Below are 112,729 nucleotides of genomic sequence, written 5' to 3' on the forward strand. Positions count from 1 at the left end.
CGGCCCGGCGCCGCGGCGTACGCGACGAAGGAGCAAGCCGCGGTGCCTGACCGGCGGCCCCTCCGGGGCCGCGAACTCGAGCGCGCCAGCGCTCCAACAAACACAGCCCGTATACCACCTCGTGTCACCAAAACCCCAAGTCAGCCACCAACAACCACACCTCCCCCACAAGACCCACCCATCCCCGACTGCCGACATCCCCGAACCACCGTTCCCCCGGCAGACCCCCACACCCCAGCACTCCAACAAACCCTGTCAGTGCCTCATGACATCATGCGAACACCATGGAACTACGCAAGGGCGCGCACGCACCGGTCCCGACATCGCTTCTCGCCGTGGTCCTTTCATGGGAGTCGACACACGCCGTCGACGTGCACGCACTGCTGGTCACCGAGTCGGGCCTGGTCCGCGGCGACGGTGACTTCGTGTTCTTCAACGCCCCGAGGCATGTCTCGCAAGCGGTCACCCTCGATCAACAGCCCGCGCTCGGAACGGCCCGGCTGAGCGTGTCGCTCCCACGAACCGAGCCCGAAGTCGCACGCATCGTGATCAGCGCCTCGATCGACGACGCCACCTTCGACGAGCTGACCGAGTTCACCTTGACCGTCCACGCCGCCGACGGCCCGATCGCCACCTTCGCGGTCGACGGCATCGAAGACGTCCAGGCGATGATGTTCGGCGAGTTCTATCGCCGCGACGGCCAGTGGCGGTTCCGCGCGATCGGCCAGGGCTGGGCCGGTGGATTGGCCGGGCTGGCCACGGAGTTCGGTGTCACCGTGGACGAATCGGTCGCCGGGCATCCCGACCTGCCCGAGTCGATCCACACCGAGCGTTCATCGACGCGATCGTCCTCGCCCGGCTTCGCCGACACCCGGGATCGCACGCGACTCACCGCCACGGCCACCCGCCACGACACCTCGACGCCCGAGCGGCCCGATGCCAACCAGGGCGCTGGGCGAACCACCGACTCGGCGTCGCGGTCACTGGATAAGGACGCATCCCGGTCGAGCATCGGGCACCCATCGCCGTCATCCGACGACCACACGTCGCCATTCCACAACAGCCACACATCAACTCCACCCGACGGCCACACCCCACCGCCGCACAACGGGCGCACATCGCCGTCCCCCAACGACCACACCTCATCACCCGGCGACCACACACCACCGCCGCACAACGGGCGTACCTCGGCGTCACCCGACGGCCGCATGTCACCGTCGCACGCAGGTCGGCCGACCCCACGCCCCCCAGCACTCACCCGCCGCGTGATCGACGTGCCACCCCCACCCCCACCCGACCCGGACCTGGCCGACTGGCATCCCGACCCGGACGCACCGGGCCAGCTGCGCTGGTGGGACGGCGACGAGTGGACCACCAGCACGCGCCCGCACATCCACGATCACCGCGCCCACTGCGGCCGCTGCGGTAATCCGTTGCGGCGCAGGTTCTTCGGCGGGCACTCCCAGTGCAAGAGCTGCACGGCCGAGATCGAGGAGTTCCTCACGCACTGGCGCAACCGGGCCATCCGGGTCATGACCGGGCCGGGCACCCAGTCGATGGAGTGGATCGAGTTGTGGGCCGCCCTGCGCTTCCAGCGCATCGATGAGCAGCGCGGGCGCGCGGTCCTGCACGACGTCGGCGTGACCCACGTCGAGCGGATGGTCGCCTTCGCGTTCGCCGACGGCGAGGTGTTCGCCGAGGAACTCGAGGCGTTCGAGCACGTCGTCAGCGAATTGGCGCTCGGAGGCGGCATCGTCGACGATCTGCGCCGCCGCATGCACCGCGGCCGCACCCTGTCCCGGCTACGCGGCGGCGAACTCCCCACCGTCGACACCCCTGGCCTGCATCTCGACCCGGACGAGCGAGTCCACCTCGACCTGCCCGCCGTCCACGTCCGGTCGCTCGCGCGCGGACCGCGCAACACCGAGGGCAGGTTGATCGCCAGCACCAAGAAGCTGCGCTTCGTCGGCGACGGCACCGGCATCGAATTGCCGTGGAACCGGGTGGTCTCGGTGCATCCCGAGCACGGCACCGTGGTGCTCGCGGCGACCTCGGCGCGCGGCGGCGCGACCTTCGGCGTCACCGATCCCGACTATGTGGCGGCCGCGCTGGAAGGCGCGCTGCGGGTGTCGAAACGCCTGGTGCTGACGCCGGGCCAGCGCGACACCCGCTCCATCCCCCAGGATGTGAAGGCCCAGGTGTGGCAGCGCGACGGTGGCCGCTGCGTGGAATGCGGCGACGGCCACTACCTGGAGTTCGACCACATCATCCCGCTCAGCCGCGGCGGGGCGACGAGCATGACGAACCTGCAGATCCTGTGCCGGGCCTGCAATCGCGCCAAGGGCGCCCGGATCTAGGCGGTCGGGCGGCCCGCGCGCGAGAGCAGGTAGGAGCGCAGGACCAGCCGGAGTTCCTCGACGAGTGCCTGGCGCTGGGTCTCGTCGGCCTCGACGATCAGCGGCATCATCCCGCGCACGAGCTGGATGGCGACGGTGGTCGCGCGCAGCCGGTCCTCGGGCTCGAGTTCGGGGAACGCCGCGCCGATCAGGGCTTCGAAGCGCAGGTGCAGCGCACCGTAGGCGGGCGCGACGGCGGCGCGCAGGGTCGACGGCATGTCGGTGCGCGCGAACAGGGCCTTGAATCCGGGGTGGGCGATGTTGAACTCCACCAGGGTGCCGAGCACCCGGGTGAGCAGGGCGTCGAAGTCGAGGCCCTCGGATTCGTGGGGCACGCCCGCGCCGAGTGAGACGAGCTGGTCGCGGTAGAACTCGGCCAGCGCGGCGGCGATCTCGTCCTTGTTGCGGAAGTACTGATACAGCGAGCCGGGCGAGATCCCGGCCTCGGCCGCGACCGCGTTCGTGGTGGTCCCCTCGTATCCGCGTTCGGCGAAAACCGCCGCGGCCGCACGCAGGATGTCCTCGATGCGGCGACGGCCCCGTTCCTGACGGCGCACCTCGGCCATGTTCCTCCTCTTGAAAATACGAGCAAGTACTCGTATCCTCCAATGCGAGCGCTCACTCGCATATTTCGCAGACTAACAGAGGGGCCGCCGTGCTCGGATCAATCCTCACTCGTCGCTCTCGCACCGTATTAGCCATGGCACTGGCCGTGTTCGGCCTGTTCGTCGTGCTCGCGGGCGGTGCGCTCGACAGCTTCGCGTTGAACCGCTTCGAACGGGAGGGTTCCGAATCGTCGCTGGTGCGCGGGGATCTCATCGAGAACTTCGCGACCGGAAGCCCCAACGTCGCGATCCTGGTGACCGCGACCGACGGTGACGTGCGCACCGACCGGGTCGCCGCGATCGGTACCGCGCTCACCGAGGAACTCGCCGATTTCCCCGACGTGGTCGAGGTCCGCTCGTTCTGGCAGCCCGACGCGCCCGAGACCCTGGCCAGCACGGACCTGCGCCACGCGCTGATCCTGGCCGTGGTCCCCGGTGACGCCGACCATGTCCGGCGCGTGGTGCTGCCCGCCATCGAGACCCAATTGCTCACCGAGGTCGACCCCACGGTGCGCCTGACCCTCGGCGGCGGCGACGAGGTGTTCCGCGATGTCGCCGCGCAGGCCTCGGCCGATTTCCTGCGGGCCGAACTGATCGTGCTGCCACTGGTACTGCTGCTGTTGTGGGCGGTCCTGCGGCGATGGGCGCTGGCCCTGGTGACGCTCGGCATCGGCATCTTCTGCGTGGTCGGCACCCTGGCCCTGCTGCGCGTGGCCACCTCGTTCACCGAGATCTCCACCTTCGCCGCGAACATCGCCCTGGTCATGGGCATCGGCCTCGGCGTCGACTACGGGCTGTTCATGATCTACCGGTTCCGGGAGGAGCTCACCGCGGGCGCCGAGGTCGAGGCGGCGGTGCGGCGCGCTGTCGCCGGGGCAGGTCGCACGATCGTGTTCAGCGCGGTCACCGTGGGCGCGAGCCTGGCCGTACTGCTGGCCTTCGGTTTTCCGTTCCTGTCCTCGTTCGCCTACGCGGGCATCGCCGTCGCCGCGGTCTCGGTGCTCGGCGCGACCGTGATCCTGCCCGCCGCACTGCGCCTGCTCGGGCACCGTGCCCTGCCGTCACGGCCCGCGGGCGATCCCGCGGGCGGGTTCTGGTTCCGCACCGCCGAAACCGTCATCCGCAGGCCGGTACTCACCGGTGGCGCGGCCCTGCTCGTGCTGCTCGCGCTGGGCGCACCGGCGCTCGGCGTGAACTTCGGCGCACCCGATGACCGCGTGCTCGGCGGCGACTACCCCGTGCGCTCGATGTACGACACGATCCGCGCGGATTTCGAGACCGAGGAGGCCGACGCGCTGCAGGTGCTGGTCCGCCAATCCGATCCGGGCGCGGTGGCGGGGTACGCGGCGAGCCTGTCGTCGGTTCCCGGTGTGTTCCGGGTGGATTCGGCGGCGGGGTCGTTCGTCGACGGTGCCGCGGTGCCGGGGCAGCCCGCGACGGCGATGTCGAACGGCGACGCGACCTGGCTGCGGGTCGTGCCGACCGGCGATCGCCTCCAGTCCGATCCGACCGGCCTGGTGGCGGAGATCCGGGCGACGCCCGCCCCGTTCGAGACCGCCGTCGGCGGCTATCCGGCCGAGCTGACCGACTATCGCGACGGCATCAGCGCACGCCTGCCCCTGGTCGCGCTGCTGATCATGGTGGTCACTTACGCGGTGCTGTTCCTGATGACGGGCAGCGTGCTCGCCCCACTCAAGGCGGCGGTGCTCAACATGCTGTCGATGACGATGATGTTCGGCGTGCTGGTGTGGGGCTTCCAGAACGGCGCACTGGCCGATGTTCTCGGCTTCGCCCCCACCGGCAGCATCGAGCCGAGCATTCCGATCCTCATGTTCTGCATCGCCTACGGCCTGTCGATGGACTACGAGGTCTTCCTGCTCGCCCGCATCAAGCAGGACTACGACCGCACCGGCGACCCGATCGGCTCCATTCCGCGCGGCGTCGCGCGTTCGGCGCCACTGGTGACCGCGGCCGCCTTGATCCTGGCCGCCTCGTTCGCGGTGTACAGCACCAGTGACGTGGTGTTCCTGCAGCAGCTGGGGATCGGCATGGCGATCACCGTCGCCATCGACGCCACCCTGGTGCGCGGGGTGCTCGTCCCGGCGCTGATGCGGTTGGCGGGCAGGGCGAACTGGTGGGCACCACGCCCACTGCGCAAGCTGCACGACCGTTTCGGCTTGCGGGAGACACCACAGCCGGGTGATTCCCGTGACCGGGAAGGCCTGCTGGTCTGAGCAAGGGCGAGCGACTCACTCCGGCACGGGGTGAGTCGCTCGCATCCGACCTAGCCCAGGATGGCGTTCATGATGGTGCCGCCGCTGGTGGCCACCACGCCGCCGATCATGGCGCCCGCGATCATCTTCGGCGATTCCATCGAGCTGCCGCTCCACTTCTCCCAGGCGAACTTTCCGCCGGCGACCGTGATGGCGAGCACACCGGACAGGATCATGAACCAGGTCAGGTACTGAACCATCTGCATGATCTTGTCCGACAGCGGCGGCGCCTGCGGCGTAGGGTTGCTGACCTGCGCGAACGTCGTGACGGTGTCGGCCATCGACGTCAGAATGATGCTCATAGCCTGCTCCCCTATCGCATGATGCGAACTGCGTTCCCGCACTGTCGTATTCGAACGAGTCCAGGATACGGGCGCACAGCCCCGGCGCACCAACAAAACCGATCGGTCCGGTCGAGGTGGGCGGCTGCGACCACCGATCCGACCGGATAACATCGCCAGTGCAGTTCTTCGCCGTTCCCCCGAGTTACCGAGTGAGAACCCATGATTCTGGCCACCGTCACCGATACCTTGGCGCAGTTCGGCAATCCGACACCGGAAGCGCCGCCGGTCTCGGACAAGATCCTGCAGCTGGTCCGCTACTTCACCTGGTTCATCCTGCTCTCCGGTGTGACCGCGATCACCTACGCGGGCGGCCGGTTCGCCTGGGAGAAGTGGACCGGTGGTGGCTTGGAGTCGCCGAAGATGGTCGCCGGCGCCATGATCGGCGGCGCGGTGGCCACCAGTGCGGGCACCATCATGAACGCGGTGCTCTGATTCCTGTCCGCTCGTAGCCGGTCCGGATGCCCGGGCCGCCTCGACCGGCGAGGAACGGTACGACCCGAGTTCTGGTGTGGTCGTGCAGAACCCGGGTCGTCGGGGATGCGTGGCGTCGAGTGTCGGCGCATGGCATCTACCTCCTGTCTGTCAGCCGTCATGGCGAGGCCGGTCTAGGTGTAGAGGCGGTCCAGGAAGGCGAACATGTTCTCGCGCACCCGCTGCGCCTTCTCCTCCGGCGTCAGGTCCTCGCGGTAGCGGCTGCCCATCGCGGGCTTCTTCTTGTTGCGGGCATACAGCGAGCAGGCCAGATCGGTGCACATGTAGCTGCCGACCGTATTGCCCTTGCGACCCGATTCGCCCGCCTTGCTCGCGCTCATCAGCGAGACGCCGCCACCGGAGTGCGTGGTCAGGCAGATCGTGCACATCTGGGTCTTGCCCGAGCTCCCCGTCTCGTGCCGCAGCGCGACACTGACCAGTTCGCCGTCACGCGGCACCGAGACATAGCACCGCCCCGCGTACGACGGGTCGGTCCAGCCGAGGAAGTCGAGATCGTCCCAGGGCCGATCGGCCAGGTCACGGGGGACGTTCAGCCGCTTGGCGTCGCCTTTCGAACAGTTCACGAACGACGACCTGATGTCGCGTTCGGTGATGGGATCCATGGAGGTGTCCTTTCAGCTTGTCGATGAACAAACGGTAGACACGCTAATGATTCCCCGGCCGCGGCAGCAACCGGTTTTCCCGCGCCGAGGCGCCGACGGGCCGCTACGGCCGGACGATGCCCGCCGCGCGGGCGGCGCGCAGCCAGTCCGGGAACTCGCCGAGCAGGCGGCGGTAGAGCTCGGCGTCGTCGATGCGGTCGATGTCGTCGAGGGCGAAGAAGCCCGCGTTGTCGACGACGCGGCCGTCGAGTTCGTCGAGGGTGCGCAGGACGCCGAAGTTCGAGGTGCCGAGGCCGATGAACTGCCAGAACGCGGGCAGGGCGCTGGCCTCGCGCATCAGCGCGGCGATCTCGCGTTTCTTCGCGAAGCCGCCGTCGGTGAAGAACAGCACCAGGGTGGGTTCGGCGGTGCTCGCGAGGGTGTCGATGACGGCGCGCATCACCGGCAGTTCGTCGTTGCGGCCGCCGAGCCGGTCGTAGTCGATGCCCTGGTGGGTGCCGGTCAGGTGCAGGAAGGTCTGGGCCCACTGTTCGCCGTGGGCGACGGTGATGTCGGGCAGCTTCGCGCAGTGCAGCGCGTAGAGGTAGGCCTCGAGGGAACCGTCGTCGTCGAGCTGGGTGGCGACCGGGATCATCCGCTCGACCACCCGGTGCACGGTGCCGCCGCGGTAGAGCTTGTGCATGCTGCCGGTCTTGTCGATCACCAGCACCACCCGCGCCCGCACGCCGAAGGCGCTCTTGTCGATGAGGATCTTGGCGACCTCGCGCTTGCGCAGGTCCAGCTTCTGGCGCTTCTCGAACGACAGCGCCGCCTCCCCCGGCACGGTCCGTACCTCCGGCACGGCACCAATTCCCGGCGCGCCATCAACTCCCGGCGAGGCGGCGACTCCCGCCGAAGCTACGACTCCCGGCGTCGCAACACCTTCCGGCTCGTCGTCGACGCTGACCCCGTGATCGGTGACCAGATCCGCGAACCCACCCGCGTACCCCTGCCCGACCGCCCGCACCTTCCACTGCTCACCCCGCCGATACAACTCGAGCGCGATCACCACCGACTCCCGATCGAGCCCGTCGATCACATACTCGTGCAGCACATTTCCGGCACGATCGGCCACCGACGCGACCGGAGCCGCGTGCGCGCCGAACGTCTCCCCCTCCGCCGCGGCCGTGATCACCGCCCGAATCTGCGCGATCTCCCCCGGCACCGCCCCCAGCGAGATCGCCAGCCCCGCACCCTCGAGCCGCACCCCGGGCGCCTGCGGCTGATTGAAGAACACGAAGTCCGCGTCCGACCTGACCTTGCCCGCCTCGGTCACCAGCAGCGCCGACAGATCGGCCCCGATACCACCCCGAACCGACAGCACCACCTCCCCCACCACGAGACCAGCGTTCTGCCCCTTCACCAGCCCAGCGACCACCGCGACTCCCTCATCTCCCGGCCCGGCTCGGCCGTAATGCCCCACACCATAAGGGCATCCACGCCGCCTCCGCTCAGTAGCCGGTGAAGTGGTCGGTGCGGATGCCGGGGCGGTGGCGGCGGAAGCGGGCGGCCAGGGCCGAGACCATGCGGGGTGGGCCGGAGATGTAGATGCGGCGGGTGGACAGGTCGGGGACGGCGGCGCGGAGGATGTCGTCGGTGACGGCGTCGGCGGTGATGTGGCGCCACTGGTCGGGCAGGTCGTGCGGGGGTTCCGGGCAGACCACGACGACGGGGGTGCCCGCGGCGAGGAGTTCGTCGCGGTAGGGCACCTGCGGGGACGGTGCTCCGTAGATCAGGACGGCGTCGTGCGGGTGGCCCGCGCGCAGCTGACTCAGGAACGGGGTCACGCCGATGCCACCGGCGACCAGCGCGACCGGGCGATTGGCGCGCGGCAGCACGAAATCGCCGCGCACGGCGGTGGCGGTGACCCGGTCGCCGGGGCGCAGATCCAGCAGCGCCCGCTTGTAGCTCGACGAGTTCTCCGGCACCCGCACCGCGACATCCACGGTTTCGCTGCCCGGCGCCGAGGCGATGGTGAACACCCGCCGGGTCCCCCGCCGATCCGCCGAGTGCGGAACCTCGAGTTCGAGATACTGCCCCGCGTGATGACGCACCGGCCGCACCGGTTCGAACGACAGCTCGTGCACCCCGTCGCCGAAGTCCTTGCGATCACGCAGTTCCAGCCGGATCCCGCGCCGCTGCCCGAGCCCGAAGGCGATCAGATTGACCACGAGCAGGGCCAGTTCGTAGGTGCTGTCGAACGGTCCGAGCACCACGGCCTCGTCGAAGAGCCGCTGCGAGTACAGCGGCCAGGCGAACAGCAGCGCGGCCACGACGGCCAGGATCAGCTGCTGATGGCGGCGCGGCGCCAGGGTGAACGGTTCGCTGAGCATGAATCCGGCGAAGAACACGATCGGCGTGGAGTACACGACGTATTCGAGCACCGAGGCGCTGTCGGGATAGAACGTGGCCGCGCCCCAATAGGTCAGCACCGCGGCCGGGACCGCGAAGGTCGCCGCCATGGTCAGCAGGCCAGTGCGGTAGAGGACGGCGAGCGCGCCGAGCAGCACGAACGGCGCCAGGGTCTCGCTGGCCGCCCACCAGATCGTCATGGGCCGCAACGTGTCACCGCCGAGCAACTCGCCGAGCAGCAGCGCGGCCACCACACCGGCGGCCACCGGATTGAACACGTGCCTGCCCCGCCAGGCCAGCAGATACTTCGAGGCGTTGGCCAGCACCGCCACCAGGCCGAGCCAGGCGAGTTCGCCCGGTTCGCCGGTGGGCCAGTAGAGGAACCACAGCAGCAGCGCGGTGATCACCGCCGATTCGACGTGGGCCCGGCGCCGCCAGATCCGGGCCAGCACCACACTGGCCACCACCGAGGTGCCGATCAGGACAGCCGCGGTGGCCAGCATGTCGAGCGGGACGAAGATCGTCGGGTCGAGCAGGCCGGTCAGCGCCTGGATCAGCGCGATGACGGCGAGCCCGGCGAGCACCACCGTCACGAGCCGATACATCGTGACCTTGCCGAGCAGACTGCGGATCATGCGAATACCTCTCCGGTGAATGCCGCGGACGCCGAACCGGTCCGGTCGATCACGACGACCTCGGTACGCGGCCACGCGGGGTCGTCGGTGAGCCGCGACGGGCTCACGAAAAAGGCCGCTGTGGCGGCGGCATCGGCGACGGCGGCGCTGTCGGCGACCGCCCAGGTGGCCATGGCCCCGGTGATCGGGCGGCCGGTCCTGGCGTCGAGCACGTGATGGAGGCCCTCGCCCCAGGCCCGGCGGTTCACCGCGGACCCGCACAGCGCGCGGCCCGGCGCCAGCTCCAGCACGCCGACCGCCATGGTCGCGTCGTTCGGATGTTCCAGGGCGACGCGCACGGGATCGTCCGAGGCGTTGAGCAGGTCCCCACCGGCGTCGATGACGCTGCGGTGCCCGCGATCGGCGAGCACCGCGGCCACGAGGTCGACCAGATAGCCCTTGCCGACCGCGCCGATGTCGAGCACCGCACCCGAGGGCACGGTGAGGACCGCGCCTTCGCGACGCGCGAGCGTCCACTGCGGCGCGGCGGTCGGCGCACCGCTCGGCCGCAACCGATACTTCGCGTCGTAGCCGAGGATTTCGAGTCCGCCGCCGATCAGCGGGTTGACCGCCCCGGCGGTGAGCTCGTACAGACGGTCGTAGAGGGCGAACAACGGTGGCGCGTCCGGGCCGAGGTCGACCGGCACGCCCGTGCGCAGGGTGACGATGTCACCGTCGTCGCGAAAGCGCGACCATCGGCGATCGAAATCGTCGAGGCAGGTCTGGACCGCCGCACGGTCGGCTGCGCCGAGGGCGGCGGCGGTATCGATCTGCCAACCGGTGCCGATGGCCTCGAACCGCCACTGCTCAGGCAGCGGCCTCATTCTTGATCGACTCGATCGCGGCATTGAATCCGCCACTGGTCAGCGAGGATCCGGAGACCTTCGTGACGTTGAGTTCGTCGATCTTCTTGCCGACCACCTCGTTGGCGATGCCGCCCGCGAAGCGCGCCTGCAGCGCCAGCGATCCGCCGGTGCCGCGCGGGTCGACCCGGACCGCGTCGACGGTGCCGTCGGCCGCGAGAGTCACGGTGACGCCGACCTTCTGGGTTCCGCCCGGGGTCTGGTAGCTGCCCTCGGCCTGGTACTCGCCCGGGGTGTAGGCGCCCGATTCCTCGTTCTGCGCGCTCGGTACCGCCTCGGCGGCGGGTTCGTCGGCGCCGCCACAGGCGGTCAGCAGCAGGATGCCCGCGGCAGGTGTGAGCAGGATGGACTTGGCCCGAGAGTGGGTCACCGAACGGCTCCTTAGGATAGGCTAAGCAGCACTATACGGACGTATCGCCCATCCTCCAAGACCGTGCGCCCGCCTAGATCCAGCCCTTCTCCCGGGCTTTGAGCGCGGCTTCGTAGCGGTTGGAGACACCCAGTTTGCTCATCGCCGAGGACAGGTAGTTGCGGGTGGTGCCCGGCGACAGGTGGGCGCGTTTGGCAATGTCCTCGACGGAGGAGCCGTCGGCGGCGAACTCGAGCACATCGGCCTCGCGGGCGGTGAGGACGGTGTCACCGGCGCTGATCGCCTCGGCCGCCAGCTCGGGATCGACGTAGCGGCCACCGTTGTGGACCGTGCGGATCACCTCCGCGAGGGTGGCCGCCGAGGTGGTCTTGGGCAGGAAGCCGCGCACCCCGGCCGACAGCGCCCGCTTCAGATAGCCGGGGCGACCGTGGCTGGTGACGATCAGCGTGCCCGCGCCGGGGGTGATGCGCTGCAGTTCGACCGCGGTGTCGATGCCGTCGATCCCCGGCATCTGCAGGTCGATCACGGCCACCGCGACCGGTTCGCCCGCCTCGGCGCGACGGCGCCACAGGGCGAGCAGCTCCTCCCCGGAACCGACGTGCGCCACCACCTCAAGATCGGCCTCCAGGCCGAGCATGGTCGCCAGTGCGGCGCGGATGAGCGTCTCGTCGTCGGCGAGGAGAACGGGAATCATGTCTTCTCCCAATGGATCTCGAGGATGAATTCGTCGGCGGACGCGGTGACGTCGAGGGTGGCGCCGACGGCGGCGAGCCGTTCGGCCAGGCCCCGCAGCCCGGAGCGCTCACCGGTCGCGCCGTGGGGTGCGTTGTTGCGCAGCGACATTCCCGCCGCGCCGAGCGTCAGTGTCGCGGTGGTCGCCGACGAGTGTTCCACGATGTTGGTCGTTCCCTCGCGCACCACCCACGCGGCGACCTCGTGATTGCGCTGCGGCACCTTCGCGGCGTCGCCCTCGACGACGAGCCGGCAGCGCACCGCCGACAGCAGCGACCGCGCCCCCGCCACCTCGCCCCGCAGGTCGATGTTGCGGTAGCCGCGCACCAGCGTGCGCATCTGCCCCATCGATTCCACCGCGAGCGTTTTGACCTCGTCCATCTCCGCGGTCGCGCGCTCGGTGTCCCCGGCCCGCGACAGGGCCGCCGCGAGTTCGCTCTTCACCGCGATCGCCGAGAAGCCGCGGCCGACCACATCGTGCAGGTCGCGCGCGAATCGCAACCGTTCCTCGGCGACCTGCAATTCGGCTTCCACCCGTTTCGCGTGTTCGAGTTCGTCGACGACCCGCAGTCCCCACACCGTGAGCAGAGTCGTTCCGGCGACGAGGTATCCGGTGGCGGCGGCCCCCACCGCGAGCAGCAATCCGACCATCAAGGACTCGCCGAAGGCCAGGCCGGTGGCCAGGCTGATGACGAGCAGCAGCCGCCACCGGTACCGGTGGAAGGGCACGATGGCCAGCGCGGCCAGCACGGTGGCGAACAGGCCGACCGTGCGCGCGTCGTCGGTGATCGCCTTGTCGTCGGCCACCCGGACCACCACCGCGGCGACCAGCCACAGCACCGACAGTGTCACGATGAGCGCCGTGCCCGTCCACCGGCGCGACACCACGGTGGGGAAGGTGGCCAGTTCGGGTTGGCCGTCCACCGCGGCGATGGTGATCAGTCCGGCGAACACGATCACCGCCATCGACCACGGCGACGCGGCGGCGGCGACCATCCCGCCGACCACCGCGACGATGGCCACGTGGAAGGTGCACCGGGTGTAGAGCCGGAACTTGGCCGGGCCCGACAGCGCACGCCACCACGTGACCAGCCGGCTCATCCGCGGTCGTCCCAGCGGAAACTCTTGCGGGTCAGCACGAGCGCCGCGACGATCCATATCGCCAGTGTCGCAAACGGGCGGGCGGATTCGGTGACGGTGTCGGCGAAGCTCAGTGCCGCGTCGTCCGTGCTGCCCGCGAGGTTGCCTGCCGCACCGAGGAAGATCAGGTCGGAGACGGCGGCGAACGGCGTCCAATCGGCCACCGCGGCCAGCGGATCGGGCAGGAAGTCGCGGATGAAGGCCATCCCGAACATCGCCAGGGTCATCACCGGCAGGGAGGTGACCTGCGCGGCCTCGGCGTTCTTGGTGACCGCGCTGGTCGCCAGGGCGAGCAGCGAGAACAGCACGATGCCGCCGAGCAGGGCGAGCACCATCGCGAAGGGGTTCACGGGCGCCGGGGTGCCGGTGCCGTACACGATCGCCGCGACGACGGCGGTGCAGGTGAAGGTCACCACCACGCCGGGGATCGTCGGCGCGGTCTGGATCTGCCAGTCGGTGGCCTCGCCGGTGCGCAGCCGTTTGAGCACGCCCTCACCGCGGCGGGTGGTGACCATCGACAGCACCGAGTAGTACTGCACGAACAGCAGGGCCATCACCGCGAGCATCTCGAAGGTCACGGCCGCGATGGCCGGTGTCGACCCGCCGTCGCGGCGGCCGACGAAGTACACGAACAGCGCGATGCCGACCGGGAAGACCGTCGCGGTGTAGACCAGGGTCTTGTTGCGCCGGAACTGGAGGTACTCGGCCTTGCCGAGGGAGGCGAGTGGGCGGCGGCGGAAGCCGGCCGCGGGGGTGGCGGTGGTCATCGTTGGGCTCCGATCAGTTCGGCGGTGTCACCTTCGCGGTCGCCGCCGGCGATGTCGAGGAAGACCGATTCCAGCGAGGCGGCGCGCGCCTCGAGCCCGGTCAGCTTCACCCCGGCCTCGCGGGCCCAGGCGAGCAGCTCGAAGAGGTGTCCCTGCAGGTCGTTGGTGCTGATGGTGACGGTGGCCTGCGCGTCGATCCGGGCGCCTGCCAGCGGGGGGATCGGCAGACCGGGATGGTCGAAGGCGATCCGCGCGGGGTGGTCGTCGACGAGTTCGCGCAGGGTGCCGTTGCGCGCGATGGTGCCCTTGTGCATGATCGCGATCCGGTCGGCGAGCGCTTCGGCCTCGTCGAGGTAGTGGGTGGTGAGCACCATCGTCACCCCGGCCGCCTTGAGATCGGACAGGAGTTTCCAGGTGCCACGGCGGCTCTCCGGGTCGAGGCCGGTGGTCGGCTCGTCGAGGAACAGCAACCGGGGCTGTCCGAGCAGCGCGCACGCCATGTCGACGCGTCGCTGCTCACCGCCGGAGAGCGAGCCGACCCGCACGCCCGCCCGGTCCGACAGCCCGACCTTGGCCAGGACGACATCGGCGGTGGTCGGGTTGGTGCACGTCCCGCGCCACATCTCCAGCGTCTCGGCGACGGTCAGTTCGGCGGGCAGCCCACCGGACTGCAGCATGATGCCGAGCCGTGGCCGCACCTCGGCGCGGTCGCGCAGCGGATCGAGTCCGAACACCTCGACCCGGCCGGCCGAGGGCGCGACGAGTCCCTCCAGCATGTCCAGCGTCGAGGTCTTGCCCGCGCCGTTGGTGCCGAGCAACGCGAAGACCTCCCCCTCGGCGATGTCGAGGTCCACCCCTTTGACCGCTTCGAAGGCCGTGTCGCCGCGACCGTAGGTCCGGCGCAGCCCCCGGGCGGTGATGATGTCGGGTTGCGTGTTTCTCATACCTTCTACGGTCCGCGATTCGGGCGCTGACCAGTAGTACGCGCGATCACCGATTGTCGATGAGTTCCGCACGCCTCGGCGATGACAAATGTCATCGCCGAGTGCCGCTGGGCGAGAACCGGATTCAGCCGACCGGATCGGTCAGGCGCATGGATTCGACGAGGTTCGAGTAGAGCTCGTCGGTGGCGAGCAGGCTCCGGTGATCCCCCGCCGCGCGGATCCGGCCGTCCTCCATCACGATGATCGTGTCCGCGTCCAGGATCGTGGACAGCCGGTGCGCGATGGTCACCACCGCGCCGTGCTCGGCCATGCCGCGCACGCAGTCGTGCACGGTCGCCTCGGTGACCCCGTCGAGCTGGGCGGTCGCCTCGTCGAGCAGCAGCACGTCGGGGCGGCGCAGCAGCGCGCGGGCCAGGGCGATGCGCTGACGCTCGCCGCCGGAGACGGTGGTCGGGGACAGTGGTTCGTCGAGCGAGTCGACCCGGTCGGACAGGTGCACGGTGGCGAGGACCCGGCGGACCTCGTCGTCGGTGGCGTCCGGGCGGGCGTAGCGGATGTTGTCGCCGATGGTGCCCGGCACCACCGGGGTGTCCTGTTCGACGTAGGCGAGCCGTTCCCGGATCTCGGCGTGGGTGTACTCGCGGTAGGGGCGGCCGTCGAGCAGCACCTCCCCGTCCTGGGGCTCGAGGAACCGCAGGACCAGCGAGAGCACCGTCGTCTTGCCCGCACCGGAGGGTCCGACGATCGCGGTGTGGCCGCGGCGCGGGATCGCCAGGTCCAGCGCTGTCACGGCGGCCGCGCGGTCGGGTCCGTAGCTCGCGGTCACACCGCGCAGCTCGAGCACCGGCCCGTTCGCGGGTCCGGCCGGACCGCGCGGGGCGGCCGCGGTGTGCGGCTCCACCGGCATCGCCTCGACCTCGCGAATGCGCTCGGCGGCGGCGATACCGGCCTGCATGGCGGTGACGTTCTGGGTGAGTTCGCCGATCGGCGACATCAGCCCGAACGCGTACAGCAGGAAGGCGATGAGCGTGGAGACCGTCATCAGATCCTCGCCGACCCGCCAGGCGCCGACCGCGAGGATCGCGATGATCGCCAGCTGCACGCCGGTCCAGGAGACCGACCACGCCATCGCCTCGCGGCGCACCGCGATCACGCTGTGCCGCGCCGATTCCCTGGCATCGGTCATGATCTGCTCGGCCTGGCGCCGCTCGGCACCGCTGGCCTTGACGGTGCGCAGGGCCCGCAGCGCGCCCTCGAGCGTGCCGCCGAGTTGCCCCACGTGCGCCTGGGCCTGCGTCTGCGCCTTGGCGATCGCGGGCATCAGCGTGGCGAACAGCACCGCGACGACCACGACGGCGACGACCGTGGTGGAGAACAGCGTCAGATCGAGCACGGCCATCAGGATCAGTGATCCGGCCAGCATGACCGTGCCGTTGATCAGGCCGATGATCGAGGAGGTCGCGGCCTCGCGCAGCAGCACGGTATCGGAGGTCACGCGGGTGACCATCTCCCCCGCCGGACGACGGGTCGCGGCCGGGATGGTCGCGGTGAGGAATCGCCGCACCATTCGTTCCCGCGCGCTGAGCACGACCCGTTCACCGAGCGTGCCGAGCAACGTCCACTGCCAGTAGCCGAAACCGATGCCGACCACGGTCAGCGCGAGCAGCGCGAAGACCGGTCCGGCCAGTCCGGTGCCCGCGCCGAGCGAGTCCAGGATCCACTTGGTGACCAGCGGCGTCGCCAGTCCCATCGCCGACCCGGCCAGCGCGCACATCAGACCGAGCGCGAGCGGTCCCGGGTACGGCCGGGCGAAGGACCACAGCAGCCGCAACCGGGGGAATCTCTGTGTCGTCTCGACAGCGCTCATGCCATCCAGTGGAACACAGATGTTCCATTATGGTCAATGTAGTTCTTTTTCGGAGAACCCGGTTACCATACCGACATGAGCGTCAGCACTCCCGCGCAGGAACGGACCCGGCGCACGATCCTCGATGCCGCGGTGCGGGTCCTCACCAGGGACTTGTCCGCCTCGCTCGCCGATGTGGCCGCCGAGGCCGGGGTCGGCCGCACGACCGTGCACCGATATTTCCCCGAGCGCAACGATCTGATCGTGGCCATCGCCACCGACACCCGCGACAAGCTGACCGCCGCCCAGGCCCGGGCCCGCCTGGACGAGGGCTCCACCCTCGAGGCCCTCGAACGGCTCTGCGTCGAGCTCTTCGAGCTGGCCGGTCTGCAGATGATGCTGGCGCTGGACAATCCGGTGTTCACCACCTGGTCGGGCTGGGAGGACAACCCCACCGAGCGGGAACTGCGCGCCGCCATCGATCGCGGCCGCGAGGCCGGTGAACTCGATGCCGAACTCGACACCCGCTGGATCGAGAACCTGATCTGGTCCTTCGCCTACATCGCGTGGATCTCGGTCAACGACGACTCCGGCATGTCGCGGCACCTGACCCTGCAGAACTGCCTGCGCACCCTGCGCAAGGCACTGGCGCCCTAGCCGATCCGGGCGCCGGATGCCGGGTCGAACAGGTGAACCGTGGCGTCGGGACGTTTGCGCAGCCGCACGGTGTCGGCCAGTTTCGCCGGGATGCGGGGCAGCGAGCGGGCGACCAGTTCGACGCCGGGTGCGGGATGTCCGTGGATGTAGGCCTCGCTGCCGAGGTCTTCGATCAGGTCGATGACGATCTCGATGCCGGTGTCCTCGGTGGTGAGTTCCAGGTGTTCGGGGCGGATGCCGACGGTGACCTCGGTCAGGCCCGCCTCGTGCAGCAGGCCCAGTTGCGCGCGGTCGAGCTCGACGGTCGCCGTCGGGCCGACGCGGACGCCGTCGGTGGTGATCGGGACCGTCAGCAGATTCATCGCCGGTGAGCCGATGAACCCGGCCACGAAGGCATTGGCGGGCCGGTCGTAGAGCTCGCTGGGCGTGGCGAACTGCTGCAGGCCGCCGTCGCGCAGGACCGCGACCCGGTCGCCCATGGTCATCGCCTCGACCTGGTCGTGGGTGACGTAGACGGTCGTCGTGCCGAGCCGGCGTTGCAGCGCCGCGATCTGGGTTCTGGTCTGCACGCGCAGTTTCGCGTCGAGATTCGACAGCGGTTCGTCCATGCAGAACACCTTGGGCTCGCGCACGATCGCCCGGCCCATCGCGACGCGCTGACGTTGTCCGCCGGACAGTTTCGCGGGTTTGCGGTCGAGGAAGTCGGTGAGGTCGAGCAGGCGCGCGGCCTCCTCGACCTTGGCCCGGCGTTCCTCGGTCGCGACACCGCGCAGTTTCAGCGCGAAGCCCATGTTCTCGGCGACGGTCTTGTTCGGGTACAGCGCGTAGTTCTGGAACACCATCGCGATGTCGCGGTCCTTGGGCGCGACCCCGACCATGTCCTTGCCGCCGATCTCGATGGTGCCCTCGTCGATGTCCTCGAGCCCGGCCAGCATCCGCAGCGCGGTGCTCTTGCCGGAGCCGGAAGGGCCGACCAGGACGACGAATTCACCGTCGGCGATGTCGAGATCGAGCCCGTCCACCGCGAGCCGGTCGGAGCCCTCGTAGATGCAGGAGGCGTTGCGGTAATTGATGGTTGCCATGACTGAAATGCCTTCCGGGAAAACGGGACTACTTGATGGCGCCGAAGGACAGGCCGCGGACGAGTTTGTTCTGTGCCAGCCACCCGGCCAGCACCACCGGCAGGGCCGCCATGGTGGCCGCGGCGCACAGTTTGGCCCAGTACAGGCCCTCACCGGCGATGAAGCCGACCATGAACACCGGCATCGTCTGCGCGCGCACGGCGGTGAGGCTGACGGCGAAGAAGAATTCGTTCCAGGAGAAGATGACGCAGATCAGCGCGGTCGCCGCGATGCCCGGCGAGACCAGCGGGAGAATCACTTCGCGCACCGAGCGCCACAGGCTCGCGCCGTCGAGACTGGCCGCCTCGAGCAGTTCGCCGGGCACTTCGAGGAAGAACGAGCGCATCATCCAGATCGCGATCGGCAGGTTCATCGCGGTGTAGAGCACGATCAACGCCCAGATGTTGTCCAGCAGGCCGATATTGGACACGATCACATACAGCGGGACGATCGCGGCGACGATCGGCAGCATCTTGGTGCTGATGAAGAAGAACAGCGCGTCGCGGGTCTTGGCGACCGGGCGCAGCGACAGCGCGAAGGCCGCGGGTACCCCGAGTGCCAGCACCAGCAGCGTCGAGATGCCGGTCGCGAACAGTGAATTCAGCAGGCCGGTGCCGACGCCCTGGTCGAAGACGGCGCGGAAGCCGTCCAGGGTCGGGGTGAAGATCAGCTTCGGGGTGTCGGTGTAGGCGTCGACCTCCTGTTTGAAGGCGGTGAGCACCATCCAGAAGACCGGGAAGAAGAAGCCGAGCCCGGCGATCCAGGCGAGCACGCCCCATGCTTCGAACTTGCGGCGCTTGACCTTACGTGCGCGCCCTGCGGTGGTGGTGCTCATCAGGCTGCCTCTTCCTTGCCGGTGAACGTCTTGAAGATCAACCGCAGCGCGAAGTTGGCGATCACGATGGTGAACACCACGACGATGACGCCCATCGCGGCCGCCTGGCCGATGTCGAAGCCGAGGAACGCGCGCTGGTAGATGTAGAACGGCAGATTCGAACTGGCGGTGCCGGGTCCGCCCTGGGTGATCATGTAGATGGCGTCGAAGGTGTTGACCAGGTAGATCGCCCCGAGCACGGTGCCCAGTTCGATGAACCGGCGCAGATGCGGCAGGGTCAGTTCTCGGAACAGCTGGAAGGCGTTGCCGCCGTCGACGCGGCCCGCCTCGAGGATGTCGCGCGGCATCGATTGCAGCCCGGCCAGGATCAGCAGCATCATGAACGGCGTCCACTGCCACACCAGGTTGATCATCACCGCGGCCAGCGGATACCTGCTGACCCAGTCGATCTCGCCCACGCCGAACGGGGAGAGGACGAAGTTCACGATGCCGAACACCGGGTCGAGCATCGCCGTCTTCCACAGCAGCGCACCGGCCACCGGCGTCACCAGGAACGGGGTGATGAGCAGGGTTCGCACGATGCCGCGGCCGAGGAACGCCCGGTCGAGCAGCAAGGCCAGCAGCAGCCCGAGGACCACCGAGATCAGCACGGTGCCGACGATGAGGACCACCGTGTTGACGGCCACCTGCCAGAACGTGCTGTCGACGACGACGTCGAGATAGTTGCGTAGCCCGACGAAATGGCTGGAGCCGGGCCGCACCAGGTTCCACGACAGCGTCGAGTAGTAGAGCGTGAACAGGAACGGGATCTGGGTGACCACGATCATGAAGATCAGCGCGGGCAGCAGCGGTCCGCGGCGGCGCCACCCCTCGGCGCGGGAGATGTTGGCGCCCTTGGTCTTCCGGATCCGGTCCACCCGCTGCGCCTGGGTGAGCGGACGGCGTTCCTGCGGGGTGTCCGGGGCGATGGCGGTCATGACGCCTCCTGGTAGGTGCGGCCGACGGCCTGTGCGTAGTCCTGGGCCTGTTCGAGCGCGGCGTCGACCGACTTCTGGCCCGCGATGGCGGCGCTGATCTGCTGACTGACCCTGGTGCCGAGATCCTGGAACTCCGGAATCGCCACGAACTGCACGCCGGTGTACGGAACCGGTTGCACGGTGGGCTGTTTCGGTGTCGCACCGGAGATGGATTCCACCGTCAGCTCGCCGTAGGTCGCCGAGCGCTCCCGGTACTCCGGGATCTGGTAGGTCGACAGGCGGCTGCCCGGTGGCACCCGCTCCCAGCCGAGTTCGCTGCCGACCAGCTCGATGTAGTCCTTGTTCGTCATCCAGGAGATGAACTGCCAGGCCGCGTCGGGCTTGTCGCTGCTGTGCGGGATGCCGAGCGACCAGGTGTAGAGCCAGCCGGGCTTGGCCTTGTCGACCTTCGGCGCCATGGCGTAGCCGATCTTGCCCGCCACCGTCGAGGAACCCGGGTCCTCGAGCACCGACACCGCCGAGGTCGCGTCGTACCACATCGCGGTGCGGCCCTGGCCGAATTGCGTCGCGCACTCGTTGAATCCGCTGGTCGCCGCGCCGGATTGGCCGTGCTCGCGTACCAGGTCGACGTAGAACTGCACGGCACGGCGGGTTTCGGGACTGGTCAGCTGGGCGTTCCAGTTCTCGTCGAACCAGCGTCCGCCGAAGGTGTTGATCACCGTGTTCAACGGCGCGAGCACCTCACCCCAGCCCGGCTTGCCGCGCAGGCAGATGCCGGACATGCCCGGCCCGTCGAGTTGTTCGGCGGCGTCGGCGACCTGCTGCCAGGTGGGTTCGCGCGGCATCGTGATACCCGCCTGTTCGAACAGGTCCTTCCGGTACATCAGGAACGACGATTCGCCGTAGAACGGCACCGAATACATGTCGCCCTCGTACGACAGCGAATCACGCAGGGTGGGAATGAAATCCGTCTCGTCGTAGCCGGGCGTGCGATCGATGTAGTCGGAAAGGTTGACCAGCCAACCGTTCTCGGCCCACTGCGGGGTCTCGTAGTTGCTGATCATCACCACGTCGAACTCGCCACCGCCCATGGCCGTCGAGGCGGTGATCTTGGCGCGCGCCTGGTTCTCGGAGAGGGTGACGAACCGTAGCTCGGTGCCGGGATTCTCCGCTTCGAACCGGGCGGCGAGGGCGCGGGCGTCGGTCATCTGCGAGTTGGACACCATGGCGATGGTGACCGTGCGATCGCCCGCCCCCAGCGATCCGGCTCCCGCGCAGCCGGCGGTCGCCAGGAGTGCCGCGGCGGCGAGGCAACTCGCGAAACGGTGTCGGACACGTCGTCGTGTTTTCACCATCGGTATTCCTTACTGTTGCAACAGATAACGAGCGCAGTCGATGTCGCAGACGAGCAGCTTGGCCAGTCCACCGCGCAGCGCGCCGAGGACGGCGCGATGCCTGCCCGCACCGGCGGAGATCAGGATCGACTTCTCGCAGGCCCGGATCCGTTCCAGCGGAGCCGAGATCGTGCGTTCCTGCAGACCGCTGTCCACGGCGCGGCCGTCGAGGTCGAAGAAGCGCCCGCCGATCTCGCCGACGGCGCCGTCGGCGATGAGGTCGTCGAGGGTTCCGGCGTCGAGGAAGCTGCCTTCGAACAGGGTGGTCGCGGTGGAGGCCGGGCCGACGCCGAACAGCATCGCGTCGGCGGTCGCGCCGGTGTCGAGGGTGCGCGAGAGCATCGAATCGGCGTACAGCGAGGCGACGGTGGCCGGATCGGCGTACAGCGGCGCGGGCAGCCGGACGATCTCGGCCTGCAGCAGTTGCGCGCAGCGCCCGAGGATGAATTCGGTGCCGGTCTGGTAGTCGCCGGTGGTGATCGCGCCGTCGAGTTGCACCACCGTCCGGCAGGTGGCGACCCCGGAGGTCAGCGCCGAGGCGACGGCGGCCTGTTCGGGACCCCAGGTGATGCCGAGGACATCGGTGGGCGCGAGCCGGCGCAGCAGCAGGGCGGCCGCCGCGCGCCCGATCCCGGTGTAGGCCGCGGGATCACCGGGCAGTTCGACGGGCTGTCCGGCCACGACGACCGCCTCGGCGAGGCCGAAACGTCGTTCGAGTTCGCGCTCTTCGTCGGCGTGCAGATCGTCGCGCAGGGCGGGCGGGACGACCACTTCGATCCGCACCAGGCCGTTGGCCTTGGCCCGCGCCACCAAGCGGCCCGCGGTGGGGCGGGAAACACCGAGGCGGGTGGCGATCTCGGCCTGGGTGAGGCCGTCGAGGTAGTACATGGTCGCGGCGCGCAGCGCCAGACGCAGCTCGTCGGCGCTCGCTCCGCCGGTCTCGCCGTCGGTCACCGGGACCGCCACCTCTGTCACCGTCAACCTCCGTCGAGCAATCCAGCGTGAGCATGTGCTCAGTGGTGTGAGTAGATGCTCAATAGGCTAACATGGCGACTGTGACGCACACAACACTTTCGCCCGGCGCGCGGATGCGGGCGGCGGTCCTGGTCGCACCGGGCCGGATCGAGATCGAGGAGCGCCCGGTACCCGCGCCCGGACCGGGTGATGTGCTGGTCCGGGTGTCCTCGGTGGGCGTGTGCGGGTCCGACACGCACTACTTCCGGCACGGCCGGATCGGCGATTTCGTCGTCGAGTCACCCCTGGTGCTCGGCCACGAGGCCGCGGGGACGATCGTCGCCGTCGGCGCGGGCGTCGAGGCGGGCCGGATCGGCGAGCGCGTCTCGATCGAGCCGCAGCGGCCCGATCCCGGCAGCGCCGAGACGCAGCGCGGCGACTATCACCTGTGCCCCCGGATGCGGTTCTTCGGCACCCCGCCGGTCGACGGTGCCTTCTGCGATTACGTCACCATCGGCGCGACCTTTGCCCATCCGGTGCCCGACACCGTCTCCGACGAGGCCGCTGCGCTGTGCGAGCCACTGTCTGTGGGTCTGGCCGCTGTGCGCAAGGCCGGAATCGGCGTCGGTGCAAGGGTTTTGATCGCCGGTGCGGGTCCGATCGGGTTGCTCACCGCCCAGGTGGCGCGCGCCTGCGGAGCTGTGGAGATCGTGGTGAGCGATCCTGATCCGCTGCGGCGTAGTCGCGCCATGGAGAACGGGGCGACCACGGTGTCCGAACCCGGCACCGACCACACCGACCTGCGCGTCGACGCCTTCATTGATGCCTCCGGTGCGGTGGCGGCGGTGACGGCCGGGATCACGGCGGTGCGGCCCGCTGGCACGGTCGTACTCGTCGGCTCCGGCCCGGCGACGATGGAACTGCCGACCCAGCTGATCCAGAATCGAGAACTCACTCTCACCGGCGTCTTCCGCTATTCCCACACCTGGCCGACGGCCATCGCGCTCGTCAACTCCGGCCGCATCGATCTCGACGAATTGGTGACCGCCCGCTTCCCCTTCGAGCGGGTGGCCGAGGCGCTCGACTCGGATCGTGTCGCGGGTACCGTGAAATCGGTGGTGACGGTGTCATGAAACTCGATGCGACGACCCTGCCCGCGTTCGACCTGCCCAAGCCGACCTACGACCGGACCGAAATCGGTGTCGGCATCGTGCATTTCGGCGTCGGCGGTTTCCATCGCGCCCACCAGGCGGCCTATCTCGACGAACTGATGAACCAGGGCCGCGCACGGGAGTGGGGCATCTGCGGGGTGGGCGTGCTGCCCGGCGATCGCCGGATGGCCGAGGCGCTCACCGCGCAGGACGGTCTCTACACCCTGCTCGTCGAGCATCCCGACGGCACCCGGTCGGCCCGGATCATCGGTTCGCTGGTCGACTACCGCTACGCGCCCGACGACCCGGAATCGGTGCTCGAGATCCTCGCCGCCCCGACCACCCGGATCGTCTCGCTGACGATCACCGAGGGCGGCTACGAGGCGGACTCCCCCGACACCGAGATCAGTGTTTTCGGCCTGCTCACCGAGGCATTGGCGCGGCGGCGGGCGCGTGGAGTGCCCGCGCCGACGGTGATGTCGTGCGACAACATCGAGAACAACGGTGCCGTGGCCCGGCGCGCGCTGATCCGGCACGCCGAGCGCGTGGATCCGGAACTGGCCGCGTGGATCGAGGCAGAGGTCCGGTTCCCGAGTTCGATGGTCGACCGGATCACCCCGGTCACCACCGAGAGCGTGATCGACGCGGTCGCAGGCGAATTCGGCGTCGACGACCGCTGGCCGGTGGTGGCCGAGCCGTATACGGCCTGGGTACTGGAGGACGATTTCGCCGACGGCCGTCCGCCGCTCGATGCCGCGGGGGTGCTGCTGGTCGACGACGTCACCCCCTACGAGCTGATGAAACTGCGACTGCTGAACGCCGGGCACCAGAGTCTGTGCTACTTCGCCTATCTCGCCGGGTACCGGCTCGTCCACGACGCGGCGGTCGACCCCCTGTTCGCCGAATTCCTCGACGCCTACATGGAATTCGAGGCCACACCCACTCTGCTCCCGGTCCCCGGTATCGATCTCACCGAATACCGGCGAACCCTGCTGCGGCGCTTCGCCAATCCCGGTATCGCCGACACCATCGCCCGGCTGTGCGCCTGGTCCTCGGACCGCATACCCCAGTGGTTGCTGCCGGTCATCCGCGCCAATCTGGCCAGTGGCGGCTCGATCCGCCTGGCCGCGGCCACCGTCGCCGCGTGGGCCCGCTACGCCGAAGGAATCGACGAGCAGGGCGACCCGATCGAGGTCGTCGACCAACTGGCCGACCAGCTCATCCCCCTGGCCCGCACCCAGCGCACCGACCCGACAGCCTTCATCGACAACACCGCACTCTTCGGCGACCTGGGATCCGACCCCCGCTTCACCGAAGCCTATGTGCACGCGCTGAATTCGCTCCACCACCACGGTGCCTGCGCGACGCTGGCGTGGTTGCTCGACAAGGAGACGGCATGACCGACGACAACGGAGCTCTCGTCATCGGCGAAGCCCTGATCGACATCGTGGTGCGCGACGGACGAACTCGCGCCGAACACGTCGGCGGCAGTCCCCTCAATGTCGCCGTGGGTTTGGCCCGCCTGGGCCGCGACGTCGCCTTCCGCACCCGGCTCGGCGCCGACCCCCACGGCGAACGCATCGCCCGGTACCTCACCGACTCCGGCATCCGCCTGCTACCGGGCGAAGCTGCCACACGCACCTCGACCGCGGTGGCCACCCTCGGCGCCGACGGCTCCGCCGAGTACGAGTTCGACCTGTTGTGGGACCTCCCCGCAACCACGGAATCTGTTGGCGCACAGGTGATCCACACCGGATCCATCGCCGCCCTCCTCGAACCCGGCTGCCTCGCCGTCACCGAGATCCTGCGAGCAGGGCGTCCCACCGCGACGATCACCTACGACCCGAACATCCGCCCCTCGATCATCGGCGACGACCCGGCCGCACACCAACGCGTCGAACACCTCGTCTCCCTCAGCGACGTCGTCAAGGTCAGCGACGAGGACCTGCACTGGATCGACCCCTCGCGCACCCCGGAACAGATCGCCCGCGACTGGCTCGCCACCGGACCGTCGCTGGTCGCGGTGACCACGGGCGCCCGCGGCGCGTTCGCTGTATGTGCCACGGGCATCACTTCGATCCCCGCTCACCCGGTCGAGGTCGTCGACACCGTCGGCGCCGGCGATGCCTTCACCGCTGGACTGATCGACGCCCTCTGGTCAGCCGATCTGCTCGGCGCCCAGCACCGAGCCACGCTGTCCACCATCAGCACCGACACCCTCACCCACATCCTCCGAACCGCGACCCTGACCTCGGCCCTCACCGTCGCCCGCCCCGGCGCCGACCCACCCGACCGAACCGCGCTCGACGCCGCCATCGCCGCCTGCTCGGACAACCTGCCTTGATGTCAGCGGGCGGGCCGGGGTGCAGGGCCAGGCGGTAGATGTTGGGCCGATCCATCACGGTCCGGCGCGGCCGGGTGCCATGACCTCGGAGGTCATTGAGACGATGACCGGCCGCTGGCAACGTCTATGTCATGACCACGATGACCACCTTCGAATCGGGCACCGGCCTGCTCACCGCGTTGCGGGTAGACGGCTGGAGCACCGGCGTCTTCGGCGCTTTTCTGCTGGCCACGGCCCCGTTATTGCGCGATCCGCTCGGATTGCCGACCTCCTGGTCGATCCCCTTCGGCGTCGGCATGCTGGGCGGCGCCGCCGCACTGCTGCTCATCGCGCGCCACCCGCGGCCACCGTCTCGCCTGGCTGCCGTCGTCGTCGCGGTCAACGCGCTGTCAGCGGTGCTCATGGTCGAACTCGCTGCCATCAACCTGATTCCGCTGACGAATTGGGGCCGGGTCTTCCTGCTCGCGGGCGCAACGTTCGTCGCGAGTTTCGCCGCCCTCGAGTTCGCGGGCCTGCGTCGCCGGGGACCGGTGACGTCGTGACTGACGAAACTGCCATCCTCGCCCTGCTGCGCGCGCAGATGGATGCCTGGGCTGCAGGTGACGGCCCCGCCTTCGCCGCCACGTTCACCCCCGACGCCGATTTCGTATCGGTAATCGGGGAACGCATCCGTGGCCGGACCGAACTCGCCACCGTCATGCAGGAGGGCTTCGACGGGTTCATGAAGGGCACCCGCATGGCCGAACCCGAAGCCACCGCGCTGCGCTTCCCGGCACCGAATGTCGCGGTGCTGATCACCGTGGGCGATCGCCCCATGCCCCCGGGCGCGACCGCGCCACCCGATGCCCGGTCCGTCCAAACCCGAGTCGCGGTGCGCCACACAGGAACCTGGCTTTTCACCACCTTCCAGAACACCCGGATCAGCCAGTTCCCGCAGTGAGTCGGGTGCGCGGCATTACGCGTGCGTGCCAGGCCTTGGTTCCTCAGACCCCGTAGAGCGAGCGGCGGGCGGTGACGAATCGGCCGCGGACGTCGGCGGCCCAGCCAGCGCCCTCGGGCTCTATCGTGGCATCTATTCGCGTTGCCCAAGCGGGCGGTTCGGTGCCGCCGTGCAGTGCCCAAGCGGCCTGACGGGCCGCGCCGAGGGCGACGTACTCCTCGGGGGCCGGGACGAGGACGGGCATCTCGAAGACCTCGGCGGCCGCGTGGCGCAGGGCCGAGGAGCGGGCGCCTCCACCGATCAGGAGTGCGTGTTCGATCGGGATGCCGATGGCGCGCAGGCTGTCCTGGGCGTCGCGCAGGGTCTCGAGCACGCCGAGGACGGCGGCGCGGGCGATGTTCTCGGACGTCATGTTGGCGCGGGTGATTCCGACGAGGGCGCCGGTCGCATCCGGCAGATCCGGAGTCCGTTCGCCGTCGAGATACGGGATCAGCGTGAGCCCGGCGGCATCGGGCGCCCCGGTCTGGGCGAGGCGGTCGAATTCGGTGAGGTCGACGCCGAGCATCGCCGCGGTGGCCGCGAGCACCCTGGCGGCATTGATGGTGGCGAGCAGGGGGAGGTTGCGGCCGGTCGCGTCCGCGAAGCCGGCCACCGCGCCGGTCGGGTCGGACACCGGGTGTGTGGTCGTGGAGAACACCGTTCCGCTGGTGCCGATGCTGATGATCACACCGCCCTCCCGCACGCCCAATCCCAGTGCGGCACCGGCATTGTCACCACACCCGGCGGCCACCGGGATCCCGGTGTGCGTGGCACCCGCGACCTGCGCGGGCCCGAGCACCTCGGGCAATTCCGGCACATGGCCGAGGACGCGTTCGACGATGTCGGTCCGGTAGCGCTCCTCCGGCACGGAGTAATAGCCGGTACCCGAAGCATCGCTGCGGTCGGTGCTCGGCGCCCCGTCGCACGAGCGCAACCGCCAGGACAGCCAGTCGTGCGGCAGCAGCACCGCGGCGGTCCGCGCGGCAAGGTCGGGATGGTTCTCGGCCAGCCAGGCGAGCTTGGTCGCGGTGAAGGACGGCACGGGAACGGTACCGATGGTGCTCGCCCACCAGTCCGGACCGAACTCGTCGCGAAGACGACGTGCCTGCGGCGCCGACCGCATGTCATTCCACAGCAGCGCGTCATGCACCGGCGCCCCGCCCGCATCGATCGCGATCATCCCGTGCTGCTGCGCACTCACCGAGATCGCCGACGCCCGACCGAGCATCCCCAGCTCAGCTCCCCCACGCGGATCGTCCCCGAACCGTCCCGTCACCGCCTCTTCCAGCGCACGCCACCAACATCCCGGATCCACCGCGGTCCCCTCCGGATGCGGCGCCTGCCCCCGATCCACCACCCGCCCCGTCTCCGCCTCCACGAGCACCACCTTGGTGCTCTGCGTAGACGAGTCGATCCCCGCGACCAGCCGCCCGTCCGTCACGATCGCCCACCACACGTGATACCGGCTGCTGGAGTAGATCTTTCGACCATCTGCACGCTTCCTCTCCACGGTTGCGGCGCATCCCGATTCCCTGGCTCAGGACCGGGTCATCGTCCGCACCGGCCGCGCCCATTCACGTCCCGGTGGGAGCCTGGCCAGCCTAGTCCGCACAGCCACACCGGCGGCGCCGATCGCGCAGTCGGCAAGACCCGACCGGACCGATCAGGTCCAGAAATCCGCGTGGACGGCGCGCGCCGCAGGCAGGTCGACCGGCCCGAGGACCGGGAGCTCACGCTGCCCCGCGGCGAAGACCGTGCGGCACGGCAGGGCCATGGTCGGGTTCTCCGGATTCGCGCCGGTCAGGGCGAGCAGTTCGTCCTCGCCGAGGGCGTAGGCGACGCGGCCGATGCCCGCCCAGTAGATCGCGCCCGCGCACATAGCGCAGGGTTCGGTGCTGGTGTAGAGCGTGCAGGTGCGCAAGAAGCCAGGATCGTAAGTGGCAGTGGACAACCGGACCAGGTTCGTCTCGGCGTGACCGGTCGCGTCGCGGCCGGTGGTGACGGTGTTCTCCGCCTCCAGCAACACCACGCCGTCGGGTCCGGCGAGCAACGCGCCGAAGGGGTGGTTGCCGTGCTCGCGGGAGCGGCGAGCGATCGCGACGGCGGTGTCGAGCAGGGCGCGGTCGATGTCGGTCGCGGCGGTCATGCAGTGATCTCCTTCGAAGAGGTTTCGGCGCCGAGGCGGATGCTCAGCACATAGTGGACGAGTCCGGCCGTCACGAACGCGACGAGCGCGGCGGACGCGCCGAGCGCGGGCCAGCGATCGGCGATCGGGTCGACCTCCACGTCGCCTACTCGATCGCCGGTCATCCATCCAGCGCAGGAACGTATTCCGCATGGATGTCGCCGCCGAACAACTTCCAGTAGAAGGCGTTCGTCTTCGCGGCGGCGGGTGCGTGCCGGATCAGGATCGCGGCCACGCCCGGCGACACGTCGTCCGGAATGCGGCCGGCGGCGCACCGCTCGACGTACGCGTTGCGGGCGACCGGGCCGCCACTGGCCGGCATCGGCACGCCACAGACATCGGTCACCAGCCAATTGACCAGCCGCATGGCGGCGTAGTCGGCGTCGTGCGTGGCGTGCTGTTCGACGAACTCGCGCTCGGCGGGCGACAAGTCGAAACGCGCCGAGGTGGCCAGCCCGAAGTCGCTGAGATGGATCCGCTCCCCATCGCTGCGGAGATTGCCGAAATGTCCGTCCATGTGCAGCAGCTCCCACTCGTCGAGGAAAGCGACGATCTCCGAAAGCTGCTGTGCGACAACGGCGGCCTTGCCTGCAGGATCCTCGCGCAGCCAGTCCGACATCGAGTACGGGATGTATTCGCACAGCAACACCAGGCTCGATGGCGCGGCGGCCAGCGCCTCGAGGCGAGCACGCACGGCTGGATGGCCTCCGTGAGCGGCCACCACCGCATCGATATCGGCGTGGTCGGCGGCGATCGGTGCCCGGCCCGGCAGCACTCGCCAGTGGTACAGCATCGGAAATGACCGCGCCCGACCAGTCAGGACACCCTCGGTGACGATGATGTTCGCGGCCAGCTCACGCCACGCGTTGAAGCCAGGGCCACCGATGCCGTACTGACAGAACACCGGCAGATCGAACAGATTCGCGGTGGAACCCGGATGGGCCAGTTCCCGCTCGGTCAGCGGAACGCGCTTGGCGAACACCGGCACGCCGTCGACGTCGACAACCGCCGAACCCCCACCCACACCCACGCTCTGGGACCGGCCCGTCGTCACGAGCTCGGCGAGATCATCGTCGCCGAGCGAAGCCAGCAGTGCCGACATCCTCCGATGGCGGTCACTCCTGGCCCCTGTCATCACACGAGTCTGCCACCGGCCGTCCTATCTGAACGCGGCGACGTTGCGTGCCACCCACTGGGCGAATGTTCCCGGTGCTCGGCCGAGGATCTTCTCGACGTCCGGGCTCACCTCTTGCTCGCCGGACGGTTCGCCCAGGATGGCCAGGGTCGATTCCACGACCGGTTCGGGCATGAATCCCAGCATCTGCGTGCGTGCCTGCTCCCGGGTCAACTCGACGAACCGCACCGGCTCGGCCAAAGCGTCCGCGATCGCCTCGGCCTGCTCCCGGGGCGAGATCGCCGCGGGTCCGGTCAGGTCATAGATGTGGCCGCCATGGCCCGGCTCACGCAGCACCGCGGCGGCGACCTCGGCGATGTCCACCGGGTCGATGACCGGTAGCGCGACATCGCCGAACGGTGCGGCAATGGTCCGTTCTGCGCGGACGGACTCGATCCACTGAAAAGCGTTGGAGGCGAAGCCACCCGGCCGCAGTATGGTCCATTCCAGGCCCGATTGTTCGATCACCTCCTCCAGGTCCGAGGGGTGCCGCCCCGTCGAAACACCCTGGGAGGACAAGAAGACGATCCGCCGAATCCCGCCGGCACGTGCCGCATCGAGGATTCCGCTCAGGTCTCCGCTGGCGGTCAACCAGTCCCCGGTGATCAGCAGGAACAGCGCGTCGGCACCGGCGAGGGCGGGCCCGAGACTCTCCAGGTCCAACAGGTCGACCCGCACCGGGCGTACCCCCGCGGGGACGTCCGACTCCGTGATCCCCCGCGAGATCGCCGTCACCTGTTCGCCCGCATCCACGAGCACCTGCACCAATGTCCGTCCGATGTTCCCGGTCGCACCCGTCACCACGATCATGAGCCACTCCTCCGTCTTGAATTTCCCGACGTCGCGACGCTAGCATCGTAAAGTAAGTAGGTACCTAGAAGAAAGTAACAGTGATGTTGGACAGCAACGCCGCCCCGGAACTCGCCTGCCCGGTCACCCCCGTCGTCGACATCGTCTTCAGCCGCTGGACCACCCCGATCCTGTGGAGCCTGGACAATTTCGGCAGGCAACGCTTCGGCGAGCTCGAACGCCGCATCGGCGGCATCACCTCGAAGGTCCTCACCCAGCGCCTCCGCCAACTGGAACGCGACGGCCTGGTACTCCGCACCTACCACCCCGAAATGCCACCCCGAGTCGAATACGAGATCAGCGAACTGGGCCGCAGCCTGGCCCCGGTCTTCGCAACCCTCGGCGAATGGGCCGCCGACAACCTCCCCAAGGTCGAGGCCGCGCGCCACAAGTACGACGCGGACTCATAATCCGCTGGTCACGCGTACGCGATCCACCATGTCCGCAGTTCGGAGCGGGAAGGTGGGGCGGGTGGGGCTCGAACCCACGACCAGCGGATTATGAGTCCGCGGCTCTAACCGACTGAGCTACCGCCCCAGGGCCGCGGTGCACCCGCGGGCGAGTGGGATCGTACCCGGTGGGGTGCGGCGTTGACCACTCGGCGAGCCGGGGAATGGGGTGTTCGGGGGGCGGATCGGAGGGGTTGGCGGAGGTCGGCCGGGAAGGTGGTTGTCCGGGAATTCGGGCGATCGCACTGCCGGGGCCAGGGGTGTTGGGGAACGCAGTCTACGGCGATCGGTACCGCGTCGTCGTGGTGCTGACGCGGTGACCGATCACCGTCCTGGTACCTCACCGAATCCGGTTGGTAGCTAAGAGTTTTCGACCTTCTCACGCTGCCGCGGCACGCGTTCTTCGCGGACGCGACGGTCGATGGATCCCCCTGGGTTGCTGGCCACCTTGATCACGAGGGCGACCAACAACAGAACCGCGGCGATGACCGCGACGACTATGAGTCCCTGCACAGAATGAACTTATCGTGTATTCCGTTGTAGCGCATAATAAGTTACAATGTCGCGCCAACCGTCAAGACGGTACGACCCAGTGCCGAGCGGTCCTCGATCGCCGCATGGGCGCGTTCGACCTGGTCGAGCGGGAAGGTCTGTCCCACAACAACTTCCAACCTTCCGGCGGCCACCTCCGCCTGGGCACGCCGGGCGATGGCCAGCCAGTCGGTCACCTTGCCGACGGCAGCGAACAGATCGATCACTGTGACACCACGCACACCAGCGGCCTCCGCGTCACCGGTGCCGAACTCTCCTGCGGCGGAGCCGTATCCGAGGAAGACACCGTTGTCGGCGGTCACCGCCAACCCCAGCGCGCCGATACCACCACCCGCACCATCGAACACGACGTTCGCGCCACCACCGGTGAGCTCACGAACCCGCTCGTCCCAGCCGTCGACAGAGTAGTCGACGACGGCGTCGGCACCCAATCGCGTTGCGAGCGCGAGCTTTTCCGTACCGCGAGCCGCGGCGACAACCTTGGCGCCCGCCGCGACCGACAGCTGGATGAGCAGCGTGCCGAGGCCACCCGCCGCCGCCGTGACCAGCACCCAGGAGTCGGGTCGCACGGCAGCCGAATCGAACACGGCGAGCGCGGTACGGCCGTCGTGGGCCAGCGCGACGGCCTGCTGCGTGGTCACGCCCTCGGCGATCTCGACGAGGGTGGCCGCCTTGGCCAATGACTGCTCGGCGTAGCCACCGGTGGGCACGCCGCCACCGATGCCACTGGACGCGGTCTGGGTGACGACCCGCTTACCCAGCCACTGCGCATCGACCTCGGCGCCGAGCGCGCTGACGACACCGGCGATCGCCCCACCGGGCACGTACGGCAGGGTCAGCGGGAAGAAGTCCTGCCCCCAGCCGCCGCGCAGCCGGGTGTCGAGGAACATGACGTCGGCGACCTCGACATCGACGACCACCTCACCCGGACCCGGTTGCGGCGCAGCTACTTCCAGCACCTCGAGTACTTCGGGACCACCGAACTCTTTGACCTGTACTGCACGCATCGCGACGACTCCTTCATGGTGTTCACGGACGCGTCAAGCATGAAACCTGAACTCCAGTTCAGGTCAAGGCTGCTGCGACCTGGATCACACCATCAGGACCCGCCACCGCAACCGCCGCCACCACCGCAGCTACTGCTGCTGCTGGAGCCACCCCCACCACAGCCGATACCACTGCCACCATCGGACCCACCGCTCCCGCCCCGATCACCGTGATCATGCCCCGAGGCGCCGTCGACGTAGAGGTAGGTTCCGGCCGTCCCCGCCACCCAGGCTCCCCCACCGTGCCCGCTTCCGTCGTACCCACCGCCACGCGACCGGTTCGACCGGCGGACCAGCACCACGATGACCCCGATGAGCACCGGAACGAACACGGCGAACAACACGAGAAAGACCACGAGCAGCGACACCATACCTGTCAGGCTAACCGCCGCGCGGACCGACGGCAGCTCGTCACCCAGGGGCCTTACAGTGAATTCATGGCGCTCTCGATCCCCCGATTCGGCCCCCGCGCGGTCGACCTCACCCGGGTCGACCGCGCCGTGGCCGAACTGCGCCTCCCCGAGGCGATCTTCAAGACCTGCCCCTGGCAACCCCGCGAACTCGTGGAAACCGGTCTGCGCCAATGGTTGCGCTGCTGCGGCGCGGCCCTGCGCGACGATCAGGTGATCGGCATGCCCTCGCACGCGGTCGACGAGGCCTGGCACGGCCTCATCCTGTGCACCCGGCTCTACGCCGACTTCTGTGCCCGCGCCTACGGCCGATTCCTGCACCACCACCCGGAGGGGGTGGGCGACACGGCCGGACACGGGTCGATGGCCGAACAGCTCGGCCGCACGGTGGTCGCCTGGTCGATGGTGGCGCGACCCGACGAGCAGTGCGTGCTGTGGGACCTGGACCGGCAGGTCGGTGTCGACCAGCCGTGGGGCCTCGACGCCCGGCACGTCGCTGCCGTGGAGGAGCAATTGCGCCTGGCGTGAGCCTCGCATGGTACTGCGGCGACCCTCGGAAATTACTGCGGAAATCATCAATGTGGCGCCGCGGGAGTTCTCCCTACGCTCGGTGTCGTTGCCGTGCTGGAAGTCGCGGTGCGCCGGAGTCGACAGTTCACAGGAGTGTCAATGATCGTGCGGCTCACCGCGGCCGTGGTCGCCATCGCGTTCGGTCTTGTCGTTTTCGCGCCACCGGCCGATGCGTCCAGGCTCGACAGCGTGGCGATCGCCGAGGTGGTCGAGGCGAACCTCGGTCCCACCCGGCTGCCGGGCGTCGCCGTGGCGGTGGTCGAGAAGGGGCACGTGCTGCACACCGGCGGCTACGGTCATGACGCCGACGGTGCGCCAGTCAGCGGGTCGAGCCCGATGCGCATCGCCTCGCTGTCGAAGTCGTTCACCGCGCTGGCGGTGCTGCAACTGGTCGAGGCGGGGGCGGTCGCGCTCGACGATCCGGTGGTCCAGCATCTCCCGGAGTTCGCGTCGGCGGATCCGCGAGCCGATCGGATCACGCTGCGCAACCTCCTCGACCACAGCTCCGGAATGTCGGACACCACCTTCCCCGAGGGTGAACTGCGCCAACCGGAGTCGTTGCGGGCAGCCGTCGCGAGCGCGAGCGAAGCCGAATTGGCTGCCGACCCGGGCGAGCAGCACATGTACCACAACCCCAACTACTGGGTGGCCGCGCGACTGGTGGAGGTGGTGAGCGGACTACCGTTCGCAACCTATCTGGACAGCCGGATACTCGGGTCGCTGGGTATGAATTCAACAGTAGCGGTGGACAATTGGCGCGATGCGGTCCCCGGCCTCGTCGACGGCCACAACCGGTTTCTCGGGATCACCTGGCCACGTTCGGAGCCGGATCGTTTCGTTGCCGGGTCGGCCGGGATGGTGTCCACGGCCGACGATCTCGCGCGATGGATGCTGCTCAACCTCGGCGACACCTCGCGCGAAATCCTCTCTCCGGCAGGAATATCGGAACTGCACCGGCCCAGCGCGCCGGATGGGCACTACGCACTCGGCTGGGACAATCCACCAGGACAGCCGCGGCAGATCTCCCACAGCGCGTCGTCGTTCACCTCCACGGCGACCATGGTGCTGCTGCCCGACAGCGGGGTCGGGATCGCGGTGCTGTCCAACAGCCGGGTCGCGCTCGAATCCGATACCGAAGCGATCATGGAAGACCTCATCGCGCTGGCACTGGGCGAATCCCCGCGGGGCACTCGTCTTCCGCTCGCGTTCATCGCTGATGTGACAGTGCTGGCAGCAGGAGTGGCCGTGGTCGCCGCCGGTGCTCGGCAGATCCGGCGATCGCGAAGCTGGGCCGCGCACCGAAAGTCCCGGCTGAGCAAGACATTCGGTGTGCTCGTCTACCTGTGCCCGGCGGTGATCTTCGTCTGCTTCACCCGGATGCTCGAGCTGGTCACCGGCGGCCGGGGCGTCTCCTTCCGCTTGCTGTCGCACGTGTGGCCGACCCTGCTCGCCGTGGTCGCGACGACGGCAGTGGTCGGCCTCACGATCGCGATCGCTCGCGCCCTCGCGCTCCGGGAAAGCCGGAACGCCGCCTAGACCAGCTTCATCCGCCGGGCGGCGAAACGCACCGCGCCGGGGGCGATCCGGTTGATCCGGTACTGCAGCCACGATTCCGGCGTCACCGGGACGATGTCGCGGCCGGTGCGCACCGCCTTCACGATCTGGGTGGCGACCTTGTCGGGGGTGTAACCGCGCCGCTGGTACAGCTTGTCGAACTTCTGCTGCGCGGCCACCTCCTCCTCGGCGGAGACGCCCGAGATACGCGTGGTGGCAACAATATTGGTGTGCACGATGCCGGGGCACACGGTCGAGACCGAGATGCCACGATCGGCCAGTTCGGCCCGCAGGCAGTCGGAGAACATGAACACCGCCGACTTGCTGGTGGCGTAGGCGGCCATGTCGCGCTGCGGGCTGTAGGCGGCCATGCTGGCCAGGTTCACGATGTGCCCGCCCAGGCCGCGCTCGGCCATGGCGGTGCCGAAGGCACGGCAGCCGTTGACCACACCGCCCAGGTTGATCCGCAGGACCCGGTCGAACTCCTCGGACGTGGTGTCGAGGAAGCTACCGGCCTGGCCGACCCCGGCATTGTTGATCAGGATGTCGGGCACCCCGTGCGCCGCGATCACGGCCTCGGCGTGCGCGCGCACCGCCTCCTCGCTCGACACGTCGAGCGAATAGGAATGCGCCACACCACCTTCGGCGGCCACCAGCTCCGCGGTCTGCTTGGCGGCGAGCTCGTTGACATCGGAGACCACCAGCTCCGCGCCCAGGCGCGCGAACGCGAGCGCGGTCTCGCGGCCGATACCGCTGCCCGCGCCGGTGACGACCACCAGGTTGTCGTCGAATTCCCTTCGGGTGCGGCCGACTTCGGCCCTGGCCAGGCCGCGCGCTACACCGGCGCCGTCGAGGGCATCGATCAGTTCGGTGGTCGCGGTGGCGAGGAGTTCCGGATGCGAGAACGGCATCCAGTGCCCGGCGGGCACGTCGCGGCGCCACAGCCGGTCGGTCCACTTGCCCGAGTCGTCGTAGCCGGCGGGCCGCACGGCGACATCGCGCCCGGCGACGATCAGCTGCACCGGCACTTCGGTGCGCCGCTCGCGCGGGGAGAGCATGCGCTCGACGATGTTGGCGCGGTAGATGAGCAGGCCGTCGACCATGTCGCGACGGAAGGTCGGACCGAGCTTGACGTTGGCGGCCGGAGTGTCGTTCATCAGGGAAACAGCGCGCTGCCACACCTTTTCGGTGCCGATGGCGCCGAAGGTGACGCGCGGCAACACCGGGGTCATGAAGAAGAAGGTGTAGGCCGAGGACAGCAGCTGGGTCACCGGCTGCCACACATTGCGCGGTGTGGGCCGCGACAGACGATCGCGGACCCAGCTGGCCAGGTGATCGAGGTTGGGGCCCGAGACCGAGGTGAACGAAGCGACCCGCTCGGCGGCCTGCGGTTCGCACACCGCCTCCCAGACCTGCACCGAACCCCAGTCGTGGGCGAGCACGTGCACGGGACGATCGGGGCTCACGGCGTCGAGGACGGCGTAGAAGTCACGGGCCAGTTCGTCGAGGCGGAAGTCGGCGGTGCGCTGGGTGCGGGTGGAGGCGCCGTGGCCGCGGGTGTCGTAGGCGACCACGTGGAAGCGCTCCGACAGCAGCGGGATCACCGTGTCCCACAGGTGATGGGTGTCGGGCCAGCCGTGCACGAGCACGATGGTGTCGGCGGCGGGATTTCCGTATTCGTACACCGCGATGTCGAACTCGCCGCTACGGACGACGCGCTCGTTCGCGACCTGGGGGCTGTCGATCGTCATGGTCTTTCGGACTCCTTGTCCCGGAATCGAACTCACAGGTCGAGCACCAATCGCTCACCGTGGGAACGGGATACGCAGGCGAGCAGCTCACCGGCGGCATGGTCGGCATCGGAGAGCACGGTCTCGCGATGGTCTGGTTCGCCCGAGCGCACCCGCACCACACAGGTGCGGCAGAAACCCTGCCTGCACGAGTAGGGCTGATCGGGACGCGACTCGAGAATGGTGTCGAGCACGGTGCGGTCGGCCGGCACCGTCACCACCTCGCCGGTGGAGGCGAATTCGATCTCGAAGGCGGTGCCGTCGACGATCGGCGGCGGGGAGAACCGTTCGTAGTGCAGTTCCACCTCGGGCATCGTGCGCACGGCGGCGACGATGGCCGAGGTCATCGGGGTCGGCCCGCAGGCGTAGACGGCGGTGCCGGGGCCGACGCCGGGCAGCAGCGCCGCCGCGTCGGGCAGGCCGTGTTCGTCGTCGGTGCGCACCACCACGTGCGCGCCGAAACCCTCGATCTCGGCCAGGAACGGGATGGTGTCGCGGCTGCGGCCGCTGTAGACCAGCGTCCACGGCACGCCGAGCCGATGCGCGAGCCGGGCCATCGGCAGGATCGGGGTGATCCCGATACCACCGGCGACGAAGTGCAGGCGCTGGGCGGGTGACCCGTGGCCGGGCACGGCGAACGGGAACGCGTTGCGCGGCCCGCGCACCACGAACCGGCTGCCCACCGGCAGTTCGTCGTGCACCTCGGTCGAGCCGCCGCCCCCGTCGGGGATCCGGCGCACGGCGACGCGGTAGGCACGCTCGTCGGCGGGGTCACCGCACAGCGAATACTGCCGCAACCGGCCCGACGGCAGTTCCAGATCCAGGTGCGCGCCGGGACGCCAGCGCGGCAGGACACGACCGTCCGGGGCTTCCAGGCGCAGGCTCACCACGTCCTGGTCGTGGGCCTCGATCCGCCGTTCGGTCACCACCACCGGGAACCGGCGGTCGTCGGCGCGCAGCCGACGCAGGTCACCGCGATTGACCAGCGCGCTCCACCGCAGCCGGGTGGTCGCGATCGCGTCGAGGACCCTGATCCCCGGATCGTGGCGGTGCTTGCCGTAGAGATCGGCGGGGAAGTCGCGGGTGGTCACGAAGCCGCCGCGCGCGCCGCCGGTGACTTGGCCAGGTAGGCGACGGCCTGGGCCGTCGAGCCGACATTGCCGGGGTCGTAGCCGGGCTGGAACGTCGACAGCGCGCTGATCAGCAGCGACGGCACACCGGGCAGCGCACCCCGCCACATGGCGCCGAACACCTTGGTGAGCAGGCGCAGATAGCCGTGATCGGGCAGCGCCGGATCCTGCTGGACGAGGAACCTGGTCCCGCGCACGACCAGCGAGAGGAAGATCGGGAACACCAGGACCATCGACGCGCACCGGCGTACGTAGCCGACGCCGAAGTACACCGCCACGTCGTGGGCGACATTGCGATGCTCGACCTCCTCGGCGCCGTGCCAGCGGAACAGATCGGCCATGCGCGGGTCGGCGCCGAACTTCTCCAGGTCGGCGTTGAGGACCCAGTCACCGAGCCAGGCGAAGAAGTGCTCGAGGCAGGCGATGAAGGCGAGCCGTTCCACCAGCATCTGGCGGGCGGCGTGATCGTCGCCGCCGCGCGGACCCAGCGTCTTGCGGAACAGATACTCCATCTGCCGCAGATACGGTCCCGGCTCGATGCCGTGCGCGGCGAACACCTCGCCGAGCACCTTCTCGTGGGTGCTCGCGTGCATCGATTCCTGCCCGATGAAACCGAGCATGTCCTCGCGCAGCTTCTCGTCCTTGACGTAGGGCAGCGCTTCCCGATAGGTCGCGCAGAACATGCGCTCGCCCTCGGGCAGGAGCATGTTCAGCGCACTGATCAGATGACTGGCCACCGGCTCGGCGGGCATCCAGTGCAGAGCCACGTCCGACCAGTCGAAGGTCACATTGCGAGCCTGCAGCGCGACCTGACCCGGATCGGTGTCCGGTCGCCGAGCGGCCCGGCGAAGTAACTTCATCGGTACTCCTCGTCCTCCCGCGCAGAGCTCCTGCGAGCGCTGCGGCGCAACGGTGCGCCGTGTTCTGCGGTAGGGCAATGATACATCTATGTAGTATTTGAGGTAACACCTATTTTGGTGCGGTTTTGCCCGCCGTCACCCGGCGAACGCCGCCACCGCCAGGGCCACGCAGGCGGTGAGATGGAGCCATTTGTGCTCGGCCAGCACCCCGACGTACTCGCGGAGCAGCGCGAACGGCAGGTAGAGGCGCGAGGTCGGCGCACCGATCGCCTGGGCGTCGAGGCCGACCGCGCGGGCCAGGATCGCGGTCCTGAGCACATGGAAGTTGCTGGTCACCAACACGATGTCGTGCTCGATGCCGCGCTGGGCCAGCAGCTGCTTGCTGAACAGGAGGTTCTCGCGGGTGGTGGTCGATCGGTCCTCGCGCAGCACCGCTTCGGCCGGCACGCCGCGCTCTTCGAGGTAGCTGCCCATCGCGTCCGCTTCGGCGATGCGCTCGCCGGAGCCCTTGCCACCGCTGACCACCAGCAGCGGCGCGGGTCCGCGGACGCTCTCGGCGCGCCACCGGTCCAGTGCTCGGTCCAGTCTGCTCGCCAGTAGCGGCGGTACCCGGTCGCCCCGCAGACCGGCGCCGTGCACGACGATGGCGGCGGCGTCCTCGGTGTGGGTGGTCCACGCGTAGACCAGTGCGTAGAGCAGGAAGGCGACCAGCAGGAACCCGAGATAGGCGATGACGAGCACGATCGCGATCTGGACCGGAGCCGCGCCGGTCACGGTGACCCCCGAGGCGACGAGTGGTCCACCGGCGCACAGGATTCCGAGCAACAACAGGACCCCGTTGCCGAACCGGCGCCGGTCTCCCCGGAAACGCAGCACGAACACTCCGAGCAGAACGACGCCGACCGCCAGCAAGATCACTTGGTTCAGCGTATCGGGCCGATCGGTGTGGTCAGCGGATCGATCTCCGCCGGACCAGACGGCGCAGCGGAACCGCCGGATCCCAGGGTGCGTCGCGTCCCCGCGTCAACGGGTAACAGGCGAAGCCGATGGCCGCGGCGCCCGCGTGACCGAGGTCGGTGAAGGTCCGGTCGAGGAAGACAGGCGGGACGACGACCGCGAGGACGCCCACCAGATACAGCCACCGCCACGGCGACACCAGCCGATAGACCAGCACCGCGGCGACCCCGGCCAGCGCGTAGCTCACGCCGACATCGAGGGTGTACATCGCCCGCTCGGGCGCCTCGTCGTTGCGGATCGCCCACAGCAGCACGCCCTGGCTCAGATAGGTGGCCCCGACGTGGGCGAGGATCGCCACCACCAGCCAGCGCAGCGTGCCGAGCCAGCGTTCGGCGTTGGCGTGGAAGATCGTGAACAGCGCCGCGTAGGCGAACCAGCCGCCGCCGTCGGTCCAGAACGCGCTACCAACCAGCACCCGCAGCGGATCCTCGCCGAGGTGGTGCAGGTTGGTCGAGCGGTGACCGAGCCAGACCCGCGCGTCCTCGGGCGGGAGCCGGGCGATGATCACCGTGGTCACCGCCAGCGCGGTCAGCCACAGGTAGGTGCCCGGCGCGCTGCGGATCCACCGCCACACACCCGCTGCCAGTTCACCGCTCCGTGCCCGCAAGACCGCGCTCACCACGCCAGTGTGCCAGGAATTCGATTGCCGGGTCGTTGCCAGATCCGCGGCGGGTGCCGCCACCAATCGGGGCGGCCCTGTTTCCGCCGACCATCCCCGGGTAGGCGCACACCGAACGTCCACCCGATCCGAGGAGGCAGTCGTGCCGCAGCAAGCGTGGAGCGCCAAGCGGGAACGCCAGTACAAGGACATCAAGAAGTCGGAGCTCGAGCGCGGCACCAGCGAGAAGCGCGCCGAGGAGATCGCCGCGCGCACGGTGAACAAGACCCGGGCCCAGCAGGGCGAAGCCGCGACATCCAGCAAGCTCTCCCGCACCGATACCTCGCCCGCGCGCCGCGGTGGTCAGCGCGCGCACCGCAAGGGCCCGCGCGGCCTGACCCGCGACCAGCTCTACGACGAGGCCCGGCGGCGCAACATCGACGGCCGCTCGAAGATGAACAAGCAGGAACTCGCCCACGCCCTCGGCCGCGACTGAGCACCGCGAAAGGCCCGCCATGCAGATCGGATTCAAATTGGCGGCCGAGGCGTTCGGCCCGAACGAGCTGGTGCGACAAGCGGTTCGGGCCGAAGCCGTCGGCTTCGATTTCGTCGAGATGAGCGACCACTTCCACCCCTGGCTGGACAATCAGGGCCACTCACCGTTCGCCTGGACCGTCCTCGGCACCATCGCCGCGCGCACCGAGCGGATCGGCCTCGCCACCGGCGTGACCTGCCCGATCATCCGCTATCACCCGGCGATCATCGCGCAGGCCGCCGCCACCACCGCACTGGTCTCCGACGGGCGGTTCACCCTGGGCATCGGCTCGGGTGAGCGGCTCAACGAGCACATCACCGGCGCGGAGTTCCCGCCGGTGCGGGTGCGGCAGCGGATGCTGCGCGAAGCCCTCGAGATCATCCGGCTGCTCTGGCGCGGCGGATATCGCAGCTACGACGGGCGATACCTGTCGCTGTCGGACGCCCGGGTGTTCGATCTCCCCGAGACCCTGCCCGACATCGCGGTGGCCGCGGGTGGGCCGAACGCGGCGGTGATCGCCGCCGAACTCGGCGACGGCCTGTTCGCCACCGAGCCGAAACCCGAACTCGTGCAGGCCTATCGGCAGGCAGGCGGGCAGGGACCGCGCTATGCCGAACTGGGTGTGGCGTTCGCGCCCACCGAGGAGGAGGGCGCCGAGGCGGCACTGTCGACGAACCGGTGGTCGGTCGGCGGCTGGAAGGTGATGAGCGAGCTACCCAACCCGGTCAACTTCGCCGCCGCCACGACCACCGTCCGAATCGAGGACATGCTCGACGGCTTCGTCTGCGGCAACGACCCGCACCGCTATGTGAAGGCAGTGCGCGAGTACACCGACGCGGGCTACGACCGCGTCGTCCTGATGAACGCGGGCCCGGACATGGACGCCTTCCTCGACTTCTACGCCGACGAACTCGCCCCACTCCTGCGCGCCGCGAACTGAGAGATGACTCGTGCCAACGACCACGGTGACGCCGCCGTCCGCGACGCCACCACCTTCGCCCACCTCCCCGCGACGGTGACCCGGGTTCCCGACCTCGACCGGCTGTCCGAGGCCGGGTGAGCCGGGGTCACCAGCCGGGGTCGGTGTCCATGGGGACGTTGATCCAGCTCGGGCGGGACGGGTCGAGTTCCAGGTGCTGGGTGCGCAGGCCGCTCTCGTTGAGCAACGGGCGCAGCGGGATTCCGCTGGGGAAGTTGCCCGCGAAGATGTCGACGCGGAGGCGGTGGCCCGGCTGCAGGACACCGTCGGTGGCCCTGATGCCGATGTCGACCGTCGTCGGTTCGCCCGGGACGACCGGCTGGCGGGTGTCCAGGGTGAGGTACGGGTACGGATCGGTGTAGTCGCCGTTGGGTGAGCGCGTGGAGTTGGCTTCGTCGACGGTGCGCAACGAGGCCATCAGCTGGCCCTGCGACCAGACCGTCGAGCGGCCGTCGGGGGCGACGTCGTTCACGGTCACCGTCCAGTAGCCGTCGGTGGTGTCGAGGACGGTGTTCAGGTGCGCGGCGATGGAACCGGAGATGCGGGTCGGCTGGTTCACCGGGGCGGTGGTGAAGGTCAGCGCGGCGCCCTCACTGATCCGGGCGTCCTTGATGCAGATGTCCGGGAGGGGAACCAGGCCCGCCGTGCCCTGCGCGGCATCGCGCGAGCAGATGGTGGCCAGACTCGGATCGACCGAGACCCGCTGCGCCCCACCGGGTGCGGTGACCAGACTGCCGTCGAACCTGGCGCCCGGCGCGGTCCCGGAGGAGGCGGGGTCGAGGTACAGCCGCCGGTGCTGCATGCCCGGCCGCGGGAACGCGACATCGGTGGTCCACTGCTCGCTGCCCTGCTGCCACAGGGTGACCGGGTCGTAGCGGTCGATGCCGTTGTCGATGCCCTTGAGCCACTTGTCGAACCACGCGCGCTGCAGCGATTCCAGCGGGGCGGGCGCGCCGGGCTGACCCAGCCCCGAGCTCACGGTCACGTGGTAGACGTTGCCCATGACGAGCTTCTTCTGCTCGGCGGGCACGTCGACGGCGTTGTAGATGCGCGGCGAGGAGTAGGTGAAGATGTCGTGCCAGCCGCCGTAGATGAACGTCGGCACCTTGACCTGATCGGGCTTGCCGACCCACGCGGTCCGCAGCGCGCTCTCGTCGTCGAGGACCGCGTTCAGCTCCGGCGGGACCTGGTCGATGCTCGGGGTGGTGAGCGCGGCGATGAGCACATTGAAGAAGGTGAACGGATCGCTGACGCGGTCGGCCAGCCAGGTCCAGTCGAACCTGCCGGTCAGGATCGAGACCATGTCGGGCAGCAGTTTCGCGCCGTCGACGGCCAGCAGCCAGGCCGGGATGAAGCCGATGCCGAGCGCGCCACCAGGGGCGGCGACATCGCGGATCAAGTCGCTGCCGGGCACGATCGGGAAGATCGCCTTGAGCGCCTCGGGCTGCCGCTGCGCGGTGTGCAGCTGGTTGATCCCCGAGTAGGAGATGCCGCTCATGCCGATCTTGCCGTTCGACCAGCCCTGGTCGGCCGCCCAGTCGACGACCTCGACACCGTCGAGCTGCTCGCGTTCACCGAACACCTGCCAGGTGCCCTGCGAGAAGCCCGTGCCGCGCACGTCGACGACGACCTGCGTGTACCCGCCGCGGATGAGGTTGCGATCGACGCCGAACGTGCGTCCCGCACCGCCGGGCAGCGCGTTCATCATGTCGCTGAGGCTGCTGTAGCCGAACGCGGAGAAATCGAGGTTCTGCAGCACCGGCATCAGCACGTCCGACAGGCCGGGCACCGACAGTGCCGAGTCGGCGATGTTGGTGACCAGCTTGGTGTAGGGCGTCATGTTGACGATCGTCGGCGTCGGCTCGCTGATCGGCTGACCATCGGCGCCCGCCGGGTGATAGATGTTGGCTTTCAATACCGTTCCGTCACTCATCGTGATCGGCACGTCCCACTCGATGAAAACATTCGGGTACTGCTGCGGTCCGTTGTGGGTGGCGACGAACTGCGCGTCGAGCCCCTCGGCGGCCGGTGAGGCCTGCCCGACCGGGGCCGATGCGACAGCACCCGCGAACACGACGACAGATGCGACCAGCGCGGCCAGTCGCCCTCGATGTTTGATCATGCTTCGGTCTCAGCCCTCCACCATCGGGAACCACGACGTTCCCGTACCGGAAAGTAACGTAGCCTGGGTCACGCGGTATGGCAAGAACATGTTCTCCATCACGGCCGACAACCACCAGCCGCCACACCGGCCCCCACGCGGCACTGCGAGAATTGGCAGCGTGAACGCCCCCGAGCTCGACGACGACGGCCGCAGGTACCGGGGCGCGGCGCCCGGGCAGCGTCAACAGGAACGACGCGCCCGGCTGATCGAGGCCGCCACCGAGGCGTTCGGCACCGAGGGCTACCGTGCCACCACGGTCACCACGATCTGCGGCACGGCCGGGGTCGGCAAGCGGTATTTCTACGAATCCTTCACCGACAGTGAGGATCTCCTGCTCGAGGTGTACCGGGAAGTCACCGCGCGCATGCTCGAGGCCATCCACGTCGGGATGGGTGATGTCGAAGCCGATCTCGACACCCGGGTGCGGGTGGCCCTCACGGCCTACTTCCAGCTCATCGCCGACGATCCGCGGGTCCCACGGATCGCCTTCTTCGAGATCCTCGGGGTGAGTCCCGCCGTCGACCACGCCTATCACGACGTCCTCGACGCGCTGGTCGACATCTGCCTTGCCCTGATCACCCCGCATCTGGACCTGACCGAACACCCCTCCGTCAGCGTGCGGATGCTGATGCTCGGGCTGGTCGGCGCGATCTTGATCATCGCCCAGAAATGGGTGCTCTCCGGCTACCGGGAACCGCTGACCGAGGTCGTCGACAGCGCCTGCCTGGTGGTGGGTGCCGTGCTGACCCGCATCGGTTCGACCGGCGAACCGGGCTAACCGATCCCGTCGACGAACTCGGCGAACCGCTCGGCGATCCGATCCGGGTACTCGCCGTTGATCGCGTGCGAGGCCTGCGGCCACACCTCCACCTGGGCGCCCGGGATCAGGCGGGCGGTGGCGGCGGCCCGGTCGGCGTCGTGGACGATGCTGCGGCCGGCGAGCAGGGCGAGCGTCGGCACGGTGATCGCACGCAACTGGTCCTCGGTGGGGCGTGGCAGCAGCGGCTGGGCGCCCCGGTAGTACTTCATCCCGGCGGCGATGAGCTGGCCTTCCGGCGCCGAATCGGCCTGTGCGCCACCGGATATCCAGCTCAGCAGCCGGTTGCGGACCGCCGCGGGCATGCCCGGTACGACGCTGCCCAGCGAGACGACGATCATCTTCCAGCTCAGCCGCGCGAAAGTGTTGGCCGGATCGAGCAGGGTGATCGAGGCGAGGCGATCGGGGCGGTGCAGTGCGGTCTGCACGGCCAGGTTCGCGCCGATGCTGACACCGAGCAGATGGGCGCGCGGCAGACCGAGTCCCGCGAGGGTTTCGTCGACCCAGGTCGCCTGATCGGCGCCGTCGGTCAGTTCGCGGACCTGGGTGCTGGCGCCCGGCTCACCGATACTGTCCACCGACCAGACCGTGTGTCGCGCCGCCAGCCCCGGCAGATTGCCCCGCCACATCGGCGTGCAGGCCTGGCGACCGGACAGCAGCACCACCGGCGTGTCACCGCCGGGGCCGAACCGGTAGGCGCGCACCGGCCCGAACGAGGTCGGAACGGCGGCCATCGCATCGGGTCTCGGCAACAACGCCAGTCCCGCGCGGTAGGTCTCGGCGAAGTGGTCGAAGCCGGATCGGCTGGTGAAGTAGCCGATCTTGCCCGCCGGGCGGCCGATCATCGGTTCCAGGAACAACTCGTCCGCGGGCATGCCGCCGAGGGTAGTCCTTCGCGGCGCACGGCCTGCGTACGCTCGGGCCGTGACGCCCGAACTCCGGCACATCCGCTATCTGGCCGCCGTCGCCGAGCACGGCAGTTTCACCCGCGCGGCCGAGGAACTGCACGTGTCCCAGCCGACGCTGTCGCACCAGGTCAAGCAGCTCGAACGCGCGGTGGGCGCGGTCCTGCTCGACCGTGCGGGCCGCACCGTTCGGCTCACCGACGCCGGGGCGGCCTACCTCGCGCACGCGCGCCGCGCCCTCGACGAGATCGCCGCGGCGCAGCGGTCCGTGCACGATGTCACCGATCTCAGTCGCGGCGTGCTCCGCTTCGCCGCGCCCCCCACCTTCACCCCGTATCTCGTCGGCCCGCTCATCGCGCGCTTCCGCGAGCGCTACCCGGGCATCACGGTCGAGTTCGGCGAATCCGCCCAGGACACCATCGAATCCGGCCTGCTCGACGACCGCGTCGACCTCGGCATCGGCTTCGCCCCGCCCCGCCTGCCCGGCATCACCGCCGAGGCGCTCTACGACGAGACCCTCGCCGCAGTACTCGGCGCCGCTGCGTATCCGTCACCACCCGCCGCGCTGTCCCCACAGGACCTGGCCACCCACGACCTGGCCCTGCTCAACCCGTCCTTCGCCACCCGTCACCACGTCGACACCTATCTCGACGAACACGGCGTGACCCCACGAATCGCCCTACAGCTCGACTCGATCCAGGTACTCCTCGAAGCGGTCTCGGAATCGGACCTGCTCACCATCCTTCCCGAGGCAGTCACCGACACTCACCCCCAGCTCCTGCGAGTGCCGTTGCAGCCCAGCATGTCTCGTCGCACAGTCACCCTGCTCCACGCCACCGACTCCCACCGCAGCGCCGCCGCAACAGCTTTCACCGAACTGGTGCGAGCCGAGCATCGCCGTCGCGACACCCGGTAGGCGACCCGACGAGCAGCAAGGTCACCGGCGCAGCAGCGCGACGATGGCGTCCTGGCCGAGGCGTTCGGCGTTCTGCAGGGCGGTGCGGCCGTTCGCGTCGCGGATCTGGGGGTCGGCGCCCGCGTCGAGGAGGGCCTGCACCGTCTCCTGGTAGGGCCGGGAGCCGTCGCCGTAGACGATCGCTTCCTGGAGGGCGGTCCATTGCGGGGTGTTGACGTGGTTGACGTCCACCCCGGCGGCGATCAGCATGCGCACGGTGCTCACGTGGGCGTGTTCGCTGGCGGGGATGAGGGCGGTGCCGCCGAATCGGTTGACGCTGCGCAGGTCCGCGCCGTGGCGCAGGGTGGCTTCGAGGATCTCGTCGAAGCCCTCGGCCCCTGCGTAGAGGTAGGCCGAGTCCTGGATGTCGTCCTTGGCGTTGACGTCGGCGCCCGCCTCGATGAGAGCCAGCGCGGCTTCGGTCGCGCGGTTCTTGGTGGCGGCGACCAGTGGCGTGCGGCCGTCGTCGCCGCGTGATTCCAGGTCGGCTCCACGGGCGATCAGGTCCTGGACGCGGGTGATGTCGTTGTCGGTGGCGGCGGTGAACAGCTCGCCGTCGAGGCTGTGGTCCAGCTGCCGTGGGGTCTGGGCCGCGGGGCCCTGCGCGCCGTCGGCAGCGGGGGCACGAGACGTGACAGGCGCCTCGGTCGCGGTCGGGTCCTGCGACGCCCCGGTCGCCGGGTCCTGCGATGCCGCGGAGGTTTGGGGAGCCTCGGCGGATTCCGGGTCGGCGGAGCAGGCACCCATCGCGAGTACCGCGAGCACGAGCACGGCGGCGCGGGCACCACGAACGGTCGGTCGAGCCGGATTCATACAGATCTCCTCTTGGTCACCATCCACCGTGCCCACCGAGGCGAGCACCGTCCAGGACGCAGTGCCGATCACCGCGATCGACACCATCTATGCCCGACCCGGTTGACCGCCGCGCCTCCCGGGGTAACCCTGAAATATGACTACTCACGAGAACCAGCAACTCGACGAGGTCATCGAACGGTTGACCATCCGGTACCCGACCATCGCCCCCGCCGAGATCGCCGACATCGTCCGCCACACCTACGCCCACTTCGAGAAGGTGCACGTCCGCGACTTCGTTCCCCTGCTCGTCGAACACCACGTCCGCGACGAACTCGGCACCCCGACAGGCGAGATCCCACCCATCCCGGACTGATCCACCGGGCGGCCCCGCTAGCGTTGAGCGCAGACCACGCCAACCCACAGGAGGTCCGCATGCCCGACACCGTCCGCGGAGTCATCGCCCGAGCCAAGGATGCCCCGGTCGAAACCGTCGACATCGTGATCCCCGATCCGGGACCGCACGATGTGGTGGTCCGCGTCCAGGCCTGCGGGGTCTGCCACACCGACCTGCACTATCGCGAGGGCGGGATCAACGACGAGTTCCCGTTCCTGCTCGGCCACGAGGCCGCCGGTGTGGTCGAGTCGGTCGGTTCCGCCGTCACCCATGTGGCCACCGGCGATTTCGTCGTGCTCAACTGGCGCGCGGTCTGCGGCGAGTGCCGCGCCTGTCGCCGTGGTCGCCCCTGGTACTGCTTCGACACCCACAACGCCAGCACCCCGATGACGCTCACCGACGGCACCCCGCTCACCCCTGCCCTCGGCGTCGGCGCCTTCGCCGACAAGACGCTCGTGCACGAGAAGCAGTGCACCAGGGTCGCTCCCGACACCGATCCCGCCGTGGCCGGCCTGCTCGGCTGCGGTGTGATGGCCGGGATCGGCGCGGCGGTCAACACCGGCGCGGTCTCGCGCGGGGACAGCGTCGCGGTGATCGGCTGCGGTGGAGTCGGTGACGCCGCCATCGCGGGCGCGGCCCTCGCCGGCGCGGGCACGATCATCGCGATCGACCGTGATCCGCGAAAGCTGGAGTGGGCCAAGGACTTCGGCGCCACCCACACGATCAATGCCACCGTCGAGGACGTGGTCGAGCGGATCAAGGAGCTCACCGGCGACTTCGGCGCCGATGTGGTGATCGACGCGGTCGGCCGTCCCGAGACCTGGAAGCAGGCCTTCTACGGCCGCGATCTCGCCGGCACCGTCGTTCTGGTCGGCGTCCCGACCCCGGACATGACCCTCGACATGCCGCTGATCGACCTGTTCTCCCACGGCGGCTCGCTGAAGTCCTCCTGGTACGGCGACTGCCTGCCCGAACGCGACTTCCCGACGCTGATCGACCTCTACCGGCAGGGCCGGCTGCCATTGGACCGGTTCGTCACCGAGCGCATCGGCATCGACGAGGTCGAGCAGTCCTTCGCCGCCATGGGCGAGGGCAAGGTGCTGCGCTCGGTGGTGGTGTGGTGAGCCCGCGCATCGAACGCGTCGTCACCTCGGGCACCTTCAGCCTCGACGGGGGCACCTGGGACGTCGACAACAATGTCTGGCTGATCGGTGACGACGCCGAGGTACTCGTCGTCGACGCCGCCCACGACGCCGACGCCATCGCCGCGGCCGTCGGCAACCGCACGGTCACCGCGATCCTGTGCACCCACGGCCACAACGACCACGTCACCGTCGCCCCCGCCCTCGCCGACCGCTTCGACGCCCCCATCCTGCTGCACCCCGGCGACGAGCCCCTGTGGCGGATGACCCACCCCGACACCGACTACCGCTCCCTCGCCGACACCACCCGAATCACGGTGGCGGGCACCGACATCGACCTCATCCACACCCCCGGCCACTCCCCCGGCTCGGTCTCCCTGCACATCCCCGACCTGTCGGCCCTGCTCACCGGCGACACCCTCTTCGCGGGCGGCCCCGGCGCCACCGGCCGCTCCTTCTCCGATTTCGACACCATCATCGACTCCATCCGCGACCGCCTCTTCGCCCTCCCCGACGACACCGTCGTCCACACCGGCCACGGCGACACCACCACCATCGGCACCGAACGCCCCGCCCTGGCCGACTGGATCGCCCGCGGTCACTGAGCTGGACGGTTGATCACCACGCTCTGGTGGCGGCATCGCCCGAGAGCCGAACGCCACCAGAGCGTGATGATCTTGGTCAACCCTTGCGGCGCAGGAGGGCGGTCACGAGGGAGCCGGTGTCGAGGGCTCGGGCGTTGCGTTCGGGGGTCCACTGGCTGTTGGTGGTGACGACCATCGACTCGGGGCGGGGGTTGCCCAGGCAGTGGGGGGCGAGGGCGCGGAAGAACTCGTCGGGGTCGAAGACGGCTTCGGGCGGGTGGACGCCGGGTTGTCTCGGGTTGAGGAGGGTGCCGACCGCCAACGGGATTCCGGTGGCCTCGGCCATGTTCAGGCCGGGGAACTGGCCCAGTGCGCAGCCGATGGTGGCGGGTTCGCCGTCGAGGGTTCCGGTGGCGGTCGCGAACAGCGGCGGCAGGGCACCGTTGTCGAGCGCCGCGAGCGGGGAGCCGGGCAGCAGGTTCTCGACGACCGCGGCGACCGACGCGGCGCGGGCACGGGAGAGGAATCCAGAGCGCACGGCCGTGCCGAGCGCGGTGAGCGGGCCGATGACATGGGGCGGGGCGACCGCGAGATTCACGCAGTCGACGAGGTGGGGGTAGGTGTGGAACAGGGTCACGGGTTCGGGATGACCGAACGTCCAGCCGGTCCCCGAGCCGATCCCCGGGTAGTCGATGGTCGTCTTCGCCAGCGGCTTCTCACGCACCTGCTCGTTGCCGCGAATCACCGGGATCGGCGTGCTCACCTGCTCGATGCCGTGCACGATCGCCGCGCTCGGCTGCCAGGACCGCTGGGCGGGCTGAGCCATCAACAGGTTCCAGCCGGTGACCACGCCCTCGGCCCGGTCGAGTCCGCTGATCGCCTGGCGGGCAAGCAGATTCGCGACACCGGGACTGGCGCCCATGCCGATCACCGCGGTGACCCCGTTGGCCACGGCCTGCTCGTGCATGGCGAGCATGGTCGCGGTCGGTGCCGGGTCGTCACAGACATCGACGTAGTCGCGCCCGGCCTCGATGACGGCGGACAGGATGCCGGGCCCGAACCGGAAGTACGGGCCGACGGTGTTGACCACGATGTCGTGCTCGCGGACCAGCGCCACCAACCGGTCGTGGTCGGTGACGTCGATCTGCCGCGCCACCGCCCCGAGTTCCCCGGCGACCGCCCGCGCGTTGGACTCGGACAGGTCGGCGATCACCACCTGCTCGACGTCCTCGTGCGCGACGAGCATCCGCGCCGCCGCCCGGCCGATCTCGCCGGCCCCACCCAGTACCAGTACGCGCATCGACGACTCCTATTCCTCTGACACCCCACGTCAACTTCCTGTAACCAAAGGTTACATACAAGTGCAGCGGCGGGGGCTCGGTACGCAACCAAGGAAGTCGCCGATAGTCCCCCACCACAGCATCTTTCGTCGCCACCGACGACACCGGCGCAGCCACCTGATCGGCTACTCAACCACCGTGCCGGCCAACAGGTTTCGCCAGGTAGCCCCGGCGGAATGAGTGGCCGGTGTGGGATCGTGACAGGAGCCGGCCGTGGCGGGACGTCCGGCAGGGAGGCGTCATGGTCGCGTACGGACCGCTACTGACCCACACCCGGATCCGGTGGTGGCTGCTCGCGACGGTCGCCACCCGCCTCGCGGTGTGCACGGTGCCGCTCGCGGTGGTCTTCGCCGCGAAGGCCCACACCGGCTCCTACGCGTGGGGTGCCGTCCTCGCGGGCGCCTATGCCGCGGGCGAGGCCATCGGCGCACCGGTGATGGGCGCACGGTTCCAACGTCGCCCGCTGCGAAGGGAACTCGCGCTGGTCAGCGTCGTCGAGGCGGTGGCGCTGGTCGGGGTGGTGCGCGCCCTGTCGATGGGTCTGCCGGTGGTCGCCGCGCTCCTCGCGGCCGTGGGCGGCGGGGTCGCCAGCGGCACGTTCGGTGGACTACGGACCCTGCTGGTCAACACCGTCCCCGAGTCGGGCCACAGCGCGTTGGCGCTCGACACGATCGTGAACCAGGTGTGCCAGGTCGCCGGTCCGGCGCTGGCCGCCGCCGTGGCAGTGTCGTGGACGCCGGACGCGCCGCTGCTGATCGTCAGCGGTGGCCTGCTGTTCGCGGTGGCGGCGGCCGCCAGGCTGCCCGATACGCTCGCCGCCGAGGACAGCGGTTCACCACCCGCGGAGAAGGTCCCGACCATGACCATCGTGGGGTTGATCTGGCCCGCGCTGGTCGTGGTGACGGTGATCCTGATGATCGAAGCCGTGCTCGAGGTGACCCTGCCGAGCATCCTGGAACAACGCGACGGTCCGCCGCTGTGGGCCGGGCTGGCGCTCTCGGGCCTGGCGGTCGCCAGCATCGCGGGCAGTTTCACCTACGGCCTACGGCGCTGGCCCGGTCACCCGGAGACGCACACGCTGATCTTCGCCGGCCTGTTCACCGTCGTCGCGGTCGCCACCGGTCTCGCGCACTCTCCCGCTGCCACAGTCGCTCTGGTCGCGCTGGCCGGTCTGTTCCAAGCGCCCGCGAACACGGCCCGCGGGCTGGCGGTCATGGACGCGCTGCCCCCTCACGCCTGGTCGGTCGGCTTCTCGCTGCTCTACTCCTGTGGCGCAGTCGGTTTCACCCTCGCGAGCGCCGTGGCCGCGCTGTTCCTCGTCACCGACAGTGCCGCGATCATGCTGATCGTTCTCGGCACAGCGGGTTTCGTGATCTTCGCCGGGATCGGCTGGTGGGAGGGCGCCGCTCGCCGCCGGAGTCGGCCCACCTGAACTCAGGCGGACACCCCTCGCCCGCCGAGCATGCGCAGGCAGACCCGCAGGAAGCGCCACAGGCCGGGCATGGTGCCGCGGCGGGCCAGGACGGTGGTGACGGTGCTCGTCTCCGACGCGGGCAGCGGGCGGCCGGCGAAGCGGTCGTCGAGCCAGTCGAACATCAGCGGCGCGGCGAACACCGCCAGGGTGATGTGCTCGCTGAGACGATCCCGCAGGTAGGTGACATGCGCGCCCGCGGTCCGGTAGCGCTGCACCTGGCCGTCCACATCGTCCACCGAGATCAGCGGATCGGCGACGCTCTGCACGACGAGCATCGGCATGCTCGGGGTGTGCAGGCCCAGCTGCAGGCTCCGCATGAGCTCCACGATCTCCGGTTCGGCCAGCACATCGGCCAGCGGCTTGGTGGTCATGGTGTCCCAGTCCATCCGTGGGGCGCGCAGCACCGCGCCGACGGTGGTCCGTTCGGTCAGATCCGTCAGGCGCCGCGCCGCGTCCGGGGTGGCGTCGCTGAGGGCGGCATCGAGGGCGGGCGAGACGCGGCGCAATCCGGCCACGACCATGCCGGGCAGGCCGGAGAACACCGAGCCGTTGAGCCGGAGGAACGTCGAGGCGGGGTCGCCGACCGGTGATCCGGCCGCCGCGCCGACGATGGTCAGCTCCGGCGCGTACGTGCTCGCCATCTCGGCGGTCCACGAGGTGGCCATGCCGCCGCCGGAGTAGCCGAACAGCCCGACCGGTGTGGCCGGGTCGAGGCCGAGTTCGTCGAAACCCAGGGTGGCCCTGATCCCGTCGAGCGAGCGATACCCCGGTTCGCGCGGCGCCCCGAACACCCCGAGCATCCCCTCGTGATCGGGCACGGCCACGATCCAGCCCCGGTCGAGCGCGGCCCCGATCAGGAAGATCTCGAACTGCGGCACCGCACCGAGGGCACGCGCCCCCTGCCGTAACGCGTAGGAGGGAAAGCACTGCGAGGACACCGCGTCGATGGCGCACTGAAAGCTGAGCACCCGCTCGGGACGGACGACGCCGCCCTCGGGCACCAGCACGGTGACCACCGTCGTGTCGGGCCGATCGTCGAGATCGGTGGTGCGGTAGAGCAGTTGCCACGCGGTGAACGACTGCCGGACCAGGCCGAAGGCCGCGATGGTGACCGGTCGGGTGTGCAGAATCGCGCCGGGTGCCGTCGACTCCCAGCCGCGCGGCGGGGTGTGGAACGGGTCGTCCTCGGGACGGCGCGGTTGGCCGGGGTGGCCGAACCGCAGCGGCTCCACCGGCGCGGAGTCATCGAAGACGTCGGCGTTGACGGTCATCTCGGGTCCTTCCTGACCGGAACCGCCCTCGGCCCCGGTGTCCGATCACAGCCGCGCGGGCGCCTGCGCGCCGAATTCCACACGGCTGCACCGCATCCCTTCCGGAACGCGGCGGTTCCTGTCACTGTACGAGGATCCGCGTGGGGACGCTCGTCGCTCAGACCGCCACCGGCAGCTCGACCGGATCGCCGGCTTCCGCGCCCGCCCCGCGAACCACCGCGGTCAGCAGACCGAGCAGCACGAACTGATCACGCGGCAGCGAGAGCGCTTCCGGCGCCCAGTTGTGCACGAACCCGACCGCGAGCCCCGAGGCCGGATCCACCCAGCCACCGGATCCGGCAAACCCGATGTGCCCGAACGCATTCGGCGCACCGAGCACCGGCCACGAGTGATAGCCGAGCCGCCAGCCCATCGGCAACAGCAGATTCCGGTCGGGCAGCACCGACTGCAACCGCGCCATCGCGCGCACCCGGCCCCGCGAGAGCAACGGCGACTCGGTGGCGATCGTGTTGTAGACCGCGGCCAGCGAGCGCGCGGTGAACACGCCGTTCGCCCCGGGCAGTTCACCGCGCAGGATGGCGGGCTCGCTGCCGAGTGCCAGCCGATCGATGCCCTCGGTGTAGATCGAGCGCAGGAAACCCGCGCCGGGCACCGGCGTGCGGGCTGCCAGCCGAATCATCATGTCGGCCTGGGGAATTCCGAGCGGAGTCGTCGACCCGTGGGTTCCCGCGACCGTCGTGGCCGACCCCGGTCCCGGCGTTCCGAGATGCAGTCCATCGATACCGAGCGGTTCGGCCAATTCCGTCCGATACAGCTCGCCCATGCTCTTGCCGGTCACCGCCCTGGCAATCCCGGCGATGAGCGTGCCGTAGGAAATCGCGTGATAGGCCGGAAAGCCACGGAACCGATCCGGCGCCGCCGCGGCGAGCCGCTCCTCGATCAGCTGATGATCAGCGAGCTCGTCGGCATTGCGCGCGAACACCCCGATCCGCGACAGCCCCGCCCGATGACTCATCGCCTCCGCGACAGTGATGCCGGCCTTCCCATTGGCCCCGAACTCCGGCCAGTACTCCGCCACCGGCGCCCGATAGTCCACGAGCCCCCGCCCGGCCAGCACATGCAACACCGTCGAGGTCACACCCTTGGACGTCGAATACGACAAGGCCCCCGTGTTCTCCCCCCACGCCACCTCCCCCGCCGCGTCCGCACACCCGGTCCACACATCGACAACCCGCCGACCGTGCAGGTAAACCGCCAGCGCACCCCCACCACGCCCACCCTCGAACAACCGCCCGAACCGCTCGACAGCATCCTTGAACTGGGGCGCGGCACTACCGCGGATCGCGGTGTGCGACAGCACCGGACGAGACGATGCTCCACGCATAAGAACCTCACATGTCACCATTGACAAACCGCCCCCGGACCACACGATCCGAAAACAGTCGGAATATTCACGTTACCGGAGTTGAACAGGTATTTCGAGAGCCATTACCGCTCACACCTTGTTCCGCAGATTCCGCATACCAACTCCTCGATGAGCGACTGCCGCAACCATAGTTACCAGTCAACTGACATACAAGTCATACGACTGGTAATTTTCCCGGATTGCTACCATGCGCTGGTGAAACCGCACCGACGGCAGGCCGACCGCCGCGCAGCCACCGTCACCGCGCTGCTCGACGCGACGATCGACAGCCTGGTCGAAGTGGGGTACGCGGGAACCTCGACGCGCGCGGTCGCCGAACGCGCCGGCGTGAGCCAGGGCGCCCAGCAGCACTACTTCCGTACCAAGGCCGATCTGGTCGACGCCGCCATGATCCGCCTGGTCGAACAGCTGGTCGCCGACGCGAACGCCGAACCCATCGACGCCGACGACGAAGTCGAGCGCGCCGCCGCCCTCCTCGACCGCGTCTGGGAGATCCACAACCTCCCCATCACCCCCGCGGTCTTCGAGCTGTTCAACGTCGCCCGCACCGACCCGGAGATCGCCGTCCAGGTCAACAGTGCCCTCACCCAGGGCATGCACGCGATCCGCGCAATCGCCCACACCATGCTTCCCACCTTCGCCGCCCACCCCGACTTCGACGACACCCTCGACATCATCCTGGCCACCGTCCGCGGCACCGCCATCATCGCCGCCATCCCCGGCGCCGAACCCCTCCACCAACCCTGGCCAAAACTGAAACAACACCTCTTGGCCCAGGTCGTCACCGGCGCCACCGTCTGATCGCCAGCAGGCGTCGTCGAAATCGATTGCGGCCGACCCGATTCAGCACATGGTGCGAACGAACACCCGAACATGCTCCCGGTCGGGCGAATGCAAGACGACCCACCTCGCCGGAGTCAGCGACGACTCGCTGAAGTGCGCATTCTCCGAATCCTCCTGCAGCACCTCACCGAGGCCGGACTCGCTCCAGAACGTCGCCTTCCATGCGCTGGGAACCCCTGGACGAAAAGTACCGAATCCCGATTGGGCCGAAAACTCTTCGACATCTGCCGTCGGGATGTCCGCAACCACCTCGATCAGCCTGTCACCACCGAAATACAGATCACCCTTACTGAAGACAGCCTCCGCAGTATTCGGGAACAGCACACCACCGCACGACCGCATCTCTTCCATCGCGTCGGCACCAGATACCGAGGTACAGCCGGCGCTCAGCGCGACCGCCGCAAGGACCGAACAGAGGGCGGCGGGCGAGAGGAAGCCCACCGATGCCTCGGTCACTTCTCCCAGACCGGGATCGGTGGTAGCCCCTGCTCGGCGCGTGCCCGATCGGTAAGTTCCTGGATGAGCGTTGTCTTGGCGCGTGCATAGTCTTGCGGTGGGATGCCATCGGCGACGATTCGCCGTTTCAGCTCGGCATAGCGAGCGGCGTCTCGGGGGTGTTCACGCAGGTAGTCGCGCAGGAGTCGCTGATTTCGATGCGGCCAACTCGCGAGGTCGACGACATGCAGGATATGGGTGCGAGCACCCGCGTGAGTCCGGATGTACAACGCCCTGTCGTTCATGCCGTTGCGGTGACGGTGGTACCCCAAGGTGGCGAGTTCGGTCTCTCGCAGTTGCACTTCGAACAGATCGACGGCTGCGGCCATGAGGTCGATGACAGGTTTCGCCGCCAAACCAGGCACCGCGGTCGAACCGATGTGTTCGACCTCGCTCACCACGTCAGGCCACAGGACGCGCAGCTCCGAAATCGCCTCTGCCGCAACCACAGGCCAAGACGGGTCGTAGTCGACGACACCGACACGCTCACTGGACACCACCCGACCATCATGACGAACACCCCCGACACACACCATGAGCACGAACTGCTGCGGTGGCTCCCGCGAGGGTGGGAAGATCAAGTCGGCAGCCAGGGAAGGATCACCATGGTCTACATGCCCCCGATGGACGCGATGTTCCTGGCGATGGAGTCGCGTGAGCATCCGATGCATGTCGGTGGGCTGGCGCTGTTCGAGAAGACCGATGGTGCCGAGGATTTCGCGCGGTCGCTGTACGAGGACCTGGTGCGCGGCGATGGCACGGTGGCGCCGGTGTTCCGGCGGCGGCCGGGGCGTTCGCTCGGGGCGTTCTCCCTACTGCAGTGGGACCTCGACGACGATGTCGAACTCGACTTCCACGTGCGGCTGCTGTCGCTGCCCGCGCCCGGACGCGTGCGGGAGCTGCTCGAACTCGTGTCGATGCTGCACGGTTCGCTGCTGGACCGGCACCGGCCGCTGTGGGAGGTGTACGTGATCGAGGGGCTGGCCGATGGACGCGTGGCCATGTACGCCAAGACACATCACGCGCTGATGGACGGCGTCGCGGCTGTGCGGACCTGGCAGCGCACTTTGGCATCGGATTCGGTGGCCCGTGACTGTCGACCACCGTGGCGGGCGGAAAGGCAACGCAGGCAGCAGAAGTCGACGGGATTGTCCGATCTGACCGGCGCGGTGCGGTCGATCTCGCGGACCGTCGGTTCGGTGCCGGAGGCGATCTCGGGAACGCTCGAGCTCACTCGGCGAGCGCCGGGCCCACTGCCGTTTCGCGCGCCGCACACCATGTTCAACGTGCCGATCAGCGGCGGCCGGCGGTTCGCCGCGCAGTCGTGGCCGCTGGCTCGGTTGCGGGCTGTCACGGCGACGACCGGCGTCACGTTGAACGATCTGGTCCTCGCCATGTGCGCTGGTGCTCTGCGCCGATATCTGCTGGCCGAGGACGTGCTGCCCGAGCGCCCGCTGATCGCGATGGTCCCGGTGTCGCTGCGCGGGTCCGAGACGGGGTCCGCCGAGGGCGGCAATTCGGTCGGCGCGGCACTGTGTGATCTCGGCACCGACGAACCCGACCCGCACACCCGCCTGGCGCGCATCCGCGAGTCGATGGTCCGAACGAAATCGACCATGTCCCGGCTGACTCCGCTGCAGGTGCTGGGTCTGTCGGCGGTGAACGTGGCCGGTCTGGCGTTGCCGTCGCTGCCCTGGCGGCACGACAACGGCCGACCACCGTTCAACATCGTCATCTCGAATGTCCCCGGCGACGAGAAGCCGAAGTACTGGAACGGCGTCCGGCTCGAAGCCTTCTACCCCGCGTCGATCCCGCTCGACGGCCAAGCCGTCAACATCACCACCATCAGCTCCGGTGGCGCCATGCACTTCGGCATCGTCGGCTGCCGCCGCGCCGTCCCCCACCTGCAGCGTCTCCTCCTCGGGCTGGAGGAATCCCTGGCCGAACTCGAACAGCTCGCTTGACGCAGGGCCGCGTCCGCCGGTTCGGCCGAGGTCACCGCATCAGCCCGCTCTGATACGCGAGGACGACGGCCTGGGTTCGATCGCGGGAACCGGTCTTGGTGATCACATGGGCGACGTGGGTGCGGGTGGTCGCCTCGCTGATGAACAGTTCGGCGCTGATCTCGGCGTTGGAACGTCCGAGTGCCATGAGTACCAGCACTTCTCGCTCCCGGGCGGTCAAGGTCGCGAGCAGCGTGGGTGCACTCACCGTGCGAGGACCGGCGCGACGCAGGGCGCCGAGGACACCGCCGACGATGGCGGGGTCGAGCCAGCCGTCACCCGCGGCGCAGCGCCGGACGGCGGCGACAAGGTCGGCGGGGGCGGCGTGTTTGAGCAGGAAGCCGCTCGCGCCGGCGGCGAGGGCCTCCTGGACGGCGGAGTCCTCGTCGAAGGTGGTGAGCACCAGGACCGCGGGTGCGCCGGGGTCGGCGGTGATCGCTCGCGTCGCGCCGATCCCGTCCAGGACGGGCATTCGCAGGTCCATCAGAACCACCTGGGGTGCAAGGGTTTTCACCGCGTCGATCGCGGCCGAGCCGTCGCCGACCTCGCCCACCACTTCGATGTCGGGGGCGGTGCCGAGCAGCAGGACACAGCCCGCACGCACCAGCGCCTCGTCCTCGGCGACCAGCACGGTGATCGTCACGACACCCCTATCGATGTGTGGGCGGGCAGGGTGGCGTGTACGCACCAGCCGTCCTGTTCCGGTCCGGAGCTGAGTTCCCCGCCCAGCGCGTCGAGCCGCTCGCGGAGCCCGCGCAGGCCCGTCCCCGACGACAGCCCGGACGCTGACGTCGGCAACCCGCCGGAACTGCGCACGGTGAGATCAAGTGTGCCTTCGGCCCAGACGACATCGATGTCCACCCGGGCCCCGCGGCCCGCGTGCTTGGTGACGTTGGTCAGCGCCTCCTGCATCACCCGGTACGCGGCGAGGTCGGCGTCGGGGGTCAGCGGCCGTATGTCGCCCGTGACGTCGAGGTGCACGTCCAGTCCCGCCCGGCGCGCGGTGTCGAGCAGCCGCTCCACCTCGGCGAACCGGACGGCGACCGATGCCTCGGGCGTGCGCAGCAACCCGAGCATGGAGTGCAGTTCCCGCATCGCCTGCGCGCCCGCGTGTTCGATGACCTCCAGCGCCTGGCCCACCCGGGGGTCCGCGCCGTTCGTCAGCGCCCGTGCGGCGCCGGCGTGCAGGATCATCCCCGCGACCGCGCCGGTGACGCTGTCGTGCAACTCGTGCGCGAGTCGGAGTCGCTGGGCGGCCAGCGCCTGCTCGGCCGCCCGAGCGAGTTGTTCTCGCTCGGCGCGGGCGTGTTGCTCGCGGGCGTGCGCCATTCTGCCGAGTCCCCAGGCGATCGACAGGATGATCCCCCACGCGGCCGCGGCGGCCAGGAAATCGCGCAATTGGGATTGCGGCGGTGCCGATTCCGCGAACCGGTAGCTGAACAAGCCGAGCGGCAGCGCCGAGGCCACCAACACCCATCGCGCGGTGACCGCATTGGCCCAGCTCGCGACCGCGTAGGTCGCCACGAGCAGGTAGGCGAACGGATAGTATTGCGGGATAACAAGGTTCACGCCGCTGTACAGCAGCGCCACGGCCCACACGCTCAGCGAGTACCGGTGGCGCAGGAGCAGCGTCGCGCACAGCATCACCGCGCAGACCGGCGCGACCCACACCGGGAGCATGCCGCCACAGACGAGATGGCGGTCCGCGCCGAGAAACACCAGATCGACGGCTCCGACGATCAGCACGAGCGCCACATCGGCCACCCGGCCGAGCATTCGCGGCGACCCGGCGGCGTCGGCATGATCCGGACCCGTCCCGGCGGCACGGCGCAGCCGGCCTCGGCCCACCGCCATCCACCGCGTCATGCGCAGCAGTTTCCCACGATTCGAGCCGGTCGGGCGACTGTTCGCGCCGCCCTCACCCACCCCCGAAGAGCCGGAAGATCCACCGAATCGGATCCTCCACCGGGAACTGCGGCAGTTCCGGCGGCGGCGCCTCGCCGAGCACCACCCGCAACCCGTCGACGATTTCCCCGACCGAGGGTTCGAGGAACGGCTCGATGCCCAACGGGTCCTCGCGCAGCGCCAGCGGCACCCCACGCGCGGGCGCCAGCGATTCCACGGCGAGCTGGAGCAACACCAGCTCGGGCGCACCGGGGACCACCCGGATCTGCGCGACGTCGATGATCTCGGCGATGTCCTTCTCGGCCGAGAACACCCCCACCCGCAACGCCTGCGACCCGTCGGCCAGCACCTCGTTCAGCGGTGGGTCGACCAGCACGAACGCCGATTCGAGCAGGGTGCCCGCGCCGAGGAACTCCCCGGTGGCCCCACCCTCGCCCACCTCGTGGACCACGACCGTACTGCGCCTCGCCATGGCCAGCAGTGTCCCACGAATCACGCTGCTACGACGGGCCGATGAGCCTTCTCGTCGCCACGTGGTAGGTGCGGAACACCGCGGTGCGCCGATTCGCGCGAGGGCACTGCCCGGCCATTCTTGATCCATTCGATCCCCCGCCGACCAGGCCGGACCCGAGAAGGGCGGTACCGCAATGCTTCAGGACGCGGCGTTCACCTTCGCTGACCCCGACTACTACGAGCCCTTCGAGCTGACCGATCCGGGCAGGCGCTACAACCCGACGCACCCGCCGACCGGCTGGACCCGCCGCGAATTCGAGGTGTGGACGCACTGGTCGCCGCCAGGCGCGGAGCTGCCGGCACAGGGCTGGAAGGTGCACGTCTCGAGTGCGCTGGGTTCCGCGCAGCAGGTACTCGACGTGGTGAGCGCCGTCTGTGCGGAGCTGGGTGTCGCGTTCAAGCATCTCACCGGTAGGCAGTACTTCCTCTGGCTGCACGCCAAGCACGGCAGCCGCGTGCAGAGCGGCAAGTTCTGCGCGATCTACCCGCCGACACCGCAGCTCGCCTACGCGCTGCTCGAGCGTCTGGAGCGCGAATTGTCCGGTGTGGCAGGTCCGTACGTGCTGACCGACCGCAGATTCGGTTCCTCGCAGTGTGTTTCCTACCGCTACGGCGCCTTCCGCGCGCGGCACCGGCTCCAGCCGGACGGCACCCGGTTGCCGACCATGCTGGCTCTCGACGGCACCGAGGTGCCCGACGATCGTCGCCCCGAATTCCTGCTGCCCGAGGGACTCACCGACCCGTTCGCTCCGCCGCCGGAGCCCGATGGCGACGACGAGGTGAGCTTCCACGGCTACACCTTCGAGAGCGCTCTGTATCCGAGCAACGCGGGCGGCACCTACCGGGCCCGTCGCGCGGACGGCACCACCGTCTTCGTGAAAGAGGCTCGCGCGCACAACGGTTACGCGGGTGACGAGGATGCCCGCACGCGCCTGGAACGCGAATACCTGACGTTGCGCGCTCTGCACGCCATCGCACCCGGCCTCGCGCCGGAGCCGTTCGAACTGTTCACCGAATGGGAGCACACGTTCCTCGTCACCGAGTTCGTGCCGGGCCGCACGCTGCGCGAATGGATGGTCGCGCACTCTCCGCTCGTCCACGCCGGAGCGCCGCGCGCGGCCTTCACCGACTACTACCGGCGCTGCACCCGGATTCTCGATCAGCTCACCGCGCAGCTGCACATTCTGCACGAGCTCGGCTACGCCTTCGTGGATCTCTCGCCGGGCAACGCTCTTGTCGCCGACGACGATTCGGTGCGGCTCATCGATTTCGAAGCGACCCAGCCCGCCGATCACCCCCTCGGTCTGCTCGGCACACCCGGCTTCGAACCGCCGGGGTGCCGGGCGCCGGGTGCGCGGGCGAAGACCGATCCGCTGCGCGTCGACGACTACGCGCTCGCCGCGCTCGCACAGTTCCTGGTCTTCCCCCTGCACGAGGCGGTCCGGCGCAGCCCTGAGACGCTGGATCACCTCGCTGCCGATCTGGCTGAATTGTGCCCGCCGCCAGCTGATTTGTGGGCTCGCGTCGAACGTTGCCGGACCGCGCCCGACACACGGTGGCTGCCTTCGGCCGCCGAGGTGCGCGCCGCGCCCCTGGACGCAGTGCGCTGGCTGCGTGACCGCACGGCTGCCTCGCTCGAGCGCATGGCCGATCTCGGCAACCCTCGCCGTGTGTATCCGACTGCGCCGGAAGGGCATCGGACCAACACCCAGTGCGTGGCCTACGGCACCGCGGGCGTGCTGCACGCCCTGCGGGTGGCGGGCCGCGAGATCGACCCGGAGGTGGTCGAACGACTTCGCACCGACGCGCTACGCCACCGCCGCGCCACCGGGCCGGGGCTGCTGTTCGGCAATGCCGGAATCGCCTGGGTGCTCGATGATCTCGGCGAGCGCGATGCGGCGATGACGCTGCTCGCCGAGGCCACGGCCCACCGGCTCACGACAGAGTCCGCCGGCTGGGGCACCGGTGCCGCGGGTGTCGCGATGACGCACCTGTCGTTCTTCCACCGCACCGACGATCCAGACCATCTCGACCAGGCGCACCAACTACTGACCGCGCTGCCCGACGGCGACGAACTGATCCCGCTGCTCGGCAAGGACCACCCCTCCGGACTCGTCCACGGGCGGCCCGGCATCGCATTGGCGCTGTATTACCTCTCGCGATTCACCGGAGACGGCGAACCGTTCGAACGCGGACTGCGACTGCTGCGCGAGGAACTCGTCCACGCCGAACCGATGCCGGTGGACGCCTTGGGTTTTCGAGTCTCCGCTACCGACCGGCGCAACATGCCCTACCTGGGATCCGGCAGCGCCGGATACGTCCACGTGCTCACGCGCTACCTCGCCCACACTCCCGACCCCGACCTGCTCGAGCTGCTGCGCACCTGCGTTCGTCCCGTCGGCATCCGGTTCACCGCCGGTCCCGGGCTGTTCCAGGGCCAGGCCGGTCTCGCGCTCACACACGCCGACGTGGCCACCCGCTTCCCGCACGAGAACTTCCTGCCGGACCCGCCCGCTCGCCCGACCGCCCTGTTCAAACACGCGATCGCCGACGAAACCGGCGTGCGCTGGCTCGGCGGGCGCGGACAGCGGCTCAGTGCCGATCTGGCGTCCGGCTCCGCGGGCATCCTGCTGGGCCTGCACCACGCCACGCACGGCGTCGCCGACCCACTGTTCACCCTCGACCACTGCCTGGCCCGCGCACTGCGGTGACCGGCAGACCGAACCCGAAACACCCTGAGAGGAGGTGAATCCCGTGATCAAGATCCTCAAGCTGCAGCTGCAGACCGATGCGGAGCTGGGCTACGACGCCCCGCAGAGCTCCGTGAGCGAGCACCACTGCGTCGCCGACGACGAGATGCTCTGAACCGCCCCCGACACGCACGGCGGGAGGAGGTGAACACCATGACCCACGTGCTCCGGCTCCAGATCCAGTCCGACGCCGACATCGCCGACGACGCGCCCATCAGCTCCGTGAGCGAGCACCACTGCATCGCTGACGACGAGGTGCTCTGAACCCGACCATTCGAAGAGAGGGGGTGAACCCCATGAGCCACGTGCTCAAGCTCCAGATCCAGTCCGACGCCGACATCGCCGACGACGCACCGGCCAGCTCCTACAGCGGCCATCACTGCGTCGACGAGGAGGTGCTGTAGTCCGACGAGTCGCCGGGTGCGGGGCTGTCCCCGTACCCGGCGAAGTCGTTTCCGCGCCACCGCGCACGAACAGCCAGGTAGGAGGTGAGCCCACCTCCGACCCCACCACCGGCGACGACGCGCCGATCAGGACCCCGCGCCGGCACCACCGGTCCACGCGATATCGACCCGAGGAAAGATCCATGGAACTCCGGAATGCGGTGACATCATGAGCACCGCGGCCTCCCCCGACGCGGATCTGCGCCGGTACCGGGTCGCGCAGGCGGCCTCCACGTTCGGCAGCACACTCACCGGGACCGCGGTTTCCGTGGTCGCGGTCGTCGGGCTCGGCGCGGGTCCGCGCGAGGTGTCGCTCGTCGTGGCCTGCGGGATGATCCCGCCTCTTCTGCTCGGCCCCGCCGCGAGCGTCCTGCTCGACCGGGTGCGCAGGCCGCGCAGGCTGCTGCTGGCCGCCGACCTCCTTGCCGCCGTGGCGGTGTCGTGCTGTGCGGCGGCGATGTTCGCCGGTGTGCTGACGGTGGCGGGTCTTGCCACGCTCTCGATCGTGCTCGGTGTGGTCAGGGTGGTGATCGAGGGCCTCTACTTCGGCCATCTGAGCACGCTCGGGATCACCGACCTCGGGCGCGCCAGGGCGGGGTTGCAGTCCACCACCATGGTGTCGCGGGCGGTCGGCGCGTCGGTGGCGGGGCCGGTGATCGCGGCGCTCGGCGCGGCGGTGATGTTCGCGGGCGACGCGATCAGCTACCTGTTCAGCGCCTATTTCCTCACCCGGATCGCCGCGCCCGACCGGCGGCCGGTGGAACCCCGCCGCGGGTTCGGGCGTGAATTCCTCGACGGTGTCAGGGCTTTGCGCGGTCATCGGCTGTTGGTGGCGCTCGCGCTGTATCTGCTGGTCGGCGGGGCGGCCTCGGGTGGTGTCGCCGCGTTGCGCGCGGTCTTCCTGCTCGATGTGGTCGCCCTCCCGGTCGCGGTCTACGGGATACCCGCCGTGGTGGCGATGCTCTTCTCCGCCGCGGGGGCGCTGGTGGCGACCCGCGTACACGCCAGGGCCGTCCCCGCCCGGCGCGTGCTGGCGGTAGCGGTCCTCGGGGGCGCCCTCGGCACCGCCGCGCTGCCGCTGGCCGCGGGGCCGGTCGCGGTGGTGCTGCCAGCCGCCTGCCTCGGCGCCGCGGTGCCGATGTTCTTCGGCGCGGTGCTGAACATCGCGCTGGTGACGGTGATGGGCGAGGGCGTCGGCGACGGATACTTCGCGCGGGTGGGCGCGCTGCTCGCCACCGGGACGACGGCGGCACATCTGCTCGGTGCGGTAGTCGGTGGGGTGCTCGGTGAGCGATTCGATGCGCGCACCGGGATCTGGGTGTTCGTGGCGATCGACCTCGTCGCGTCTGTCGTCTTCCTGCTGATCGCGGGGCGCACTAGAGCACCGCGCAAAGATGTCGCCGAGCCGGTCCCGGAGCCGGTGCGATGAACGCCGCACACGCGTCCGACACGTGGGATACCCTGCACGGCAAGCAAATTCCGGATCCACATCGGTGGCTCGAGAACCCTGATGATCCAGCGGCCGTGACGTGGCTGGCCGCGCAGCGGCAACGCACCGATACCCACCTCGACGCACTGCCCGGCCAGGCGAGGTTGTGGGAACTATTGCGCGACACAGTTGTTTCGGAGCGCGACAACTCACCAGTCCGATCCGGCGGCAATCGCCGGTTCCGGGTGCGCCGCGCGGGACCCTGGCGCCTCGAGGTCGACGATGGCGGGCACTGGCGGGCACTGATCGGAGCCACCGACCTCGATCACGCGAGCGTCCTCCACCGTTGGGATCCTTCGCCGGACGGCCGGTTCGTCGCCGTGCAGACCAGCACCGGCGGGTCCGAGTACGCCACGCCGCTCCTGCTCGTCTGCGCCGAAACGGGTGCGGTACTGCGCACTTGCGCGCTCACCCGGTACGCACCGGTCGCCTGGCGTGCCGATGCCGGCGACTACTTCTATGTGCGCCGCCACGGCGATCAACGCGGCAGCGGCGTCTACCGGCACCATGTGGCGACCGGCGCCGACGACCTCCTCACCGGTGACGACGACCCGGTGGGCCGCTTCCACCTGGACCTCTGGCAGGACCGCTGGCTCGTCATCACGGCCCGATCCGGCACCAGCCGCACCACCCGCGTGTCGATCGCCGACGTGGTCCGGGTCGACGCACCGCGACCCCTTTCCCTCGGCGGGCTGTCCTCGGCGGGTGTCGCGATCGACGCGCGGGGTCGTGCCATGGCGATCTCGACCGCGAAGCACGAACTCGGGCGGCTGCTCGTCGCCGACCCGTCGCCCCGCGGAGGCTGGGGACCGTGGCGAGTGCTGGTGCCCGCCGACGAGACGGCGGTGCTGGCCGGGTTCACCCTCGCCGACGACCACCTACTGATTCTGCGGACCAGGGACGGATACGCCGAACTGTCCGTCCACGACGCCGAATCCGGCGCCTGGCTACGCGACGCCGAGCTCCCCGGCGCGGGCACCATCACCGCCGTCGGGCCCACCGACGAACCGGGCGTACTCGCCCTCGGATACACCGACTGGCTCCGACCACTCGGCCGACACCGCCTGGACCTTCGTTCGGGCCGAGCCACCCCTGCCGAGTCACCCACGCCCGTTCTGCCCGGAATCACCGTCACACGAACGACTTACCGTTCAGATGACGGCACCGAGGTACCGATCACGATCCTGACCCCCGAAGGCCCTCGGATTCCCCGCCCCACCCTCCTGACCTGCTACGGCGGCTTCGGCATCACCTTCCGTCCCACCTACCAACCGGACCTGCTGATCTGGGTACGCGCGGGCGGTGCGGTCGCGGTCGCGGGTGTGCGCGGCGGCGGCGAACGCGGCCGCCGCTGGCACCGGGCAGGTATGGGCGCCAACAAGCCCACCGCCTTCACCGACCTACACGCCGCCGCCGACTGGCTACTCGACTCCGGCTGGACCCGCCCCGATTCCCTCGCCCTCCTCGGCGGCAGCAACGGCGGCCTCATGGCCGCGGGCGCCATGGTCCAGCGCCCCACCCACTACGCCGCCGTCGTCTGCGCCAACGCGCCCCTCGACATGCTCCGCTACGAACTCTGGGGCCTCGGCCCCGCCTGGCGCGAAGAATACGGCTCCCCCGCCGACCCCACGACTTTCCTTGCGCTACTGAACTATTCGCCCTATTACAACGCCACCATCCACCCCGACCGCCGATGGCCACCGACCCTGATCACCACCGGCGACAACGACACCCGAGTCCCAGCCATCCACTCCTACAAGATGACCGCCGCCCTCCAACACGGCCGAGGCGGCCCCATCCTCCTCGACGTGATCGCAGGCAAGGGCCACACAGGCAGCACCCCCACCGCCGACCACGCCCTCATCCATCTACTGGCCTTCGTCGCCCACCACACACGGCTGCGACTGAACGACCCACCTTCCCAACGGCTGACAGCTCTCTCACTGTGACCTCGTAGCTCACCTGACCAGGAGCGTCGGGCCAGGTTTCAGACTCGAAACGATCGTTCCAGTACTGGCGACGCGAGAGCGTCTGCCTTCAGATCGGACGACAGGTCCACGGTGGTCCTACCATCCGTGCTATTCCCAGACGCGAGATCAGGTTGGAACCTGCCCGGCCAACTCCATCAGATCCGATCGCAAGCTGCCGGTGTCCAGCGCGGGACCACCAACGGTGGGCGAGCTAGGTGACAGCGTCGGCACAGCACACACACCCTGGATCTCCACGTGGCGCGCGAAACGGTCTCAGCCCGACGAAGAGTCGAGCCGAGACCAGAGGGTGGAAGCCGTGGTTCCACCTACGACGGATCGGTGTCGTTGTCGTCGTCCCAGTCAGTGCCAGGCGTCGGGGCGCAAGGGTTTTCGATCGCCGTAAACAGGTCGCGGGCGGCGTCAATGACTGGCAGACACGCGCGCAGCAAGTTGGCGACGGCGCCTGGGATCAGGGTGACGTTCTGCAGGATGAGCACGATCAGGGCAACAAGGCCAATGACATCAGTGGCGTTCATTCTGGTAAGCGTTGTTCCAGAAGAGAATTCGGTGCATCCGGCGCAGCGAAGTCCTGCCAAGCCCCAGGATGCAGGCCCAGATGAGCACGGACCAACGAACGAAACCGAACTCCGGCCGGATCGATCGAGGAGAACACTGATGGCCGCGCCGCACGACATCCATACACGTGAAGACCTACGGAAGGCATTGGGTGAGCTCCATGCCAGCGCGGGGATCAGCTATCTGAAACTGGCGAGCCACCAGGGAGTCACCACCGCACACAACACGATCAACGACTGGGTCAACGGAAAAACCATGCCCCAGTGGGCCAACCTATCCCCGGTTCTACGAGCCTGGGGCATCACCGACGACGAGCTGAACGATTGGAAGGCCGCGCGTGCTCGCGCCGACACCGACACCCGCAGCCGGCTGGGGACCGCGCTGGACGAGGTACGCGACCCGTTCGCGCTGGAAGTACACGAACCGATCACGGTTGCCGATTCTGATGCCGATTCCACCGTGGAGGTGTTGCCGCCGTATGTGCGTCGCGCCCACGACGATCAGCTTGCCGAAGTCGTCGATCAGGCGCTGTCAGATCGGAGCGGGATCGCGGTGCTGCTCGGCGATTCGTCCACTGGGAAAACCCGCGCACTCTGGCAGGCGTTGGAACCTCTGCGCGCCCGCCGCGGATGGCGGTTGTGGCACCCATCGCCCTATCACCGAGAGGATCTAGCCGAGCAGCTGGACAGGGTCGGGCCGCGCACCGTGGTGTGGATCAACGAAACCCAGCGTTACTTCCTTCCCGCGGGCGATCAGGAACGTGGGCGCCTCGCCGAACAACTGCACGCGGTGCTTGCTGATACCCGCCGGGCACCGATTCTGATCCTCGGCAGCTTGTGGCACGAGCACTACGACGCCCTGTGTGCCGACCCTGGTTCGGCAACCCGCAAGCTGGTTGAGCCGTCCGTGATCACCGTGCCCGCGAACTTCACCGGCGGCGATCTGGATGCCATGCGCGACGCCACCGTTGAGGACCGGCGTCTGGCGATGGCGTTCGAACGGGCAGAGAACGGCAAGATCACCCAATACCTGGCCGGAGGACCGGAACTGATCCACTTCTACACCAAGCAGGCGAGTACGACAGAACGTGCGGTGATCGAGGCAGCGATGGACGCGGTGCGGATGGGCCACCCCAATATCTTGCCGTTCACCTTGCTGCGCGACATGGCTGTCGGCTACATCGATGACATCATCTGGGATTCCCTGGAAGACAACTGGTTCGAAGCCGCCTTGGCCGAGATCGGTCGCTCGTGCAAAGGCGCGCGCGGGCCCATAACCCCAATCCGCGAGCGGCCGTTGAACTCGCGCACCCGGCGAGGACGCGAAGGCAGGATCACTGGCAGTTCAGGGCAGCCGGTGTATCAGCTAGCCGACTACCTCGACCAGCATGGCCGACGTATCCGCGCTCTGCTGACTCCGCCGATTGGATTCTGGGAAGCCATCGCCGCCCACGCCGCCCCCCACTACCAGCACCATCTCGCGCACGCCGGATGGGACCGCGGCCTCTACCGTGTCGCGGCCCAACTTTGGAAGAACGCCGCTGGCCGCGGCCATGCCGTCGCCGCGCTCAATCTGATAGTCCGACTGAGCGCCCTGTTCCCTGATGATCGTCGACCGGCCGATTGGGCCATTGCACATATCGTCCTCGACAGCCCGGCCGATGTGGGGTTTATGGTAGAGCGGCTTTGGGCGATCGGCGCGCACGCCCAGATACAGCGTCTTGCCGACCGGGCCGCCGCCCAGCTTCCCCTCGACCGCCCGGTCGAGGTGGCATACCTGGTGCTGCGGTTGCAGCAGACCGGTGCGTCCATTCAGATGCTGGTTCTCGCAGACAGGGCCGCCGCTCTCCTTCCTCTCGATCGATTGTCAACGGTGGGCTTTCTGTTGGCTCGGTTGGGTGATGTTGGCGCGCACACCCAGATACAGGTTCTCGCAGACCGGATCGCCGCAGACGTTCCGCTCGATAAGCCGTCTGCAGTCGGCTTTCTGTTGGATCGGTTGCGAGAGGCAGGGGCAGATGCGCAAGTGCAGCTTCTCGCAGATCGCGCTGCCGACCACGTGCCCGTCGACAACCCGGCCGCAGTGGGATCACTCGTGGAGTGGATGTGGGAGTCCAAAGCGCACAAGCAAATACACGTTCTCGCGCATCGCACTGCCACCGATGTGTCCGTCGATGACCCTGCCGCGGTGGGTGAACTGCTCCACCGGCTTTGGTTGGCCGAGGCCCACGAACAGGTACAAGTTCTCGCTGATCGGGCCGCCATCCAGTCCCCCGTTGACGACCCTGCCAAAGTGGGCGAACTGCTGCACCGGTTGCGCCAAATCGGAGCACAGGCGCAGATGCAGGCCTTAGCTGACCGGGTTGGTCCCCCTACTTCGATCGAGGACTTCATCGCAGCACACCCAGCAGCAACCCACTCTGAGAACTTCGTCGAGGAGCATGAGCAATTCCCGGCCATATCGGATCATGATCCCACCGCCACGTCCTCTATCGAGGCGGAAGTGAGTTCACAACTGAACCGTTTGTGGGCTGCCGGAGAACGCGAGCAAGTGTGGAAGTTTGCCGCGCAGTTGTCGGCAGCGGGTATGTTCGAGCTATTCTTGGACACTTCACCCGATTTGAGAGAAAAGTTCCGATTCGGTCGGGAGCTTCAGACTGAACATATTCCTACTGAGCAATGGTCGTGGGACGACCTCGACTAACGGGTCAGCGACGAGATTCCCCGCGATCGACGTGGTAGGCGGCGGCATCCTGTGTCGATGTCTGGCGTTGTATGCCCGAATCACCGGACGTTTGTAGTCGAAAATAGTAGACGGGTCGCAAGCCGACCGACCTTATCCGTGAGTGGCGCCCACCGCCCTGAACCGTGGCCAAGTGGCCATGTCAGGAGGATAACCTAATAGGCGTGCTTACTCCTCCCGAGGTGCAGGAATACGACGGCAGCGGAACGATCCGATGGGCTGTCGGTAGTCCAGAAGGGCCCCGCTCGCGGTCGTGGGCCGTGGTAGGCCGGAAGGCAGGTGATGTTTACGTCTCCCAGCGGATGGGGATGAAGGATCTGAAGCTGAGTCTGCATCCAGCACGGTGGCGTATGGCACTGAGCAAGGAGGCGGCAGCGGTTCGACTTCCAGCGGGCGAGGATCGTGTCTTCTCACGATGGGAACACACTGACGAGTGCGCCCCTGGGTGGAGGCTTGGAGCAACGATCACAGTTCCCCACTGCTCGCTTGTCGAGCACTTCGCCGAGCCAAAACTGAACAAGGTGCGATGGTTTCCAACTCCTGGGCCAGGACAATCACTTCGGTTCATTGTCTTGATCGGCGCGCCCGACCGGGAGCCACTGACAGTGAACAACACCATTGGTGATGTTGGTCGAATCTCACTGGCGACTGGTGGCGCCGTATGGGTCATTGCACACCAGGATGAGTTCGACGCATCGCGTGAGGCCGGGTTCCGGGAAATCCAGCGGCGTGCGGCGGTAGCAGGCCCTGGGGAGGATGTCCACGGAATGGGCTGGGGGTCCAACTCCAACGACGGAAGTCCTGCCCTCATCGAGTTGGGCAACCTTCGCTCTGGGGCTGGTCAGGCTAGCTGACCGGGGTTGCGCGATTTGGCCCTGTGCTGGGTTGGTGTGCGCATACTGTGGCTAGCTCACCGCCTGCACTACACCTCTCACCGATGACGTGATCACTGACCGTACAACCCTGAGCGATCTGTTCCCGATCTGGCTCGCGACCAAACCGAGCTCAAGCCTCAATCGCGCGACGTATATCAACAGGCGTGGAAGCGTCATGGACACAAGCAACTCGGCGCGCTGCGCATCCGGGAGTTGCCCACCAGCCGCGCCGAGACGCACCTCGGCAAGATCGCGGCGCGCTCGAAGTCGAACGCCAAGACGTTCCGGGTGGTGCTGCTCGGAATGTTCGCCCTGGCAGTCCAATACGACGTTTGCCGTTGAACCCGATTCGGGAGACCAGCCGGACGGGCGGGAAGCAATCCAGGGCTCACACCCTCGCCTCCGACGAGTTCACGAAGCTGCGCAAGGCGGTACGCGCATCGTGATCGTGAGAAGGAGTTCGGCCCTCGGCCAGGTCGCCAGCTCCCGGAGTTTGTCGACGTGCTCGTCTCGACCGGATGCCGGCCGAATGAGGTGCTGTCGCTGCGCTGGTCTGATGTCGATCTGCTGGCCGATCCGCCGACGATGACGATCACCGGGACCATGATCGACCACGGCGCGGTCAAGGGTGAGGCACTGCACCGACATGACGAGCGCAAAGGACGCGCCCCCGCACACACGGTGATCCTGCCCAGGCTCGCGGTAGAGGCCCTGACTATCCTGTTCGGCGATGCGGCCGGACCTGACAGCCCGGTGTTTGCCAACCGTGACGGCGGGCTGATGAGCTTGGCGAGCATGCGTCGATCGCTGCGCGCCGCGCTTCCCGAGGAACTGGGCTGGGTCACTCCTCGCGGCCTCCGACCGACTGTCGCGACGGTGGTTCGTCACAACCGCGGAGCGCTGAGGCGCAGGCTCAATTGTCTGCATGCCAACTGGCCACGACCGAGCAACACTACCTCGAACGTCGGACCATGGGACCGGATGCCAGGAAGGCTCTCTACCAGTTCACGAACGGAAAGTAGTCCGTCGTTTGTAGTCGGAAAGTAGTCGATTTGGCCTGCGTATCCGGAAACAAGAAGGCCCTCCACCAGCTATTGCTGGTGGAGGGCTCTTTGTGCTCCCCCATCTGGACTCGAACCAGAAACCTGCCGATTAACAGTCGGCTGCTCTGCCAATTGAGCTATAGGGGAATGCCCTGGGTCGGTAGACTCAGGCGGTCTGCCTTGGCGGGCTGACCGAGATGAAACTTTAGCGCATGGGGTTGTGGGTTCCCAAATCGGGCTGCTACCTGCGGACATGTGGCGTATAACGATGTGTCGACGAACGGTGGGCGGATCGACACGGGTGGGGCGGTTGGGGCAGGATGGGGCGGCACACGAACGTGGGAGGAGCTCCATCAGATGCTGCGGTTGATCATCGGCGTAGCGGCCGGGTATGTGCTGGGCACCAAGGCCGGGCGGGCGCGCTATGAGCAGATCAGTGCGGCGACGCGGGCGGTTGCGGGGAGCCCGGTGACGAAGAAGCTGGTGTCGGTGGGTCGGCAGAAGCTGTCGGACAAGTTGAGCACGCAGCAGAAGCTCGAGCCGATGGAGCCGTTGGACGAGCGGACCACGGTGCTCGTGCCACACAACCAGCTGCGCCGCTGATTCAGGCGCCCGCCGCGTAGCCCTCGTTGCCCATGGCCTGGGCGGCGAGGCTCTTGCGGTACTGCTCCAGCGCCACCAGGTCACCGAACAGGGTCATGTAGGTGTCGGGCTCCTCGCTGGCGGAGAGGCGCTGCAGCTTGGATTTGAGCTCGGCGATCTGGCGGCCGACCCAGGCTTCCTGGGTGCGGGCGAGGATGCCGGTGATGAAGCGCGGGGTGTCGTTCTGGGAGCGCACCGGTAGTTGCTCGTTGGCCAGTTCGGAGACCAGGGCGCGGATCATCAGGTCGTCGGTGTGGTCGGCGACGGCGGCCACCCATTCGGCGCCGCCGAGTCCGGAGGCCGTGCCGCCCGCCTGGGCGATCATGATCCGTACCGCCACGTAGGCGGGGTGGGTGAAGGCGGCGGTGTCGATGGCGTCGAAGGCGACACCGGCGATGCCGGGGTATTGCAGTGCGGCACTGAGGGTTTGGCGCTGAGCCAGCAGTACCGGATCGTTCGGGGCGGGGCGGACCGAGGAGCCCTCGTCGGCGCGAGGAGCGGAAACCGGTGCGGCACCGGTCTTTCCGCCGGGCGCGGGCTTGCCGTTCGGGCCGGAGCGGTTCTTGCGGGCTTCCTCGCCGACGCGGCGCACGACGAGCTGGATGTCGTCCCAGCCGACCCAGCCTGCCAGTTTGGTCGCGTAGCCCTTGCGGGTGGCGTTGTCCTTGATCTGGGCGACCACGGGCACGGTGCGGCGCAACGCCTCGACACGGCCTTCGACATCGTCGAGGTTGTGTTCGGCGAGCAGGCCGCGAATCACGAACTCGTAGAGGGGGGTTCGGCGCGCGACCAGGTCGCGGACGGCAGCGTCACCGGAGTGCTGACGCAGCTCGCACGGGTCCTGCCCGTCGGGAGCGACGGCGATGTAGGTCTGGCCGGCCAGGCGCTGATCGCCGCTGAAGGCCTTCAGGGCGGCGGCCTGTCCGGCGGCGTCGCCGTCGAAGGTGTAGATGATCTCGCCGCGCCAGAAGTTGTCGTCCATCAGCAGCCTGCGCAGCACCTGGAGGTGCTCCTCGCCGAAGGCGGTGCCGCAGGAGGCGACGGCGGTCTTGACCCCGGCCAGGTGCATGGCCATGACGTCGGTGTAGCCCTCGACGACCACGGCCTGATGGCCCTTGGCGATCTCGCGCTTGGCGTGGTCGAGACCGAACAGCACCTGAGACTTCTTGTACAGCAAGGTCTCCGGGGTGTTCACGTACTTGCCGGGCATGGTGTCGTCGTCGAAGAGCTTGCGCGCGCCGAAGCCGATCACCTCGCCGCCCAGGTTGCGGATCGGCCAGAGCAGGCGGCGGTGGAACCGGTCGATCGGGCCGCGTTTGCCCTGCTTGGACAGGCCGGCCGCTTCCAGTTCCTTGAATTCGAAACCCTTGCGGAGCAGGTGCTTGGTGAGCACGTCCCAGCCGCCGGGCGCATAGCCGCAGCCGAACTGCTGGGCGGCGGCGCCGTCGAAGTTTCGCTCGGTCAAGTAGGCGCGGGCGGCCTCGGCCTCGGGTTCGCGCAGCTGCGCCACGTAGAACTCGTGCGCGGCGGCATTGGCGGCGACCAGACGCGAGCGGGTGCCGCGGTCGCGCTGGACCGAGGTGCCACCACCCTCGTAGTTGATCTGGTAGCCGATGCGGTCGGCCATCTGCTCGACGGCCTCGACGAAACCGATGTGCTCGATCTGCTGCAGGAACTTGTAGACGTCACCACCCTCACCACAGCCGAAGCAGTGGAAGAGGCCGTGGTTGGGGCGCACGTGGAACGACGGCGACTTCTCGTCGTGGAACGGGCACAGGCCCTTGATGGAGTCGGCGCCCGCGCGCTTGAGCGCCACGTACTCACCGACGACGTCTTCGATCCGGACCCGGTCACGGATCGCCGCGATATCGCGATCTGGGATTCGTCCGGCCACGTGGGAAGTCTAGTCGGTCGGGCTCAGCGGCAGTCCAGCGAGGCGGCGACGCGCTCGAAGCGGCTCTCGGTGTAGGAGGCGATCTGGTCGATCACCACGCGCACGCGGGCGGTGTCGTCGGTGGCGGCGTTCCACCAGGGCAGCATCTGGTCGTCGAGGTGGGCGGGCGCGGTGGTGAGCAGGCGGTCGGCGACAGCCTGGACGCGGTCGCGCTGGGTCTGCTGGCGGGCGAGGTGGCCGAGGTCGGAGCGGACGTAGCGCAGGGCGACGGTCTTGAGGACGGCGACCTCGGCGGCCACGATCGGCGGCACGATCAGATCCGCCTCGTAGCGGATGAGGGGGCCGGGTCCGTAGCGCTCGTGGGTGGCCGCGATGGCGGCGGTCGCGAACCTGCCGACCAGTTCGCTGGTGAGTCGCTTCAGCGCCACCGAGGCGGCGAAGGTGCCGTCGTAGTCCACCGCGTCGGCCACGACGTCGAGTTCGGACAGGCGCTGCGCGGCGGCGGCGAGCGCCTCGATCGACTGGTCGGGATGCTGACCGTGGCCCTGCTCGGCGAGGGCGGCCTGTTCGGCGGGGTCGGCCAGGGCGCGCAGGTCGATGCGGCCGACGATCACGCCGTCCTCCACGTCGTGCACCGAGTAGGCGACGTCGTCGGACCAGTCCATGATCTGGCATTCCAGGCTCTGGACGCGTTCGGGTGCGTCCTTGCGGACCCAGGCCAGGCGTTCGAGGTCGTCGTCGTAGGCGCCGAACTTGGTGCCGGAACCGCTTCTGCCCCAAGGGTATTTGATGGTGGCGTCGAGGGCGGCGCGGGTGATGTTGAGTCCGGCGCTGCCCCCCGCCGGGTCGAGGACCTTGGGTTCGAGGCGGGTCAGGATGCGCAGGTTCTGCGCGTTGCCCTCGAAACCGCCGTACTCGTCGGCGAATTCGTCGAGGGCGCGTTCGCCGTTGTGGCCGTAGGGCGGGTGGCCGATGTCGTGGGCGAGCCCGGCCAGATCGACGAGGTCGGGGTCGGCGCCGACGCCGTCGGCGATGCTGCGCCCGATCTGGGCCACCTCGAGCGAATGGGTGAGGCGGGTGCGCGGGGTGTCGCCCTCGCGCGGGCCCATGACCTGGGTCTTGTCGGCCAGGCGGCGCAAGGCGGCCGAGTGCAGGACGCGGGCGCGGTCGCGGGAGAACTCACTGCGGTGACCACGGTCGGCGGCGCCCGGCCACGCGGTCTTGCCCGGTTCGTGAACCATGCGCTCCCGGTCGTGCGGGGTGTAGCTGTCGGTCATCGGATCTCACTGTCCCGCCGTGTAAGAGAAGTCTGCCGAGAAGTGGGTGAGCTGATACCACAGCAGCGCGCCGGTTTCGCGGGCGATGCCGTGGAACTGCGACTCCCTCGTGTAGACGGCCGGACCGGTGCGGGTGGGTGCGGTCCACGCGCGCAGACCGGCGTCGCGAGCCATCGTGCGGGTCCGCAGTGAATGCCACGGATCAGAGACGAGTACGGCCGATGACATCCCACGTGCGCCCATGGCGTCGGCGACGGCTTCGATGCTGCGCAGGGTGTCGGAGCCGGTTTCCACGGCGAGGATGTGGTCGCTGGGCACGCCCGCGTTCTCCAGGTAGCGCTTGCCCGAGGCGGCCTCGGTGTAGAGGTCGCCCTCTTGCTTGCCGCCGACGGTGATCACCATCGGCGCCACCCCGGCCTCGTAGAGCCGCCCCGCCTGGTACAGCCGCGCCTCGAACACCGACGACGGCGTTCCCGAGTACTGGGCGGCGCCGAGCACGACGATCGCGTCGGCGGGCGTGTAGTCGTCGATCCGGGCGACCTGCCACACCCGGACCGCGGTCCCGATGACCAGCACCAACCCCATCAGCACCGCGCCGACGATCAACCGAACCATCCACACCGACACCGACGACACGAGCCCGCGACGGGGCCGGGCATTCGCCGCAGGTGCTGGCGTTCGCGAGAAACCCGACTTCATCCTGATCAGTCTGCCAGGTCGCCCCGACCGCTGATGCGGCCAGCGGTCACCACCGGATTCCGGTCCGGTGAACTCCTCGCCAGGGCGTCCGCGCTCACCAGCCGCGTTCGCGCCACTCCACCAAGTGGGGGCGGTCGGTGCCGAGGGTGGTGTCGTCGCCGTGGCCCGGGTAGACGACGGTGTCGTCGGGGTAGCGGTCGAAGAGCTTGGTGGTGACGTCGGTGAGGAGGGTGTCGAAGTCGGTGGGGGTGTGGGTTTTGCCGATGCCGCCGGGGAATAGCAAAGGTCGGTAGCAGATAAGATGAGCCATGGCCATCATCAAAGCCGCGATCTACTGCCGTATCTCGGAGGACCCGCGCAGCACTGAGCGGGGCGTGACGCGCCAGCGAGAGGACTCTGAGCAGCTCGCCAAGGCCCGGGGGTGGGACGTTGTCGGTACCTATATCGACAACGATGTCTCGGTGCTGGGCGCTCGATATCGGCAGAACTACGACGCGATGCTCGAAGCCGCAGTTCGTGGCGAGTTCGACTTCATCGTCGCCTACGGCCTGTCAAGGCTCTGGCGTAACCGAAAGGAGCGAGCGCACGCGATCGAGGTCCTCGCGAAGGCCAGAGTCGGAATCGCCCTGGTCAAGGGGTCCGATATCGACCTGACCTCGGCAGCCGGACGTATGTACGCGGGCATCCTTGGCGAGTTCGACTCCGCGGAGTCCGAGATCAAAAGCGAACGAATTGCCCGCGCCGCCAAGCAGCGTGCCGAGGAAGGCCGGGCGAATGGTTCACACGCATACGGATGGACGCGTGTCTACCAACGAGATTCCGCAGGCAACATGATCAGCTGGGAAGACGTCGAAGATCCCATCGCCGCCGACGTGGTCAGGGGCATCGTGGCCGACCTCTTGGCCGGCCTGTCGATGAATCACGTTGTCCGAGAACTGAACGCCTCAGGCGTCCCCACACCCTCGGGGAAGGGAAAGTGGATGTCGTCGACAGTGCGCAAGCTGGCTCTGCGCAAGATGAATGTCGCGATCCGGACGCACCGAGGACAGGAGTATCCAGCAGCATGGCCCGCGATCGTCGACCGAGATACCCATGACCGGGTGACAGCGCTACTGACCGACCCGTCCCGGGTGACAACTAAAGGAGGCGCCCGACGTCACCTCCTCAGTTTCGGTATCGGCCGCTGCGGAAAGTGCGGGTCGATCCTGCGTGTCGTCAATCGAGGGGGCCCACACATCTTGTACTGCTGCGACACGCCGCAGGGCTGTGTCGGACGACGAGTCGAGTGGGTCGACGAATTCGTTGCCTCGGTGATCTGTGCCCGACTGGCACGCGAGGACGCGCGAGACCTCTTCGTGAGCAGCGACGACACCGCAGGTCGGGACGCTCGCATCCGCGTCGATGCGATCCGATCCCGGCTGGACAGCGCCGCAGATGCCTTCGCAGACGGCGAAATCGACGCCCAGCAGCTCGCACGAATCACCGCAAAGCTGAAGCCCGAACTGTCAGCCGCCGAGGCAGACGCGAGCCGAGCTACAGCAGGATTGGATAGCACGCTCGTTTCGGAGATCACCGCTGGTGATGCGCGCGAAGTTTGGGACAGTCTTGCTGTCACGCAGCGAATTGCGGTTCTTCAAGCACTGGACGTCCGCGTGACGCTCCTCCCTGCTCGAGGTGGACCGGGCTTCAAACCGCAGTATGTCCGGATCGACTGGAATGCGTCCGAGAGCCAACCATGATCTCCGCCTATGGGTTTCGGTACGCTTCACTACGAAGCTGACCAGCACAAATAGACAGATTGGCGTGCGCGGTAGTCGCGGCGAATTCGCGAACTTCTCGCAATGAAGGTCGGAGAATCGCCACCTGTTAACTGGACTCGCTGCTCAAAGATTGCTGCGGGAAAGCCGCGGCAGACTGACCAAGCAGGCGCTTCGTAACCCGCACTCTTGGGCGGCCTGCCTCCGCGGCGAGCGGGATGCCCTTCCACGGCCCTGGCCGTGATCTCCGGTTCTGAGCGGCGGCTGGTCCGTGTGGTGTTTGTCCCTCTCGGTGTGGCCTGAGGGCTGCCCATCGCGTAGGCATCGGGCGTCAAGGGTGGCCGCAGGCCATCGGCTTGCCGACGCGTAGCGCCCTTGATGCCCGAGGTCTGCGTGATAGCCCTCAGATCAGGCCACGCCGCGAGGGACAAACACCACGTCCCGCGAAGAACCGCGCGACCGCCAGGTCGCGATACCCGCTCCCGAGCTCGGCGCGCACCGGCGCAGCCGAGTAGCGACGCAACTCGCGTACCACCCACCCACCAGCACACGCGCTACACCACCACACCCACCACCAACAGCCGCGGCTCTAGACCGCAGCCACACGCACCCGACGCCACCACCGTCACCGACTCCCAACGCAACCCACTCGCAAACCCACCGATGTACTCCCAACCCAACCACTTCTTTTTCTCTCAACCACCATCCCATCCATCTCTTCTTTGTTCTTTGATTTCTGATTGCTCCCCACCCCCACCCAGTTCGACATCTCATTGGACACGCAGTGGGTGATGAGATGTCGAACTGGGTGGGGGTGGGGAGTGAGCAGAAATCCCGCCTTTACGCCCAGCTCACGGGATGGATGGGATGGTGGTTGAGAGTGCGAATATCTAGCACCGCACCAGTGCTAGATATTCGCCAGATAGTCGCGTGGTTTTCGCGCCTTCGATCCACACCAAGATCGAATACCGGTTCGCCGAGACCTCGAGACTATCGCCCTTCCTCGGCGTGACAGCGTGAGCACGGACGGCGGGCAGTTCAAGGGCGCTCCTTCGTCGCGTCGGCTTCGCCGATGGCCTGCGGCCACCCTTGAGCAACCCACCGTCCGTGCTCGTGAAGCCTTCGGAGGAAGGGCCAGGGGAACAGTTGGGGAACCCGCCCAACCACCGAACCGCGGCAGGCAGATCCTTGGAGGCAAGCGAGCGAAGCTCGTGCGGCAGTACATCTCGAGCCGAGCGGGCCGGAACGCGACGGAGCCCCCGACCCGATCACGGGCCAGGGGCTCCTGGTGGTGCTGTCTCGAGCTACGCGGGCGGGGTGTAGCTGCCCAGGTCGTAGACGCGGCCGTTGCCGCCCTCGGCGGGGCCGACGAACAGCAGGCCGTCGAGCCGTCCGCCGATCGCGACGCCGTTGGCGCGGGCACGGCGGAGTCCGGCGCGGATCGCGCGCTGGACGTCGCGGTCCATCGTGACCGCGCGCAGGCCGTCGTCCTGGTCGTCGGCGGGCTCGTCGATCTCGACGATCAGCTGCGAGTCGATCACCGGATCTCCGGCCGCGGTGACCTGCGGCTTGCGGTTGACCCAGAACAGCGGCTGGCCCTTGCCGTTGTGGCGGTGGCGGCGGACCACGGCGATGATCTCGCCGCTCACTCCGTCGCCGGGAGCGACGTCGCGGCCGAACGGGTTACGGGCGCCGCCGGTCATCAGCTCGGCGTTGATCTGGTCCAGGTCGGTCAATGCGTTGGTCATGATGTGTCCTTTGTTCGTGTGGAGTGTGTTCTGGAGGTGGGTTGAGAACCCGGGGCAGGCTCGTCACCTGCCCCGGTAGCGATCGGTCAGCGAACCAGGCTCAGTACCTCCCCCGTGTCGTCGTCGGCCTCGGCGGCGGCGATGATCTGGGCGACGCGGGAGTGCGACAGACCAACCGCGGCGCCGATAGTGCGGGTGGACTCCCCTGCCGCGCGGCGGCGCAAGATCTCGGCGTCACGGTCGGCGACCGACTCCGGCTCCGGCGCGGTGTCCAGGGCCTCGACAACCGGTGTCGACCCGCTGTCCAGCGCTGTCCGGTCGGTGTCCAGTGCTGGCCACACCGCGTCTACCGGTGTCGAATCGCTGTCCAGTCGTGCCGGACCGAACTCGGGCGCGGCTTGGGGCAGCTCGGGAGCGCGCGGGACCTCGATCAGCGCCGACAAGCCGTGCGTGGCGGCCAAACCGAACAGCGGAGCCGCGCCCGCCACGCCTGCCGCGATGGCTGCGGGCAGGATCCGCTGCCCTGATTCCGCAGCGTGGAGACCATTTCCGACCACCGAGATCAGTTCGGCGGCGAACAGCTCGGTCCAGAAGAACCACTTCGTCGCCGCGGGGATCGCGACCCCCTGGCGGGCCCGTCGTTGCAGCGAAACCAGGGCGACAGCGGACTGGACAATGGCTCCATCGACGAAGATCGGGCCGACCCACGCTAGACGCGGGTCGATTCCGGCCATGACCGACAACTCGGTCAGCGCCGCGAACGACCACACGAACGCGCCGAGTCCGATCACGATCGTCATCGCCAGCGCGGTCAGTTCGGCGGCGTCCATCCGCCGGGTAGACGGACTGTGGACGGGCTGTACAGCGGCTGTACGGGTCATCGTTCGTACCCCTCTCGATTCATCGACGCGGCCCACGGGCTCCACGTCAGGGTGTGCACCAGGCGCTCCTGCTCGTCGTGCAAGGCGTGCCCGGACAGCTGATCCAGGGCGTTGTCCAGATCGCTGGCCAACTCTCGGTTACGGTCCTGCAGATCGGCGACCTGCTGCTCCAGCTCGGAGATCCGGGCCAGCAGATCGGTCTGCTCGGTGGCGATCTCGGGCCGCTGCATCGGGCGCAGCGCGATCACGGGGGCGAGGCCGGCCTGGTCCTGCTCGACGACGGCGGTGGCCGTCGCGGGCATCGTTGACTCGGCCGCCGCGCTCACCGTTCGACTCCTGCCCGCTCGGTCTGGCGGTCCATCGCCGCGGCGATGGCGTTGCCGCGCCCCTGGTAGTCGGCCAGGGCGCTGGTGCGGGCTGCCACCGAGTTACCGAATTGCGGGACGGGGCACGCCGGGTTGTTGCGGGAGGCGTCGATCGACGGGAGCCCATCGACGCTGTGCCGATAGGGGGTCGAACTCGACTCGGCCCCTTCGATGACTTCCGTGGTGTGGTCGCGTGGCACGCGCTCCGTAGGGTTTCTGCCCGCCGCACCGGAGTCGAATTCGAACCACGTGGCCTGGTCGTCAGCGGCACGCTCTGCCTCCAACTGTCGGGCCCTGTCAGCCGTCGTCGGTTGGGCGGCGCGGATCTCGTCGGCCCGTTCGTAGGTCAGGCGATCGGTGTACTGGCTGGTGACCAATCCCAGGTCATCGCGGGCGATGCCGTTGACGGTCAGATCGCGTGCTTGGTCCCAGCTGCGGGCCTCGACCGGGTGGAGGGTGTCGCCCAGCTCCGCGCGGCGGGCGTCGGCGGCCTCGACGCCATCAAGCTGGTAGTGCCCGTAGGCCTCGGAGAGAGTCGACCAGGCGTCGAACCAGTTGTCGTCGCCGTGGTTGTTCCAGGTCGAGCTGTATTCGTCACGGTCGAGGTCATCGGCGGGGTCGTAGTCCGTGGGATCACGGCCGTCACTGATCGAAGCCCAGTGAGTGAAGTCCGAGCGCATCAGTATCTCGGTGTCGGACTCGGTGGCGAAGTTGTCAGCCGAGGTGTTGTAGGTAGTGTCGTTCATCGGTTCGTGCCTTTCGGAACTGCTTGTGGAATAGGTGGGTTCGTGGCCGGGCCAGGCGCCGTGGCCGGTCATCTCGCGTGCTTGCATGTGCGATGACCACCGGGTGTCGTTCATGTCGGGCGGCTGCACTCCGCCCGGCATGAACACTTCGTGCGCCCGCTTCATCGCCTCGGGCGCCTGGATCCAGGCGTCGTGGATCTCGGTGATCTCGCGCCAGGCCGGTCCGACCTCGGGGTCTGAGGACCACAGGGCGTCGATCGCGCGGGCTTCCGGCAGCAAGGCAGGGTCCTCGTCGTAGCCGCGGTCGTAGTAGTCCTGCGCGCGGGCGAAGTCGGCTCGCCACAGCACTTCTCGGTCGTCGTCGATCCGCTCGGCGTAGCGCGCGATGTACGGGTCGTCGAGCTCGTCCTCGCGGCTCATCGCTGCGCCCCGTCTCGCTCGGTGGTGCGCTCGACCGCGGCGGTGACCGCGTTGCCGGGCGCGTAGTCGGCCAGCGCGCTCCGTCCGGCTTCGGCTGCCTGACGTTCCGGGCTGCCGAACCGCTTCTCGGCCGGGGTGCGCTCGGCGAGCTTGGCCACCGCCTCGTCCCGCTGACCACGGAACGAATCACGCTCGGCCAGGGCCTGGTCCCGCTCGGCGGTCATCGCCGACAACCGCCGGGTGAGCTCGGCGTTGGAGTCGGTGAGCTCACCGTTGTGCTCGATCGACAGACTGTGGCGCTGACGCAAGCTGTGGTGCTCGTTGTCCAGGAGCTCGCGGGTGGCCTCGGACTCGCCCAGCAGGTGCTCACGGACCGCGACACGCTCGTCGGCCAACCGGTCCGACACCGTCTTCGGCAGGCCGTAATCGGTGTAGTACGGCGACTCCGGAAACCGCGGGTCGGTGACCTCCACCCGCGTCCGCGCCACCGAGGGTCCGGCACTCATCACACCGCGGTGGGCGTAGTCGAGCGCGGCCACCTCGCTACCCAGCGTGGAGATCTCGCTGTGGAGCACCTTGCCGGTGCCCGGCTCGATCCGCGCCACCGCCACCTCGTACGGGGTGTCGGCGCCGGTGTACTCCGGCTCCCGATCCCGCGACCACCGCCCGACACTCGCGATCACCTCGCCCCGCTCGCCGAACGCCGAACGCCGCTCCACGTCACGGGCCGCGATCCCGTCGGGGCGGGCCGTGACCGAGGCCCACACGTTGTTCTCGGCCAGGACCGGATTGCGGGTCATCGCCTTCTTCATCTCGGCCAGCGCCTGCTCCCGCGAGGGGTAGAAACCCTGCGCTTTGTGCTGGTCGTCGCCGTAGGACCCGATGTAGGCGGTGTTCTCGGCCAGGTAGCCCAGCTCCGCGCCGACCTCGCGCCGGGTCAGACCGGACGCGCGGGCGACCTTGATCGAGTTCTCCTGCGCGACCTCGGCGACATCGGGATCCAGACGACGACCGTTGACGTCGACACCCAAGTGCGCGCGCCGCAGCCGCTGCACCATCGACTGCTGCTCGGCGTTGAGCTCGTCCCACGCCCGCGGCTCCCGCATCTCCGCACGCTGATCGGCCGCGGCGCGTTCGCGTTCCTGCTGGGCGGTGAGAATGCGCTGGTTTTCCTGGCGCCGATCGATCACCCACTGCTCGGAGTGCACCGCCGCCAACCGTGCGGTGTGCTGCTGCTCGGGGGTCATCGGCTTGAACACCGCGCCGTAGGGGCGGCTGGAACTGCTGCCGACGCCATCGAGGGCCTGGACCACCTGCCCGCGCCGCTCCAACGACAACGCCGGCGTCTCGTGCAGGGTGGACTCGATCCGGTACCGGATTCCGGCCAGCCGCTCGTCGTCGCGATCGGCATCGGCGTTGGTGTAGCCGGGCTCGCGGCGGCGGGCGTTGGCGGCCAGGACCTCGGACTGGTAGTCACCGACCCGCTTGGAGTACCAAGCCGCGGCGATCTTCTGCTCGCCGACCTGGATCCGGATCGCCTCGGCCAGCTCCTTGCGTTCCTTACGCGTCAGCTTGGGCACACCCGCCCCGGCCTTACCACCGCTACGGCCGCGCTGGTTGTGGATCCAGGCCCGCGCCGCGGCCATGATCGCCCCGAGCGCCTTGCCGGTGCTGCGGGTCAGCTCGTCCTCGACCGCGGGGCCATCGCCCTGGTTGCTGCTGTGACTGTCGTGAAGTGTGAACATTGAATCTCCTTGTGTGAGTGGTTAATTCGTGAAGGTGGTCAGTGGGAGCGGTGGAGTAGCGCCGCGTCGACGGCGACGCGGTCGTCGAGGGTCTGGACCTCGGCGTACTCGGTGTTGTGGGGCCATTCGCGGCCGTCATGGACTTCGCGGTAGGCGAGCTCGTAGCGGCGCTCGTCGAGCACCGGCACCGGATCGCGGTGGTACACGCTCGCGAACCGGCGGCCGTCGAATTCGGCGTTGAGGGCCCGCAGCTGGGTGGCGAGCTCGGTCTCCCGCGGCGCGGCCTCCGGTTCGCCGTCGATGCGGGCCCCGATCCGCACGTCCAACAGCTGGGCCTTGACCACCTTGATCTGGTCAAGCAGCTGGGCAGCCGACAGATCCGCCGGGCCCGCGATGGACTTCGGATCGACCGCGAACAGCAGATCGGCCCGGAACAACGCCAGCGCGGCGGCATGGTCAGCGCGCAGTTCGGCGACGTCTTGAGCGTGTCGAGCGGCGATCTCGGCATCGAGGGCGGCCAGTTCCGGATCGACCTGCGTGAGCGCACGGAACTGGACCTGTGCGCGCCGGGCCTGCCTGGCATCGACCGCGGCCACCGCCGCGACGACGGCGACACCGGCGAGCACACCGACTACGGCCGACCGAATCATGTTGTTGGACATCACTTTTCCTTCTTGTTGGGGTTCGACGAAGTACGGCGGGTCTCGTAGTGGGCCCGACGCTGGGCCAGGGCCTCGACGTGGCGCCGGATCCAGGACCCGGCATCGGCGGCGGCGTAGTAGGCCATCTGGGCGGTCTCGATCGCGCCGGGGCGACCGGCGCAGTGCCACCACCCGAACGCCGCGATGGCCAGCACGTAGAGCGCCAGTGGGCCGGGCAGGGGCAGCACCGTCACCGCGGTGCCCGCGACGGCGGTACCGGCGATGGCCGGGCCCCAGATCCGGGTCCAGTCACGGGCCTTCGTCGCCCGGTCGACGTGCGGTTTGACGGTTCGCCCGACCTGTCCGCCGTCGGGGACGACCGGGGTCAGCTGGGCGGCCAGCTTCTCGGCGGTGGTGCCGGTCATGTCGGCGGCGAGCTGGTCGAGCACCGCCTGCTCGCGGGCCTTCGCCGCGGCGCTGCGCCCGCCGATGGCCTCGCCGTCGTCTTCGGGATCCGGTAGCGGATTGGGGATTGCCATGGTCGTGACTCCTTGTCCTGCTGGCTTTTCAGGCGCTGCGGCGCTTGGACATGTCGATCACCGGCGCGAGATCACCGGGCTCGGGGTCCTCGGCCGGGCCGGTGAACTTGTTGAGGCCCGGCAGCGGCCGGATCCGGGAAAGTTCGGCGTCGTCGAGGGGAGACACGCGGCCCCAGCGGGCACGCCCACCGGCGACCTGGACCACGTCGCCCTTCTGCATGGCCCGCAGGCGGTTCGGCGGGACCAGGAACTGATCACCGGACTGCACGTTGCCCTCGTCACCGGCGGCGTTGCCGCTGATCAACTTCCGCGACAGTTCGAACTTGGGGCGGGTGCCGTAGATCTTGGCCAGGGTCTCCGGGTCGGTGGAGCGGCCCAGCAGCGAACCACCCGATGCCGCCGACACCAGCGCGGTGCGGTTGTCGTCGTCGTGGCCCAGGCCCTGCCAGGACTGCGCGATCCACCACGACCCGATCCCGGCCTTACGCAGGCGCTCGACCCACTTGACCGCGCGGGTCTTGCCGTCCGACACCGCGGAGAACTCGTCGACCACCATCAGCGAGGTACGGCCGTGCTGCTTGTCGGCGAGCTGCTCGAACATCGTTCCCAGCGCACCGAACTGGCTGCGCGCCCGGTCGGGGGTCTTCACGCCCTCCAACACGATGTAGATGACGTCGAAGTCGGTGAGCTCCTTGTCGCCGTCGAACGCCGACCCGAGCGAGCGGTACAGGTTCGCGAACTCGGCGCGGGCGGAGTTGATGACCGGCTGCTTGCCGTCGATCGTCGACGCGATCTCCATGTCGATTCCGGGGACACCGGGCCACGGGTTCGCCCCGGCCTCACCGCCCCACAGCTTCGACAGGCGTTCGACGTTGAACCGCGACAGGAAGTCCAGCCAGCTGCGCGGCGGGTTGTGCCCGATCGGCGTCACCTCGCCGTTGATCGACTCGACCCGCGCCGGGGCGTCGACGATCAGGTGGATCAGCGTCTCGCGGATCTCGTGGAAGTAGCGTTCAGTGTCGGTGCTCGGCGTGCTGCCGCCGGAGATCATCGCCGACAGGATCGACCGCAGATCCTGCACGATCGCCTGCTGCTCCTCGGGCGTCTTCGCATCGAAGTCGGCCCGCGGCCACATCCCCAGCGACACATCGTCGGGGAAGGTGCCGAAGCGCTCCGGACGGACACCGAGCGCGGCGAACCACTTGCGCATCCGGACCGCGACCTTGCGGCTCTCGGGACCGCCGTTGCAATCGACGATGATCACCAGCGGGCGACCGGGCCGGTCGGCACGCCACCACTGCCGGTGCCGGGTCCACGTGGTGACGAACCAGGACACCAAAACGCGCAGCATCAGGGTGGTCTTGCCCGAGCCGCTCGACGCGACGGTGGTCATGTGCTCAGCCACGTTGATCCACGGCAACAGCAGCCGAGTCTCGGTGCGGCCCAGCAGCATCCGGAACATGCTCTTGGGCGGAGCCTGATCCGTCTGCGACGACTGGCGCCCGATCACCAGCTGCGGGCTCCAGTAGCCGGAGGTGAAGGGCAGACGCCGCCGCGACAGGCGCGCCGCGGCACGCTGCTCGCGCTGGGCCTGGGCCCACAGCGCCCGCTCGGTGCGGGCCGGGGACTTCAACCCGACCGTGGCCAGCTGCACACGACGGTTGGCGTGGGCGATGGTCGCGGTCATCCACGCCACCGGCACCAGCACCACGGCCATGCCCAAAAGGCCGGCCGCGTACTGGCCGTCCATGAACTGGCGCGACGCCTCGGTCGCCATGGTGCCCGGCGCCAGCACATCCCACGCCCACAACGCCGCGGCGCCCGGCATCGCCAGCAGACTGCCGATCATCCAGTTGCGCAACTTGGTCGGCTGCCACGCCAGCGCGGTCGCCGGGACCAGGATCAACGCGACCATGACCAGCACCGCCACCACGCACGCCGCCATCAGCAGCGCGCCATCGGCGACACCGTCGAGGGAGATCTCGCTCAGGTTCGGGATCCAGCCGATCGGGTCGGTGTCCAGGCCGACCGGCGGCATCGTCGGCTCGACATGGATCTCCGGCGAGTTCGCCGGGGTCGGCTGGGCGGACAGGACCGGCGTCGGCGCGTACGGCGCGCAATCAGCCGGGGTGATCATCGGGGTGCAGCTCATTGCGACACCGCCTTTCCGTTCTCGGTTCGGTCTGTGACCTGGGTGTTTTCGTGATCAGCGGCGCCGCCCGCGATCACCCGGAGCCCGGGTCGCAGGTCGGGAGAGGACGAATCGGCCTTCTGCTTGGCCAGAAACCCGTCCAGATCCACCAGCCGCAGCCGCGGCCCGCTGTCGGTGTCCATGCCGTTCGCGGCGGTCCGGATCACCGTCTTGACCGCCTCACCGCGGCAGTAGTAGGTCAGGCCGACACATCCGGCCTGCTGCGCGGTCCGCACCGCCTGCACCACCGCACTACGCGCTGCGGCAATGCTTTTCGGTGTCAGCTCGACCTCGACCGCCCACAGATCCCCGGCAGGGTTGTAGAAACGGCCGTCGTGGATGTGCGGGCGGGCCTGCCCGGCCTTCACCATCCCGACCTCGGCGCGCAGCGTGCGTTCCGAGATCCACCGGTCCAGGTCCATCCCGGTCAGCGCCAGACGCAGCTGGAACACGGCTTTGGTGTGCGCGGCCATCTTCGGCGTGGGCACCCAGTAGCGCACCGGCCGATGCAGCAGTGCCTCGGCCGTCGACTTCGTCGGGAAGATCCACGCCGGACCGAGCACCGGCCGCGGTCGCCGATCGCTGATCATCCCGGCCGCCGACCACTTCGCCACGATGCGATAGGTCCGGGAACTACTCACGCCCAGCATCTCGCCGACCACATCCATTGGTGCGCCGTACATCTCGGCCAGGATCGTGAGACCGGCCATATCGCGCGGTGAGAGCCGAAAGCTCATCTCTCCATCCCTTCTCGCTCGGTAGTTCGTGCCAGCGCTGCGGCCACGGCGTTGCCCGAGGGCGAGTAGCTCGCGAGTGCACTGGTCGGCGCGGTCCACGCCGGTCCGGGATCCCCGGCACTCGGCTCGTCGAACTCGGCGCGGTCCACGCCTCGGCGTTCTGCCGCCCGGAGCTGGTGCTCGCGGGTGGCCTTCGCCAGCGCCCGCCGCTGCGCCTCGCTCGGCTCACGCTTCGGCGCGGCCTTCTCGACGTCGAAAAGGTGCGCCACCAGCGGTTCCTTACGACTGCCCCGCGAGCGGACGATCCGGCCAGCGATGTCCTGGCCGTTCGGGCGCAAACCCTCAGCAGCCAACTGGCGCCGGGTCCGCAAATGCGCGGGCGCGGTCCGCCACTCGTAGGTCGGAATCGGCTCACTCATCGCGGCACCTGCCCGTGCGGCACCCGCTCGACGTGCACACAATCGGTGCGCTCTACCTCGTGCGCCCGGCAGATGTTCGGCGACTCGACGTAGGACTGCTGGTCAACCCACGCGACCGAGCAGCCGACCATTCCGACGACCACCAGCACCGCCAGCGCGAGCAACCGCAGACCCGCGGGAAGATGGTTCAGCGGGGCGTATACAGCGCCGACACCGGCGAACTCTGGACCACCCATCGACTGCAGGGCACTGCGACCAACCTGGTCACGATCGTCGATCCGGCTGCGGTACCGCGGGGCGCCACTCCCCTGCCCGTTCATCGCTCGACGCCGTCCCGGTCGGCGTTGCGGGTGATCGCATCCGCAATCGCGTTGCTGAACTCGCGGTCGGTCTGCTCGCGGTCCGGATGCGGGTACACGCGAATCTTCGATGCGCTGTCGCGGGTGTGCCCAAGCCAGTCAGCGAAGCTTGCTGCCGGACCGGCTGCGTAGCCCAGGCCCCGCGCGGTCGACTCGACGTTCACGCTGCCGAAAGTGCGCGGAATCCAGTCACGTTCCGGGTCGATTTCATCGAATCGGTCCGCGTACGGCTCCAACGCTGCGTAGCGGGCCTGCAACGCGACCGTGCGCCTCTGCAAGATCGCCTGCGCCGCGATGATCGAATCCAGCTCGTCCAGCAGATCTTCCGGGTCGTAGAACGGCTCCTGGCCGTGCTCGGCGCTCATCGCCGGATCCCCGATCGCTTCGACGCCCGCCACAACCACACGGCGCCAACGAGCATCAGGATGAATCCGAGGGCATCCGGCGCGATCAGCGCCAGAGATCCGATCGATAGCAGTGCGACCGCGGTCGCGAATGTCCGGGCCCGCATTAGGCTGCCCTCCGAGCCGAACGGCCCAGCAGCGCAGCGAGCTTGGCTCGTGCCTGCGGTGACATAGGGGGCGCCTGGGCAACGATCTCGTCCAGGTAGTCGCACACGTCCGGTGCGAGGGTCACGTTTCGCGGAGCGCGGCGGCCATCGTCTTCATTCACGCTTCCAGCGCACGCGGCTGCCTGCGATCGTCCAGCGAATGCCGGACCACCAACCTTGCGCTGCTGACGAACCGGTGCACTCATTTGGCACCGTCCTCGGCCAGCGGGCGAGTGAGCGCCAGCACCTGGTTGCGGTCGACCTTGATCAGCCGCGGGCCGACCTGGAACGCCTGGAGCAGACCCGCCTTGGTCCACCGACGAACGGTGGTCGGGTGCACGCCGCCTGCGAGCAGGCCAGCATCTCGCAACCCGATCAGATCGGGAGTCGTCCTCGAACTGTCCCCTGTGTGCATCTCTGCAACTCCTTCTGCTTGCTCGGTTTGTGTATACACAAGACCGTATACGCAGCTGCGTATACGCACAAGCACTGCGTATACGCAACCTGCTCCGGGCAGCAAAAAGCCCTGATCAGCGGACTGATCAGGGCTCTTGACAAGGGCGCCGGGAAACCCGGCGGTGGATCACTCTCGGCTCAGCGCCATCCGGAACGAGAAGGCGCGGTAGCGACCGGGAATGTAGGACACATCGGAGATCATGAGCAGCCGATCACCGGCGGTGAGGTACCGCTGCTTGATCGTCATGATCGGTTCGCCGACCGGCACACCGAGCCAATCCGCGTGGCTACCAGCGGGCGCTCGCTCCGATAGCTCCTCCTCGAGGAAATCGGCTTCCGGCGGGGACTGCCCCGGCAGATGGAAGGTGTCGGAGATCGAAATCGGTCGCCCGCCCTCCGTCGCGCGAGTGATCACGTGAACCAGCGTCGCGCCGACCTCGAGACCGAACGTCTCGGCCAGCTCCTGGTCGGCCGCGATCTCACGAATCTCGCGGTCGATCGCCACCTCGTCGCCGCCGGCGGATTCGGTGTTGTAGGTCGTCTCGGGGCTCTCCATCTGCCGCTCGGGCGAGATCCTGGTGTCGTCGGACTGCGCAAGGACCAGCGTCCCGCGGCGTTCGACCGTCTTGACCAGCCCCCACCGACGAAGCTGACCGATCGCCTTCCGAGCAACGATCTCCGACACCCCGTTTTCGCGCGCGATCTCCGCCAGGCTGGGTAGCCACACATTCGGGGGTATCACCCCCTTCCGGATGTCCGCGGCGTACTTGTTCGCGATCACCACATACTTCGGCTCCGGCATCGGTACCCCTCTCGGTCCTGAACCACAGGCAAACCGCCTGTGTATACGCAGAGAATGTACCTGCTATCGAGCGACACACCGATAGCGACAACGCCCGGCCACGTCGTACGCCGTCAGCGCAACTGCCAATACTGTGCGACGTCGTCCAGGTTCCACCAGGACACGAACGAATCGTCCGACGAGACGAGAGACCACCCGGCAGCGAGTTCGTCGAAGAACTCGTCCGAACCGGTTTTTCCCCCCTTGGGCTCCCCGATGTAGATCACCCGATCGCCGCCCGCGGCAACGTAGTTCCGCAGCGTTTCGGCTGACATCGGGTCTTCCCATCCCGGCGGCCAGCACAGGAACAACACACGGTTGCCGAGCTGCTGCGACTCCCACCCCTGTTCGAGCTCCGACAGTCCCGCGACCGGGTGCCACGTCGCTCGACGACCGGGCGCGTTGGGGAATGACGGATTCGCCACGACCTCCGGCGGTTCGGAATCGAATGCCACCACGTCGATTCCGCCGCCCGCGAGCATGGCCGCCCAGTACCCGCGCCCGGCACCGACTTCACAGACTCCTCGGCCACCGGCGACTGTCGCGATCCAGTCGAGTGTGCCAGGCGACGGAACTGCGTATGCGTACGTTTCCTGCAACACGGTCTGCGCGTACCCAAGTCGAGCGCTGCCTCCCGCGCCGGCGCCGGGTATCCGACGACAGCCCTCCGCCCCGGCGCCGACGATCGGCTCCACGATCGCCCAGTACGGGTTTGCGCTCTCACCCCCTGCGAGGAAGTGCAGCATCCGCAGGTCGAGCAGCCGCTCCTGCTCAGGATCGGGACCGCCAGCTAGGCTGGCTGCAGTATCAAGGTACTCGGCAACCTTTGGATACTCCGCCTGCAACCTCACCTCGTCTGCAAGCAGCGTGGCTAGTTGGTGGCGACGATCCGGGGACAACACGAAGGTAGTCATCGCACCATTGTGCCTAGCCCAGACGCGATAGGTAATTGACTTGAGCTTCTCAGCACGAGCCCAAGCGCGCGCTGATCCGATAGCATCCCCTACCACGTTAGCCCTGCACCTCGTGTGCCAGCGCCACGGTAGAGAATCTGACGTGGAGGGTGATAGTCGCTTCAACCTCCCTCGGGGTTGTCTGCAGTTCCCAAATCGCATGGGCAGCGAAATATGCTCACCCCTCCTCTCCGAGACATGCCATTAATTGTGGAGAACCAGCCGGTTCCAGAGATCGATGCGCAGCTTACCGCTGACATAAATCCACCAAGTATCGCCCTGCTCGACACTCCTTTAATACCCGAAAGTTCCATAACGCGCGCGAGAGAACCGAAGAAATCATGATCACCAATAGAAATCTCGTGACGCGCAGACATCTGTTGCACCTCGTCATCTACAAGTAGGACCAGGTCCTCAACTGTCATTTGAGTTTCAGATCGGGAAATAAGTATTGTTGCAATAGACTCTAGCGGAGGACTTAATGTCTGCAGCTTCCCGTACGGAAAATCCCTAAATGTCAATTGCAATCCGTGCCGCTCATTGATGATTCTAAATAGCGAAACTCTCGCCGCGAGGAGCATCGCGTCAGCCCTCAGGGACGCGGCAGACAGATTAGCACCAGTTTTTCTCTGGGAATGCCTGGCCAGCACCTCTATAACCCACTCCAAAGAATTCGAATCACTGTAGGCGATGTCCATGAAAATATCATGAGATCCCGACAGGACAACATTATCAGGATAGACGCCAACCGGATTTAATAGGTGATCATAGTCGGCGTCTACAAGGAATATAACCCGTTTCAAGCGGCGATCCTCTACCAACGCAGCCAGCTCTAGAACACCTGGTCGCCCACCTTTGGGCTGAAATATGTACACCGCATCGCTCTTGTGACGCTTCAACAAGAGAACATCGTCATCTCCTTCAACAACAAGGGCGTAGGAATTGCTCTCCTGCAGGGCCATCGCTATGGTGTTGAAAAGAGTATTTCGATTGAGAGATTCCCTCACAGAAACTGGACCTCCGGTGGGCCCAGACGGATAGCCCGCTCCCAGTCATCATTGATGATCTGCGGTGAATGAGTTGCCACTATCATTCTAAATCCAGCAAGTTCAGCGATCTTCTGCACGTCAGGAATGAAGGCGAGCTGCCAAACAACATGAAGGGATATCTCCGGCTCGTCAATCAGAACTAGAGCGCCCTCGGGAACATTGAAGAGGAGATCGAACATGAGAATGATCTCATGTTGCTCCCCGGACGACAACGAGTCGAGCGCTATCTCTCCGTTTGTTCCCGCATGTAATACCTCAATCCCTGCTTTTGCAGTTATCCTGAGCCGCTTATTCATCAGTCGGGAATTGATGATCTTTTCAAGAAGCTCAATCTTCCGAAGCAAAGCCCCAAACGGCGCCAACTTCTTATCCGCATCGATGAGATACAGATTCAACAACTGCACTTCCCATTCGACAAGAGGGCGCCCAGGCAGCGACAGTTCCCCCACTAGGGGAACAGAAACGACACGCGCCAGTCGACTTCTGAACTTGTTCTGCTTATCGTATCGAGCTCGAACTTCGTCCTCTGGCATCGAAACATCACGGGAATGCTCCAATACGCGATTAGGAAATGTTCGGTCCAACTGCTGAGTAAGCTGCGAGTGCTCGGTTTGAGCAGCGTTTACAAGCGCTTGCATCTTCTGCGCTTGCTCCGTGATCTTAGACGACGGCTTTGCATGCCGAGAATGGTGGGCACGCCATGCTGCAGCCGCTCTTCTGTCGGTATAGTTTTCAATCCTAAGCCGCTGAGTCTCGATCAAAAAGCTAGGAGTCTTCTCGCGGAATTCGCGAATATCAGGAGGAATTCGAGTCGTCAAACGCCCTTGCTGTTGGTAACGATTCACAAGTTCCGTCAGAGAAGCCAATTCGCCATCCGACCGATCTTCCCAGAGATCCTCATTGAATGGCCGCCACGAGGTGTTGCCGATAAGCCATTCATCGAAGTCCTCATCGGAAAAATACTCCCACACCGACGGGCGCGAACCTTTGCGATGTACTGTAAAAGTCACGGAGTATCGGACCTGACGACCTTCGTCGTCACCTCTCTGCGTACGGGACTCGTTACGAGATACATTGAGTTCCGTACCATCGGTGTACCGAAGTATTGCAGATTCAAAGGGAAGATTAACGAGGGCGCTACCATTAAAGCGCGAAGAATGATGAATGATCTCTAGAAACTTCGTCTTGCCGACACCATTGGGACCGTATACAATAACATATTGGTCGTCGGCAGCGAAGCTGACATAGTGGTCATATTCTCCGAGCACGCGCTTCACTTCGGCACTTATGAGTGCCAGCGATTGTGTAGTCACACGCCTATCCTGCCTCACACACACACATCACGCGACACTTGACACATGTGGCGTTGGAAAATTTCCCGATTCTGCTGATTTGCAATGCCGCAGAATAGGTGGCGCAGAGCTACAGTCCACCCTGGCGTCTTCACGTTCAGCACAGCTCTGTTGTACGTCGAAGGCACTACTGCCCAGGATCACTAGCCGCCAGGCGTACTCGCTTCTCGGTAGATCCCGGACCGCATGTCCCCACAGCTGTGAACGCGAAACGATCGAAGATACTGCTTTGTGGTGAGGAGGATACTCCGCTCGAAGCTCCACGCTGCTACCAACCTCGGTCACGCCACACACCCAGGTGAGACCGCTCGGCCCCTAGCGTCGTGTCGTCACCATGCCCTGGGTAGACAACAGTACCGTCGACGTACCGTTCGAAGAGCTTGCTGGTCACATCGTCAAACAGACTCGCGAAGTCGGTAGGGTTTGTTGTCCGCCCAAGACCCCCCGGGAACAGGGAGTCGCCGGTGAACAGGTGGGTGCGGCCGTCGCCGTCGACGAGGGCCAGGGCGATGGAGCCGGGGGTGTGGCCGCGCAGGTGGATGATGTCGAAGGTCAGGTCGCCGACTTCGATCGTGTCGCCGTCGGCGAGGAGGCGGTCGGGGGTGACGGGGAGGGGGTCCGCGTCCAGGGGGTGGGCCGTGGTGGGGGCGCCGAGTGACTTGGTGACCTCGGCGAGGGCCTGCCAGTGGTCGGGGTGCTGGTGGGTGGTGACGATGAGTTCGACCTGGCCGGGCGTTTCCTGGCTGGTCAGCTCGATGATGCGGGCGGCGTCGTTGGCGGCGTCGATCAGGACGGCGGCGCCGGTGGCCGTGCTCTGCACCAGGTAGGTGTTGTTGTCCATCGGGCCGACCGACATCTTGACGATGCGGGCGCCGGGGACCTCGCGCTGCGCGGCGCCCGCGCCGGGGGTGACGTGGCCGGTGTAGTGGCGATCGACTGTGACCATGCGCCGATCGTAGAAGCAGACGCCGACACTCGCAGACTCGCCGGGCGCCCACTAGATTCGACCCATGCCGCAGTCGAGGAAGAATCCGGCCCCGCGATCGGTGCCGGTGCGTGTGTCGGCCGGTCTGGTCGCCGTCGTGGTCGCCGCACTGAGCCTGCTGTGCGCGCCGAGCGCCACCGCCGAACCGCCCGCGCGAATGGGCCCGCAGGTGGTCGACTCCGCGGACGTGCTCAGCGCCGCCGACGAGGCACGGGTGAACGAGGCCGTCGACGCGCTCTACCGCGACCACCAGGTGAAGCTGTGGGTCAACTACGTGCGCGACTTCGCCTCGATGGCCCCGCGCGACTGGGCCGCCCGCACCGCCGACCTGTCCGGTTTCAGCGACCGGGACCTGCTGCTGGCCGTGGCCGTCGACGATCGCGGCTACTGGCTGCACGGCGACCTGCCCGACGGTGTCACCGACAGCGAGCTGGATTCGCTGCTGAGCCGCACGGTGGAACCCGAACTGCGCGACCAGCAGTGGGCACAGGCGGCGATCGCGACCGCCGACGGCATCGGCTCTGCGATCAGCGGCGGCGGGGTGTCGCTGCGAGCGGTCGGGCTGCTCTTGCTCCTCGTCGTGGTGGTCGTCGGCGGGCTGATCCTGTTCTCGCGCGTCCGCCGCCGCGGCCGGGAGCGCGCCGAACTCGTCAGCGCGCGGGAGGTCGACCCGACCGATTCGGCGGCGCTGGCCGCGCTGTCGCTGCCGACCCTGCACGAGCTCTCGCGCGAACGCCTCGTCGAGATCGATGACGCCGTGCGCACCAGCACCGAGGAATTGGCCTTGGCGACCGGCGAATTCGGCGAGACCGCGGTGACCCCGTTCCGCACCGCGCTCGACGGCGCCCGCGCGGCCACCGCCAAGGCGTTCACGATCCGTCAGCAGCTCGACGACGACATCCCCGAGACCCCCGACCAGCAGCGCGCCATGCTGCTGGACCTGATCACCACCGCGGGGAAGGCCGATCGCGAACTCGACGCCCAGGTGGCCGATTTCGACGCCATGCGCGATCTGCTCATCGACGCGCCCGCCCGGCTGAACGGGCTCACCCAGGCCGTCGTTGAGCTGACCGCGCGCACGCCGGGCTCCGAAGCCGAACTGGCGCGGCTGAATTCGACCTATCCGAGCTCGGTGATCGCGCCGGTGCGCGACAACGTGCAGATGGCGCGAGAGCGAATCAGCTTCGCCGAGGCCAATATCGACACCGCGCGGGCCGCGCTCACCCAGCCGGTCGGACGACAGGGTGGCGCGGTGGCGGCCATCCGCGCGGCCGAGGGGGCGATCGGTCAGGCGCGTACCCTGCTCGACGCGGTCGACCAGGCGGCGACCAATATCCAGCAGGCCCGCGACGGCCTGCCCGCCGCGCTCGACGAACTGCGCAACGACCTCACCGTTGCCGCGCAGCTCACCGAATTCGGCGGTCGCGATCTGGAGCTGGCGGTCGCGGCGGCCAAGATCACCGTGCAGGCGGCTGCCGAGGCCGCCGAGCTCGACCCGCTCGGCGCGTTCCACGACACGGTCAGCGCCGATGCCGATCTCGATCGGGCGATCGCGGCGGCCTCGGATCGCAAACTGGCCGTGGAGGATCTGCGGCGGCGGCTCGACCGCACGCTCACCGACGCGGCCGGGCGCATCGATGCGGCGTCGTCGTTCATCAGCACCCGCCGCGGCGGCGTCGACGCCGAGGCGCGGACCCGGCTCTCCGAGGCACAGCGGCATCTCGACGAGGCGCGCGGACTCGTCGGCACCGATCCGCAGCGTGCGCTGAACAGCGCGCAGACCGCCGCCGATCTCGGCGGGCGGGCGATGCAGCAGGCGCAGGCGAGCGTGCGGGCGTGGGAGAGCCAGCAGCGGCCCTTCGCGGGTGGCAATGCCCAGACCGGTGCGGTGCTGGGTGGCATCCTGCTCGACAGTTTCCTGCGTGGCTCGATGAACAGCGGGCCGCGGGGGCGCGGCGGTGGTGGCGGATACCGGCCGGGGTCCTACGGCGGGTCGTCGGGATCGCGGCGGGTCAGCCGGGGTGGGCGCTTCTGAGCGCTTGACCCTCACACCGTGTGAGGCCGTACACCGGAGGGCGTCATGTTCAGTATCGGAGATTTCGCCAGACACGGTCAGGTGTCAGTGCGCATGCTGCGCCACTACGACGCGGTGGGCCTGCTGCGCCCGGCCAGGGTCGACCCGGCCACCGGGTATCGGTTCTACACGGCTGCGCAGTTGGCTCGGCTCAACCGGATCGTCGCGCTCAAAGAGCTCGGGTTCACCTTGGAACAGGTGGGCCGGATGCTCGAGCCGGGGCCCGACGTGGTCGCCCTGCGGGGCATGCTCACGTTGCGCCGGGCCGAGCTGGAGCAGCGGATCGCGGACGACCGTTCGCGGTTGACCGAGGTCGAGGCGAGACTCCGCATCATCGAGAAGGAGGGCGTCATGCCCGATCAGGATGTGGTGCTCAAGTCTTTGCCCGCGGTGCGGGTGGCCGAATCGACCGGGGTGGCCGCGGGTTTCGAGCCGTCGGCGATCAGTCCGGTGATCCAGCCGCTGTTCGAGGGGCTGTGCGATCGGCTGGCACAAGCCGGGATCTCGATCGTGGGACCGGGAACCGCCTATTACGAACCGCGCGAGGACGGCACCGTGGAGATCCACGCCTGCGTCCCGGTGAACGTGGAACCCGCAGCGGCACCGGGGTTCTCGATCGTCGACCTGCCCGCGGTGGAGCAGGCGGCGACCACCGTCCACCACGGGAACGTCGCCGGGATCGGCGCGGCGTGGCAGGCGCTGGGTCGGTGGGTGGAGGACAACGGGTATCGCACCGGTGCGCCGGTCCGGGAGGTCACCTTGGAGTGGACGCCCGACCCCGACGGCTGGGTCACCGAACTGCAAGAGCCCCTCGCTCCGCGGTAGTCGCCGCCTACCTCCCGCGACCCTCCACGTGTCCGTCGTTGTCCTGGGGCGAGAAGACCCCCGCGACGGCACGTGTCGCGGTCCGCGAATGCCCGACCCGGACCGAGGTCAGGCGGTCGCGGCCGCCTTGTCGGCGGGTTGCCAGGTCAGCTCGGCGGCCACCGCAGGGAGGAGTTCCGCGGCTTTGCCACCCAGGGCCGCGATGGTGAGGGTGCCGAGGTAGGTGTAGGCGAGGATGGTGACCGCCGCGGCGGCGCCCGTCGAGGGGCGGGGGTGGGCGGCGAGGTAGACGATCTCGTAGTCGTCGAGGATCACGCCGGTGGGGGCGCGGAAGGTGGGGACGGTGCCGGTGTTGGTGAGGGCGATGTGGCCCGCGGTCGAGTGGATTCGGGTGGGGCCGAAGAAGTCCGGGAAGTGCAGGACGGACTGTTCGATGACGCCGGTGGCGAGGTCGTCGTGGAGGCCGGTGCCGATCTTGCGGGCGAGCGCGACGAGGTCGGCGGTGTCGTCGCGGTCGGCGGTGAAGGCGGCCAGACCGGCCAGGTTGGTGCCCGCTTCCGGCGCGACCGGTGGGTCGAGGCGCCTGCGCAGGTCGACCGGATAGACGCAACCGACCCGGTCCGCGCCGGTCAGCATGGCGAAGGCGTGCAGCGCTGCGGCGGTGACCAGTCCGTTGACGCTCACCGCATACGTGCGGGCCTGCTCGAGCACGCGCGCCGTCTCGGTCGGGTCGAGCCGGATCCGGTCGGGCCGGGACAGCACGGGCGGGGCCGGTTCGGTGGCCGGTGTCTCGTCGGCGACGACCAGCGGCCGGGTCACCGACTCCAGTCCCGACCGCGGTCCGCGGACAACCCCCCGCCGCGCCAGCAACGCTTCCAACGACTCCGGATACTCCCGCGCACCCGCCGCGATCGTGCCGGTCTCCACATGATCGGTGTAGTAGCCCCACAGCCGCGTGAACAGTTCCACGCAGTGCGCGGCATCGGCGACGCTGTGGTGCACGAACAACGTGACCCGCGCCCGGTCCTCCTCGGCGAGGACCACATCCAGGTAGCCGAGCTGGGCGTTGGGCGCCATCGACTCCGCCGGAATCCTGACCTCGTCGGGATCGCCGAAACTGACCCACGCGCCGACGGGCTCGATGTGCCCGGGCCGCAGCAGGATTCCCCGGCCCTCGTCGTCCTCGACGATCCGGCACACCAGAATCGGAAAGGCCCGCTGCAACGCCGCGAACGCCGCCCCGAGCGCCGCCGCGTCGAGCTCACCGCGCACGGTCACCGACCGCCCGGTGAAGGTCGCGTGCCGCACGAATCGCTGCTCCGACGGAGCCAGCACCCGCACGACATCTTCCGAATCCCACAGCACAACGGAAAGAGTGAGGCACACCCCTCCCCAACGCAAACCGTCAGGTACGCACTGTGATCACCTGCACCCCGCGCCCCCGTCGATCAAGATCAACAGGCTCTGGTGGCATTGGCTACTCGGGCGATACTCACACCAGAGCCTGGTGATCAATCGTCCAACGCGAGAAGCCCGCACCCTGGTGGGGTGCGGGCTTCTCGGGTGGGGATTACGCGCCGATGAGGCGGGCGGCGAGGTAGGACTCGACCTGGTCGAGGGCGATGCGTTCCTGGGCCATGGAGTCGCGTTCGCGGACCGTCACGGCCTGGTCGTCGAGGGTGTCGAAGTCGACGGTGATGCAGAACGGGGTGCCGATCTCGTCCTGGCGGCGGTAGCGGCGGCCGATGGCGCCCGCGTCGTCGAAGTCGATGTTCCAGTTGCGGCGCAGCTGGGCGGCGAGGTCCTTGGCCTTGGGGGTCAGGTCGGCGTTGCGCGACAGCGGCAGCACCGCGGCCTTGACCGGCGCGAGGCGGCGATCGAGGCGAAGGACCGTGCGCACGTCGACGCCGCCCTTGGCGTTGGGGGCCTCGTCCTCGGCGTAGGCGTCGACCAGGAACGCCATCAGCGACCGGGTCAGACCGGCCGCGGGCTCGATGACGTAGGGGGTGTAGCGCTCACCGGAGGCCTGGTCGAAGAAGCTCAGGTCGGTGCCGGAGTGCTTCGAGTGCGTCTTGAGGTCGTAGTCGGTGCGGTTGGCGATGCCCTCGAGCTCGCCCCATTCGCTGCCCTGGAAGCGGAAGCGGTACTCGATGTCGGTGGTGCCGGCCGAGTAGTGCGACAGCTTTTCCTTGGGATGCTCGAACAGGCGCAGGTTCTCCGGATCGATGCCGAGGTCGGTGTACCAGGCCAGGCGGGTGTCGATCCAGTACTTGTGCCACTCGGCGTCTTCGCCGGGCTTGACGAAGAACTCCATCTCCATCTGCTCGAACTCGCGGGTGCGGAAGATGAAGTTGCCGGGGGTGATCTCGTTGCGGAAGCTCTTGCCGATCTGGGCGATGCCGAACGGCGGCTTCTTGCGCGCGGTGGTCTCGACGTTCTTGTAGTTGACGAAGATGCCCTGCGCGGTCTCGGGGCGCAGGTAGTGCAGGCCCTCTTCGTCGTCGACCGGGCCGAGGAAGGTCTTGAGCAGGCCGGAGAAGTTCTTCGGCTCGGTCCACTTGCCGGGCTGGCCGGTCTCGGGATCGTTGATGTCGGCCAGGCCGTTGGCAGGCGGACGGCCGTGCTTCTCCTCGTAGGCTTCCAGGAGATGATCGGCGCGGTAGCGCTTGTGCGTGTGCAGCGATTCGACCAGCGGGTCGGAGAAGGTCTCGACGTGGCCGGAGGCCTCCCAGACCTGACGCGGCAGGATCACCGAGGAGTCGAGGCCGACGACATCCTCACGGCTGGTGACCATGGTGCGCCACCACTGCCGCTTGATGTTGTCCTTCAGCTCGACGCCCAGCGGACCGTAGTCCCACGCCGACTTGGTGCCTCCGTAGATCTCACCGCACGGGTAGACCAGACCCCGGCGCTTGGCGAGGTTGGCAACGGTGTCCACCTTCGACTTGGGTGCCACGCGAGATTTCTCCATCCACTGCGAGTCGGAATCGCAGGTATGCCGGGTCGGCATACCGTACGTCAGTGGGTCCAGCGTATCGGGACGTGTCCAGCGAGATTGCAGCAGCCGACCGTCCCCGTCCGGCGCGCCATTTGACATGCGCACCCATGCATATCAAAATGGAATCTGTTTCCATTAAGGAGTTGGTTCATGACCACCGAGGCCGTGCCCGCGCACCCGCACAATCCCTACCACTCCCCCGCCCCCGCCGCCGTGCCCGCACGCCAGGTGCTGGAGGACGCGGGCGAGCTGCTGCGCGCACTGGCCGCGCCCGTGCGGATCGCGATCGTGCTGCAGCTGCGCGAGTCACCGCGTTGCGTGCACGAGCTGGTCGACGCGCTCGGGGTGACACAGCCGTTGGTCAGCCAGCATCTGCGCATTCTCAAATCGGCGGGGGTCGTGCATGGCGAACGCTCGGGTCGCGAGGTGCTCTACGAACTCGTCGACGATCATCTGGCGCACATCGTCGTCGATGCCGTCGCCCATGCCGAGGAAGGGTAATCCGTTGGCAGACAATCTCTCCGGCAAGCAGGTCGGCGTGCGCAGCACCCGCCAGCGCAGCGCGATCTCGGCCCTGCTCGGCGATATCGACGAATTCCGCTCGGCCCAGGAACTGCACGACGAACTGCGCAAACGCGGCGAGGGCATCGGCCTGACCACCGTGTATCGCACCCTGCAGTCGCTGGCCGACGCGGGCATGGTCGACGTCTTGCGCACCGACTCCGGCGAATCGGTCTACCGGCAGTGCTCGAGCGGACACCACCATCACCTGGTCTGCCGGCAGTGCGGCCGCACCGTCGAGGTCGAGGGCCCCACGGTCGAGGCGTGGGCCGAGTCCATCGCGGGCGAGCACGGCTTCACCGAGGTGAGCCACACCCTCGAGATCTTCGGTACCTGCCGCGACTGCGTGCGCGCCCGCACCGACGCGCCCGAGGACGAATCCGCCTCCGTCTGACATGTGACTCACATCACATAACGGAACCCTCGCTTCGCCTGCCCCGTCCAACCTTCACGAAGAGACCGATCCGCGCGGTGGGTACCGACGGCCCTCGGCCGACTCGGCACCGGAGGAGGGGAATTCGTGAGTACGACGCTGGGTGTGGAGCCCGAGCAGTTGACGGTCATGGCCGGGACGTGGCGCCAGGAGGGGGACGAGGTCGGCGGGCTGGCCTGGTCGACGATGTCGGAAGTGACCGGTGACGGCAGCGCGGTGCTCACCACCGTGCGCGCGCTGGCCGAGCCTGCCGAGCAGGCCATGACCTCGATCGCGGATCGATACGCCACGCTGGCCGATCTGGTGGACCGGTTCGCGGCCGACATACAAGCCAAGGACACCGAGATCGCCGGTGCGATCGACAAGCTGAGCGACCGCTGATGCGGCCCACGATCACCCAGCTCGACGGCTGGAATCTCGACGGCCTGCAGCGCGCCGCCGAGGCCGCCCGCGCCAATGCCGACACCCTGTCGACCTCGGTCGAAGACTGCTCGCGCGCGGCCTCGGCGGCGGGCGGCTGGCACGGCCGGACCAAGGACGCGGCGACCCGGCGCATCGACGCCGAAGTCGATCACGGGTACGAGGTACGCGCGGTCCTGCTGCGGGTGGCCGATGACGCCGACGATGCTCATCGCGGCCTACGGCACGCGAGAACCTATGTGCTGGACCAGAAGAACCTCGCGCTCGGCGGCGGCTTCGCGGTCGCCCCCGATGGCGGGGTGACCCATCCCGATCCCGAGAAGGCGGGCGAGGCCGGGGTCTTCCAGCTCAACCTGCACAGTGGACTGGACGAGATCGAGCGCCTCGACGATCTCTTCGGTGCCCGCCTCGGTGAGTCGCTGGCCGATCTCGCCGCGATGCGTGACGGTCAGCCCGACATCACGCTGCCCGATGGCACGCTCCGCGACCCCGATGCCGTGGCGATTCGGCTCGCGTCGATGTCGGAGGATGATCGGGCCGACTTCTTCGCGACGTTGAGTCCACTGGCGCAGCGACAGCTGGTGATCGCCGCGCCGGAGAAGCTGGGCAATCTGAACGGGGTCCCGTTCGCCCGGCGGATCGAGGCCAACGAGATCGCCATCCGCAACGCGCTCACCGCCGAGAAGCAGAAGCCCGACCGCGACGATTCCCGGATCAAGCAGCTCGAGGCCATGCTGGCTCCGATTCCGAACCCCGCCGGGGTGGGCGAACTCGGCACGACACCGGCGGCGACCGGGGCGGGCGCGACGCCGTACCAGGACATGGTGGACCGCAAGTTCGTCGCGTTCAGCACCGAGGGCAACGGGCGGATGATCGAGCTGCTCGGCGAAATGGATTCGGGCGCAGCGGGAGTCGGGGTGTACGTGCCGGGGACGAGTACCAATCTGAACGGGTCGGGGTCCAATCACGTTGCCGCGTGGAACATCGCCGATCAGACCGGTGGGCCGGTCTTCCTCTACATGGAGGGCGATTTCCCGCAGAGTCTCACCAGCCTGTCCGATGGGGCGCCGAGCCCGCGCTTCGCGGCCGAGATGGCGCCGCGACTGGTCGAGTTCGGGCGCGAGATCGATCGGGAGGTCGCCGCCGGTGCGCCGGGCACGCCGGTGTCGTATGTAGGGCATTCCTACGGTGGGTCGATCGTCGGTTCCGCGGAGCAGTTGGGTCTGCGTGCCGATCGGGTGCTGCACGCGTCCTCGGCGGGGACCGGGGTGTTCGACACCGGCTGGAACAATCCGAACCCGGCGGTGCAGCGCTATTCGATGACCGCGCCCGGTGATCTGATCGGCGTGGTGCAGTCCTATCCCGAAGCGGGACTGTCGATTCCGGGCGGGATCCGGGTACCCGGCAATCCGCACGCCTCGGCCGAGCTCGGCGGCGACCCGGACGAGGTGCCCGGCGTGACCCGTCTCGACACCGGCTTCTACGGCACCGCGCTCGGCGGGCACCGGGTGGGCGAGGTGGTGTTCGGACCCGACGGACACGGAAAGTATTGGGACGACCCGAAATCGACCGCCTTCGGCAATATCGTCGGGGTGATCTCCGGCGGTGCGGTCACCGGATATGTCGAGCGCGGGATCGAGACCCCGTGGATCGATGTGGGTCTCGGCGACAACGGCAACGGCGCCAAGGAGGCGTTCGACGCGGGCAAGGCGGCGTCCGCGGGCGCGCTCTTCGACGTCGACCCGTACGCCGATCCGCGCATCACCGACAATCCCGAGCTCGGCCCTCGGGTGGCGGTGCGATGAGGATCGGACCGGTCGTCGTCGCACTCGTCGCCGTGGTGGCGGCCTCCTGCGGGTCGCTCGTCGACGAAGGGCCCACCGAGCAGGAGATCAGGGATTCCTCCGGAGTGACCGTGGCCGAGGCGATTCCGCTGGTGGCGCGGAACTTCACCCTGGTGTGGCCCGAGTCGATCTCCGTGGCCAACGGGGATGTCGACGTGTCGCACGGCTGCCGCACCGACGCGAACTCGTTGCGCGCCGTCGGCCCACCGTGGACGCCGATCTACGAACGGACACAGGTCGATCCGTCGCCGGAGTTCGTCGACCGCGTGCTGGCGAACCTCGAGGCACTGACCGCGCACGGCTTCGTCCGCGATGCCGACCCGATCCCCGGGGACCAGCCGGAGAACCGGTCCTACACCGATCAGCGGGGGTTCACGGTGAGCGCATCGAGCTACGGCGCCAACCCCGCACAACGCCGTTTCGCAGTGAGTTCGACCGCGCCCTGCGCAGCGGAGTAGACATGCTCAAGCCGCGACAGTCGCCCGATCGGGCTCGACGATCTGGCCCGGTGACCTGCGTGCGCGCACCGCGCCGACGCCGAGCAGCGCGACACCGCCCGCCGCCCAGATCAGCAGCACGGTCAGCGGTCGCGCGGCGCCCGCACCGTCGAAGTAGGCGACCGAGCGCAGCAAGGAGGCCGCCGCGCCGGGCGGGCAGAGCTGACCGAGGGTGCCCCACGGCTGGGGCAGGAGTTCCGGTGCCGAGGTGGCGGCGGAGAACGGGTTGCCGACCAGCAGCATGGTGAGTGCGCCGAGGCCGATTCCCGCGCGGCCGAGGACAGCGGCGAGCCCGACGATGGCCGCGGCGACGGAGAAGCCGGCCAGGCCCGCGATGGCGGCGAGCTCGAGGAATCCGCCGGGGACGATCGAGAGCCAGCTGTGGAACACCAAGGTGCTCAGCAGGCCACCGGCGATACCGAAGGTGAGCAGTCCGGCGAGACGAGCGCCCAGCGCGGGCACGAGCAGGGTGAGCAGCACGCCCGCGGCGATGCCCGCCATCACCAGTGGCAACACCATGGAACCGAATCCCGCGCCGCGGGGATCGTCGGGGGCGGTGGCGACCACATCCTCGACCGCCGCGGGAGCGCCGCTGAACTGCTGGGCCAGCGCGGTGAGCTGCTGGGCGACCGCGGGTGAGGCGGCCGAGGCGATCATGACCCGCGGCGCGCCCTCGCCGGTGACGATCGCGCCGTAGATCTCCTGGTCGGTCAGCGCGGTGCGCGCCGCCTCGGCATCGGTGAGGGTGCTGATCTCGAAGGCACCGGGACTGGTCTCGTGCAGACGCTGGGTCACCTGCGCCGACTGTGGGCCCGCGACCGCGATGGGCAGATCGCGCGGGGCCAGGTTGACGGCGGGCCAGGCGAACGCGACCAGCATCAGTGCCTGCAGAACGGTGGCCGCGAGGCCGAGAGCGATGGCGCGCTGGATGCTCGTCATGGCGGCTTCTCCTCTAAAGCGAATGTTCGTTCTTTTATATGGGTTCCACGGTGACAGCACCGAACCCAGCTTGTCAAGAACGGACATTCGTTTTATTTTGAGTCATGCCCCGAGTCTCCGCCGAGCACCTGGAACGCCGTCGAGAGCAGATTCTCGAGGCCGCGCTGCGGTGTTTCGCGCGCAAGGGCTTCCACGAAACCTCGATGCAGGACGTGTTCACCGAGTCGGGCCTGTCCGCGGGGGCGGTCTACCGGTACTTCACCAGCAAGGACGAGATCATCGGGGCGCTGCTCGGCCGGACGATGCTGCCGCTGCGCAATCGGTTGGCCGAGATCATCCGCGCCGACCCCCCTCCGGTCCCCGCCGAGGTGATCCGGGGAATGACCACCGAGGTGCTCGCGCGCAGCGGTCCGAACGGCCTGCTGCGTCTGGCGCCACAGGCCTGGGCCCTGGCGACCGTGCAGCCCGAGGCCGCCGCCCCGGTGCTCGAGGCCGCCGCCGGGGTGCGCGCGCTGTGGCGCGAATACGTGCTCCGGATCCGCGACCTGGGCTGGATCCCGGCCGACGCCGATGCCGACGCCCTGGCCAAGATGCTGCTCGGCCTGATGCCCGGCTTCATCCTGCAGCACCTGCTGCTCGGTGACGTCACCCCGGACGATTTCGCCCGCGGCATCGAACTGATGCTGCCGGTCACGCCGCCTGGGACCGCGCACAACGGCCCGGGGTCGATCATCGGAGAGTAAGAAAGCTCACTGTTGAGACCGGCGCCGACGGGGTAGGTTCGGGTGCGGCCCGCCGCGGGGAGCGTGTGCCGGGACCTCGAACATCGATCAGACCAGGAGTTTCCCGTGGCACTGCACCGTCAACCCCTTCGGCCCGCCGCGCTGGTGACCGCGGCACTCGCCGCCGCCCTGCTGGCGACCACCGCCGGTACCGCCCACGCCCGCATGATCGGCGGCTTCGACGTCGGCGGCGCCATCGAGGTCGAATACGACCAGGCGGGCGGCCCCGCGCTCGGCGAGCCCACCTCCCCCGAAGCCGATGCGGCGGCCGGTGGCAAGTACCAGACCTTCGCCAACAACGCCGCCATCTACTGGCACCCCGACACCAATGCCAACACCGTCGCCGGGCAGATCCGCGACAAGTTCGCCGAGCTGGGCAACGAGTCGGGCAAGCTCGGCTACCCGGTCACCCGCGAGCAGTCGACGCCGGCGGGCACGGGCCGGTTCAACCACTTCCAGCAGGGCTCGATCTACTGGTCCGTCGGCACCGGCGCGCACCAGATCAGCGGCCCGATCCGGGACAAGTGGGGCGAGCTCGGCTGGGAGTCGAGCCCGCTGGGCTTCCCGCTCACCGATGTGTCCGCGGCGGGCAAGGGCGACGGACAGTTCACCCTGTTCCCGACCGGCGCCATCTACTGGTCGCCGAAGACCGGCGCGCACGCGGTGTGGGGCAGCATCCAGGCCGACTGGATCCGCGCGGGCGGCGAATCCGGTCGCTACGGGTACCCGACCAGCGACGAGTACGACTACCAGGGCGGCAAGGCCCAGGATTTCCAGGGCGGCAAGATCACCTGGAAGCCCGCGAGCTGATCCCCGGGCGGGTCAGGCGGCGAGCAGACCCTGCCTGGCCCGGCTCGCGCCGGACAGTGCCAGCAGCAGCATGGTGGTCAGCGCCTGATCGTCGAGTCCTTCGGCGGGGAAGGTGTAGCGCAGGATCACATCGCCCAGTTTGCCGCGCGCGATCAGGGTGACCGAGCCGAACTGGATCTCGTTGTTGCGCTCGGCGACCCGCTTGTGCAGCTGCGGCTTCAACGGCCGGTCCCAGGCCAGCACGCTGGTCAGCGACAGCACGGTGAGGCCGGGCGCGAGGGTGACGGCGCGGATCGAGCACAGGGCGCCGTCGTATTCGAAGCCGAGTGAGCCGTCGGCGTCGACCCGGATGTCGATGTCCTGCATCTGCAGGCAGGCGCCGGTGCGCGCCTGCAGGTCGAGTTCCGGGGTGACCACAGCGTCCATGTCGGCTCCGTCGCTCATTTGGCGCCACCGAAGCGGCGATCGCGCTTGGCGTATTCCAGGCACGCGTCCCACAGGTTACGCCGATCGAAATCGGGGAAAAGCGTGTCCTGGTAGACGAATTCGGCATACGCGGACTGCCAGATGAGGAAGTTCGAACTGCGGAACTCGCCCGACGGCCGCAGGAACAGGTCCACATCGGGCATGTCGGGTTCGTCGAGGTAGCGGGCGACGGTGGCCTCGTCGACCTTCTCCGGGTCGATCTCGCCCGCCGCCACCCGGCGCGCGATTTCGCGTGCGGCGTCGGCGATCTCGGCGCGACCGCCGTAGTTGACGCACATGGTCAGCGTCATCACGTCGTTGTCGCGGGTCAGTTCCTCGGCGATCTCGAGTTCCTTGATCACGCTGCGCCACAGGCGCGGTCGGCGCCCGGCCCAGCGCACCCGCACACCCATCTCGTGCATCTCGTCGCGACGGCGGCGGATCACGTCGCGGTTGAAGCCCATCAGGAAGCGGACCTCGTCGGGGCTGCGCCGCCAGTTCTCGGTGGAGAAGGCGTAGGCCGACAGCCACTTGACGCCGATCTCGATACAGCCCTCGACGGAGTCCATGAGCACGGCCTCGCCGCGTTCGTGTCCGGCGGTGCGCGGCAGACCGCGTTCCTGGGCCCAGCGACCGTTGCCGTCCATCACCAGCGCGACGTGATTGGGCACCAGTTCCGGCGGGATCTCGGGCGGACGCGCGCCGGAGGGATGCGGGGACGGCGGGCGCACGGTGCGGGTGCCGCCACCCGGCTTGCTCGCGGTGGAAGAGTCACGACGCAGGATCACGGCCTCCATCCTGCCTGATCGCCGGGTGCGGTCCGCACGGGCTCCGCCGTTGCGGTCGGCGGGCCGGTGGCCGACACGATCGCGCGGTGCGGCGATCAGCTGCGTCCGACGCGCGACATCAGTGCTCGGCCGCGGTCGCGGTACTCGTGGGCGATCTCAGCCCGCACGGCCTGCGACGGCGGCGCCGGGCCGATTCGCGGTGGCGGTGTCGGCGCCGGTGCGCTCGATCAGCGGCAGGGTGCGCAGCTGACGTTCCAGATGCCATTGCAGGTGGGCCGCGACCAGGCCGCTGGCTTGGCGGCGAATGTTGTCCGGAACGCCGTCGATGTAGGCCCACTCCCCCTTCAGCAGGGCGACGAGCAGATCGAGCACCCCCGTGGCCGGGGTACTCGCGCCCGGTGGACGGCAGTGCACGCAGACCGCGCCGCCCGCCGCCACGTGGAAGGCGCGGTGCGGGCCCGGGGTGGCGCAGCGGGCGCATTCGTCCAGGGCGGGCGCCCACCCGGCGAAGCCCATGGCGCGCAGCAGGTAGGCGTCGAGGATCAGTTCGTGTGGGCGCTGTTTGGCGGCGATGGCACGCAGCGCGCTCGCGGTGAGGGAGTGCAGTTTCGGCGCGGGCGCGCGTTCCTCACCGGCGAGGCGCTCGGCGGTCTCGAGGATCGCGCAGGCCGTGGTGTAGCGGCCGTAGTCGTCGATGATGTCGGCGGCGAAGGCCTCGACCGTGGTGACCTGGGTGACCACGTCGAGGGTGCGGCCCGGATGCAGCTGCACGTCGATGTAGGCGAACGGCTCCAGCCGCGCCCCGAACCTGGATTTGGTGCGGCGCACCCCCTTGGCCACCGCGCGGACCAGCCCGTGTTGCCTGGTCAGCAGCGTGACGATGCGATCGGCCTCGCCCAGCTTGTGCTGACGGACCACCACCGCCTCGTCCCGATACAACCGCACGCGCACAGTCTTCCACGTCGGCCCGACACCGGACCCACGGACACGACGTCACGCGCCGATCACCGCGTCGACCAACCGCCGGGTCACCGTCTGATCGCCGCCGTCCTCGTTCGCCTGCGCGTGCTGTCCGCCGAGGCCGATGCCACCGGTCCGGCCGCGACGCGCGGCCGAATCGAGCGGCCGAAGGAGACGGGCAACGATGCCGCACGGCGACGAATCCACCGGCGCACGGTGGGCCGGTCAGGTCTGCCGGAGCAGGCCGGTGATGAGCAGCAGCAGCGACTGCTGGGTTTCCAGGCGGGCGCGGTCGGGATCGTCGGCGTGGGCGACGATCAACGAGGCTTCGGTGATGGCGCTGAGCAGTAGTTGCGCCAGCACCGGAACCGGGGCGGCGGCGACCAGCCCGGCGTCGATGGCGCGCTGGAGCTGGGCGGTGATCAGGCCGAGGCCGTGGCGGGATTCGAAGTCGCGGAAGGCGGGCCAGCCCAGGACGGTCGGGGCGTCCATCAGGACGATGCGCAGCATTTCCGGGCGGCCGCAGATGTCGAGGAAGCGGGCCAGTCCGGCGGTCATGCCCGCGATCACGTCGTCGGGGTCGACGGCGGCGACCGCGGCCGCGATCTCGGTGGTGGCCTCGGTCTCGACCTGTTCGAGCACGGCCAGGAACAGGCCACGCTTGTCGCCGTAGTGGTGGTGCAGCGCGCCACGGGTGACCCCGGCGGCCGCGACCAGTTGTTCGGCGGAGGTACCGGCGAAGCCGCGCTCGGCGAACAGGCTGCGGCCTGCCTGCTCGAGCGCGGCTCGGGTGGTGCGGGAGCGGTCCTCCTGACTACGGCGCTGCATGCAGCCGAGTGAACTCCACGATCAGTTCGGCGAGCAACTCCGGGCGGTCCTCGGGCAGGAGAGTGTAGGAGTCCTCGACGGTCTTCAGCGTCGCGCGGGGCAGGTCGTGGACGAGGCGGTGGGCCAGCTCCATCGGGAACAGCTTGTCCTCGGTCGGCCAGACGACCAGCACGGGGATCTCGACCGAGCCGAATTTCTCGGCGGCGGCCAGCGTGTCCCGATTGTCGACCCCGACCGCGAAGCGCCGCAGGTCGGCGCGGATGGCGGCCGAACGCCGCGCGGGCAGCAGGTAGGAGTCCATGATCTCCTGCGGCAGTGGATGTTTGACGACCCAGCCGAAGCCGAGCCGGGATTGCCGGATGGGCCGCCAACGCATCGAGGCCAGGGCAGCGCGCAGGACACCGGGAAACCCGGCCGCGGGCATCACCGCCGCGAACGGTGCGGGCGGGAACACCTCGTAGCAGTCGACGGCGGCCAGCACCACGCGGGCGATCCGCTCGGGTCGGCGGGTCATCAGCAGCTGGGTGAGCGCGCCGCCGGTGTCGTTGGCGACGATGGTGACCTCGGTGAGGTCGAGGACATCGAGGAACTCGGCGATGAGGTCGGCGAGGCCGGTGGGGGTGAGGTCGGCGTCGGGCAGCGGGATCGAATGCGCGCCGAGCGGCCAGTCGGGAGCGAGGCAGCGGTGTCCGGCGGCGGCGAGCGCGGGGACCACCTCGCGCCACAGGTCGGCGTTGACCAGCAGGCCGTGTACGAAGACCACCGGCGTGCCGCTGCCGGTCTCGTGATAGCGGAC

General features: G+C 68.4%; 111 protein-coding genes and 2 tRNA genes (1 of these 113 cut by a window edge). 39 read left to right on the forward strand and 74 right to left on the reverse strand.

Annotated features, from left to right (window positions below; all coding sequences use genetic code 11):
• Positions 1-284 precede the first annotated feature (284 nt).
• Complete coding sequence (locus ACFVVM_RS24300) at positions 285-2,357, forward strand: TerD family protein (RefSeq protein ID WP_387622392.1); 2,073 nt, start codon at positions 285-287, stop codon at positions 2,355-2,357.
• Here ACFVVM_RS24300 and ACFVVM_RS24305 read toward each other — a convergent pair.
• Positions 2,354-2,962 (reverse strand): TetR/AcrR family transcriptional regulator, encoded by a 609-nt coding sequence (locus ACFVVM_RS24305; RefSeq protein WP_387622395.1) that lies wholly within the window; start codon positions 2,960-2,962, stop codon positions 2,354-2,356. The genes ACFVVM_RS24300 and ACFVVM_RS24305 overlap by 4 nt on opposite strands.
• A gap of 134 nt (positions 2,963-3,096) precedes the next feature.
• Here ACFVVM_RS24305 and ACFVVM_RS24310 point away from each other — a divergent pair, with 134 nt between their 5' ends.
• Positions 3,097-5,235 carry an MMPL family transporter gene (locus tag ACFVVM_RS24310; protein WP_387622397.1) on the forward strand — a complete coding sequence of 713 codons (2,139 nt, stop codon included), beginning with the start codon at positions 3,097-3,099 and terminating at the stop codon, positions 5,233-5,235.
• A 50-nt stretch (positions 5,236-5,285) separates the two neighbouring features.
• Here the strand turns inward: ACFVVM_RS24310 and ACFVVM_RS24315 are convergent, their stop codons facing one another.
• On the reverse strand, positions 5,286-5,576 hold the full coding sequence (locus ACFVVM_RS24315) for a hypothetical protein (protein ID WP_071927028.1): 291 nt from the start codon (positions 5,574-5,576) through the stop codon (positions 5,286-5,288).
• Between the two features lie 201 nt (positions 5,577-5,777).
• Between ACFVVM_RS24315 and ACFVVM_RS24320 the strand changes: the two genes are divergently transcribed.
• Entirely contained in the window at positions 5,778-6,050 is a 273-nt protein-coding gene (locus tag ACFVVM_RS24320; protein WP_387622399.1) for a hypothetical protein, read from the forward strand.
• A gap of 173 nt (positions 6,051-6,223) precedes the next feature.
• Here the strand turns inward: ACFVVM_RS24320 and ACFVVM_RS24325 are convergent, their stop codons facing one another.
• From ACFVVM_RS24325 to ACFVVM_RS24370, 10 genes are all read right to left on the reverse strand, one after another.
• A complete protein-coding gene (locus ACFVVM_RS24325) occupies positions 6,224-6,712 on the reverse strand; it encodes an FBP domain-containing protein (protein WP_387622401.1) in 489 nt (162 codons plus the stop codon).
• A gap of 103 nt (positions 6,713-6,815) precedes the next feature.
• Positions 6,816-8,129, reverse strand: coding sequence for a VWA domain-containing protein (locus tag ACFVVM_RS24330; RefSeq protein ID WP_387622403.1), 1,314 nt, complete (start codon positions 8,127-8,129; stop codon positions 6,816-6,818).
• Positions 8,130-8,202: 73 nt separating this feature from the next.
• Positions 8,203-9,738, reverse strand: a complete 1,536-nt coding sequence (locus ACFVVM_RS24335; RefSeq protein ID WP_387622405.1) for a hypothetical protein — start codon at positions 9,736-9,738, stop codon at positions 8,203-8,205.
• Positions 9,735-10,601: an FAD:protein FMN transferase gene (locus ACFVVM_RS24340; RefSeq protein ID WP_387622407.1), complete on the reverse strand. Its 867-nt coding sequence runs from the start codon at positions 10,599-10,601 to the stop codon at positions 9,735-9,737. Before ACFVVM_RS24340 ends, ACFVVM_RS24335 begins: the two co-directional genes overlap by 4 nt.
• A complete protein-coding gene (locus tag ACFVVM_RS24345; RefSeq protein WP_387622409.1) occupies positions 10,585-11,010 on the reverse strand; it encodes a calcium-binding protein in 426 nt (141 codons plus the stop codon). Before ACFVVM_RS24345 ends, ACFVVM_RS24340 begins: the two co-directional genes overlap by 17 nt.
• 73 nt (positions 11,011-11,083) lie before the next feature.
• Entirely contained in the window at positions 11,084-11,704 is a 621-nt protein-coding gene (locus ACFVVM_RS24350) for a response regulator (RefSeq protein WP_387622412.1), read from the reverse strand.
• On the reverse strand, positions 11,701-12,843 hold the full coding sequence (locus ACFVVM_RS24355; protein ID WP_387622415.1) for a sensor histidine kinase: 1,143 nt from the start codon (positions 12,841-12,843) through the stop codon (positions 11,701-11,703). The genes ACFVVM_RS24350 and ACFVVM_RS24355 overlap by 4 nt, the downstream gene beginning before the upstream one ends.
• Positions 12,840-13,649: an ABC transporter permease gene (locus ACFVVM_RS24360; RefSeq protein ID WP_387622417.1), complete on the reverse strand. Its 810-nt coding sequence runs from the start codon at positions 13,647-13,649 to the stop codon at positions 12,840-12,842. The genes ACFVVM_RS24355 and ACFVVM_RS24360 overlap by 4 nt, the downstream gene beginning before the upstream one ends.
• Positions 13,646-14,593, reverse strand: a complete 948-nt coding sequence (locus ACFVVM_RS24365) for an ABC transporter ATP-binding protein (protein ID WP_387622421.1) — start codon at positions 14,591-14,593, stop codon at positions 13,646-13,648. The genes ACFVVM_RS24360 and ACFVVM_RS24365 overlap by 4 nt, the downstream gene beginning before the upstream one ends.
• 124 nt (positions 14,594-14,717) lie before the next feature.
• Positions 14,718-16,460 carry an ABC transporter ATP-binding protein gene (locus ACFVVM_RS24370; protein ID WP_387622424.1) on the reverse strand — a complete coding sequence of 581 codons (1,743 nt, stop codon included), beginning with the start codon at positions 16,458-16,460 and terminating at the stop codon, positions 14,718-14,720.
• A 75-nt stretch (positions 16,461-16,535) separates the two neighbouring features.
• Between ACFVVM_RS24370 and ACFVVM_RS24375 the strand changes: the two genes are divergently transcribed.
• Complete coding sequence (locus tag ACFVVM_RS24375) at positions 16,536-17,096, forward strand: TetR/AcrR family transcriptional regulator (protein ID WP_387622426.1); 561 nt, start codon at positions 16,536-16,538, stop codon at positions 17,094-17,096.
• Here ACFVVM_RS24375 and ACFVVM_RS24380 read toward each other — a convergent pair.
• Genes ACFVVM_RS24380 through ACFVVM_RS24400 form a run of 5 tightly spaced genes read right to left on the reverse strand, consistent with a single transcriptional unit; the run spans position 17,093 to position 22,389 of the window.
• Positions 17,093-18,178: an ABC transporter ATP-binding protein gene (locus ACFVVM_RS24380; protein WP_387622429.1), complete on the reverse strand. Its 1,086-nt coding sequence runs from the start codon at positions 18,176-18,178 to the stop codon at positions 17,093-17,095. The genes ACFVVM_RS24375 and ACFVVM_RS24380 overlap by 4 nt on opposite strands.
• 28 nt (positions 18,179-18,206) lie before the next feature.
• On the reverse strand, positions 18,207-19,052 hold the full coding sequence (locus tag ACFVVM_RS24385; RefSeq protein ID WP_387622432.1) for a carbohydrate ABC transporter permease: 846 nt from the start codon (positions 19,050-19,052) through the stop codon (positions 18,207-18,209).
• Positions 19,052-20,029 (reverse strand): carbohydrate ABC transporter permease, encoded by a 978-nt coding sequence (locus tag ACFVVM_RS24390; RefSeq protein ID WP_387622435.1) that lies wholly within the window; start codon positions 20,027-20,029, stop codon positions 19,052-19,054. The genes ACFVVM_RS24385 and ACFVVM_RS24390 overlap by 1 nt, the downstream gene beginning before the upstream one ends.
• Positions 20,026-21,384 (reverse strand): ABC transporter substrate-binding protein, encoded by a 1,359-nt coding sequence (locus ACFVVM_RS24395; protein ID WP_387622438.1) that lies wholly within the window; start codon positions 21,382-21,384, stop codon positions 20,026-20,028. Before ACFVVM_RS24395 ends, ACFVVM_RS24390 begins: the two co-directional genes overlap by 4 nt.
• 9 nt (positions 21,385-21,393) lie before the next feature.
• On the reverse strand, positions 21,394-22,389 hold the full coding sequence (locus ACFVVM_RS24400) for a sugar-binding transcriptional regulator (protein ID WP_387623471.1): 996 nt from the start codon (positions 22,387-22,389) through the stop codon (positions 21,394-21,396).
• Positions 22,390-22,511: 122 nt separating this feature from the next.
• Here ACFVVM_RS24400 and ACFVVM_RS24405 point away from each other — a divergent pair, with 122 nt between their 5' ends.
• The 5 genes from ACFVVM_RS24405 (at position 22,512) to ACFVVM_RS24425 (ending at position 26,812) form a co-directional block, all read left to right on the forward strand.
• Positions 22,512-23,510 (forward strand): NAD(P)-dependent alcohol dehydrogenase, encoded by a 999-nt coding sequence (locus ACFVVM_RS24405; RefSeq protein WP_387623474.1) that lies wholly within the window; start codon positions 22,512-22,514, stop codon positions 23,508-23,510.
• Positions 23,507-24,928, forward strand: a complete 1,422-nt coding sequence (locus ACFVVM_RS24410) for a mannitol dehydrogenase family protein (protein WP_387622440.1) — start codon at positions 23,507-23,509, stop codon at positions 24,926-24,928. The genes ACFVVM_RS24405 and ACFVVM_RS24410 overlap by 4 nt, the downstream gene beginning before the upstream one ends.
• Positions 24,925-25,872: a carbohydrate kinase gene (locus ACFVVM_RS24415; protein WP_387622442.1), complete on the forward strand. Its 948-nt coding sequence runs from the start codon at positions 24,925-24,927 to the stop codon at positions 25,870-25,872. The genes ACFVVM_RS24410 and ACFVVM_RS24415 overlap by 4 nt, the downstream gene beginning before the upstream one ends.
• A gap of 131 nt (positions 25,873-26,003) precedes the next feature.
• Complete coding sequence (locus ACFVVM_RS24420) at positions 26,004-26,414, forward strand: hypothetical protein (protein WP_387622445.1); 411 nt, start codon at positions 26,004-26,006, stop codon at positions 26,412-26,414.
• The gene (locus tag ACFVVM_RS24425; protein ID WP_387622447.1) at positions 26,411-26,812 is read left to right on the forward strand and encodes an SgcJ/EcaC family oxidoreductase; all 402 of its coding nucleotides are present in this window, start codon (positions 26,411-26,413) and stop codon (positions 26,810-26,812) included. Before ACFVVM_RS24420 ends, ACFVVM_RS24425 begins: the two co-directional genes overlap by 4 nt.
• Before the next feature lie 43 nt (positions 26,813-26,855).
• Here the strand turns inward: ACFVVM_RS24425 and xylB are convergent, their stop codons facing one another.
• From xylB to ACFVVM_RS24450, 5 genes are all read right to left on the reverse strand, one after another.
• On the reverse strand, positions 26,856-28,292 hold the full coding sequence (xylB, locus tag ACFVVM_RS24430) for a xylulokinase (RefSeq protein ID WP_387622449.1): 1,437 nt from the start codon (positions 28,290-28,292) through the stop codon (positions 26,856-26,858).
• A 222-nt stretch (positions 28,293-28,514) separates the two neighbouring features.
• Positions 28,515-28,997: a nucleoside deaminase gene (locus ACFVVM_RS24435; RefSeq protein ID WP_387622452.1), complete on the reverse strand. Its 483-nt coding sequence runs from the start codon at positions 28,995-28,997 to the stop codon at positions 28,515-28,517.
• Positions 28,994-29,161 carry a hypothetical protein gene (locus tag ACFVVM_RS24440; RefSeq protein WP_387622455.1) on the reverse strand — a complete coding sequence of 56 codons (168 nt, stop codon included), beginning with the start codon at positions 29,159-29,161 and terminating at the stop codon, positions 28,994-28,996. Before ACFVVM_RS24440 ends, ACFVVM_RS24435 begins: the two co-directional genes overlap by 4 nt.
• On the reverse strand, positions 29,158-30,024 hold the full coding sequence (locus ACFVVM_RS24445; protein WP_387622457.1) for a serine/threonine protein phosphatase: 867 nt from the start codon (positions 30,022-30,024) through the stop codon (positions 29,158-29,160). Before ACFVVM_RS24445 ends, ACFVVM_RS24440 begins: the two co-directional genes overlap by 4 nt.
• 171 nt (positions 30,025-30,195) lie before the next feature.
• The gene (locus tag ACFVVM_RS24450; protein WP_387622459.1) at positions 30,196-31,020 is read right to left on the reverse strand and encodes an NAD(P)H-binding protein; all 825 of its coding nucleotides are present in this window, start codon (positions 31,018-31,020) and stop codon (positions 30,196-30,198) included.
• Positions 31,021-31,103: 83 nt separating this feature from the next.
• Here ACFVVM_RS24450 and ACFVVM_RS24455 point away from each other — a divergent pair, with 83 nt between their 5' ends.
• A complete protein-coding gene (locus ACFVVM_RS24455; RefSeq protein ID WP_387622461.1) occupies positions 31,104-31,469 on the forward strand; it encodes a winged helix-turn-helix transcriptional regulator in 366 nt (121 codons plus the stop codon).
• Positions 31,470-31,522: 53 nt separating this feature from the next.
• Here ACFVVM_RS24455 and ACFVVM_RS24460 read toward each other — a convergent pair.
• From ACFVVM_RS24460 to ACFVVM_RS24470, 3 genes are all read right to left on the reverse strand, one after another.
• Positions 31,523-31,596 (reverse strand) — tRNA-Ile (locus ACFVVM_RS24460).
• Positions 31,597-32,062: 466 nt separating this feature from the next.
• Entirely contained in the window at positions 32,063-33,067 is a 1,005-nt protein-coding gene (locus tag ACFVVM_RS24465; protein WP_387622464.1) for a zinc-binding dehydrogenase, read from the reverse strand.
• A 92-nt stretch (positions 33,068-33,159) separates the two neighbouring features.
• Complete coding sequence (locus tag ACFVVM_RS24470) at positions 33,160-33,477, reverse strand: hypothetical protein (protein ID WP_387622466.1); 318 nt, start codon at positions 33,475-33,477, stop codon at positions 33,160-33,162.
• A 66-nt stretch (positions 33,478-33,543) separates the two neighbouring features.
• On the opposite strand from ACFVVM_RS24470, the gene ACFVVM_RS24475 reads away from it, so the two are divergent.
• Both ACFVVM_RS24475 and ACFVVM_RS24480 read left to right on the forward strand, forming a co-directional pair.
• Complete coding sequence (locus ACFVVM_RS24475; protein ID WP_387622469.1) at positions 33,544-34,044, forward strand: hypothetical protein; 501 nt, start codon at positions 33,544-33,546, stop codon at positions 34,042-34,044.
• Between the two features lie 141 nt (positions 34,045-34,185).
• Positions 34,186-35,622 (forward strand): serine hydrolase domain-containing protein, encoded by a 1,437-nt coding sequence (locus tag ACFVVM_RS24480; RefSeq protein ID WP_387622471.1) that lies wholly within the window; start codon positions 34,186-34,188, stop codon positions 35,620-35,622.
• Here ACFVVM_RS24480 and ACFVVM_RS24485 read toward each other — a convergent pair.
• The 5 genes from ACFVVM_RS24485 to ACFVVM_RS24505 all read right to left on the reverse strand — a co-directional run bounded on the left by ACFVVM_RS24485 (position 35,619) and on the right by ACFVVM_RS24505 (position 41,056).
• The gene (locus tag ACFVVM_RS24485) at positions 35,619-37,391 is read right to left on the reverse strand and encodes an SDR family oxidoreductase (RefSeq protein WP_387622474.1); all 1,773 of its coding nucleotides are present in this window, start codon (positions 37,389-37,391) and stop codon (positions 35,619-35,621) included. The genes ACFVVM_RS24480 and ACFVVM_RS24485 overlap by 4 nt on opposite strands.
• 32 nt (positions 37,392-37,423) lie before the next feature.
• Positions 37,424-38,521 carry a PDR/VanB family oxidoreductase gene (locus tag ACFVVM_RS24490; RefSeq protein WP_387622477.1) on the reverse strand — a complete coding sequence of 366 codons (1,098 nt, stop codon included), beginning with the start codon at positions 38,519-38,521 and terminating at the stop codon, positions 37,424-37,426.
• The gene (locus ACFVVM_RS24495; protein ID WP_387622479.1) at positions 38,518-39,420 is read right to left on the reverse strand and encodes a metal-dependent hydrolase; all 903 of its coding nucleotides are present in this window, start codon (positions 39,418-39,420) and stop codon (positions 38,518-38,520) included. Before ACFVVM_RS24495 ends, ACFVVM_RS24490 begins: the two co-directional genes overlap by 4 nt.
• Before the next feature lie 135 nt (positions 39,421-39,555).
• A complete protein-coding gene (locus ACFVVM_RS24500) occupies positions 39,556-40,338 on the reverse strand; it encodes a YdcF family protein (RefSeq protein ID WP_387622481.1) in 783 nt (260 codons plus the stop codon).
• Positions 40,339-40,369: 31 nt separating this feature from the next.
• Positions 40,370-41,056 (reverse strand): rhomboid-like protein, encoded by a 687-nt coding sequence (locus ACFVVM_RS24505; RefSeq protein WP_387622483.1) that lies wholly within the window; start codon positions 41,054-41,056, stop codon positions 40,370-40,372.
• Between the two features lie 142 nt (positions 41,057-41,198).
• On the opposite strand from ACFVVM_RS24505, the gene ACFVVM_RS24510 reads away from it, so the two are divergent.
• Entirely contained in the window at positions 41,199-41,531 is a 333-nt protein-coding gene (locus ACFVVM_RS24510) for a plasmid stabilization protein (protein WP_387622486.1), read from the forward strand.
• Positions 41,532-41,550: 19 nt separating this feature from the next.
• Positions 41,551-42,510 carry a TIGR03557 family F420-dependent LLM class oxidoreductase gene (locus ACFVVM_RS24515; RefSeq protein ID WP_387622488.1) on the forward strand — a complete coding sequence of 320 codons (960 nt, stop codon included), beginning with the start codon at positions 41,551-41,553 and terminating at the stop codon, positions 42,508-42,510.
• Positions 42,511-42,637: 127 nt separating this feature from the next.
• Here the strand turns inward: ACFVVM_RS24515 and ACFVVM_RS24520 are convergent, their stop codons facing one another.
• Positions 42,638-44,671, reverse strand: coding sequence for a CocE/NonD family hydrolase (locus ACFVVM_RS24520; protein ID WP_387622490.1), 2,034 nt, complete (start codon positions 44,669-44,671; stop codon positions 42,638-42,640).
• A gap of 160 nt (positions 44,672-44,831) precedes the next feature.
• On the opposite strand from ACFVVM_RS24520, the gene ACFVVM_RS24525 reads away from it, so the two are divergent.
• Positions 44,832-45,491, forward strand: a complete 660-nt coding sequence (locus ACFVVM_RS24525) for a TetR/AcrR family transcriptional regulator (protein ID WP_387622493.1) — start codon at positions 44,832-44,834, stop codon at positions 45,489-45,491.
• Here ACFVVM_RS24525 and ACFVVM_RS24530 read toward each other — a convergent pair.
• Positions 45,488-46,405, reverse strand: a complete 918-nt coding sequence (locus ACFVVM_RS24530; RefSeq protein ID WP_387622496.1) for an alpha/beta fold hydrolase — start codon at positions 46,403-46,405, stop codon at positions 45,488-45,490. The two genes, ACFVVM_RS24525 and ACFVVM_RS24530, sit on opposite strands and share 4 nt — an antisense overlap.
• A gap of 49 nt (positions 46,406-46,454) precedes the next feature.
• Here ACFVVM_RS24530 and cynR point away from each other — a divergent pair, with 49 nt between their 5' ends.
• The gene (gene cynR, locus ACFVVM_RS24535; protein ID WP_387622499.1) at positions 46,455-47,351 is read left to right on the forward strand and encodes a transcriptional regulator CynR; all 897 of its coding nucleotides are present in this window, start codon (positions 46,455-46,457) and stop codon (positions 47,349-47,351) included.
• A gap of 21 nt (positions 47,352-47,372) precedes the next feature.
• Here the strand turns inward: cynR and ACFVVM_RS24540 are convergent, their stop codons facing one another.
• Entirely contained in the window at positions 47,373-48,290 is a 918-nt protein-coding gene (locus ACFVVM_RS24540; protein ID WP_387622502.1) for an ankyrin repeat domain-containing protein, read from the reverse strand.
• A 49-nt stretch (positions 48,291-48,339) separates the two neighbouring features.
• Here ACFVVM_RS24540 and ACFVVM_RS24545 point away from each other — a divergent pair, with 49 nt between their 5' ends.
• From ACFVVM_RS24545 to ACFVVM_RS24555, 3 genes are read left to right on the forward strand one after another with little or no spacing between them, the layout of a single operon-like run.
• The gene (locus ACFVVM_RS24545) at positions 48,340-48,558 is read left to right on the forward strand and encodes a three-helix bundle dimerization domain-containing protein (RefSeq protein WP_387622503.1); all 219 of its coding nucleotides are present in this window, start codon (positions 48,340-48,342) and stop codon (positions 48,556-48,558) included.
• A 59-nt stretch (positions 48,559-48,617) separates the two neighbouring features.
• The gene (locus ACFVVM_RS24550) at positions 48,618-49,703 is read left to right on the forward strand and encodes an S-(hydroxymethyl)mycothiol dehydrogenase (RefSeq protein WP_387622506.1); all 1,086 of its coding nucleotides are present in this window, start codon (positions 48,618-48,620) and stop codon (positions 49,701-49,703) included.
• Positions 49,700-50,326: an MBL fold metallo-hydrolase gene (locus ACFVVM_RS24555; RefSeq protein ID WP_387622509.1), complete on the forward strand. Its 627-nt coding sequence runs from the start codon at positions 49,700-49,702 to the stop codon at positions 50,324-50,326. Before ACFVVM_RS24550 ends, ACFVVM_RS24555 begins: the two co-directional genes overlap by 4 nt.
• A 76-nt stretch (positions 50,327-50,402) precedes the next feature.
• Here the strand turns inward: ACFVVM_RS24555 and ACFVVM_RS24560 are convergent, their stop codons facing one another.
• Positions 50,403-51,605, reverse strand: a complete 1,203-nt coding sequence (locus ACFVVM_RS24560; protein WP_387622511.1) for a saccharopine dehydrogenase family protein — start codon at positions 51,603-51,605, stop codon at positions 50,403-50,405.
• 281 nt (positions 51,606-51,886) lie between these two features.
• Here ACFVVM_RS24560 and ACFVVM_RS24565 point away from each other — a divergent pair, with 281 nt between their 5' ends.
• Entirely contained in the window at positions 51,887-53,077 is a 1,191-nt protein-coding gene (locus ACFVVM_RS24565) for a hypothetical protein (RefSeq protein WP_387622513.1), read from the forward strand.
• A 2-nt stretch (positions 53,078-53,079) separates the two neighbouring features.
• Here the strand turns inward: ACFVVM_RS24565 and ACFVVM_RS24570 are convergent, their stop codons facing one another.
• Positions 53,080-54,390, reverse strand: a complete 1,311-nt coding sequence (locus ACFVVM_RS24570; RefSeq protein WP_387622516.1) for a lipase family protein — start codon at positions 54,388-54,390, stop codon at positions 53,080-53,082.
• Between the two features lie 157 nt (positions 54,391-54,547).
• Positions 54,548-55,750 carry a serine hydrolase domain-containing protein gene (locus tag ACFVVM_RS24575; RefSeq protein WP_387622518.1) on the reverse strand — a complete coding sequence of 401 codons (1,203 nt, stop codon included), beginning with the start codon at positions 55,748-55,750 and terminating at the stop codon, positions 54,548-54,550.
• Positions 55,751-56,011: 261 nt separating this feature from the next.
• Here ACFVVM_RS24575 and ACFVVM_RS24580 point away from each other — a divergent pair, with 261 nt between their 5' ends.
• Positions 56,012-56,617, forward strand: a complete 606-nt coding sequence (locus tag ACFVVM_RS24580) for a TetR/AcrR family transcriptional regulator (RefSeq protein ID WP_387622521.1) — start codon at positions 56,012-56,014, stop codon at positions 56,615-56,617.
• A gap of 42 nt (positions 56,618-56,659) precedes the next feature.
• On the opposite strand, the gene ACFVVM_RS24585 is transcribed toward ACFVVM_RS24580, so the two are convergent.
• Positions 56,660-57,115 (reverse strand): hypothetical protein, encoded by a 456-nt coding sequence (locus ACFVVM_RS24585; RefSeq protein ID WP_387622524.1) that lies wholly within the window; start codon positions 57,113-57,115, stop codon positions 56,660-56,662.
• The gene (locus ACFVVM_RS24590) at positions 57,112-57,654 is read right to left on the reverse strand and encodes a GrpB family protein (RefSeq protein WP_387622526.1); all 543 of its coding nucleotides are present in this window, start codon (positions 57,652-57,654) and stop codon (positions 57,112-57,114) included. The genes ACFVVM_RS24585 and ACFVVM_RS24590 overlap by 4 nt, the downstream gene beginning before the upstream one ends.
• Positions 57,655-57,759: 105 nt before the next feature.
• Here ACFVVM_RS24590 and ACFVVM_RS24595 point away from each other — a divergent pair, with 105 nt between their 5' ends.
• Positions 57,760-59,118, forward strand: coding sequence for a wax ester/triacylglycerol synthase family O-acyltransferase (locus tag ACFVVM_RS24595; protein WP_387622529.1), 1,359 nt, complete (start codon positions 57,760-57,762; stop codon positions 59,116-59,118).
• Between the two features lie 31 nt (positions 59,119-59,149).
• On the opposite strand, the gene ACFVVM_RS24600 is transcribed toward ACFVVM_RS24595, so the two are convergent.
• The 3 genes from ACFVVM_RS24600 to ACFVVM_RS24610 are packed head-to-tail and all read right to left on the reverse strand — an operon-like array spanning position 59,150 to position 61,534.
• On the reverse strand, positions 59,150-59,800 hold the full coding sequence (locus tag ACFVVM_RS24600; protein ID WP_387622532.1) for a response regulator: 651 nt from the start codon (positions 59,798-59,800) through the stop codon (positions 59,150-59,152).
• Entirely contained in the window at positions 59,797-61,023 is a 1,227-nt protein-coding gene (locus tag ACFVVM_RS24605; RefSeq protein WP_387622534.1) for a sensor histidine kinase, read from the reverse strand. Before ACFVVM_RS24605 ends, ACFVVM_RS24600 begins: the two co-directional genes overlap by 4 nt.
• Before the next feature lie 52 nt (positions 61,024-61,075).
• Entirely contained in the window at positions 61,076-61,534 is a 459-nt protein-coding gene (locus tag ACFVVM_RS24610) for a hypothetical protein (RefSeq protein ID WP_387622537.1), read from the reverse strand.
• A 175-nt stretch (positions 61,535-61,709) separates the two neighbouring features.
• Between ACFVVM_RS24610 and lanKC the strand changes: the two genes are divergently transcribed.
• The 3 genes from lanKC to ACFVVM_RS24625 all read left to right on the forward strand — a co-directional run bounded on the left by lanKC (position 61,710) and on the right by ACFVVM_RS24625 (position 68,206).
• A complete protein-coding gene (gene lanKC, locus ACFVVM_RS24615) occupies positions 61,710-64,286 on the forward strand; it encodes a class III lanthionine synthetase LanKC (protein ID WP_387622539.1) in 2,577 nt (858 codons plus the stop codon).
• A 651-nt stretch (positions 64,287-64,937) separates the two neighbouring features.
• A complete protein-coding gene (locus ACFVVM_RS24620; RefSeq protein ID WP_387622541.1) occupies positions 64,938-66,197 on the forward strand; it encodes an MFS transporter in 1,260 nt (419 codons plus the stop codon).
• On the forward strand, positions 66,194-68,206 hold the full coding sequence (locus ACFVVM_RS24625; RefSeq protein ID WP_387622544.1) for a prolyl oligopeptidase family serine peptidase: 2,013 nt from the start codon (positions 66,194-66,196) through the stop codon (positions 68,204-68,206). The genes ACFVVM_RS24620 and ACFVVM_RS24625 overlap by 4 nt, the downstream gene beginning before the upstream one ends.
• Before the next feature lie 347 nt (positions 68,207-68,553).
• Here the strand turns inward: ACFVVM_RS24625 and ACFVVM_RS24630 are convergent, their stop codons facing one another.
• The gene (locus ACFVVM_RS24630) at positions 68,554-68,763 is read right to left on the reverse strand and encodes a hypothetical protein (RefSeq protein WP_387622547.1); all 210 of its coding nucleotides are present in this window, start codon (positions 68,761-68,763) and stop codon (positions 68,554-68,556) included.
• A 139-nt stretch (positions 68,764-68,902) separates the two neighbouring features.
• Between ACFVVM_RS24630 and ACFVVM_RS24635 the strand changes: the two genes are divergently transcribed.
• From ACFVVM_RS24635 to ACFVVM_RS24645, 3 genes are all read left to right on the forward strand, one after another.
• Positions 68,903-71,506, forward strand: coding sequence for a hypothetical protein (locus ACFVVM_RS24635; protein WP_387622550.1), 2,604 nt, complete (start codon positions 68,903-68,905; stop codon positions 71,504-71,506).
• 1,127 nt (positions 71,507-72,633) lie between these two features.
• The gene (locus tag ACFVVM_RS24640) at positions 72,634-72,762 is read left to right on the forward strand and encodes a hypothetical protein (protein ID WP_387622553.1); all 129 of its coding nucleotides are present in this window, start codon (positions 72,634-72,636) and stop codon (positions 72,760-72,762) included.
• Between the two features lie 159 nt (positions 72,763-72,921).
• A complete protein-coding gene (locus tag ACFVVM_RS24645; protein ID WP_387622556.1) occupies positions 72,922-73,467 on the forward strand; it encodes a hypothetical protein in 546 nt (181 codons plus the stop codon).
• 70 nt (positions 73,468-73,537) lie between these two features.
• On the opposite strand, the gene ACFVVM_RS24650 is transcribed toward ACFVVM_RS24645, so the two are convergent.
• A tRNA-Asn gene (locus ACFVVM_RS24650) sits at positions 73,538-73,610 on the reverse strand.
• 210 nt (positions 73,611-73,820) lie between these two features.
• Here ACFVVM_RS24650 and ACFVVM_RS24655 point away from each other — a divergent pair.
• The gene (locus ACFVVM_RS24655) at positions 73,821-74,066 is read left to right on the forward strand and encodes a hypothetical protein (RefSeq protein WP_387622559.1); all 246 of its coding nucleotides are present in this window, start codon (positions 73,821-73,823) and stop codon (positions 74,064-74,066) included.
• A 1-nt stretch (position 74,067) separates the two neighbouring features.
• On the opposite strand, the gene dnaG is transcribed toward ACFVVM_RS24655, so the two are convergent.
• The 4 genes from dnaG to ACFVVM_RS24675 all read right to left on the reverse strand — a co-directional run bounded on the left by dnaG (position 74,068) and on the right by ACFVVM_RS24675 (position 78,285).
• Positions 74,068-75,999, reverse strand: a complete 1,932-nt coding sequence (gene dnaG / locus ACFVVM_RS24660) for a DNA primase (protein ID WP_387622562.1) — start codon at positions 75,997-75,999, stop codon at positions 74,068-74,070.
• 23 nt (positions 76,000-76,022) lie between these two features.
• A complete protein-coding gene (locus tag ACFVVM_RS24665) occupies positions 76,023-77,276 on the reverse strand; it encodes a deoxyguanosinetriphosphate triphosphohydrolase (RefSeq protein WP_387622565.1) in 1,254 nt (417 codons plus the stop codon).
• Positions 77,277-77,282: 6 nt separating this feature from the next.
• Entirely contained in the window at positions 77,283-77,891 is a 609-nt protein-coding gene (locus ACFVVM_RS24670; RefSeq protein WP_387622567.1) for a YdcF family protein, read from the reverse strand.
• A 178-nt stretch (positions 77,892-78,069) separates the two neighbouring features.
• Positions 78,070-78,285, reverse strand: coding sequence for an MBL fold metallo-hydrolase (locus ACFVVM_RS24675; RefSeq protein ID WP_387622569.1), 216 nt, complete (start codon positions 78,283-78,285; stop codon positions 78,070-78,072).
• On the opposite strand from ACFVVM_RS24675, the gene ACFVVM_RS24680 reads away from it, so the two are divergent.
• Positions 78,284-79,714: a recombinase family protein gene (locus ACFVVM_RS24680; RefSeq protein ID WP_387622572.1), complete on the forward strand. Its 1,431-nt coding sequence runs from the start codon at positions 78,284-78,286 to the stop codon at positions 79,712-79,714. The two genes, ACFVVM_RS24675 and ACFVVM_RS24680, sit on opposite strands and share 2 nt — an antisense overlap.
• Positions 79,715-81,036: 1,322 nt before the next feature.
• Here the strand turns inward: ACFVVM_RS24680 and ACFVVM_RS24685 are convergent.
• The 18 genes from ACFVVM_RS24685 to ACFVVM_RS24770 form a co-directional block, all read right to left on the reverse strand.
• Positions 81,037-81,480, reverse strand: a complete 444-nt coding sequence (locus tag ACFVVM_RS24685; protein ID WP_387622575.1) for a hypothetical protein — start codon at positions 81,478-81,480, stop codon at positions 81,037-81,039.
• An 86-nt stretch (positions 81,481-81,566) separates the two neighbouring features.
• Entirely contained in the window at positions 81,567-82,361 is a 795-nt protein-coding gene (locus ACFVVM_RS24690; RefSeq protein WP_387622578.1) for a DUF2637 domain-containing protein, read from the reverse strand.
• Positions 82,358-82,687 carry a hypothetical protein gene (locus tag ACFVVM_RS24695; RefSeq protein ID WP_387622581.1) on the reverse strand — a complete coding sequence of 110 codons (330 nt, stop codon included), beginning with the start codon at positions 82,685-82,687 and terminating at the stop codon, positions 82,358-82,360. The genes ACFVVM_RS24690 and ACFVVM_RS24695 overlap by 4 nt, the downstream gene beginning before the upstream one ends.
• The gene (locus ACFVVM_RS24700) at positions 82,684-83,892 is read right to left on the reverse strand and encodes a hypothetical protein (RefSeq protein WP_387622582.1); all 1,209 of its coding nucleotides are present in this window, start codon (positions 83,890-83,892) and stop codon (positions 82,684-82,686) included. The genes ACFVVM_RS24695 and ACFVVM_RS24700 overlap by 4 nt, the downstream gene beginning before the upstream one ends.
• Positions 83,889-85,637: a hypothetical protein gene (locus ACFVVM_RS24705; protein ID WP_387622585.1), complete on the reverse strand. Its 1,749-nt coding sequence runs from the start codon at positions 85,635-85,637 to the stop codon at positions 83,889-83,891. Before ACFVVM_RS24705 ends, ACFVVM_RS24700 begins: the two co-directional genes overlap by 4 nt.
• Positions 85,638-85,675: 38 nt before the next feature.
• Complete coding sequence (locus ACFVVM_RS24710; RefSeq protein WP_387622587.1) at positions 85,676-86,299, reverse strand: hypothetical protein; 624 nt, start codon at positions 86,297-86,299, stop codon at positions 85,676-85,678.
• On the reverse strand, positions 86,299-86,817 hold the full coding sequence (locus ACFVVM_RS24715; protein WP_387622590.1) for a hypothetical protein: 519 nt from the start codon (positions 86,815-86,817) through the stop codon (positions 86,299-86,301). Before ACFVVM_RS24715 ends, ACFVVM_RS24710 begins: the two co-directional genes overlap by 1 nt.
• A 28-nt stretch (positions 86,818-86,845) precedes the next feature.
• Positions 86,846-88,969 carry a hypothetical protein gene (locus ACFVVM_RS24720; protein ID WP_387622591.1) on the reverse strand — a complete coding sequence of 708 codons (2,124 nt, stop codon included), beginning with the start codon at positions 88,967-88,969 and terminating at the stop codon, positions 86,846-86,848.
• Positions 88,966-89,745, reverse strand: coding sequence for a hypothetical protein (locus ACFVVM_RS24725; RefSeq protein ID WP_387622593.1), 780 nt, complete (start codon positions 89,743-89,745; stop codon positions 88,966-88,968). Before ACFVVM_RS24725 ends, ACFVVM_RS24720 begins: the two co-directional genes overlap by 4 nt.
• Entirely contained in the window at positions 89,742-90,164 is a 423-nt protein-coding gene (locus tag ACFVVM_RS24730; protein ID WP_387622596.1) for an RRQRL motif-containing zinc-binding protein, read from the reverse strand. The genes ACFVVM_RS24725 and ACFVVM_RS24730 overlap by 4 nt, the downstream gene beginning before the upstream one ends.
• Entirely contained in the window at positions 90,161-90,400 is a 240-nt protein-coding gene (locus ACFVVM_RS24735; RefSeq protein ID WP_387622598.1) for a hypothetical protein, read from the reverse strand. The genes ACFVVM_RS24730 and ACFVVM_RS24735 overlap by 4 nt, the downstream gene beginning before the upstream one ends.
• Positions 90,401-90,480: 80 nt before the next feature.
• Positions 90,481-90,888 carry a hypothetical protein gene (locus ACFVVM_RS24740; RefSeq protein ID WP_387622601.1) on the reverse strand — a complete coding sequence of 136 codons (408 nt, stop codon included), beginning with the start codon at positions 90,886-90,888 and terminating at the stop codon, positions 90,481-90,483.
• Between the two features lie 387 nt (positions 90,889-91,275).
• Complete coding sequence (locus ACFVVM_RS24745; protein WP_387622603.1) at positions 91,276-91,488, reverse strand: hypothetical protein; 213 nt, start codon at positions 91,486-91,488, stop codon at positions 91,276-91,278.
• Positions 91,489-91,656: 168 nt separating this feature from the next.
• Positions 91,657-92,331 carry a GntR family transcriptional regulator gene (locus ACFVVM_RS24750; RefSeq protein ID WP_387622605.1) on the reverse strand — a complete coding sequence of 225 codons (675 nt, stop codon included), beginning with the start codon at positions 92,329-92,331 and terminating at the stop codon, positions 91,657-91,659.
• Between the two features lie 113 nt (positions 92,332-92,444).
• Complete coding sequence (locus ACFVVM_RS24755; RefSeq protein WP_387622608.1) at positions 92,445-93,284, reverse strand: hypothetical protein; 840 nt, start codon at positions 93,282-93,284, stop codon at positions 92,445-92,447.
• 161 nt (positions 93,285-93,445) lie between these two features.
• Complete coding sequence (locus ACFVVM_RS24760) at positions 93,446-94,330, reverse strand: hypothetical protein (protein WP_387622611.1); 885 nt, start codon at positions 94,328-94,330, stop codon at positions 93,446-93,448.
• Positions 94,327-95,685, reverse strand: a complete 1,359-nt coding sequence (locus ACFVVM_RS24765; RefSeq protein ID WP_387622614.1) for an AAA family ATPase — start codon at positions 95,683-95,685, stop codon at positions 94,327-94,329. The genes ACFVVM_RS24760 and ACFVVM_RS24765 overlap by 4 nt, the downstream gene beginning before the upstream one ends.
• A gap of 307 nt (positions 95,686-95,992) precedes the next feature.
• Entirely contained in the window at positions 95,993-96,670 is a 678-nt protein-coding gene (locus ACFVVM_RS24770; protein WP_387622616.1) for an MBL fold metallo-hydrolase, read from the reverse strand.
• A 64-nt stretch (positions 96,671-96,734) separates the two neighbouring features.
• On the opposite strand from ACFVVM_RS24770, the gene ACFVVM_RS24775 reads away from it, so the two are divergent.
• Both ACFVVM_RS24775 and ACFVVM_RS24780 read left to right on the forward strand, forming a co-directional pair.
• On the forward strand, positions 96,735-98,744 hold the full coding sequence (locus ACFVVM_RS24775; RefSeq protein WP_387622619.1) for a TPM domain-containing protein: 2,010 nt from the start codon (positions 96,735-96,737) through the stop codon (positions 98,742-98,744).
• Between the two features lie 45 nt (positions 98,745-98,789).
• Positions 98,790-99,608: a MerR family transcriptional regulator gene (locus ACFVVM_RS24780; protein ID WP_387622622.1), complete on the forward strand. Its 819-nt coding sequence runs from the start codon at positions 98,790-98,792 to the stop codon at positions 99,606-99,608.
• 108 nt (positions 99,609-99,716) lie between these two features.
• Here the strand turns inward: ACFVVM_RS24780 and ACFVVM_RS24785 are convergent, their stop codons facing one another.
• Both ACFVVM_RS24785 and ACFVVM_RS24790 read right to left on the reverse strand, forming a co-directional pair.
• Entirely contained in the window at positions 99,717-100,973 is a 1,257-nt protein-coding gene (locus ACFVVM_RS24785) for an acyltransferase (RefSeq protein WP_387622625.1), read from the reverse strand.
• Between the two features lie 205 nt (positions 100,974-101,178).
• Positions 101,179-102,579: a glycine--tRNA ligase gene (locus ACFVVM_RS24790; protein ID WP_387622628.1), complete on the reverse strand. Its 1,401-nt coding sequence runs from the start codon at positions 102,577-102,579 to the stop codon at positions 101,179-101,181.
• A 177-nt stretch (positions 102,580-102,756) separates the two neighbouring features.
• Between ACFVVM_RS24790 and ACFVVM_RS24795 the strand changes: the two genes are divergently transcribed.
• From ACFVVM_RS24795 to ACFVVM_RS24815, 5 genes are all read left to right on the forward strand, one after another.
• A complete protein-coding gene (locus tag ACFVVM_RS24795; protein ID WP_387622630.1) occupies positions 102,757-103,107 on the forward strand; it encodes an ArsR/SmtB family transcription factor in 351 nt (116 codons plus the stop codon).
• Positions 103,091-103,561, forward strand: coding sequence for a Fur family transcriptional regulator (locus tag ACFVVM_RS24800; RefSeq protein WP_387622633.1), 471 nt, complete (start codon positions 103,091-103,093; stop codon positions 103,559-103,561). Before ACFVVM_RS24795 ends, ACFVVM_RS24800 begins: the two co-directional genes overlap by 17 nt.
• Before the next feature lie 126 nt (positions 103,562-103,687).
• The gene (locus tag ACFVVM_RS24805; protein ID WP_387622635.1) at positions 103,688-103,981 is read left to right on the forward strand and encodes a hypothetical protein; all 294 of its coding nucleotides are present in this window, start codon (positions 103,688-103,690) and stop codon (positions 103,979-103,981) included.
• Entirely contained in the window at positions 103,981-105,825 is a 1,845-nt protein-coding gene (locus ACFVVM_RS24810) for a hypothetical protein (protein WP_387622638.1), read from the forward strand. The genes ACFVVM_RS24805 and ACFVVM_RS24810 overlap by 1 nt, the downstream gene beginning before the upstream one ends.
• Positions 105,822-106,322: a hypothetical protein gene (locus ACFVVM_RS24815; protein ID WP_387622640.1), complete on the forward strand. Its 501-nt coding sequence runs from the start codon at positions 105,822-105,824 to the stop codon at positions 106,320-106,322. The genes ACFVVM_RS24810 and ACFVVM_RS24815 overlap by 4 nt, the downstream gene beginning before the upstream one ends.
• A gap of 6 nt (positions 106,323-106,328) precedes the next feature.
• Here the strand turns inward: ACFVVM_RS24815 and ACFVVM_RS24820 are convergent, their stop codons facing one another.
• Positions 106,329-107,300, reverse strand: a complete 972-nt coding sequence (locus tag ACFVVM_RS24820; RefSeq protein WP_387622643.1) for a hypothetical protein — start codon at positions 107,298-107,300, stop codon at positions 106,329-106,331.
• Between the two features lie 104 nt (positions 107,301-107,404).
• On the opposite strand from ACFVVM_RS24820, the gene ACFVVM_RS24825 reads away from it, so the two are divergent.
• Entirely contained in the window at positions 107,405-108,043 is a 639-nt protein-coding gene (locus ACFVVM_RS24825; protein ID WP_387622646.1) for a TetR/AcrR family transcriptional regulator, read from the forward strand.
• Positions 108,044-108,148: 105 nt separating this feature from the next.
• Positions 108,149-108,892: an LGFP repeat-containing protein gene (locus ACFVVM_RS24830; protein WP_387622648.1), complete on the forward strand. Its 744-nt coding sequence runs from the start codon at positions 108,149-108,151 to the stop codon at positions 108,890-108,892.
• 12 nt (positions 108,893-108,904) lie between these two features.
• Here ACFVVM_RS24830 and ACFVVM_RS24835 read toward each other — a convergent pair whose 3' ends face one another.
• The 6 genes from ACFVVM_RS24835 to ACFVVM_RS24860 form a co-directional block, all read right to left on the reverse strand.
• Positions 108,905-109,336 carry a YbjN domain-containing protein gene (locus ACFVVM_RS24835; protein ID WP_387622651.1) on the reverse strand — a complete coding sequence of 144 codons (432 nt, stop codon included), beginning with the start codon at positions 109,334-109,336 and terminating at the stop codon, positions 108,905-108,907.
• A complete protein-coding gene (locus ACFVVM_RS24840; RefSeq protein WP_387622653.1) occupies positions 109,333-110,154 on the reverse strand; it encodes an isoprenyl transferase in 822 nt (273 codons plus the stop codon). Before ACFVVM_RS24840 ends, ACFVVM_RS24835 begins: the two co-directional genes overlap by 4 nt.
• A 147-nt stretch (positions 110,155-110,301) precedes the next feature.
• Positions 110,302-111,090, reverse strand: a complete 789-nt coding sequence (gene recO / locus ACFVVM_RS24845) for a DNA repair protein RecO (protein ID WP_387622656.1) — start codon at positions 111,088-111,090, stop codon at positions 110,302-110,304.
• A gap of 48 nt (positions 111,091-111,138) precedes the next feature.
• Positions 111,139-111,312 (reverse strand): hypothetical protein, encoded by a 174-nt coding sequence (locus ACFVVM_RS24850; protein WP_387622658.1) that lies wholly within the window; start codon positions 111,310-111,312, stop codon positions 111,139-111,141.
• An 18-nt stretch (positions 111,313-111,330) separates the two neighbouring features.
• The gene (locus tag ACFVVM_RS24855; protein WP_387622660.1) at positions 111,331-111,933 is read right to left on the reverse strand and encodes a TetR/AcrR family transcriptional regulator; all 603 of its coding nucleotides are present in this window, start codon (positions 111,931-111,933) and stop codon (positions 111,331-111,333) included.
• Positions 111,920-112,729, reverse strand: partial view of an alpha/beta fold hydrolase gene (locus ACFVVM_RS24860; protein WP_387622663.1) — the 3' portion only. The gene runs 57 nt beyond the window's last position; the window shows 810 of its 867 coding nt (coding positions 58-867); its start codon lies off the right edge, out of view; it ends in the stop codon at positions 111,920-111,922. The genes ACFVVM_RS24855 and ACFVVM_RS24860 overlap by 14 nt, the downstream gene beginning before the upstream one ends.

Origin of the sequence: Nocardia sp. NPDC058176, from assembly GCF_042883805.1 — a bacterium.
Lineage (GTDB): Bacteria > Actinomycetota > Actinomycetes > Mycobacteriales > Mycobacteriaceae > Nocardia.

Coding starts and splice junctions, on each gene's coding strand:
- ACFVVM_RS24300 (WP_387622392.1), top strand. CDS start 285: ATGGAACTACGCAAGGGCGCGCACGCACCGGTCCCGACATCGCTTCTC.
- ACFVVM_RS24305 (WP_387622395.1), bottom strand. CDS start 2,962: ATGGCCGAGGTGCGCCGTCAGGAACGGGGCCGTCGCCGCATCGAGGAC.
- ACFVVM_RS24310 (WP_387622397.1), top strand. CDS start 3,097: ATGGCACTGGCCGTGTTCGGCCTGTTCGTCGTGCTCGCGGGCGGTGCG.
- ACFVVM_RS24315 (WP_071927028.1), bottom strand. CDS start 5,576: ATGAGCATCATTCTGACGTCGATGGCCGACACCGTCACGACGTTCGCG.
- ACFVVM_RS24320 (WP_387622399.1), top strand. CDS start 5,778: ATGATTCTGGCCACCGTCACCGATACCTTGGCGCAGTTCGGCAATCCG.
- ACFVVM_RS24325 (WP_387622401.1), bottom strand. CDS start 6,712: ATGGATCCCATCACCGAACGCGACATCAGGTCGTCGTTCGTGAACTGT.
- ACFVVM_RS24335 (WP_387622405.1), bottom strand. CDS start 9,738: ATGATCCGCAGTCTGCTCGGCAAGGTCACGATGTATCGGCTCGTGACG.
- ACFVVM_RS24340 (WP_387622407.1), bottom strand. CDS start 10,601: ATGAGGCCGCTGCCTGAGCAGTGGCGGTTCGAGGCCATCGGCACCGGT.
- ACFVVM_RS24350 (WP_387622412.1), bottom strand. CDS start 11,704: ATGATTCCCGTTCTCCTCGCCGACGACGAGACGCTCATCCGCGCCGCA.
- ACFVVM_RS24355 (WP_387622415.1), bottom strand. CDS start 12,843: ATGAGCCGGCTGGTCACGTGGTGGCGTGCGCTGTCGGGCCCGGCCAAG.
- ACFVVM_RS24360 (WP_387622417.1), bottom strand. CDS start 13,649: ATGACCACCGCCACCCCCGCGGCCGGCTTCCGCCGCCGCCCACTCGCC.
- ACFVVM_RS24365 (WP_387622421.1), bottom strand. CDS start 14,593: ATGAGAAACACGCAACCCGACATCATCACCGCCCGGGGGCTGCGCCGG.
- ACFVVM_RS24370 (WP_387622424.1), bottom strand. CDS start 16,460: ATGAGCGCTGTCGAGACGACACAGAGATTCCCCCGGTTGCGGCTGCTG.
- ACFVVM_RS24375 (WP_387622426.1), top strand. CDS start 16,536: ATGAGCGTCAGCACTCCCGCGCAGGAACGGACCCGGCGCACGATCCTC.
- ACFVVM_RS24380 (WP_387622429.1), bottom strand. CDS start 18,178: ATGGCAACCATCAATTACCGCAACGCCTCCTGCATCTACGAGGGCTCC.
- ACFVVM_RS24385 (WP_387622432.1), bottom strand. CDS start 19,052: ATGAGCACCACCACCGCAGGGCGCGCACGTAAGGTCAAGCGCCGCAAG.
- ACFVVM_RS24390 (WP_387622435.1), bottom strand. CDS start 20,029: ATGACCGCCATCGCCCCGGACACCCCGCAGGAACGCCGTCCGCTCACC.
- ACFVVM_RS24395 (WP_387622438.1), bottom strand. CDS start 21,384: ATGGTGAAAACACGACGACGTGTCCGACACCGTTTCGCGAGTTGCCTC.
- ACFVVM_RS24405 (WP_387623474.1), top strand. CDS start 22,512: ATGCGGGCGGCGGTCCTGGTCGCACCGGGCCGGATCGAGATCGAGGAG.
- ACFVVM_RS24410 (WP_387622440.1), top strand. CDS start 23,507: ATGAAACTCGATGCGACGACCCTGCCCGCGTTCGACCTGCCCAAGCCG.
- ACFVVM_RS24415 (WP_387622442.1), top strand. CDS start 24,925: ATGACCGACGACAACGGAGCTCTCGTCATCGGCGAAGCCCTGATCGAC.
- ACFVVM_RS24420 (WP_387622445.1), top strand. CDS start 26,004: ATGACCACGATGACCACCTTCGAATCGGGCACCGGCCTGCTCACCGCG.
- ACFVVM_RS24435 (WP_387622452.1), bottom strand. CDS start 28,997: ATGACCGCCGCGACCGACATCGACCGCGCCCTGCTCGACACCGCCGTC.
- ACFVVM_RS24440 (WP_387622455.1), bottom strand. CDS start 29,161: ATGACCGGCGATCGAGTAGGCGACGTGGAGGTCGACCCGATCGCCGAT.
- ACFVVM_RS24450 (WP_387622459.1), bottom strand. CDS start 31,020: ATGATCGTGGTGACGGGTGCGACCGGGAACATCGGACGGACATTGGTG.
- ACFVVM_RS24455 (WP_387622461.1), top strand. CDS start 31,104: ATGTTGGACAGCAACGCCGCCCCGGAACTCGCCTGCCCGGTCACCCCC.
- ACFVVM_RS24465 (WP_387622464.1), bottom strand. CDS start 33,067: ATGCGTGCAGTACAGGTCAAAGAGTTCGGTGGTCCCGAAGTACTCGAG.
- ACFVVM_RS24470 (WP_387622466.1), bottom strand. CDS start 33,477: ATGGTGTCGCTGCTCGTGGTCTTTCTCGTGTTGTTCGCCGTGTTCGTT.
- ACFVVM_RS24475 (WP_387622469.1), top strand. CDS start 33,544: ATGGCGCTCTCGATCCCCCGATTCGGCCCCCGCGCGGTCGACCTCACC.
- ACFVVM_RS24480 (WP_387622471.1), top strand. CDS start 34,186: ATGATCGTGCGGCTCACCGCGGCCGTGGTCGCCATCGCGTTCGGTCTT.
- ACFVVM_RS24485 (WP_387622474.1), bottom strand. CDS start 37,391: ATGACGATCGACAGCCCCCAGGTCGCGAACGAGCGCGTCGTCCGTAGC.
- ACFVVM_RS24495 (WP_387622479.1), bottom strand. CDS start 39,420: ATGAAGTTACTTCGCCGGGCCGCTCGGCGACCGGACACCGATCCGGGT.
- ACFVVM_RS24515 (WP_387622488.1), top strand. CDS start 41,551: ATGCAGATCGGATTCAAATTGGCGGCCGAGGCGTTCGGCCCGAACGAG.
- ACFVVM_RS24520 (WP_387622490.1), bottom strand. CDS start 44,671: ATGATCAAACATCGAGGGCGACTGGCCGCGCTGGTCGCATCTGTCGTC.
- ACFVVM_RS24530 (WP_387622496.1), bottom strand. CDS start 46,405: ATGCCCGCGGACGAGTTGTTCCTGGAACCGATGATCGGCCGCCCGGCG.
- ACFVVM_RS24540 (WP_387622502.1), bottom strand. CDS start 48,290: ATGGTGTCGATCGCGGTGATCGGCACTGCGTCCTGGACGGTGCTCGCC.
- ACFVVM_RS24545 (WP_387622503.1), top strand. CDS start 48,340: ATGACTACTCACGAGAACCAGCAACTCGACGAGGTCATCGAACGGTTG.
- ACFVVM_RS24550 (WP_387622506.1), top strand. CDS start 48,618: ATGCCCGACACCGTCCGCGGAGTCATCGCCCGAGCCAAGGATGCCCCG.
- ACFVVM_RS24560 (WP_387622511.1), bottom strand. CDS start 51,605: ATGCGCGTACTGGTACTGGGTGGGGCCGGCGAGATCGGCCGGGCGGCG.
- ACFVVM_RS24565 (WP_387622513.1), top strand. CDS start 51,887: ATGGTCGCGTACGGACCGCTACTGACCCACACCCGGATCCGGTGGTGG.
- ACFVVM_RS24570 (WP_387622516.1), bottom strand. CDS start 54,390: ATGACCGTCAACGCCGACGTCTTCGATGACTCCGCGCCGGTGGAGCCG.
- ACFVVM_RS24595 (WP_387622529.1), top strand. CDS start 57,760: ATGGTCTACATGCCCCCGATGGACGCGATGTTCCTGGCGATGGAGTCG.
- ACFVVM_RS24605 (WP_387622534.1), bottom strand. CDS start 61,023: ATGACGCGGTGGATGGCGGTGGGCCGAGGCCGGCTGCGCCGTGCCGCC.
- ACFVVM_RS24610 (WP_387622537.1), bottom strand. CDS start 61,534: ATGGCGAGGCGCAGTACGGTCGTGGTCCACGAGGTGGGCGAGGGTGGG.
- lanKC (WP_387622539.1), top strand. CDS start 61,710: ATGCTTCAGGACGCGGCGTTCACCTTCGCTGACCCCGACTACTACGAG.
- ACFVVM_RS24620 (WP_387622541.1), top strand. CDS start 64,938: ATGAGCACCGCGGCCTCCCCCGACGCGGATCTGCGCCGGTACCGGGTC.
- ACFVVM_RS24625 (WP_387622544.1), top strand. CDS start 66,194: ATGAACGCCGCACACGCGTCCGACACGTGGGATACCCTGCACGGCAAG.
- ACFVVM_RS24630 (WP_387622547.1), bottom strand. CDS start 68,763: ATGAACGCCACTGATGTCATTGGCCTTGTTGCCCTGATCGTGCTCATC.
- ACFVVM_RS24635 (WP_387622550.1), top strand. CDS start 68,903: ATGGCCGCGCCGCACGACATCCATACACGTGAAGACCTACGGAAGGCA.
- ACFVVM_RS24655 (WP_387622559.1), top strand. CDS start 73,821: ATGCTGCGGTTGATCATCGGCGTAGCGGCCGGGTATGTGCTGGGCACC.
- ACFVVM_RS24665 (WP_387622565.1), bottom strand. CDS start 77,276: ATGACCGACAGCTACACCCCGCACGACCGGGAGCGCATGGTTCACGAA.
- ACFVVM_RS24670 (WP_387622567.1), bottom strand. CDS start 77,891: ATGGTTCGGTTGATCGTCGGCGCGGTGCTGATGGGGTTGGTGCTGGTC.
- ACFVVM_RS24680 (WP_387622572.1), top strand. CDS start 78,284: ATGGCCATCATCAAAGCCGCGATCTACTGCCGTATCTCGGAGGACCCG.
- ACFVVM_RS24675 (WP_387622569.1), bottom strand. CDS start 78,285: ATGGCTCATCTTATCTGCTACCGACCTTTGCTATTCCCCGGCGGCATC.
- ACFVVM_RS24685 (WP_387622575.1), bottom strand. CDS start 81,480: ATGACCAACGCATTGACCGACCTGGACCAGATCAACGCCGAGCTGATG.
- ACFVVM_RS24690 (WP_387622578.1), bottom strand. CDS start 82,361: ATGACCCGTACAGCCGCTGTACAGCCCGTCCACAGTCCGTCTACCCGG.
- ACFVVM_RS24700 (WP_387622582.1), bottom strand. CDS start 83,892: ATGAGCCGCGAGGACGAGCTCGACGACCCGTACATCGCGCGCTACGCC.
- ACFVVM_RS24705 (WP_387622585.1), bottom strand. CDS start 85,637: ATGTTCACACTTCACGACAGTCACAGCAGCAACCAGGGCGATGGCCCC.
- ACFVVM_RS24710 (WP_387622587.1), bottom strand. CDS start 86,299: ATGTCCAACAACATGATTCGGTCGGCCGTAGTCGGTGTGCTCGCCGGT.
- ACFVVM_RS24715 (WP_387622590.1), bottom strand. CDS start 86,817: ATGGCAATCCCCAATCCGCTACCGGATCCCGAAGACGACGGCGAGGCC.
- ACFVVM_RS24720 (WP_387622591.1), bottom strand. CDS start 88,969: ATGAGCTGCACCCCGATGATCACCCCGGCTGATTGCGCGCCGTACGCG.
- ACFVVM_RS24725 (WP_387622593.1), bottom strand. CDS start 89,745: ATGAGCTTTCGGCTCTCACCGCGCGATATGGCCGGTCTCACGATCCTG.
- ACFVVM_RS24730 (WP_387622596.1), bottom strand. CDS start 90,164: ATGAGTGAGCCGATTCCGACCTACGAGTGGCGGACCGCGCCCGCGCAT.
- ACFVVM_RS24735 (WP_387622598.1), bottom strand. CDS start 90,400: ATGGGTGGTCCAGAGTTCGCCGGTGTCGGCGCTGTATACGCCCCGCTG.
- ACFVVM_RS24740 (WP_387622601.1), bottom strand. CDS start 90,888: ATGAGCGCCGAGCACGGCCAGGAGCCGTTCTACGACCCGGAAGATCTG.
- ACFVVM_RS24745 (WP_387622603.1), bottom strand. CDS start 91,488: ATGCACACAGGGGACAGTTCGAGGACGACTCCCGATCTGATCGGGTTG.
- ACFVVM_RS24750 (WP_387622605.1), bottom strand. CDS start 92,331: ATGCCGGAGCCGAAGTATGTGGTGATCGCGAACAAGTACGCCGCGGAC.
- ACFVVM_RS24755 (WP_387622608.1), bottom strand. CDS start 93,284: ATGACTACCTTCGTGTTGTCCCCGGATCGTCGCCACCAACTAGCCACG.
- ACFVVM_RS24770 (WP_387622616.1), bottom strand. CDS start 96,670: ATGGTCACAGTCGATCGCCACTACACCGGCCACGTCACCCCCGGCGCG.
- ACFVVM_RS24775 (WP_387622619.1), top strand. CDS start 96,735: ATGCCGCAGTCGAGGAAGAATCCGGCCCCGCGATCGGTGCCGGTGCGT.
- ACFVVM_RS24780 (WP_387622622.1), top strand. CDS start 98,790: ATGTTCAGTATCGGAGATTTCGCCAGACACGGTCAGGTGTCAGTGCGC.
- ACFVVM_RS24790 (WP_387622628.1), bottom strand. CDS start 102,579: ATGGAGAAATCTCGCGTGGCACCCAAGTCGAAGGTGGACACCGTTGCC.
- ACFVVM_RS24795 (WP_387622630.1), top strand. CDS start 102,757: ATGACCACCGAGGCCGTGCCCGCGCACCCGCACAATCCCTACCACTCC.
- ACFVVM_RS24800 (WP_387622633.1), top strand. CDS start 103,091: ATGCCGAGGAAGGGTAATCCGTTGGCAGACAATCTCTCCGGCAAGCAG.
- ACFVVM_RS24810 (WP_387622638.1), top strand. CDS start 103,981: ATGCGGCCCACGATCACCCAGCTCGACGGCTGGAATCTCGACGGCCTG.
- ACFVVM_RS24815 (WP_387622640.1), top strand. CDS start 105,822: ATGAGGATCGGACCGGTCGTCGTCGCACTCGTCGCCGTGGTGGCGGCC.
- ACFVVM_RS24820 (WP_387622643.1), bottom strand. CDS start 107,300: ATGACGAGCATCCAGCGCGCCATCGCTCTCGGCCTCGCGGCCACCGTT.
- ACFVVM_RS24825 (WP_387622646.1), top strand. CDS start 107,405: ATGCCCCGAGTCTCCGCCGAGCACCTGGAACGCCGTCGAGAGCAGATT.
- ACFVVM_RS24835 (WP_387622651.1), bottom strand. CDS start 109,336: ATGAGCGACGGAGCCGACATGGACGCTGTGGTCACCCCGGAACTCGAC.
- ACFVVM_RS24840 (WP_387622653.1), bottom strand. CDS start 110,154: ATGGAGGCCGTGATCCTGCGTCGTGACTCTTCCACCGCGAGCAAGCCG.
- ACFVVM_RS24855 (WP_387622660.1), bottom strand. CDS start 111,933: ATGCAGCGCCGTAGTCAGGAGGACCGCTCCCGCACCACCCGAGCCGCG.